Annotated in this window: 84 protein-coding genes, 2 tRNA genes and 1 pseudogene (2 of these 87 running past the window's edge); 49 read left to right on the top strand and 38 right to left on the bottom strand. The window is 70.5% G+C overall.

Annotated elements, in window-relative coordinates:
- From MDN94_RS02310 to MDN94_RS02255, 12 genes are all read right to left on the bottom strand, one after another.
- Positions 1 to 1449 carry the 5' portion of a PP2C family protein-serine/threonine phosphatase gene (locus MDN94_RS02310; protein ID WP_482724318.1) on the bottom strand. It extends 126 nt beyond the left edge of the window, so 1449 of the gene's 1575 nt are visible here — the first part of the coding sequence; the start codon lies at positions 1447 to 1449; the stop codon falls past the left edge of the window.
- A gap of 3 nt (positions 1450 to 1452) precedes the next feature.
- Positions 1453 to 4056 (bottom strand): serine/threonine-protein kinase, encoded by a 2604-nt coding sequence (locus MDN94_RS02305; protein ID WP_482724317.1) that lies wholly within the window; start codon positions 4054 to 4056, stop codon positions 1453 to 1455.
- Positions 4053 to 5396 (bottom strand): coiled-coil domain-containing protein, encoded by a 1344-nt coding sequence (locus tag MDN94_RS02300; protein ID WP_453461229.1) that lies wholly within the window; start codon positions 5394 to 5396, stop codon positions 4053 to 4055. Before MDN94_RS02300 ends, MDN94_RS02305 begins: the two co-directional genes overlap by 4 nt.
- Positions 5397 to 5484: 88 nt before the next feature.
- Positions 5485 to 6507 carry a glutamate ABC transporter substrate-binding protein gene (locus MDN94_RS02295; protein WP_482724316.1) on the bottom strand — a complete coding sequence of 341 codons (1023 nt, stop codon included), beginning with the start codon at positions 6505 to 6507 and terminating at the stop codon, positions 5485 to 5487.
- An 11-nt stretch (positions 6508 to 6518) separates the two neighbouring features.
- On the bottom strand, positions 6519 to 7919 hold the full coding sequence (locus MDN94_RS02290; RefSeq protein ID WP_482724315.1) for a hypothetical protein: 1401 nt from the start codon (positions 7917 to 7919) through the stop codon (positions 6519 to 6521).
- Between the two features lie 359 nt (positions 7920 to 8278).
- A complete protein-coding gene (locus MDN94_RS02285; RefSeq protein ID WP_482724314.1) occupies positions 8279 to 9286 on the bottom strand; it encodes an N-acetylglucosamine kinase in 1008 nt (335 codons plus the stop codon).
- Positions 9277 to 10542 (bottom strand): 6-phospho-beta-glucosidase, encoded by a 1266-nt coding sequence (locus tag MDN94_RS02280; RefSeq protein WP_482724313.1) that lies wholly within the window; start codon positions 10540 to 10542, stop codon positions 9277 to 9279. The genes MDN94_RS02285 and MDN94_RS02280 overlap by 10 nt, the downstream gene beginning before the upstream one ends.
- Before the next feature lie 29 nt (positions 10543 to 10571).
- Positions 10572 to 11477: a carbohydrate ABC transporter permease gene (locus tag MDN94_RS02275; RefSeq protein ID WP_482726977.1), complete on the bottom strand. Its 906-nt coding sequence runs from the start codon at positions 11475 to 11477 to the stop codon at positions 10572 to 10574.
- A 12-nt stretch (positions 11478 to 11489) separates the two neighbouring features.
- On the bottom strand, positions 11490 to 12455 hold the full coding sequence (locus MDN94_RS02270) for a carbohydrate ABC transporter permease (RefSeq protein WP_482724312.1): 966 nt from the start codon (positions 12453 to 12455) through the stop codon (positions 11490 to 11492).
- A complete protein-coding gene (locus tag MDN94_RS02265) occupies positions 12455 to 13792 on the bottom strand; it encodes an ABC transporter substrate-binding protein (RefSeq protein ID WP_482724311.1) in 1338 nt (445 codons plus the stop codon). The genes MDN94_RS02270 and MDN94_RS02265 overlap by 1 nt, the downstream gene beginning before the upstream one ends.
- A 104-nt stretch (positions 13793 to 13896) precedes the next feature.
- A complete protein-coding gene (locus MDN94_RS02260; RefSeq protein WP_482724310.1) occupies positions 13897 to 15099 on the bottom strand; it encodes an ROK family transcriptional regulator in 1203 nt (400 codons plus the stop codon).
- Between the two features lie 273 nt (positions 15100 to 15372).
- Positions 15373 to 16416: a mechanosensitive ion channel family protein gene (locus MDN94_RS02255; protein WP_482726976.1), complete on the bottom strand. Its 1044-nt coding sequence runs from the start codon at positions 16414 to 16416 to the stop codon at positions 15373 to 15375.
- A 310-nt stretch (positions 16417 to 16726) separates the two neighbouring features.
- Between MDN94_RS02255 and MDN94_RS02250 the strand changes: the two genes are divergently transcribed.
- The gene (locus MDN94_RS02250; protein ID WP_482724309.1) at positions 16727 to 17263 is read left to right on the top strand and encodes an HNH endonuclease; all 537 of its coding nucleotides are present in this window, start codon (positions 16727 to 16729) and stop codon (positions 17261 to 17263) included.
- Between the two features lie 75 nt (positions 17264 to 17338).
- Here the strand turns inward: MDN94_RS02250 and MDN94_RS02245 are convergent, their stop codons facing one another.
- Positions 17339 to 20293 carry a glycoside hydrolase family 84 protein gene (locus tag MDN94_RS02245; protein WP_482724308.1) on the bottom strand — a complete coding sequence of 985 codons (2955 nt, stop codon included), beginning with the start codon at positions 20291 to 20293 and terminating at the stop codon, positions 17339 to 17341.
- A 241-nt stretch (positions 20294 to 20534) separates the two neighbouring features.
- Between MDN94_RS02245 and MDN94_RS02240 the strand changes: the two genes are divergently transcribed.
- The 5 genes from MDN94_RS02240 (at position 20535) to MDN94_RS02220 (ending at position 25391) form a co-directional block, all read left to right on the top strand.
- Positions 20535 to 20816, top strand: coding sequence for a hypothetical protein (locus tag MDN94_RS02240; protein ID WP_482724307.1), 282 nt, complete (start codon positions 20535 to 20537; stop codon positions 20814 to 20816).
- Positions 20817 to 20826: 10 nt separating this feature from the next.
- On the top strand, positions 20827 to 23025 hold the full coding sequence (gene malQ / locus MDN94_RS02235; RefSeq protein ID WP_482724306.1) for a 4-alpha-glucanotransferase: 2199 nt from the start codon (positions 20827 to 20829) through the stop codon (positions 23023 to 23025).
- 21 nt (positions 23026 to 23046) lie between these two features.
- Entirely contained in the window at positions 23047 to 23277 is a 231-nt protein-coding gene (locus MDN94_RS02230; RefSeq protein WP_159691996.1) for a hypothetical protein, read from the top strand.
- Between the two features lie 193 nt (positions 23278 to 23470).
- Complete coding sequence (locus MDN94_RS02225) at positions 23471 to 24445, top strand: DMT family transporter (protein ID WP_482724305.1); 975 nt, start codon at positions 23471 to 23473, stop codon at positions 24443 to 24445.
- A 10-nt stretch (positions 24446 to 24455) separates the two neighbouring features.
- Entirely contained in the window at positions 24456 to 25391 is a 936-nt protein-coding gene (locus MDN94_RS02220) for a LysR family transcriptional regulator (protein ID WP_482724304.1), read from the top strand.
- Between the two features lie 33 nt (positions 25392 to 25424).
- Here MDN94_RS02220 and MDN94_RS02215 read toward each other — a convergent pair whose 3' ends face one another.
- The 9 genes from MDN94_RS02215 to MDN94_RS02175 form a co-directional block, all read right to left on the bottom strand.
- Positions 25425 to 26522, bottom strand: coding sequence for a selina-4(15),7(11)-diene synthase (locus MDN94_RS02215; RefSeq protein WP_482724303.1), 1098 nt, complete (start codon positions 26520 to 26522; stop codon positions 25425 to 25427).
- Positions 26523 to 26730: 208 nt separating this feature from the next.
- Complete coding sequence (locus tag MDN94_RS02210; protein WP_441263027.1) at positions 26731 to 27351, bottom strand: GTP-binding protein; 621 nt, start codon at positions 27349 to 27351, stop codon at positions 26731 to 26733.
- Positions 27332 to 27691 (bottom strand): DUF742 domain-containing protein, encoded by a 360-nt coding sequence (locus tag MDN94_RS02205; protein WP_307706443.1) that lies wholly within the window; start codon positions 27689 to 27691, stop codon positions 27332 to 27334. Before MDN94_RS02205 ends, MDN94_RS02210 begins: the two co-directional genes overlap by 20 nt.
- Positions 27688 to 28104 (bottom strand): roadblock/LC7 domain-containing protein, encoded by a 417-nt coding sequence (locus MDN94_RS02200; RefSeq protein ID WP_189467833.1) that lies wholly within the window; start codon positions 28102 to 28104, stop codon positions 27688 to 27690. The genes MDN94_RS02205 and MDN94_RS02200 overlap by 4 nt, the downstream gene beginning before the upstream one ends.
- Positions 28101 to 29591 carry a sensor histidine kinase gene (locus MDN94_RS02195; protein WP_482726975.1) on the bottom strand — a complete coding sequence of 497 codons (1491 nt, stop codon included), beginning with the start codon at positions 29589 to 29591 and terminating at the stop codon, positions 28101 to 28103. The genes MDN94_RS02200 and MDN94_RS02195 overlap by 4 nt, the downstream gene beginning before the upstream one ends.
- Before the next feature lie 373 nt (positions 29592 to 29964).
- The gene (gene pepN / locus MDN94_RS02190; RefSeq protein ID WP_482724302.1) at positions 29965 to 32556 is read right to left on the bottom strand and encodes an aminopeptidase N; all 2592 of its coding nucleotides are present in this window, start codon (positions 32554 to 32556) and stop codon (positions 29965 to 29967) included.
- A gap of 104 nt (positions 32557 to 32660) precedes the next feature.
- Complete coding sequence (locus MDN94_RS02185) at positions 32661 to 34673, bottom strand: TerD family protein (protein ID WP_482724301.1); 2013 nt, start codon at positions 34671 to 34673, stop codon at positions 32661 to 32663.
- A 77-nt stretch (positions 34674 to 34750) separates the two neighbouring features.
- Positions 34751 to 35779 carry an aspartate-semialdehyde dehydrogenase gene (locus MDN94_RS02180; RefSeq protein WP_482724300.1) on the bottom strand — a complete coding sequence of 343 codons (1029 nt, stop codon included), beginning with the start codon at positions 35777 to 35779 and terminating at the stop codon, positions 34751 to 34753.
- 168 nt (positions 35780 to 35947) lie between these two features.
- Entirely contained in the window at positions 35948 to 39277 is a 3330-nt protein-coding gene (locus MDN94_RS02175) for a S8 family serine peptidase (protein WP_482724299.1), read from the bottom strand.
- A 196-nt stretch (positions 39278 to 39473) separates the two neighbouring features.
- On the opposite strand from MDN94_RS02175, the gene MDN94_RS02170 reads away from it, so the two are divergent.
- Entirely contained in the window at positions 39474 to 39941 is a 468-nt protein-coding gene (locus tag MDN94_RS02170; protein ID WP_482724298.1) for an NUDIX hydrolase, read from the top strand.
- On the opposite strand, the gene MDN94_RS02165 is transcribed toward MDN94_RS02170, so the two are convergent.
- Positions 39917 to 40939 (bottom strand): hypothetical protein, encoded by a 1023-nt coding sequence (locus MDN94_RS02165; RefSeq protein WP_482724297.1) that lies wholly within the window; start codon positions 40937 to 40939, stop codon positions 39917 to 39919. The two genes, MDN94_RS02170 and MDN94_RS02165, sit on opposite strands and share 25 nt — an antisense overlap.
- A gap of 503 nt (positions 40940 to 41442) precedes the next feature.
- A complete protein-coding gene (gene pepN, locus MDN94_RS02160; RefSeq protein WP_482724296.1) occupies positions 41443 to 44004 on the bottom strand; it encodes an aminopeptidase N in 2562 nt (853 codons plus the stop codon).
- 116 nt (positions 44005 to 44120) lie between these two features.
- Between pepN (MDN94_RS02160) and MDN94_RS02155 the strand changes: the two genes are divergently transcribed.
- Positions 44121 to 44759 carry a mycothiol-dependent nitroreductase Rv2466c family protein gene (locus MDN94_RS02155; RefSeq protein WP_482724295.1) on the top strand — a complete coding sequence of 213 codons (639 nt, stop codon included), beginning with the start codon at positions 44121 to 44123 and terminating at the stop codon, positions 44757 to 44759.
- A 125-nt stretch (positions 44760 to 44884) separates the two neighbouring features.
- Here the strand turns inward: MDN94_RS02155 and MDN94_RS02150 are convergent, their stop codons facing one another.
- Both MDN94_RS02150 and MDN94_RS02145 read right to left on the bottom strand, forming a co-directional pair.
- Entirely contained in the window at positions 44885 to 46303 is a 1419-nt protein-coding gene (locus tag MDN94_RS02150) for an amino acid permease (protein WP_482724294.1), read from the bottom strand.
- Between the two features lie 97 nt (positions 46304 to 46400).
- Positions 46401 to 47825 carry an amino acid permease gene (locus MDN94_RS02145; protein ID WP_482724293.1) on the bottom strand — a complete coding sequence of 475 codons (1425 nt, stop codon included), beginning with the start codon at positions 47823 to 47825 and terminating at the stop codon, positions 46401 to 46403.
- 263 nt (positions 47826 to 48088) lie between these two features.
- Here MDN94_RS02145 and MDN94_RS02140 point away from each other — a divergent pair, with 263 nt between their 5' ends.
- Entirely contained in the window at positions 48089 to 48673 is a 585-nt protein-coding gene (locus tag MDN94_RS02140; protein WP_482724292.1) for a biotin transporter BioY, read from the top strand.
- Positions 48674 to 48856: 183 nt separating this feature from the next.
- On the opposite strand, the gene MDN94_RS02135 is transcribed toward MDN94_RS02140, so the two are convergent.
- Positions 48857 to 50338, bottom strand: a complete 1482-nt coding sequence (locus MDN94_RS02135; protein WP_482724291.1) for an amino acid permease — start codon at positions 50336 to 50338, stop codon at positions 48857 to 48859.
- A gap of 169 nt (positions 50339 to 50507) precedes the next feature.
- On the opposite strand from MDN94_RS02135, the gene MDN94_RS02130 reads away from it, so the two are divergent.
- Positions 50508 to 50996 carry a ribose-5-phosphate isomerase gene (locus MDN94_RS02130; RefSeq protein WP_482724290.1) on the top strand — a complete coding sequence of 163 codons (489 nt, stop codon included), beginning with the start codon at positions 50508 to 50510 and terminating at the stop codon, positions 50994 to 50996.
- 80 nt (positions 50997 to 51076) lie between these two features.
- Positions 51077 to 51892: an Fpg/Nei family DNA glycosylase gene (locus tag MDN94_RS02125; protein WP_482724289.1), complete on the top strand. Its 816-nt coding sequence runs from the start codon at positions 51077 to 51079 to the stop codon at positions 51890 to 51892.
- Between the two features lie 138 nt (positions 51893 to 52030).
- On the opposite strand, the gene MDN94_RS02120 is transcribed toward MDN94_RS02125, so the two are convergent.
- The gene (locus MDN94_RS02120; protein WP_482724288.1) at positions 52031 to 53260 is read right to left on the bottom strand and encodes a GNAT family N-acetyltransferase; all 1230 of its coding nucleotides are present in this window, start codon (positions 53258 to 53260) and stop codon (positions 52031 to 52033) included.
- 107 nt (positions 53261 to 53367) lie between these two features.
- Here MDN94_RS02120 and MDN94_RS02115 point away from each other — a divergent pair, with 107 nt between their 5' ends.
- A complete protein-coding gene (locus MDN94_RS02115; protein WP_482724287.1) occupies positions 53368 to 54513 on the top strand; it encodes a PP2C family protein-serine/threonine phosphatase in 1146 nt (381 codons plus the stop codon).
- On the opposite strand, the pseudogene MDN94_RS02110 reads toward MDN94_RS02115, so the two are convergent.
- Positions 54408 to 54737, bottom strand: a pseudogene (locus MDN94_RS02110) (hypothetical protein); the annotation flags it as partial. The gene MDN94_RS02115 and the pseudogene MDN94_RS02110 sit on opposite strands and share 106 nt — an antisense overlap.
- Before the next feature lie 274 nt (positions 54738 to 55011).
- On the opposite strand from MDN94_RS02110, the gene MDN94_RS02105 reads away from it, so the two are divergent.
- Positions 55012 to 55485 carry an HD domain-containing protein gene (locus MDN94_RS02105; protein WP_482724286.1) on the top strand — a complete coding sequence of 158 codons (474 nt, stop codon included), beginning with the start codon at positions 55012 to 55014 and terminating at the stop codon, positions 55483 to 55485.
- A gap of 35 nt (positions 55486 to 55520) precedes the next feature.
- Here MDN94_RS02105 and MDN94_RS02100 read toward each other — a convergent pair whose 3' ends face one another.
- Positions 55521 to 56687 carry an acyltransferase family protein gene (locus MDN94_RS02100; RefSeq protein ID WP_482724285.1) on the bottom strand — a complete coding sequence of 389 codons (1167 nt, stop codon included), beginning with the start codon at positions 56685 to 56687 and terminating at the stop codon, positions 55521 to 55523.
- Positions 56688 to 57075: 388 nt separating this feature from the next.
- Positions 57076 to 58215 (bottom strand): acyltransferase family protein, encoded by a 1140-nt coding sequence (locus MDN94_RS02095; RefSeq protein ID WP_482724284.1) that lies wholly within the window; start codon positions 58213 to 58215, stop codon positions 57076 to 57078.
- 449 nt (positions 58216 to 58664) lie between these two features.
- Between MDN94_RS02095 and MDN94_RS02090 the strand changes: the two genes are divergently transcribed.
- Entirely contained in the window at positions 58665 to 58859 is a 195-nt protein-coding gene (locus MDN94_RS02090) for a hypothetical protein (protein ID WP_005317603.1), read from the top strand.
- Between the two features lie 143 nt (positions 58860 to 59002).
- Here MDN94_RS02090 and MDN94_RS02085 read toward each other — a convergent pair.
- Positions 59003 to 59073: transfer RNA gene (locus MDN94_RS02085), tRNA-Gly, on the bottom strand.
- Positions 59074 to 59215: 142 nt separating this feature from the next.
- Here MDN94_RS02085 and MDN94_RS02080 point away from each other — a divergent pair.
- The 5 genes from MDN94_RS02080 to clpX all read left to right on the top strand — a co-directional run bounded on the left by MDN94_RS02080 (position 59216) and on the right by clpX (position 63964).
- Positions 59216 to 59292: transfer RNA gene (locus MDN94_RS02080), tRNA-Pro, on the top strand.
- Positions 59293 to 59442: 150 nt separating this feature from the next.
- The gene (gene tig / locus MDN94_RS02075; protein WP_482724283.1) at positions 59443 to 60840 is read left to right on the top strand and encodes a trigger factor; all 1398 of its coding nucleotides are present in this window, start codon (positions 59443 to 59445) and stop codon (positions 60838 to 60840) included.
- Between the two features lie 329 nt (positions 60841 to 61169).
- A complete protein-coding gene (locus MDN94_RS02070) occupies positions 61170 to 61775 on the top strand; it encodes an ATP-dependent Clp protease proteolytic subunit (RefSeq protein WP_441263171.1) in 606 nt (201 codons plus the stop codon).
- A gap of 42 nt (positions 61776 to 61817) precedes the next feature.
- Positions 61818 to 62528 (top strand): ATP-dependent Clp protease proteolytic subunit, encoded by a 711-nt coding sequence (locus MDN94_RS02065; protein ID WP_482724282.1) that lies wholly within the window; start codon positions 61818 to 61820, stop codon positions 62526 to 62528.
- Positions 62529 to 62674: 146 nt separating this feature from the next.
- Positions 62675 to 63964 (top strand): ATP-dependent Clp protease ATP-binding subunit ClpX, encoded by a 1290-nt coding sequence (gene clpX / locus MDN94_RS02060; protein ID WP_441263005.1) that lies wholly within the window; start codon positions 62675 to 62677, stop codon positions 63962 to 63964.
- A gap of 71 nt (positions 63965 to 64035) precedes the next feature.
- On the opposite strand, the gene MDN94_RS02055 is transcribed toward clpX, so the two are convergent.
- On the bottom strand, positions 64036 to 65007 hold the full coding sequence (locus MDN94_RS02055) for a hypothetical protein (RefSeq protein ID WP_482724281.1): 972 nt from the start codon (positions 65005 to 65007) through the stop codon (positions 64036 to 64038).
- Positions 65008 to 65144: 137 nt separating this feature from the next.
- On the opposite strand from MDN94_RS02055, the gene MDN94_RS02050 reads away from it, so the two are divergent.
- From MDN94_RS02050 to obgE, 17 genes are all read left to right on the top strand, one after another.
- Positions 65145 to 67766: a valine--tRNA ligase gene (locus MDN94_RS02050; protein WP_482724280.1), complete on the top strand. Its 2622-nt coding sequence runs from the start codon at positions 65145 to 65147 to the stop codon at positions 67764 to 67766.
- Positions 67767 to 67853: 87 nt separating this feature from the next.
- On the top strand, positions 67854 to 69362 hold the full coding sequence (gene folC, locus MDN94_RS02045; protein WP_482724279.1) for a bifunctional tetrahydrofolate synthase/dihydrofolate synthase: 1509 nt from the start codon (positions 67854 to 67856) through the stop codon (positions 69360 to 69362).
- A 4-nt stretch (positions 69363 to 69366) separates the two neighbouring features.
- Positions 69367 to 69717, top strand: a complete 351-nt coding sequence (locus MDN94_RS02040) for a DUF4233 domain-containing protein (protein WP_482724278.1) — start codon at positions 69367 to 69369, stop codon at positions 69715 to 69717.
- 110 nt (positions 69718 to 69827) lie between these two features.
- The gene (gene ndk / locus MDN94_RS02035; RefSeq protein WP_005317637.1) at positions 69828 to 70238 is read left to right on the top strand and encodes a nucleoside-diphosphate kinase; all 411 of its coding nucleotides are present in this window, start codon (positions 69828 to 69830) and stop codon (positions 70236 to 70238) included.
- A gap of 284 nt (positions 70239 to 70522) precedes the next feature.
- Positions 70523 to 71542: a rod shape-determining protein gene (locus tag MDN94_RS02030; protein ID WP_364588898.1), complete on the top strand. Its 1020-nt coding sequence runs from the start codon at positions 70523 to 70525 to the stop codon at positions 71540 to 71542.
- A 129-nt stretch (positions 71543 to 71671) separates the two neighbouring features.
- On the top strand, positions 71672 to 72691 hold the full coding sequence (mreC, locus tag MDN94_RS02025) for a rod shape-determining protein MreC (RefSeq protein WP_441262999.1): 1020 nt from the start codon (positions 71672 to 71674) through the stop codon (positions 72689 to 72691).
- Between the two features lie 13 nt (positions 72692 to 72704).
- Positions 72705 to 73376, top strand: a complete 672-nt coding sequence (gene mreD, locus MDN94_RS02020) for a rod shape-determining protein MreD (RefSeq protein ID WP_482724277.1) — start codon at positions 72705 to 72707, stop codon at positions 73374 to 73376.
- A 16-nt stretch (positions 73377 to 73392) separates the two neighbouring features.
- Positions 73393 to 75561 (top strand): penicillin-binding protein 2, encoded by a 2169-nt coding sequence (mrdA, locus tag MDN94_RS02015; RefSeq protein ID WP_482724276.1) that lies wholly within the window; start codon positions 73393 to 73395, stop codon positions 75559 to 75561.
- A 3-nt stretch (positions 75562 to 75564) separates the two neighbouring features.
- The gene (gene rodA, locus MDN94_RS02010) at positions 75565 to 76767 is read left to right on the top strand and encodes a rod shape-determining protein RodA (protein ID WP_482724275.1); all 1203 of its coding nucleotides are present in this window, start codon (positions 75565 to 75567) and stop codon (positions 76765 to 76767) included.
- 271 nt (positions 76768 to 77038) lie between these two features.
- Positions 77039 to 78556 (top strand): CYTH and CHAD domain-containing protein, encoded by a 1518-nt coding sequence (locus MDN94_RS02005; protein ID WP_482724274.1) that lies wholly within the window; start codon positions 77039 to 77041, stop codon positions 78554 to 78556.
- A 51-nt stretch (positions 78557 to 78607) separates the two neighbouring features.
- Entirely contained in the window at positions 78608 to 80533 is a 1926-nt protein-coding gene (locus MDN94_RS02000) for a TIGR03960 family B12-binding radical SAM protein (protein WP_482724273.1), read from the top strand.
- Positions 80534 to 80833: 300 nt separating this feature from the next.
- The gene (locus MDN94_RS01995; protein ID WP_482726974.1) at positions 80834 to 82006 is read left to right on the top strand and encodes a hypothetical protein; all 1173 of its coding nucleotides are present in this window, start codon (positions 80834 to 80836) and stop codon (positions 82004 to 82006) included.
- Positions 82007 to 82129: 123 nt separating this feature from the next.
- A complete protein-coding gene (locus MDN94_RS01990; RefSeq protein ID WP_482724272.1) occupies positions 82130 to 82897 on the top strand; it encodes a TIGR03936 family radical SAM-associated protein in 768 nt (255 codons plus the stop codon).
- A gap of 233 nt (positions 82898 to 83130) precedes the next feature.
- The gene (locus tag MDN94_RS01985; RefSeq protein WP_482724271.1) at positions 83131 to 87555 is read left to right on the top strand and encodes an Rne/Rng family ribonuclease; all 4425 of its coding nucleotides are present in this window, start codon (positions 83131 to 83133) and stop codon (positions 87553 to 87555) included.
- 437 nt (positions 87556 to 87992) lie between these two features.
- The gene (gene rplU, locus MDN94_RS01980) at positions 87993 to 88313 is read left to right on the top strand and encodes a 50S ribosomal protein L21 (protein WP_005317674.1); all 321 of its coding nucleotides are present in this window, start codon (positions 87993 to 87995) and stop codon (positions 88311 to 88313) included.
- A 14-nt stretch (positions 88314 to 88327) separates the two neighbouring features.
- Positions 88328 to 88582, top strand: coding sequence for a 50S ribosomal protein L27 (gene rpmA / locus MDN94_RS01975; RefSeq protein ID WP_005317677.1), 255 nt, complete (start codon positions 88328 to 88330; stop codon positions 88580 to 88582).
- Between the two features lie 119 nt (positions 88583 to 88701).
- On the top strand, positions 88702 to 90138 hold the full coding sequence (obgE, locus tag MDN94_RS01970) for a GTPase ObgE (protein ID WP_482724270.1): 1437 nt from the start codon (positions 88702 to 88704) through the stop codon (positions 90136 to 90138).
- Positions 90139 to 90325: 187 nt separating this feature from the next.
- Here the strand turns inward: obgE and MDN94_RS01965 are convergent, their stop codons facing one another.
- Positions 90326 to 90499 carry a hypothetical protein gene (locus MDN94_RS01965; protein WP_482724269.1) on the bottom strand — a complete coding sequence of 58 codons (174 nt, stop codon included), beginning with the start codon at positions 90497 to 90499 and terminating at the stop codon, positions 90326 to 90328.
- 238 nt (positions 90500 to 90737) lie between these two features.
- Between MDN94_RS01965 and MDN94_RS01960 the strand changes: the two genes are divergently transcribed.
- A complete protein-coding gene (locus tag MDN94_RS01960; protein WP_482724268.1) occupies positions 90738 to 92366 on the top strand; it encodes a glycosyltransferase in 1629 nt (542 codons plus the stop codon).
- A 70-nt stretch (positions 92367 to 92436) separates the two neighbouring features.
- On the opposite strand, the gene MDN94_RS01955 is transcribed toward MDN94_RS01960, so the two are convergent.
- Both MDN94_RS01955 and MDN94_RS01950 read right to left on the bottom strand, forming a co-directional pair.
- Positions 92437 to 93603 (bottom strand): glycosyltransferase, encoded by a 1167-nt coding sequence (locus tag MDN94_RS01955; RefSeq protein WP_482724267.1) that lies wholly within the window; start codon positions 93601 to 93603, stop codon positions 92437 to 92439.
- Positions 93603 to 96455 (bottom strand): bifunctional glycosyltransferase/CDP-glycerol:glycerophosphate glycerophosphotransferase, encoded by a 2853-nt coding sequence (locus tag MDN94_RS01950; RefSeq protein ID WP_482724266.1) that lies wholly within the window; start codon positions 96453 to 96455, stop codon positions 93603 to 93605. Before MDN94_RS01950 ends, MDN94_RS01955 begins: the two co-directional genes overlap by 1 nt.
- 410 nt (positions 96456 to 96865) lie before the next feature.
- On the opposite strand from MDN94_RS01950, the gene galE reads away from it, so the two are divergent.
- The 9 genes from galE (at position 96866) to MDN94_RS01905 (ending at position 109304) form a co-directional block, all read left to right on the top strand.
- Entirely contained in the window at positions 96866 to 97846 is a 981-nt protein-coding gene (gene galE / locus MDN94_RS01945) for a UDP-glucose 4-epimerase GalE (RefSeq protein ID WP_482724265.1), read from the top strand.
- Between the two features lie 227 nt (positions 97847 to 98073).
- Entirely contained in the window at positions 98074 to 100098 is a 2025-nt protein-coding gene (locus MDN94_RS01940) for a glycosyltransferase family 4 protein (protein ID WP_482724264.1), read from the top strand.
- Positions 100099 to 100325: 227 nt separating this feature from the next.
- Entirely contained in the window at positions 100326 to 101819 is a 1494-nt protein-coding gene (locus tag MDN94_RS01935; protein WP_482724263.1) for an SDR family NAD(P)-dependent oxidoreductase, read from the top strand.
- A 131-nt stretch (positions 101820 to 101950) separates the two neighbouring features.
- On the top strand, positions 101951 to 104020 hold the full coding sequence (locus MDN94_RS01930) for a hypothetical protein (protein ID WP_482724262.1): 2070 nt from the start codon (positions 101951 to 101953) through the stop codon (positions 104018 to 104020).
- A gap of 154 nt (positions 104021 to 104174) precedes the next feature.
- On the top strand, positions 104175 to 105428 hold the full coding sequence (locus MDN94_RS01925) for a glycosyltransferase family 2 protein (RefSeq protein ID WP_482724261.1): 1254 nt from the start codon (positions 104175 to 104177) through the stop codon (positions 105426 to 105428).
- A 60-nt stretch (positions 105429 to 105488) separates the two neighbouring features.
- Positions 105489 to 106556 carry a glucose-1-phosphate thymidylyltransferase gene (locus MDN94_RS01920; RefSeq protein WP_482724260.1) on the top strand — a complete coding sequence of 356 codons (1068 nt, stop codon included), beginning with the start codon at positions 105489 to 105491 and terminating at the stop codon, positions 106554 to 106556.
- Complete coding sequence (gene rfbB / locus MDN94_RS01915) at positions 106553 to 107539, top strand: dTDP-glucose 4,6-dehydratase (RefSeq protein ID WP_482724259.1); 987 nt, start codon at positions 106553 to 106555, stop codon at positions 107537 to 107539. Before MDN94_RS01920 ends, rfbB begins: the two co-directional genes overlap by 4 nt.
- A complete protein-coding gene (gene rfbD, locus MDN94_RS01910; RefSeq protein ID WP_482724258.1) occupies positions 107536 to 108432 on the top strand; it encodes a dTDP-4-dehydrorhamnose reductase in 897 nt (298 codons plus the stop codon). Before rfbB ends, rfbD begins: the two co-directional genes overlap by 4 nt.
- Before the next feature lie 77 nt (positions 108433 to 108509).
- Positions 108510 to 109304 carry an O-methyltransferase gene (locus tag MDN94_RS01905; RefSeq protein WP_482724257.1) on the top strand — a complete coding sequence of 265 codons (795 nt, stop codon included), beginning with the start codon at positions 108510 to 108512 and terminating at the stop codon, positions 109302 to 109304.
- Positions 109305 to 109370: 66 nt separating this feature from the next.
- Here MDN94_RS01905 and rfbC read toward each other — a convergent pair whose 3' ends face one another.
- Positions 109371 to 109970 (bottom strand): dTDP-4-dehydrorhamnose 3,5-epimerase, encoded by a 600-nt coding sequence (gene rfbC, locus MDN94_RS01900; protein WP_482724256.1) that lies wholly within the window; start codon positions 109968 to 109970, stop codon positions 109371 to 109373.
- A gap of 64 nt (positions 109971 to 110034) precedes the next feature.
- Complete coding sequence (locus MDN94_RS01895; RefSeq protein WP_482724255.1) at positions 110035 to 112203, bottom strand: glycosyltransferase family 2 protein; 2169 nt, start codon at positions 112201 to 112203, stop codon at positions 110035 to 110037.
- Positions 112204 to 112611: 408 nt separating this feature from the next.
- On the opposite strand from MDN94_RS01895, the gene proB reads away from it, so the two are divergent.
- The 3 genes from proB to MDN94_RS01880 all read left to right on the top strand — a co-directional run.
- On the top strand, positions 112612 to 113718 hold the full coding sequence (proB, locus tag MDN94_RS01890) for a glutamate 5-kinase (protein ID WP_482726973.1): 1107 nt from the start codon (positions 112612 to 112614) through the stop codon (positions 113716 to 113718).
- A 131-nt stretch (positions 113719 to 113849) separates the two neighbouring features.
- Positions 113850 to 114449, top strand: a complete 600-nt coding sequence (locus MDN94_RS01885) for a hypothetical protein (protein ID WP_482724254.1) — start codon at positions 113850 to 113852, stop codon at positions 114447 to 114449.
- 183 nt (positions 114450 to 114632) lie between these two features.
- Positions 114633 to 115343: the 5' portion of a glutamate-5-semialdehyde dehydrogenase gene (locus tag MDN94_RS01880; RefSeq protein WP_482724253.1), read on the top strand. The gene runs 582 nt beyond the window's last position; 711 of the gene's 1293 nt are visible here — the first part of the coding sequence; it begins with the start codon at positions 114633 to 114635; its stop codon lies beyond the right edge, outside the window.

The raw sequence follows: 115343 nt of genomic DNA, 5'->3' as shown, positions 1-115343 counted from the left end.
CGGACGTTCCGCCGCGTCCACGGGGACGGCTCGGGCCATGTCCTCCGCGCCCTCCGCGTAGTTCCACAGACCGTCGGTGCAGACCACGACCACGCCGGAACGATCCGGCTTGAACGCGGCGGTGTGCGGCTCGAGTTCGTAGGCGTCGGCGCCGAGCCAGCCCGTGATCGCGTGGGCGCGTTCGTCCGCGTAGGCCTCCGCCTCGTTCATCAGGCCGGCCGCCACCATCTGCGCCGCCCAGGAGTCGTCCTCGGTGAGCCGGGCAGGCGGCCCCGAACGGTCGTCGGGAACCCAGTAGGCACGGCTGTCACCGACCCAGCCGACGACCAGCAGGCCGCCGGCGGCCACGGCTCCGACGATCGTGCAGGCGGGCGCGTTCTGGTGGCGGTGCTCCTCACCCGGGGCATGTTCGGGCTGCCCGGCCAAGGAGTTGACCGCCTCGGAGGCCGCCACGATCGCCTCATGCATGGCCTGCTGCGGGTGCGTGCCCAGAGGCAGCGCGGCCAGCAGCCGCTCGTTGGCGGCGCTCGCGGCGGCGGCCGATGCCTCGTCGGGACGGGTCGCGGACGAGACACCGTCGCAGACGACGGCGACGACGGCCGGTGAACCGTCCGGCAGGGCGGTGGCGGAGACGGCGAACGAGTCCTCGTTGCGGTGGTGCCGCAGGCCCCGGTCGCTGACCGCGGCGACCGGACCGAGCTCCTGCTCCATGTGGTCGCGCTCGCGGGGCTGGGCGTGGCCGCAGTTCTCGCAGTAGCCGTCGGTGTCGACCCGGCCGGCCCGGCAGGCCACGCAGAGCTTGGCGCCGGACGGAGCGGCGGCTGCCGGCGGCGCGGCCGGTGCCCGGGGGTCGGGTGCGGCGAGCTCGAAGTCGCCGGACGGCGGGTCGTCGAACCGCACACCGGAGGCGGGCTGCCCCGCTCCGGCGGCCGGGTCCGCGGCGCCCGCGCCGGGCGCGGCGGAGCCGTGGCCGTGGGCGGTCCGGCCGGCGGTCCCGCTGCCGGGACGCTCATGGCCGTGGTCCCAGGTGCCCGCACCGGGTTCGGCGTGGGCGGGGGAGGGTGCGGGCGAGCCGGGGCCACCCGCGTCCCTGCCCTGCGCGGACTGCGACGGTACGGAGGTCCCTGGCACGCCGGTGCCTCGTGCGGATGCCGCTTCGGCGGCAGGGTCGCCTGGCGCGCCCTGCGGTGGCAGTTCGCCGCCGTCGGAGTCCGTGCCGGGTACGTCCGCGGCGCGCTGCGTCGGGGTCGGGGTGCCCATCGTGTCGGTGCCGGTGGCCGCCGGCCATTCGACGGGCGTGCCGATGGCCACGGTGGGGCGGTCCTGCGGCACGGCGGACACGGCCGACAGGTCGTAGCCGCACGCTCCGCAGAACCGGTCACCCGGCTCCAGAGGTTCGTCGCAGCCGGGGCAGGTCGATCCGGTAGCCGGCCGGTGCTTCTGCGCCATCAATCACACCCACGTCCGGGGGCGGTAGCGGTTCGCCCGCTCCACCAGCTCTATCCGCTCCTCGCCGCGCTGGGCGAGCCGGGCGAGCACCCGGTAGGAGCGTTCCAGCCCGAAGCGCAGACCGCGTTCGTCCAGCGTGCTGCCGAGCAGTGTGCTCGGTGCGTGCGGAACGGACGGCCCGCTTCCGGGACTTCCGGAGAGTACCCAGTCCAGCGCCGTGCCGAGTACCTCTGTGGACAACCGCTCGCGCCGTACGGCGTCCAGACCGAAGCCCGCGAGGGCGGCGACCTGCGAGGCAGCCGCCGACAGGTCGTCCAGCAGCGGTTCGTGCACGGCGCGCCGACGGAGTCTCGCCCGTACGGCGGCCACGCGTGCGGCCGTGTAGTGGATCGATGCCTCCGGCACCGACTCCAGCGTCCGTACGGCTCCGGCGCGGTCGCCCGCCGCGAGTTGGACCCTGGCCAGCCCGAACGCCGCGCTCACATGGCTCGGGTCGGTCGTCCACACGAGACGGTAGTACTCCGACGCGTTGTCCAGCTGGCCGAGCACCTCCGCGCACAGCCCGAGGGCCAGCTTGGGCGCCGGCTCGCCGGGGAACGCGTCGTAGACCGCGTCGAAGGACAAGGCGGCGGCCTGGTGGTCGCCGGTCACCAGGGAGGTGACACCCCGGTACCAGACCACCCGCCAGTCGTCGGGCTGCTGTTCCTCCATGGTGGCGAGCGCCGTCGTCGCGGCCGTCAGGTCGCCCATCTCGAGACGGGCCCGCAGTTCACGCAGCCGCGTCTCCGGCGAAGCGGCCGCCGCCGCGTGCAGTGCGGCGATCAGTTCGGTGGGAGCGGAGGCCATCAGCCCGGCCAGGAAACCTGCGTTCGGGTCGTTCGGGTCCACGCGGGGCACCGGGAGCGCCAGCGAGGCCGCCCTTGTGTCGAGCACGGCGAGCTGCGGGGCGAGGTCCGCGCCGGGCGGCGCCAGACCCGCGGGCGCCGCGCCCGGCAGCGGCCCGCCGGGCGCACGAGGTGCCGGAACCGCGGCGTACGGGGCGGGGGCATGCCCGGCGGGTCCGGCGGCGAAGGGCAGTTGCGCGGGCGTCCCGGCCGCCGCCGCTCTTCTGCCGCGCTTGGCGTCGCGTGCGCCCAGCCGGGACACGTCCTCGCTCTGCTCCGCGAACAACTGCGTGTCCGTCACGCGCAGTTCCGGGCCGAACAGCGTCGAAACGGCCGGGCGGGGGCGGCCCGTCTGCATCGCGACGACTTCCCTGAGCACCCCCGTCAGCTGCTCGGCCATCTCCTGCGCCGAGGCGAACCGCCGCCCCGGGTCCGGGTCCGTGGCCCGCACCAGCAGGCGGTAGAAGGACTCGTACGTCCGGAAGACCTCGATGTTGTCCGGGTCGGGCAGGCAGTCCACGAACACGTTCGTGTAGCCCTGGAAGTCGAAGGTCAGCACGGCCAGCGTCCGCGCGACCGTGTACAGGTCGGAGGCCACCGAAGGGCCGACCTCCGCGACCTCCGGCGCCTGGTAGCCGACGGTGCCGTAGATGGCGGACTCGTCGTCATCCATCCGGCGGACCGCGCCCATGTCGATCAGCTTGAGCTGGTCCTGCTGCTGGATCGCGTTGTCGACCTTGAAGTCGCAGTACAGGAGGTTTCTGCTGTGCAGGTGCCCGAGTGCCTCCAGCGCCTCGATGCCGTAGGCGCACGCCTGCTCCACCGGCAGCGGGTCGCGCCGGCCATCAGGGCCGCGTCGCTCGTTGGCGATCTCCTTGAGGGACTTGCCGCCCACGTACTCCATGACGATGTAGCCGTCGAGGGAGCCGGTGCGCTGGTCGAGGTGCTCGACGAAGTTGTAGATCCGGACGATGTTGGAGTGCTCGATCTCGGCAAGGAAGCGCCGCTCCGAGATCGCGGCCGCCATGGCGTCCTGGTCGCCGGTGTCGAGCAGGCCCTTGAGCACCACCCACCGGTCCGACACGGCCCGGTCCACGGCCAGGTACACCCAGCCGAGGCCGCCGTGCGCGAGGCAGCCGACGACCTCGTACTGGCCGTGCACGATGTCGCCGCCGGTCAGCTTCGGCACGAACGAGTACGGGTGGCCGCACTTGGTGCAGAAGCCCTCGGTACGTCCCGGCCGGTCGCCACGGGCTCGTCCGACGGGTGCTCCGCAGTCGGAGCGCGAGCAGAACCGCTTGCGCTCCGGCACCTCCGGGTTCGCCATGACAGCGCCGCTCGGGTCGGCCCGCGGGACGTCCGGCACGGACACCAGCCCCGCCCCCAGCCGGTTTCGCGCGGACGAGGCCGCCGACGCTCCGGAGCTGCGCACGGAGACCGACCGGGCCGAGGACTGCTCGCTCAGGGAGAGCGACAGCCGTCCCGAGACCGACCGGCGCGACGACGACGAGCGCGAGGACGCACGGGAGGAACGGGAACTGCTGCGCGCCGAAGAGGAGTCCCGGCCGCCGCCGGCGGCGATTCCGGTGGCCGGCGAGGACACCATGCCGGTGGGCGACACGACCGGGGCCAGCCCGCAGGTGTCGCAGTACAGCTCGCCGCCGCCCATGTCCTCGTACGAGCCCGCGCAACCGGGGCGCTGGCAGTTGTCGTTCCCGCTCATGAATCCCCCCTGCGGTCGGTGGGCCCCGACTCCGGTCCGTCCTGTCGCTGCGCCAGGGCCTCCGCCGCCGCGTGCTGATAACGCAGAACCGCCTGCTCCGCGGCGCGCAGATCGCACGGCGCGCTCCACAGCATGCGGCGCGCCGCGTCGTACCGCTCGATGAGCATCGGGTCCTCGGCCGAGCCCTGCCGTGCGACCTTCGCCTTGTACGCGTCGAGGCGGCCGCGCAGCTCGGCCCGCACCGCGAGCGGCGCCGTGACGGCGGTCAACGACTCGCGGGCACGCATCAGTTCCTCCTCGGCCTCGCGCTCCAGCGACTCGAGCAGCGGCGAGAGACGGTGCCAGCGCGCGTGCCTGCGGTGCTCTGCGGCCGTGGCCAGGCGCTCCTGGAGCGCGGTGGGCGGGCCGCTGACCGCGGGCACCTCGGACGCGGCGATCTTCGCCAGCACCTCGCCGCGCGCCGCCCGTGCCTCGGTCAGCGTCCGGTCGGCGCGGGAGAGCACGTCGCGCAGCCGCATCAGCCGCTCCTCCGAGTCCTGCCGGACCTGGAGCACCGCCTCGATCTCCCGGCGCACGTCCTCGAGGGCGCGGGCCGCCCGGTCGTAGCGGTCGGTGTCGGGCCTGCCGCCACCGGGTGCCGCGCTGCCCGGCCCGGGCCGCCAGAAGGCGAGCGGGTCGGACACCACCTGGGCGCGCAGTATGGACAGCTCCTCGGTGATGGCCTCCAGTTCGTCGCCGGAGGGGTGCTCCCCGGGACGCACGCCGACGGAGTGAGCGAGCGAACGGGTGCGCCGCAGCTCCGCGGAGAGCAGGTCGATACGGGCGGGCAGCGCCGACCAGACCGCGTCGGCGGTCACCACCACGTCCAGCGACGCCGCGTAGAGGTCGTTCATCCTGGCCACGAGCTCCTCGAGGGTGAACTCCTCGGACAGCCTGGCCGGTCCGGTGATCCCGGGGGCCGTGTGGGCGGCCTGGCTCGCCACGGTGACGCTGCGGCCGCGCAGCCGCTCGGTCAGTTCCGCGAGGTCCTCGCGACTGGACCAGCGCCTGCGGGCACGGAGTTCACGGATGCCGTTCAACGCGGCGGTGTAGGCGTCGAAGTAGCCCCAGAGCAAGGTGATCTGCTGCTCGGCGGTCGCCCAGCGGTCCTTGGTCACACCCGTCAGCTCCGCGCCTTCGAGCAGCCTGCGGCCCGCGTGGTCCTGCAACGCCAGCAGCGAGGTCTCCACCGCCTCGTGCTCGGCGCCGAGCCGTGCCAGAGCACGGTCCACCTCGTCCCGGTCCATCACCGGCCCGTGCGGTCGCCCCGCAGGGCCGGGGAAGGGTTCCGCGACGCCCATCGATCACCTCTCCGTTCTTTCCCGCTGATGTGGTGCGTTCGTTCCTGCAGTGCTGTCGCGCCGGCCGCGCCCGCGCCCTCCAGTGGGCCTACCCGGCCCGGTACTTGGGCTGCGGCGGCCCTGCGATGCCCGGCAGGTCGGCCGCCAGCCACTTGTCGTACGCCTTCTTCCAGGCGCCCTTGCGGTACTCGACCAGGACCTTGTTCACCCGGCGCACCAAGTCGTCGTTGCCGAGCTTGGTGGCCACTCCGTAGTACTCGGTGGTGAACGGGGCGTCGCCCTTGAGCTCGACGGCCGGGTCCTGGGCCGCCTGGCCGGCCGCCAGGGCGTTGTCCGTGACGATCGCGTCGACCAGGCCCTGCTGGAGCCTGACCAGGCAGTCCAGCTGGTTGGGCACCGTGTAGAGGTCCTCGTCCTCGGGCTGCCCGTCGTGCTTGTCCTTGAACGTCGCGCCGAAGCTGTTGCGCTCCATCGCCTCGTACGCGGTCGAGCCCTCCGCGGAGCAGACCCGCTTGCCCGTCAGCGACTTGTCGTAGCCGGTGATCGACGAGCCCTTGGACGCCAGCACCTGCTGGCCGGCCTGGAAGTAGGCGGTGGAGAACGCGACCTGCTTGATACGGCTGCAACTGATGGTCATCGTGCGCACCACGATGTCCACGGTGCCGTTCTCCAGGGCCGCGATGCGCTGGTTGGTGGGTATGGCGCGGAAGATGACGGCGTCCGGGCTGCCGACGATGTCGTCGGCGATGGCACGGGCGAGATCGATGTCGAAGCCTGCGAGTCCGCCGCCGACCGGGTTGCGGTAGCCCCAGCGGTAGCTGTTCTGGTCGACGCCGACGATCAGCTTGCCCCGCTCCTTGATCGCGTCGATCGTGGGGCCGCCGGCACCCGACGGGGTGAGCGAGGCCTCGGGGTCCTCACAGGTGTCGTCCTTCACGGGCAGGGTGGACGCCACGCCCTGTCCCGTGCCGGGCGTCAGGGCCTCACCGCCGTGGGACAGCGGCAGCAGGGTGACGGCGGCGGTCAGCGCGCAGGCGGCCGCCATCCCCGCGACGCCGCCCCAGCCGCGCAGAGTGCGCCGGCGTCCCGGGCGTGCTTCCGAGTCCGTCATCGCTCCCCCTCTCACCGGTACTCCGAAAGCCTGCGGTTGATGCCGAGCACGGCGCCGGCCGCGCCGAGGACACCGAGCACGGCCGCCCCGAGGGGCAGGCCCGACAGCGCGCCGCGTGCGTCCTTCGCCGCTGCGGTGAACTCGCGCTGCTCGTGCGCCAGCGCCTTCTCCAGCGCCGCGTCCACCTTGTCGAAGGACTCGCCGGTGGAGCCCTTGGCGCCGATGACCTTGCGGACCACGCCGTCGTAGTCGCCGGCCCGGTCGGTTCTGGTGACGTCCTTGTGGCGCTCCTGCCACTCGGACACGGCCGTGACCGCGGCGTCGACCGGGCCGCGGCCCTCGCTGTCGTCGGCCAGCCGCTGGGCCAGGTGGAGCTGTTCGCCGAGCCGGTTCATGCCGGCGGTGTAGTCCGTCTCGTACTTGTCGCTCTTGCCGTCGTCGGTGAGCACGGCGCCCCGTGCCACCACTGTCAGGTTCTCGTTGGCGCGGGCCATCAGGGAGTTGATCCGCGCGTCGCCCAGCACCTTGAGGGACTGCTGGCCGTGCCGGTCGGCGTCGGCCAGCTGGGTGCGCGTCACGGTGTGCCCCACCGCGAGCCACAGCAGCAGCACCGTGGACGCCGCCGTGGCGACGAGCAGGCCGTGGTTGAACACGCGGTTGGTACGGCGGTAGTTGCGCCGCTGCGCCCACAGCAGGGTTCCGATCGCCACCACACCGGCCGCCGTGGACAGCACGGGCCAGAACCGGGCGTCGCCGTCGTCCTGCTGGAGCCGCGCCGTCTCCGCGTCGTACAGCTTCTGGGCGGCGGGCAGCAGGTCCCGCGACATCTGCTCGTTGGCGAAGCGGAGGTACGCGCCGCCCAGCGGCCGGCCGAGCCGGTTGTTGGCCCGGGCGGTCTCTATCAGGGCCGTGTAGCGCGGCAGCCCTTCGTTCAGCTCGGCTATCTGCTGCCCGGACTCGCTGGAACTGCCGGCGTTCGTCGCGGCCTTGACGAGCAGGCGGGAGGCGAGCGCGATGTCCTTGTCGTACCGCTCGGCGACCTCAGGCGGCTCCTCGGCGCCGGCCAGGAAGCCGCTGGAGGCCGCCGTGTCCGCGTCGGCGAGCGAGCGGTAGATCGAGGCGGCGTCGGCGGTGAGCGGCTGACTGCGGGACACCACGTCGTCCGCGGCGGTGGCGCGCGAGGAGATCTCGAACACCGTCACCGCGCCGAACGCCACGACCAGCGCTGCCAGTGCGGCTCCGATGATCTGAAGCCGCCCCGGCTCCGTCGTCGCCGCGGCGCGCAGCCGCCGGCGGCCCTCCGCCCAGGCACTGCGTCCCGCCGGCCCGGCGGGCGCGTGCGCGGGCGGGAGTACGGGTGCATGGGCCGGAGCCGACTGAGGCGCTGTGCGCACATTCGGCGAGTGTGTCACGTGACCTCCCCCTTGGTCGCTGACGTCGGCCCGCTCCCCGGCGGGTCCCTGGGACTACTCCCGGCCAGCAGTATGGCCGCAGGGGACCGCCTCACACCACAATTGACCCGATCTTGATACCGGCGTGGACGCCGGACCCCCCGTCAGCGTGACCTCCCCGATGAAGTCCCCACCATGAATACGCTCCCCGGCCTTGATCGGTTCCCTCCCGCCGTCGACAGAAGGGCACATGAGGCACCGCCCTCGCGCCCCGGCCCACGATTCACCGCCCGCGCCAGCGCCCGCGCCCGCGCCCGCGCCCCGAGCGCCGCCCGCACCCGCGAGGGTGTGAGCGGCGTCGTCGTGTGCCGGGCGACGCGCTACGCGTAGTGCGCGCGCAGCGCCGCCCGCGCACCGGAGGAGGCCCCGATGTGGTCCAGCCCCAGCAGCGCCGCCCCCAGTACCGGCGCTGCCGTCACCACCTCGACGGCGGCCTTCGGCGCCCTTGCCGCAAGCAGTTCGCGGATGCGCCCGTCGAGTTCGGGGTGGCGGGCGGCGAGCACACTGCCGCCGAGGAGCACCGGAACCTCCTCGTCGAGCAGCCCGAGGCGGTCCAGTGCCACCGCCGCCATCGCCACCACCTCCTCCGCCTGCCGGTGCACCAGCGACCTGGCCACCGGGTCACCGGCGGCGCTCGTCGCGAAGAGCACCGGCGCCAGTTCGTGCTTGCGCACGGCGGCGACCTCGCCCAGATGCAGCGCCTCGATCAGGGCGTACACCGAGTCCAGTCCGAAGTGCGCCGGCAGGGTCGCGGCGAGCGCCGTGGGCTCACCGCGGCCGTCCTCCGCGCGTGCGGCGTACCACAGCGCCTCCTCCGCGAGACCCGCGCCGCCGCCCCAGTCGCCGGAGATCTTCCCGAGCGCGGGGAAGCGAGCGGTGCTGCCGTCGGGCAGCATGCCCACGCAGTTGATGCCCGCCCCGCACACGACGGCCACACCCCGCGGCTCGTCCACCCCCGCCCGCAGGATCGCGAAGGTGTCGTTGCGGACCCGGGTACTGCGCCCCCAGCCGCGCCCGTCCAGTGCCGCGGTCAACTCCCTTTCCTCGACGGGGAGGTCGGCATTGGCCAGGCAGGCCGACACATGCTCGACCTCTCCGGCGACGCCGCCCGTGGCCCTGGCCTCCTCGACCGTGGCGGCGAGGGCGTCGATCGCGGCCCTGACGCCGACCTTGGGCGGCTGGAAGCCGGGACCGCGGCCGGAGGCGAGCACCGTGCCGTCGGCGCCGACGAAGGCCACGTCGGTCTTGCTGTTCCCGGCGTCGATGGCGAGCACGGTCCCGGCGGGTCCGGCATCGGGTCTCCGCCCGGAGAGATCTCTCACGCCCACGCGAGGTGCTCCCGGTTGTGCGCGATCAGCCGCTCGGTGAGCTGCTGCGCGTACTCGTACTGGCCGACCAGCGGGTGCGACAGCAGCGCCTTGAAGACCCGGTCGCGCCCGCCGCGCAGCGCGGCCTCCAGCGCCAGGTCCTCGTATGCCGTCACGCCGGCGGTCAGCCCCGCGTACAGCGGGTCGAGTTCCGCGACCGCCAGCGGTGTCGCCCCCTGGGTGCCGACCGCCGCCTGCACCTCGATCACGGCGTCGTCCGGCAGGAAGGGGAGCGTGCCGTTGTTGTACGTGTTCACCACCTGGTAGGGGGAGCCGGCGCCGCTGAGCAGCGAGGCGGCGAGGTCGACGGCAGCCTCCGAGTAGAAGGCGCCGCCGCGCTTGGCGAGCATCTCCGGCTTCTCGTCGAGCTGCGGGTCGCCGTACATCTCGAGGAGCCGCTTCTCCATCTGCGCGACCTCCGCGGCCCGCGACGGCTTCGTCCGCAGCTCCCGCACGACCTCGTCGTGGCCGTAGTAGTAGCGCAGGTAGTACGAGGGCACGACGCCGAGGCGGTCGATCAGTTCGCGCGGCATGCGCAGATCGGCCGCCACCGCGTCACCGTGTTCGGCGAGCAGCCGCGGCAGCACGTTCTCGCCCGCAGGGCCGCCGAGCCGGACGGCGGTCTCCCAGGTGAGGTGGTTGAGCCCGACGTGGTCCAGGTGGACGTCGGCGGGCGCGACGCCCAGCAGCCCGGCGAACTTCCGCTGGAAGCCGATGGCCACGTTGCACAGCCCGACGGCCTTGTGTCCGGCCTGCAGCAGCGCCCTGGTGACGATGCCGACCGGGTTGGTGAAGTCGATGATCCACGCGCCGGGGTTCGTGCGGCGCACCCGCTCGGCGATGTCGAGGACGACGGGGACGGTCCGGAGCGCCTTGGCGAGGCCGCCCGCGCCGGTGGTCTCCTGGCCCACGCAGCCGCATTCCAGCGGCCAGGTCTCGTCCTGCTCGCGGGCGGCCTGCCCCCCCACCCGAAGCTGGAGCAGCACGGCGTCGGCGCCGTCGACGCCCGCATCGAGGTCGGAGGTGGTGACGATCTTTCCGGGGTGGTCCTGCCTGGCGAAGATCCGCCGCGCGAGACCGCCGACCAGTTCGAGGCGGTCGGCGGCGGGGTCGATCAGTACGAGTTCCTCGATCGGCAGGGTGTCGCGCATCCGCGCGAAACCGTCGATGAGTTCGGGGGTGTAGGTGGAACCGCCCCCCACTACAGCGAGCTTCATGAACGGGCCCTTCTCGGTCCGGACAGGGCCTAGCCCTTCACTCCGGTCAGTGTGACGCCTTCGATGAAGGCCTTTTGTGCGAAGAAGAAGACGACGATCACCGGCGCCATGATCATGACCGTGGCGGCCATGGTGAGGTTCCAGTCGGTCTGGTGGGCGCCCTTGAAGGACTCAAGGCCGTAGCTCAGGGTCCAGGCGGCCGGGTTCTCCGACGCGTAGATCTGCGGTCCGAAGTAGTCGTTCCAGCAGTAGAAGAAGTGGAAGAGGGCCACCGCCGCGATGGCCGGCTTCGCCATCGGCAGCACGATCCGCACCATCGTGCGGAACTCGCCGCAGCCGTCGATCCTGGCGGCCTCCGTGTACTCCTTCGGGATGGTCAGCAGGAACTGCCGCAGCAGGAAGATGGTGAACGCGTTGCCGAAGGCGAACGGGATGATCAGCGGCCACAGGGTGCCCGCGAGGTCCAGCTGTTTCGCCCAGAAGAGGTACATCGGTACGACGACGACCTGAGGCGGCAGCATCATCATCGCGATCACCAGCATCATCGCCACATTGCGGCCGCGGAAGCGGAACTTGGCGAGCGCGTAGGCCACCGGGATGCTCGACGCGACGGCGAGCACCGTGCCGATGCCCGCGTACAGCAGGGTGTTGCGCCACCAGGTCAGAAATCCGGGGGTGTTCCAGACGGTGACGAAGTTGCCCCACTCCCAGGTCTGCGGCCAAAGGTCGCGGGTGAGCGCCTGGTCGTCGCTCATCACGGCGGTCAGGAACACGAACACGAACGGGAGCAGGAAGAACAACGCGGCGGCGATCGCCAGCGAGTGGACGGCGATCCATTCCAGCGTCGCGCGACGCCGTGCGGACCGCCGGGCGGCGGTGCCTCCGCGGCCGGGGGCGACCGGCTCGTACACGGTCCGGGCAGGGGTCGGGGTCATGGTGCTCATCGTTCAGTCCTCCGCCGACATGAAGCCGGAGCGCCGCCGCATCAGGATCGCCGTGAAGGCCATGGCCAGGGCGAACAGCACCAGGGCGACCACGCAGGCCGCACCGGTGTCGAAGCGCTGGAAGCCGAGGTTGTAGATCGTCTGCGGCACGGTCAGCGTGGTCCGGTCCGGATAGCCGGGCTCGAACTGCTGCCCGGAGCCGCCGATCACCCCGCTCGCCACCTTCGCCGCCACCAGCGGCTCGGTGTAGTACTGCATGGTCGCGATCACTCCGGTGACCACGGCGAACAGCACGATGGGCGAGATGTTGGGGAAGGTGACGTAGCGGAACCGCTGCCAGGCTCGGGCGCCGTCCAGCTCCGCCGCCTCGTACTGCTCCTTGGGGACGTCGAGCAGCGCCGCCATGAAGATCACCATCAGATCGCCGATGCCCCACAGGGCCAGGACCGTCAGCGAGGGCTTCGACCAGGCGGGGTCGGTGAACCAGCCGGGCGCCGGCAGCCCCACGGATTCGAGGATGGTGTTGACGGGCCCCGTACCGGGGTTGAGCAGGAAGACGAACGACATGGTCGCGGCGACCGGCGGAGCCAGGTACGGCAGGTAGAAGAGCGTCCTGAAGACCCCCGCACCCGTTTTGATCTTCGTGATCAGCAGCCCGATGCCGATCCCGAACAGCACCCGCAGCGACACCATCACGGCGACCAGCCACAGGGTGTTGCGCAGTGCCGGCCAGAAGAAGGCGTAGTCGTTGAAGACGTACGCCCAGTTCTTGAGGCCCACCCACACCGGCGGGGCGAACCCGTCGTACTCCATGAAGGAGAAGTAGACGGTCGAGACCAGCGGGTAGGCGAAGAAGACCGCGAACCCGATCAGCCAGGGGGACAGGAAGCCCAGCGTGCGCAGCGCCGACCGGCGGTGCTTGGCCCGCAGAGCGCGGCTCGCCGGCGGACGGAGGAGGGTGGCTGCCATCAGCGCGCCTGCTCGTTGTCCTTGTCGATCTGGGCGTCGGTCTTCTTCAGGCCGGCGTCGAGATCCTTCTCCCGGCCGGCCTCGTAACGCACGCCGAGGTCCTGGGCGGTCAGCAGGAACGCGCCGCCGTTGACGGACGACGGGGCGTGGGAGCTCTTCGGGTGCTGCGCGATGTCGACGAACGTGCGGTACAGCGGGTCGTTGTTCAGTTTCGGGGACTTCAGCGCCGCGACGGTGGAGGGCACGTTGTGGATGGCGTTGGCGAAGGAGACGACCGCGTCGGTGTCGGTGGAGAGGTACTTCACCAGCTCCCAGGCCGCGTTCTGCTTCTTGCTCACACTCGCGATGCCGAGGATCGTGCCGGACAGGTAGCCCTTGCCGTAGTCGGCGACCTGGTCGTCCGGGACGGGGAAGGGAGCCGCGCCGATCTCGAAGTCCAGCTCGGCGTCCTGGGCCATCTTGCCGCGCCACTCGCCGTCGAGCTGCATGGCGACCTGCCCTGTGTGGAAGGGGTGCTTGGGTCCCCACTCGTCGCCGAGGCCGGTGCGGAACTTCTCCAGCTTCTGGTAGCCGCCGAGCTTGTCGGCCAGGTTCTTCTGCCAGGTGAACAGCGCCTTGGCGGCCGGGTCGTCGGCCAGGTCGGACCTGCCTTCCGCGTCGAAGTACCGGACGCCGAACTGCGAGGCGTAGTGCTCGAACGTCGTCTCGTAGCCCTGGAAGTTCGGCATGAAGCCGAGCTGCTCGTATCCGGCGCCCTTGCTCTTGGTGAGCTTCCTTGCGACCTTGTCGAACTCGGAGAGCGTCTTGGGCGGCGCGGTGATCCCGGCCTCCGCGAAGGCCTTCTTGTTGTAGTAGAGGCCGTACGCGTCACCCAGCAGCGGCACGGCGCACCGATTGCCCTCGTGCTGGGTGTACTTGGCCATCTGGGGCAGGAAGGTCCGCGCCGGGTCGATCTTCGACTTCTCGAGGAACGGCTTCAGGTCGGCGAGCGCGTCGGTGGAGCAGAACCGGCCGACGTTGTCGGTGGTGAACGAGGAGACCACGTCGGGCGCGTTCGAACCGCCCGCCCGCAGGGCCTGGTTGAGCTTGTCGTCCGTGATGCCCTTGACGACCTTGACCTTGATGTTGGGGTGCTTCTTCTCGAACGAGTCGATGTTGGCCTCGATCGCCGCGACCTCGCCGGGCGCGGACCAGCCGTGCCAGAAGGTGAGGGTCGTCTTCGCGTCCGGGTCGTCCGTGGCGCCGCTCCCGGCGGATCCCGTACAGGCCGTGGCGAGAAGCGATATCGCGGCGGTCGCGGCGAGCGCGGCGCCCGTGGTCCGGCGGTTCTTGGGCATGACGGTGCCTCCCTGTGACAAGGACGGGGGAAGGAAAGGGCAGAGCGAACGGTGGGAGGGCCGGGCCCCGCGACGGCAAGAGGGCGCGGGGCCCGGGACAGGGATCAGCGCGAGGTGTCGAAAACCTCGTCGCGGGTGGTGGCCAGCGCGCTCTCCAGCGCACCTCGCAGCACCGGATGCCGGCGTACGGCCCCGAGCACGAGACGGGGACGGGACGCGGCCAGCTCGGTCAGTTCCGCCTGCACCCGCCTCCGCAGCGGCTCGCCGCCGGCGGCGATGACCTCGCCGGAGAGGACGACCAGCTCCGGGTCGAGCACGGCCACCATGGAGGCCAGACCGGTGGCCAGACCGGTCGCGAACGCGTCGAGCAGCTCCCCGTACGGTCCGCTGTCGTTCTCCGCGGCCCTCGCCACGAGCGCGGTCGCGACCTCTGCGTGCGGGCCGCTGCCGATGTTGTCCAGGCCGAGCTCCCTGGCCAGTCGGGGCAGCGCCTGTGCACCGGCGAGTTCCTGGAAGCCGCCGCTGTTCGCCTTGGTCACCTGGCGTACCAGCGGCGTGCCGGGCACGGGCAGGAAGCCGACCTCGCCGGCGCCGCCGGTGAAGCCGCGGTGCAGCCGACCGCCGATGACGACGGCCGCGCCGAGTCCTTCCTCGTTCCACAGCAGGACGAAGTTGTCGTGGCCGTGGGCGGCGCCGAGGCGCTGCTCGGCCACGGCGGCGAGGTTGACGTCGTTCTCGTACTCGACGGGCATCGGCAACGCGGCCGCGAGCTCGTCCAGCAGGGTGGGGGAGTGCCAGCCGGGCAGGTGGGACGCATACCGCAGCCGGCCGGTGGACGGGTCGAAGGCGCCCGGGGTGCCGATGACGAGACGGTGGACGTCCGTGCGGGTCAGCCCGGCCGCCTTGACGGCCCCTTCGAGCGCGTCGGTCACCTGCCGTACGACCCTGTCGGCGCGCCGTCCCGGGCTGGGGAGCTCGAACTCGCCGACTGTCGCGCCGGTGAGGTCGGCGACGGCGGCGCGGATCCTCTCGGGGGTGACGTCGAGTCCGGCGGCGTGGGCCACGCCGCCGTTGATCGCGTACAGCTGGGCGCTCGGGCCCGGCCGTCCCTCGGTGGTGCCGGTGACGACGACGAGCCCCGCGGCCTCCAGCCTGGCGAGCAGCTGGGAGGCGGTGGGCTTGGACAGCCCGGTGAGCTTGCCGATCCGGGTGCGGGAGAGTGGGCCGTGCTCGAGCAGCAGATCGAGCGCGGCCCGGTCGTTCATGGCGCGCAGGACGCGCGGGGTACCGGGCGTGGTTCCGGCCACGACGCTTGCACCTACCTCTCGGCCCGGCCTTTCGACCTGGACTGTTAGGAAAGTTTCCTATTCCTTGGGACGAAAGTAGGCCGCCCGTCGGGCGGCGTCAATGGCAAACGCCCCCTGGGCAACCAAAGCGTTACCGACGGGGGCGTCGTGCGGGGGCTTCTTGCCCGAGTGATGGCCGGGCCGATCGACCCGGAATCACCCGGGGCTGCCCAGGATCACCCGCGGTTCGTGCCGAGCGGGCCGCCGTGATCCGACAGCCCTCGGACGCGGCTCCTACTTCGAGAGGTTCGCCGACGGCGGTATCGGCGACGCCGCCATCGACTGGGGCGAGACCGAGGAGGAGAACGCCGACGGGGCCGCCATGCCCGCCGTCGGGTCCGGCGCGGCGTCCTCCGCCTGCTGCGGCAGACCACCGACGATGCGGATGCCCGCCTCGTCGAACGCGCGCTTGATCCGCCAGCGCACCTCGCGCTCGACGCCCAGCGCCTTGCCCGGCATCGTCTTGGCCGAGACCCGGAACGTCATCGAGTCGAGCAGCACCTCGGTGAGACCGAGCGTCTCGAGCGGGCCCCACAGCTGCTCGTTCCACGGCTCGGCCTTCGCCAGATCGTCCGCGACCTCGGCGATGACGGACTTGACGTGGTCCAGGTCCTCGGTGGAGCGGACCGTGACGTCGACGGCCGCCGTCGCCCAGCCCTGGCTCAGGTTGCCGATCCGCTTGATCTCGCCGTTGCGCACGTACCAGATCTCGCCGTTGTCGCCGCGCAGCTTGGTGACCCGCAGCCCCACCTCGATCACCTCGCCCGACGCGACGCCCGCGTCGATCGAGTCCCCGACCCCGTACTGGTCCTCCATGATCATGAAGACGCCCGAGAGGAAGTCCGTGACGAGATTGCGCGCGCCGAAACCGATCGCGACACCGGCCACACCCGCGGAGGCGAGCAGCGGAGCAAGATCGATCTGGAACGCGCCGAGGATCATCAGACCGGCGGTGCCGAGGATCAAGAACGACGCGATCGAACGCAGGACCGAACCTATGGCCTCGGAGCGCTGCCTGCGCCGCTCCGCGTTCACCAGGAGCCCGCCCAGCGCCGTACCCTCCACGGCCTGCGCCGAGCGGTTCATCCGCGCGATCAGCTTCGTCAGCGCCCGGCGCACCAGCATCCGCAGCACCAGAGCGACGATGAGGATCAGCGTGATGCGCAATCCGGTGTTCAGCCAGGTGGACCAGTTCTCCTCGACCCAGCCGGCAGCGCTCTCGGCGCGCCTGGTGGCCTCGTCGATCGTGACAGGACCGGGGGAGGGATCAGCGTCCATCAGTGCGGACGACCAGAAGGCGGTCACAGGAGGAACCTCCAGCTTGCGGTGGGAGCCCAATAACCCTAACGGGGCATCCGGCATGATCCGGCTCCTTTCAGGGCCAAGAGACGAGGCTCACCGGAGCGCCGGAACGGGGTCCGCACGGGGCTCCCGGGCGGCGCCGGGGAGCCGGTGTCGCCCTTGTGGCAGAAAACACCTCGAGCCCGTTACGCATACGTGGTGGCGCAGGAAGCGGCCATGAGGACAAACTGATGGCAGATCGTCCCGGCGCGAGCCACGCGCCGCCGGCGTACAAGGAGGCATCCACGTGCCGCACGTCCTGGTCCTCAACGCGTCGTACGAGCCCCTCGGCGTCGTACCGCTCCGCCGCGCGCTCGTCCTCGTCCTGGAGAACAAGGCTCTCTGCCTCGAGGAGTCCGGCGCCTTCATGCATAGTGAGAGCCGCGTCGTCGCCGCGCCCAGCGTCGTGCGTCTCAAACGGTTCGTGCGGGTCCCCTATCGGGGGCCCGTTCCTCTTACCCGCAAAGCCCTCTTCGCCCGCGACGGCGGGCGCTGTATGTACTGCGGTGGCGTCGCAACCAGCGTCGACCACGTCGTTCCGCGCAGTCGCGGGGGGCAGCACGCCTGGGACAACGTGGTCGCCGCCTGCCGACGCTGCAACCACGTCAAGGCCGACCGCCATCTGCGGGAACTGGGCTGGCGCCTGCACCACCAGCCCGCGCCGCCGAGCGGCCTCGCCTGGCGCATCATCGGAACCGGCCACCGCGATCCGCGCTGGCTGCCCTACCTCCAGCCGTACGGCGCCGACGACGCGATCACCCGCATCGACGGCATCTCGGCGTAACGCGTTTCCTCCCACCGGGCTGCCGTCCGGTGGGCACCCGCCGGGCGGGCCGGCTCCGTCGGCCCCGCCGGCGTCCTAGCGCGCGCCCTCCGCCACCGCGTACACCTCGACCGAGAACAGCGAGTAGCCGAACTCCGTCGCCCGCTCGTCGCCCTGAACGCGCACGAACCGCGTCCCCTGCGCGTCCATCCGGACCGACTCCCGGCCGCCCCTGCCGTCCGTGACCGTCGCCGCGGTGCGCCAGACCCTGCCGTCCGCGGAGACCTGTAGGCGGTACCTGGTCGCATACGCCTCCTGCCAGTGCAGCGTCACCTGGCCCACCCGGGCCGGTCGGGCCAGCTCCACCTGCCACCACGCACTGGGTCCGACCGGGGACGACCAGCGGGTTGCCGCGTCCGAGTCGAGCGCGGCGGCGGCCGGGAAGTCGGCGGTCTCCTCGCCGGACGCGGACGCCTTCGCGCCCGCCTCGCGCGCCAGGTCGCCGCCGCCGGTGGGTGGGAAGGCACGCACGGTGAGCGTGCGCTCCTGTCCTGCGAAGGACAGCGGCACCCGGTACTCGCCGGCGGGGGTGTCGTCGGGGACGGTCACCTCGACCGGCACCGTCGTACGCACGCCGCGCGGCACGGTGGTCTGCTTCGGAACGGTCACCTTGATGCCCGCCGGCGCCTTCGCGGTGAGGGTGCCGCGGACCTCGCCAGGGCGCTGCGCGGTCAGCCGGACGTCCGCGCGCTGCGGCCTGCCGCCGATCTCGGCGCTGGTCGTCTCGCGTACGAGATCGAGGCCCGCCGCCGGTTCGTCCGCGAACCAGGGCACCAGGGAGCGTACGGCCGGGCTGTCGCCGCCGCCGGTCGTGACGCGCACGGCGTCCACCCGCAGCCCTGCCGTGTCGGCCTGGGTCCAGCCGCCCGCGGACAGCGGGCCCAGCTGACGCCAGCCCTCACCCGGGACGTGCACCTCGAGCCGGCCGGCGGACTCGCCCGAGCGCGGTGAGCCGCTCGAGGGCGCCGTCATCGCGGTCACGGCCATGAGGGGCCGGGGCCTTGCCAGCCGCACGACGTCCTGCCCCGGCCGGCCGGCCGCTGCCTGGTCGGCGCCGGTCCAGGCCCGTGACTCCTTCACGGCCCGGTCCAGGAAGGGTGTGAGGACACCCTTGCCGACCGTGGCCCGGCTCGCGGCCACGTCCGTGCGCAGCGGCTCGAGGGCCAGCGAGGCGCGCCATGCCGCCGCGCCGTCGCCGCGGCCCTGCGCCTGGAGCATGTCGACCGCCAGTTCGCCGGCCTTCCCGTACCGGGCCAACTGGTCGAGCCAGGGGCCGACCTCGGCCACGAGCCGGCCGTCGGCGGTGCCCGCGAGGTGTTCCGGCGCCCGGCGCATCACGGTGAAGGCCGCGCGCAGGTCAGCAGCGGCACGGTCCCTGGCCCGCGTGTCCGCCGTGGTGCGGGAACGCCAGAACCCGTCGAGCAGTGGCCGCAGGTAGGCCGACTCGTCGTCGGGATCCAGGATCGAGGACGCGTCGTTCCCCGCAAGGGCGCGCAGCGCCTCACGTGCACCGGTGTCGCCGCCGGCCAGGTCGTCGAGCGCGGCCTGCCAGGACTGCTCGGGCCGGTAACCCTTCGGGTTCCAGGCGTAGTCGGCGGCGGTGAACAGCGGGACGCGGGAGGCGGTGGCCTGTTCCATCGCGTTGGCGAGCAGCGCGGCGGACCCGGTGGCCACGGCCGGCTCACGGCCGGTGTAGGGGCCGAGGAACAGCCGGTCCTGCGCGTAGTCGTTGACCGGGTAGTTGTCCATGGTGACCAGGGGGTGGCCGAAGGCGTCCCGGGCGCCCGCCAGTTCGCGGCCGGTGATGGTGCGCGGCACCACGCCGACCCCGGTCCACGCCACCCGGACCGTGCCGTCCAACTGCTCCGCGAGCGCCCGCCGGTAGTCGGTCGTGCCCTCCTGGTAGAACTCGGTCGGCATCACGGACAGCTCCGCCCCCGGGTGACGCTCCGTCAGGTGGCGTGCCACCTCGCCCGCGACGAGGGCGTGCGCCTCCGCCGCGGCGCCGGGCCCGGAACCGAAGGTCTCCGCGTCCTTGGAGCAGTGCCACTCGCTGTAGCTGACGTCCTGGAACTGCAGTTGGAACGCCCGGAACCCCAGCGCCCACATCGCGTCGACCTTGCGGGTCAGGGCCTTCACGTCGGCCGGGTCGGCCAGGCACATCGACTGGGCGGGCGCGACGGCCCAGGCCAGGGTGACGTGGTTGCGCCGTGCCCGCTCCGCCAGTTCGCGCAGCTCCGCACGCTGGGCGGCCGGATACGGGTCGCGCCAGCGGGTCTGCCGGAAGGGGTCGTCGCCGGGGGCGTAGAGATAGCGGTTCTGCTTGGTGCGCCCCATGAAGTCGAGCTGCGCCAAGCGCTGCCCACGGTCCCAGGGGCGTCCGTAGAAGCCTTCCGTCGTGCCGCGTACGGCGGTTCCCGGCCAGTCGCGTACGACGACTCCGGCGACCGTTCCCGCCCTGACCAGTTGGCGCAGGGTCTGCACGCCGTGGAAGAGGCCGTCCTCGCCGACGCCGTCGAGGGCGACCGTGTCGCGGTCCGCGACGCGGCCCACGGCGAGCCGGTAGCCGCCCGAGGGCAGATCGGTACGCTCCGGCGCGCGCAGGGCACGCAGCGCCGACACGGCGTCGCCGCCCCCGAGGCGGATCACGGGCCCACGGCCGGGCAGCCCCTTGTGCAGGGTGCGTACACCGGAATCGCGGAGCAACTCCTCGAGGAGCTCGACCGCGTACGGGTCGGCCGACGGGTCCGCGACGACGGTCACCTCGTCGCCCAGGCGTACGGGCTCTCCCCGGGTGCGCAGGGACTGGGGCCGCGGCCACACGGACGGGGTCCCGGCGGTGTCCTTGGGGTCCTGCGCGGTGCCGGCGGGGGAGCCGGGCTCCCGCGGCTGCGCGGTCGTGCCGTGCGCGGTTCCCGCACCGCCGAGCAGGCCACCGATGACGGCGACCGCGACGGCTACCGCGGTACGTCTCCTGGCCCCGAGCCGCACGGCTGTCTCCCCTCGTCCGACCCCTGCCCTTCCGGTCGGTTTCGAGCCCACCACCACCACCGTCGGAGTGTCAATGTGCGTGGCCGTTGTGCGCCTTTTGCCTGGCGTGGTGAATGATCGGGGCAAGTGACAACGGGGAACCGAATGTGACACGGAACACGTTGACGGGACGGACACGTCTGCCGTTCCGCGCGCTGGGTAGGGCTGCTGTGACCCCTCACGTCCCATTGGAGTGATTACCGTGGCCGCATCTGCACACCTGCTGCTCTCCGCCTTGTCCAAACAGGTCCCGGGCCGGGTTCCGGGACCGTCCAAACCGGCCCCGACCGCGTGCCCCCTCGCCCACGAGGCGCAGCTGACCGGCGAGCCGCCGCTCGCCTACGAAATCCCCCTGACGAGCGAGCCGCCGCTCGCTCACGCCGCCCCGCTCACCAGCGAGCCACCGCTCGCCGACATCGCGCCCCTGACGAGCGAGCCGACCGCCCACGGCACGGCGGGCGGTACGGAGTCGCCGGGGGTCTGAAGGAGTCCGCATGGGCCTTGCCCGGCTTGCCGAGCTGCACGGAGTCGCCACCACCTTCTCGCCCGCCAAGGGCGTCACCGTCGCAGTCCCGGACGCCACCGTCGTGGCCGTTCTCGCCGCGCTGGACATCGACGCCTCCACGCCGGAGGCGGTACGCGCCGCGCTGGACCGCGCCGAGCGGGCCGCGGCGACCCGGCTGCTGCCCCGCACGGTGGTCGTATGGCAAGGCCCCGGCGGCGAGAGGGCGGGCGTCCCGCCGGCCCTGACCGCCCTCCCCGCCGGCACCACCCTCCGCGTGACCACGGAGGAGGGCCGCGAGTTCAGCTGGACCACCCCGCGACGCACGGACGCGGGGAACGCGGACGCCCGGACCACGGGCGGCACTCAGCCGGCCGGCGGCCCTGCCCCCGCGCGCGGCGCCGGAGGCCCGGACAGCGCCCGGGTCTGGCAGCAACTGCCGCCCGGTGTGCACCGGCTGCACGCCGTCGCGCCGGACGGCCGCGGCACCGACGCCGGCCTGGTAGTCGCTCCCGCACGGGTGCCCGGCCCGGAAGGACGCTCCCACGGCTTCCTCGTCCAGCTCTACTCCCTGCTCTCGGCGCGTTCCTGGGGCATGGGCGACCTCGGAGACCTCGCCGAGCTGGCCACGTGGTCAGGACGGTCGCTCGGCGCGTCCTTCGTCCAGGTGAATCCGTTGCACGCCGCCGTACCGGGTGCCCCCACCGACCCCTCCCCGTACCGCCCTTCCTCCCGCCGCTTCCCCGACCCCGTCCACCTGCGCGTCGAGGACGTGCCCGAGTACGCGTACGCGGACGCCGCGGACCGGCAGCGGCTGGAGGAGCTGCGCCACCGGGCGGCGGAGCTGCGCGAATCGGTGCTCGACAAAGGCGCGTTGATCGACCGGGACGCCGTCTGGGAGCTCAAGGCCCGGGCGCTGGAGATCATCCACCGCATTCCCCTCGGCCCCGGACGCCGCGCCGCCTACCGCGACTTCGTCGCCGACCAGGGTCAGGCGCTGGAGGACCACGCCACCTGGTGCGCGCTCGCCGAGGTGTACGGCTCCGAGTGGCACGACTGGCCCGCCGGCCTGCGCGACCCCCGCTCGCCGCAGACGTCCGAGGCCAGGGCCCGGCTGGCCGACCGGGTCGACTTCCACAGCCGGCTGGTCTGGCTGACCGACGAGCAGCTCGCCGCCGCAGGACGCGCTGCACGCGAGGCGGGCATGGGGATGGGGATCGTCCACGACCTCGCGGTCGGCGTGCATCCGGGCGGCGCCGACGCCTGGGCGCAGCAGACCTCCTTCGCCGCCGGGATGTCGGTCGGCGCTCCGCCGGACGCGTTCAACGCGCACGGCCAGGACTGGGGGCTGCCGCCGTGGCGGCCGGACGCCCTGGCCGCGTCCGGCTACGCGCCGTACCGCGGGCTGCTGCGCGGGCTCCTGCGCAACGCGGGCGCGCTCCGCATCGACCATGTGATGGGCCTGTTCCGGCTCTGGTGGGTGCCTGCCGGCAGCCCTCCCACCGAAGGCGCCTACGTCCGCTACGACGCGGAGGCCATGCTCGCCGTCCTCGTCCTCGAGGCGCACCGCGCGGGCGCCGTGGTCATAGGAGAAGACCTCGGGACGGTCGAGCCCGGAGTGCGCGAGGCCCTCTCCCGCCGCGGCGTGCTCGGCACCTCCGTGCTCTGGTTCGAAAGGGACTGGACCGGCGACGGACGGCCGCTGGCCCCCGCGAAGTGGCGCGAGGGCTGCGTCGCCACTGCCACCACCCATGACCTGCCGTCCACGGCGGCCCGGCTCACCGGCGGCCATGTGGAGCTGCGCCACCGACTCGGTCTGCTGGCCCGCCCCCTGGAGGAGGAGCGCAGCCAGGACACGGCCGATGTCACCGAGTGGCTCGGCGTCCTCGGCGACCTCGGCCTGCTGCCGGAGGGCCCCGGCGACGAGGAGGGTGCGATCCGGGCCGTCTACCGCTATCTGCTGCGCACCCCTGCGCGGATGGTGGGGATCTGGCTCCCGGACACGGTGGGCGACCGGCGCCCGCAGAACCTGCCGGGCACCTGGGACCAGTACCCGAACTGGCGGCTGCCCGTCTCGGACGCGGAGGGGCGCCCGATGAGCCTGGAGGAGCTGGCCTGCTCACCCAGGCTGCACCGTCTGCTGGAGGTCTTCGCTGCCCGTACGGCACCCCCGGACGCGCGGCCGTCATAGCCGTTCGCTACGTTGGGCTCCGTGGACAAGAAGAACGCCTTGCGCGCCGGCGCCGTAGCGGCCGGTACGACGCTGATGATGCTGCTCATGTCGTCCCCCGCGCTTGCGCTCACCCCGGACGACGGCGACGACCCGGGTCCGGGCCTGAGCGTGGCCGAGACCCTCGGCCTGTACGTGGCGGCGCCGCTCGTCCTTTTCGCGGTGATCGCCGGTCTGGTGATGGTGCTCGACAAGTCCAAGAAGCAGAGCTGACCCAGGACTGATCCGGTCCGAAGGCGCCCGGTGTGCGACGCACCCGGGCGCCTTCGCCGTGTCCGGACACCCGCCTATCGTTCAGATCTGCTTCAAAGAACCGTCGAAAACTTTCGATGGACCTGATGTTTCCTTGCGTGTGACCGTTGGCCCACGTGCCGGCGAGGCCCCTTGAGGGTGGAGGAGACACAGGATGACCGTGACGCCAGAGGTTCGGACGGGAGCGGACACACACGACCGGAAGAGGTTGTCGGTCGGCGTCCGTCGCGTGAGGGCGGCCCGGTGGGGGCGCGGTGCCACGGGGCCCGGCCTGCTGCTCGCCGCGCTCGCGACCGTCCTCTGGTCGGGGAGTTTCGTCACGTCCCGCGCTCTGCACGACTCCGTGCCTCCGGTCCAGGCGGCGTTCTGGCGGTGGGTCGTCGCGATCGCCGCCGTCGCACCGTTCGCCCTGCGGCAGACCTGGCGGCAGCGGGCACTCGTCCGCCGTCACCTCGGATTCCTGACCGCCGCGGCGCTCCTCGGCGTCACCGTCTACAACACCCTCGTCAACCAGGCCGGGCTCACCACCTCCGCGGCCAACATGGGCATGATCATGGCCGCGTCGCCCGTGTTGATGACGCTGTACGAGCGGCTGTCGGGCACCCGGCTCGGAGCCCGCCGCGTGGCCGGGACGGCCGTTGCCTGCTGGGGTGTCCTGTTGCTCGTCGGCGACGGCTCGCTGTCGTTCCGGTTCGCCCCGGGGGACCTGTGGATGTTCGCCGCGGCGCTCAGCTTCGCCTCGTACAGCGCCCTGCTGCGCCGCCGCCCGGACGGCCTCGGGGGACCGGTGCTGCTGTTCACCACGTTCGTGCTCGGTGCCGTGATGCTGCTGCCGGCGCATCTGGTCAGCCTCGCCGTGCAGGGCGGCTTCGAGCCGGCGGTCGGCACCGTCGGTCCCCTCGTCCACGTCGGCGTCTTCTCCTCGGCCGTCGCCTTCTTCGCATGGAACAGGGCGATCGCCCTCATCGGGGCGGCCAGGGCCGGAGTCGTCTACTACCTGCAACCGGTGTGTGTGGCGCTGCTCTCCTACGCGCTGCTGGGCGAGACGATGGGGAGCGCGCAGGTCGTGTGCATGGCGCTGATCCTCGGCGGGGTGGCCCTCGCCGCCTCCGGAAGGCACGCCCGATAGCGTGCGGCGCATGATCGAGTGGGACGTCAAGAAGCTCCGGATCCTGCGTGCCCTCGGCGAGCACGGGACCGTGACGGCCACCGCGGAGGCGTTGTCGATGACCCCGTCGGCCGTGTCGCAGCAGCTGTCGAACCTGGCCAGGCAACTCGGCGTGCCGCTGCTGGAGGCGCAGGGGCGGCGGGTGCGGCTCACCGACGCGGCGCATCTGGTGCTGCGCCACGCGGAGGCGGTGTTCGCACAGTTGGAGGGGGCGGAGGCGGAGCTGGCCGACTACCTGCGGGGCGAGGTCGGGATGGTGCGGGTCGGGGCCTTCTCGACGGCCGTGCCGGCTCTGGTGGTCCCGGCGGTGCGGCGGCTGCGGACCGGCCATCCCGCCCTCGACGTCCGGATCAGGGAGGCCGAGGCGTCCGAGGCGTACGAACTCCTCTCCTCGGGCCGGGTCGACCTGGCCCTGTCCCTCGCGGCGCACGCGCCCACGGCCCGCGACCCGCGGTTCGCCCTGGTGCCGCTGCTCGCCGACCCGTTGGACGTGGCACTGCCGGCCGGTCATCCGCTGGCCCGGTCCGAGGATCTGCGGCTGGCGGACCTGTCCGGCGAGCCGTGGATCTTCGGCGGCAGCGGCCCGTGGTCCGAGATCACGCTCGCGGCGTGCGAGGCGGCGGGCTTCGTGCCGGAGCAGGCGCACTCCGCGGCCGGCTGGCGGGCGATCCTGGCGATGGTCGAGGCGGGGATGGGCGTGGCACTGGTGCCCCGGATGGCGGCCGAGCGGCCCGGCGGCGTGCTGATGCGCCCCCTCGGGACGGACCGGCCCCGCCGCCATGTGCTGGCGGCGGTCCGGCGCGGCTCCGAATCGGCACCGGGAGTGGCCCGGGTTCTGGACGCCCTGCGGGAGGTGGCGTCACAGCGGACGGCGGTGACGCCGGACCCGCTCCCTGATCGGGCCTGATCCGAAGAGCCGGCCCGACGCGAAGGAAACGGCCTAGGCGAAACGATGGGCCGCCACCTGCCTGCGGACGGACCGTTTCTCCTCGGCGAGAAGCCCCCACCACCAGGAGACCGCGGGGATGTCCAGCGGCTCGGTACTGTCGTCGGTCGGGACGTCGGTGAACACCGACGGCATGCTCGCCGGGTCGTCCGGCGTCGTGTAGCGGACCGAGCTGATGCCCCAGTCCTGGGCGCCGCGTATGAAGCAGCGCAGGCTGTGGAGGTACTGCCGCAGCTGAGGGCTGCCCTGCTCGGCCAGCTGGTCGCTCACGGTCGTGAACAGGCACATCACCCGGTCCCGCTGCGAGATCGCCACGTCAAGCGCCTGGGCGGGGGTCAGGCCGCGTTCCTGCTCGAGCACGCGCAGGGCGTTGAGGTAGTACCCGGAACCCCTGCGCTCCTTGTGGTACGAGAAGATGTCGTTGTCCCAGGTGATGATGAACGACGCCATCTCGGCCACGGCCCGTACCGCGGTCCGGTCCCGTTCGTGCGGCTGGAGTTCGTAGCCGTGGCCCATCTCCAGCATCGGGAGCACCACGGACGTCGCGCCGTCGTAGAGGCGCATCAGGGTGTAGTCGTTGAGGTCCGGGACCGTGCCCGCGCGCCGGTGGGCGGCCTCCCACACGACGGAGAAGAAGTACTCACGCAGTGCGTCGACCCACCGGGCCGTCTGGCCGGCCGTGCCGAAGCGGTCCACGCGCATCCGCAGGTCGCGCAGGCCGGCCGCCAGCGGATCGTCCTGCATCATCGGGGCCTCGGGGTTCTGCGCCACGCGGATCAGGCGATGCAGGAGCCCGGCCAGGTCGCCCGGCCGGTGGCCGAGTTCCCCCTCCTCGCAGTGGCCGTCGTCGACGCCGAAGAGCCAGAGGATGAAGTCCGCGAGCAGCGACACGACCTCTTCGCGGCCTTCGGGGAGGATGCGTGCGGAGAACGTACCGATGTCCTGGGTGACGAGTTTGCCGCGCAGTTCCTCGGATCCGATGCGGAAGGTTTCCGCCCACGCCGCTGTCTGAACATCGATGTCGGCGTGCTTCGGATGGATCGCTTGTCGGATCGGAGAGAAGAGCGGCGGAACGGTCAGCTCGGGCTCCACTGCGGCCTGCCTCTCGATGCGGGGGCGCAGTGCGTCAACTTCGATGAAAAACGCGCAACTTGCACCCCTCGATGATCAACTAAGACGCATCGTACTCAGCCAGAGTGGCCGATCCAACAGGACGATGTCCATACAAACCGGCCACTCGAGCACTTTTGCTGGCCGGAACGGAACAGTTACTTCCGCGGTGCAGCCCGCGCGGACGCCGTCAGGACGCCTCCTGCGACATGGCAAGGGTCTGGAGATAGCGCATCAGCGTCATCAGGACGTCCCGGCTGGAGCTGCGCATGCGCGCGTCGCAGAGGACGATCGGCACGGCGTCCGGCAGGTCCAGCGCGGCGCGCAGCTCGTCGACCGAGTGATCGGGCGCGTCCGGGAAGGAATTGACGGCGACCACGAACGGCACGCCGCGTTCCTCGAGGCGCCCGATGACGTCGAAACTGACCTCGAGCCGTCGGGTGTCGACGAGCACGACGGCGCCGAGCGCGCCCTCGAACAGGCCGCGCCACAGGAACCAGAAGCGCTCCTGGCCCGGCGTGCCGAACAGGTAAAGCACCAGCTCCTCGTTGATGCTGATCCGGCCGAAGTCCATCGCGACGGTCGTGGAGGTCTTGCGCTCCACTCCCTGGGTGTCGTCGACGCCGACCCCGGCCTGCGTCATCGTCTCCTCGGTCGTCAGCGGCCGGATCTCGCTCACAGAGCCGACCAGCGTCGTCTTGCCGACGCCGAAACCACCGACGATGACCACCTTGACGGCGGCCGTGGCCGTCTCCGGCAGCACGTCCTCGCTCCGCGGCCCGATGGCCTGCTCAGAGCTTTTGAAGTCCATCGATCACTGCCTCAATCAAAGCGCGGTCGGGGAGACGGGCGGCCCGGACGGGTGCGCGTGCCAGCACCTTGTCCTCGGCCAGAAGATCGCTGAGCAGCACGGTCACGACGCTCACCGGGAGGCTCAGATAGGCGGAGATCTCGGCCACCGAGAGCGGTGCGTGACAGAGCCGGATGATCGCTGCGTGCTCCGGCTGCATGCCGGGTTTGGGACCCGACCTGGCCACGATCAGGGTGACCAGGTCGAGCGCGGTGGGCGCGGACGAGCCGCTGCGGCCGCCCGTGATGACGTAGAGCCGCTCGGGACTGGCCTCTTCCCAGTCCCCGCCCGCGTCGCTCACGCGGTCTGTCCTTCATGCCGCGGCGGCGTGCTCAGGTGCTCTCCGATCCGCAGCACGAGGTCCCGCATCCGCTGGCCCATCAGCCCGGCGTCGACGCCTTCGTCGGCCAGTACCGCGAGATACGCGCCTGCGCCGGCCGCCATCAGATAGAAGAAACCGCCGTCCATCTCGATGACGACCAGGCGCATCTGGCCGTCACCGTGCGGTAGTTCGGACGCGACGGCGGCCGCCAGACTCTGCAGTCCCGCGCAGGCGGCCGCCAGGCGGTCGGCGGTGTCGGTGTCCGCGCCGTACTGGGCCATGCGCAGACCGTCGGCGGACAGGACGACGACGTTGCGCGTCTGCGGGACGCCCTCCGCCAGGTCCTTGAGCATCCAGTCCATGTTGGTCTGGTTGGACTGCCGCTGAATCATGGCTGCTTGTTCCCCTTGCTTGGCTGGGTGGTGTCACCGGACAGGCCGCTCTGGAACGCGGCCAGCCACATGCCGGGCTGCACCGCCGGTGCGGACTCCGTCTCCGAGGCGGCCGAGGGCGCACCGCCGTCGGCCGCCGTCGGGTCGGCGGACTCGCGGGGCGCGGCCGGTGCGGGCACGGTCGCGCGTGCCTTGCGGCGGCGCTGGGGCAGACCGGTGGGGGTCCGCTCTGTCACCACCGGCAGGTCGTCCGCGGGCGGGGCGGCCGACAGCGCGGCCGTCGGCCCGCCGGCCGGCCTGGGAAGCCGTTCGTGGGTCTCCGAGCCGGCCGGGCGCGGGCCGGAGGAGGCGCCGATACCGTGCGCGAGGCCGGTCGCGGACGAGGCGGTGGTGATGAGGTCCTGCGGTACGACGAGGACGGCGCGTACCCCGCCGTACGCGGATGAGCGCAGCGAGACCTGGAAGCCGTACGCCTGGGAGAGGCGCCCCACGACCGCAAGGCCGAGGCGGGGCGTCTCACCGAGGTCGTTGACGTCGATCCCCTGCTGGGCCTGGCGGAGCATGCGCTCGGCCCGCAGCCGGGCCTCCTCGCTCATGCTGACGCCGCCGTCCTCGATCTCGACGGCGATGCCCGACTGCACGTCCACCGCGGTCAGGTGGACCTTGGTGTGCGGCGGCGAGTAGCGGGTGGCGTTGTCGAGGAGCTCGGACAGCGCGTGGATCAGCGGCTCGACGGCGGTGCCGACGACGGCGACCTCGGAGACCGAGTGCAGCTCGACCCGCTGGTAGTCGATGATCCGCGACATCGCGCCACGCATGACGCTGTACAGCGGTACGGCCCTGCTCCACTGGCGGCCCGGGCGGGCGCCGCCGAGCACGGCGATGGAGTCGGCGAGGCGGCCGATCAGGGCCGTGCCGTGGTCGATGCGCAGGAGGTCGCCGAAGACGCTTGGGGTCTGACCGTGCCGGTCCTCCATCTCCCGCAGTTCCTGCGCCTGCTGGTGGACGATCGCCTGCACGCGGCGGGCGATGTTCACGAAGGCGCGCTGGGCGGACTCGCGCAGGTCCTCCTCGGCGCTGACCGCGCCGACGACCGAGCGGAGCACGGCCTGGTGCTCGGCCGACGCGTCGAGCGAGGCCAGCACGTCCTCGGGGAACTCGCCCTTGCGGAGCCGTTCCACCACCTCGGGCAGCAGCTCGCCGGCGAGCCGGGTGGTCTCGGCGGCCTGTCGCGCGAGGGCGGCGTCCTGCGCCGCGACCGTGTGCCGCAGCTGGGCCACGAGTCTGCCGCGCCGCATCACCTCCGCGCAGGCGATGGCGACCGCGACGACCGCGACGACGCAGATCACGACCACGGGGGTGCGGGCCGAAGCGGAGACCAGGGACACGGCCGCGATCGCGGCCGCAACGGTCGCGGCTACGGGCAGCTGCCAGACAAGGCTGGCCGGGGGCCGCGGACTTCCGGTCGACGTTCCCTGTCGAACCATCAGCATCCTCAGAATCGAACGTGGAAGATCATATGACGACGGGCGGGAGCATATCCCGCCTGCACTAGATCGTTTGACGGTGGGTCATTCCACTGTCGTGATGTATACGGCCGAAATGGCAAACGGGCGCGCCGAGTTCACTCGAAAATGATTGAACGGTGTGTCTTCGCTTCGATGTTGGTATGGCGGTGTCGCCCGGCCGGGTTGTGCGGCGAGCTGCGCGCGCCGCGCTTGTGCTTCGAGCTCCGGCGTGGGGCCGGGTGCGCGCGCATAGGAAGCCCGTGCCGCCCCGCCGACGGACCGGACCCCGCGCCGGATACGAAAAGGGCGCCCAGGGGCGACCGTGAGTGGTCCCTGGGCGCCCTGTGGCGGGTCAGTCGGTGGCAGACGCCGCGTCCGCCGCCTGGGCCTTCAGCGCGCGCTCGACGCCCGCGCGCGACTCGGAGACCAGCCGGCGCAGTGCCGCGTTCGGCTCGGCGGAGGAGAGCCACTCGTCCGTCGCGTCCAGCGTCTCCTGGGAGACGAGCAGCGACGGGTAGAGACCGATCGCGACCTGCTGCGCCATCTCGTGGCTGCGCGACTCCCACACGTCCTTGACCGCCGTGAAGTACCTCTCCGCATACGGAGCGAGCAGCTCACGCTGGTCGGTCTGGACGAAGCCGGAGATCACCGCCTCTTGGACTGCGTTGGGCAGCTTGTCGGACTCGACGACCGAGGCCCAGGCCTCCGCCTTCGCCTCCGGGGTCGGCCGCGCCGACCGCGCGGTCGCCGCGTGGCGCTCGCCGGCCGCGGTCTTGTCCCGCTCGTACTCGCCGGCGATGTCGTCCTCGTCGAAGACGCCGGTCGCGGCGAGCCGCTCCACGAAGGCCCAGCGCAGCTCGGTGTCGACGGCCAGGCCCTCGATCGTCTCCGTGCCGTCGAGAAGCGCCTGGAGCAGGTCGAGCTGCTGCGGGGTGCGCGCGGTCGCGGCGAACGCCCGCGCCCACGCCAGCTGGTGGTCGCTGCCCGGCTCCGCCGCCCGCAGGTGCGCGAGCGTGGCGTCCGTCCACCGGGTCAGGCCGGTCTCACGCCAGGCCGGCGCCGCGTACAGGTCGACGGCGAGCTTGACCTGGCGGTGCAGGGACTGGACCACGCCGATGTCGGACTCCTTGCCGATCCCGGAGAGCACCAGCGACAGGTAGTCGCGGGCGGCCAGTTCGCCGTCGCGGGTCATGTCCCAGGCGGAGGCCCAGCACAGCGCGCGTGGCAGGGACTCGGTGAAGTCGCCCAGGTGCTCAGTGACGTTCCGCAGGGACTCCTCGTCGAGGCGGACCTTCGCGTACGAAAGGTCGTCGTCGTTGAGCAGGACGACGGCCGGGCGCGCCTTCCCCACCAGCGCCGGGACCTCGGTCAGCCCGCCGTCGACGTCGAGCTCGACCCGCTCGCGGCGCACCAGCTTGCCCGCGTCGTCCAGGTCGTACAGGCCGATCGCGATGCGGTGCGGGCGCAGCGTCGGCTCGCCCTTCGCGCCTGCCGGCAGCGCCGGTGCCTCCTGCCGCACGGCGAACGAGGTGATGACACCCGACTCGTCCGTGTCGATCTCCGGGCGCAGGACGTTGATGCCGGCCGTCTCCAGCCACGCCTTCGACCAGGTCTTCAGGTCGCGTCCGCTGGTCTCCTCCAGCGCGCCGAGCAGGTCGGACAGACGGGTGTTGCCGAACGCATGCGTCTTGAAGTACGCCTGCACGCCGCGGAAGAACTCGTCCATGCCGACATATGCGACCAACTGCTTGAGAACCGACGCGCCCTTGGCGTACGTGATGCCGTCGAAGTTTACGAGAACGTCATCGAGGTCGCGGATCTCGGCCATGATCGGGTGGGTCGACGGCAGCTGGTCCTGCCGGTAGGCCCACGTCTTCATGGAGTTCGCGAACGTGGTCCACGAGTGCGGCCACCTCGAACCCGGCGCGGAGGCCTGGCAGGCGATCGACGTATAGGTGGCGAACGACTCGTTCAGCCACAGGTCGTTCCACCACTCCATGGTGACGAGGTCGCCGAACCACATATGGGCGAGCTCGTGCAGGATCGTCTCCGCCCGCACCTCGTACGCCGCGTCCGTCACCTTCGAACGGAAGACGTACTGGTCGCGGATGGTGACGGCGCCCGCGTTCTCCATCGCGCCCGCGTTGAACTCCGGCACGAACAGCTGGTCGTACTTGGCGAACGGGTAGGCGTAGTCGAACTTCTCCTGGAACCAGTCGAAGCCCTGACGCGTGACCTCGAAGATCGCGTCCGCGTCCAGGTACTCGGCCAGCGACGGCCGGCAGTAGATGCCGAGCGGCACCGACTGCCCGTCCTTCTCGTACGAGCTGTGCACACTGTGGTACGGGCCGGCGATCAGCGCCGTGATGTACGTGGAGATGCGCGGCGTCGGCTCGAAGCGCCACACGGTGTCCTCGTGCGCGGCCCCCTCCGCCTGCTGCCGCGGTGAGTTCGAGATCACCGTCCAGCCCTCGGGCGCCTTCACGGTGAACCGGAACGTCGCCTTGAGGTCCGGCTGCTCGAAGCTCGCGAAGACGCGCCGCGCGTCCGGCACCTCGAACTGCGTGTAGAGGTATGCCTGCTCGTCCACCGGGTCGACGAACCGGTGGAGGCCCTCGCCGGTGTTTGTGTACGAGCAGTCGGCGACGACCCTCAGCTCGTTGTCGCCCTCACGCAGATGCTTCAGCGTGATCCGCGCGTCGCGGAAGACCGCGGCCACGTCGAGCGACTTGCCGTTCAGCACCACGTCGTGCACGGCGGGTGCGACCAGGTCGATGAACGTCTGCGCGTTCGCCTCGGCGGACGCGAAACGCACGGTGGTCTCGGACCGGTAGGTCCCGCCCTCCTGCGCCCCGGAGAGATCGAGGTCGATCTCGTACGAGTCAACGGTGAGCAGACGCGCACGCTGCTGCGCCTCTTCACGGGTCAGGTTTGTGCCAGGCACCCGGTCATCTCCTCGGTATGCGATGTTTGCGCTCATCCTTCCACGCGACGGTCGCGCTTCGCCCAGGAGAACCGGCCCGGTGAGGGGCGGTGCCGCGCGTGGTGTCAGCCGCCGGCGGTGATCCGCCAGCGGCCGCCGCCACGCACCTGGATCGGGCCCGGCTGGATCTCATGCCGGCCGGGGCCGGCGGCGATCCTTTGGTCCGGCGCGAAGTGCTTGTCCAGCAGCCACAGTTCGACCGGGTGGTCCTCACCGCACTCGACACGGACGTCGCCGGGGCGGCCCGTGTAGCGGACGATGTCGTACCCGTGGCCCTCGATCGACTCGGCGAACGGCCGTGGCCCGTCCGCCCCAGTCAGACCCAGCTTCCAGCCCATGCCGTCGCAGCGGACGGTGACGTACGCGGGCACGCCCGGCTCGCCGGGGACCGGGCCGCGCGCGGGACGGCTGCTGGACGCCTCCAGCACCGGTGCGGGAGCTATGGCGTCGGCGGCCCCCGCCTCGACCCGGTAGTACGGGGCGCGCCCCCCGCTGCCCGTCAGGGAGACGACGGACGCGCCGCCCCGGTGCACCAGCACGTCCGTGCCCTTGCCGCGTACGCCTTCCGCCAGTGGCCGGGCCGACTCCAGCGGCAGCAGCCTCAGGACCCATCGAGCCACGGACCGGATACGTACCCGGGTGGTGGCCCGGCCGTCGGTGAACAGCAGCACCCGTCCGCGCATGCCCTCCCGGCGCGGGAACAGCAGCGCGCGCTCCTCCCCGTACTCGTCGGTCTCTGTCGCCTCGTAGAAGCGTGATGCCGGTCCCGCGACCAAGTGGTACTCGAGGATCACCGGCGAGCCCGGAAGCGGGTTGACGATCTCGACCGGTGTGCCGGCGCGCCGGCCGCTGCCGTACTCGGCGAGCACGGGCGCACCGGACGCGGCGTTCAGCGACCAGAAGGCGCGGCCGCGGACCTGCAGCAGCGCGGGGCCGGGCAGGCGCACGACCCCCGCCGCAGTGCCGCCGGCGGCCTCGGGGGCGGGCGCGGGTCGGGGCGTCATCGGGTTCTCGCCGGGGAAGACGGCACCGAGCGAGAACGCGGCGTCGGCTCCGTCGGTGGCGTCGACGCGGTAGTGCAGGTCGTCGGCGGGGCCGTCGTAGCTCAGGACGTCGAGGTCGTGGCCGTGGGCGTGGCCCGTGAACGGCTCGGCGTGCGAGAGGGGCATCAGCTTCACCGCCCACCGGCGGCTCGCCCGTATGCCGAGGCGCAGCGGCCGGCCCTCCGGCACGTCTACGACGAACCGTGCCCTGCTCCGGCTCCGGTCACCGCGCCACAGCTCCTCGCCCCGGTCGCCGGTCTCCCCGAGCAGCTTGACCTGCACCCGCCCGTTGTCGTCCTCGAGCTCCACCTGCAACAGCGCGGGCCCCGCCGGCACCGTCCGGGGCACGGCGAAGGTCTTGTGCGCATGGCCTTTGAGGACGAAGGGAACGAAGTCGTGACCGAAGCCGATGCCGGCCCCGCCGTCCGGCGGCGCCGTCTGCGCCGGCCCGGGCTGTGGTGAGCGCAGGGCGGGGCCGCGGGCGCCGTTCGGGGGCGGCCCCGTGTCCGCGACCTCGACGCCGAAGGCCGTCGCGAGGCCGTGCAGGCCCGTCGTCCAGCCCTGGCCCACCGCCCGGAACTTCCACCCGCCCCGGTGCCGGTAGAACTCGCCCAGCACGAAAGCCGTCTCCGTCGTCGCGTCGTCGACACCGAAGTACGCGACCGGCGCGCCCGTCATCGTCGTCACCCGGATGTCCAGACCCGGCACCCGGCCGAAGGGGCCGCCGTTCGCCGATGCCGCGACGACCACGCGATCGATCCCCGGCTCGACTCCGGCGAGGTCCAGCCACAGCCGGTCCGCCAAGAGCGGTCCGCCGTCGTCCGGGGCCGTGCCCAGATGGCGTACCGCGCCGCTCGGGTGGTGCGGCCGGCCGGCGAGGACGAGGTCGGCGTCACCCCGCACCCTGCCGTCCGCGGCGGCGAGCAGCGCCGAGACTTCCACGATTGGAGCGCCGGGGGTCTTGCCCCGGCACACGGCGATCTGAAGCGGCTCGACCGGCGCGGGCACGTTGGCGCCCTTGACCATGCGTGTCATGCCCGGCAGCCTGCCATGTCACGCACAAGGGGGCGATCACCTTCCGGTGATCGCCCCCGAGGCACTGATCGGGTGGGTCAGCCGCGCAGCTCGTCCGCGACCAGCTCCGCGATCTGCACCGCGTTCAGCGCGGCGCCCTTGCGCAGGTTGTCGTTGGAGACGAACAGCGACAGGCCGTTGTCGACGGTCTCGTCCACGCGGATACGGCCCACGTACGAGGCGTCCTTGCCCGCCGCCTGGAGCGGCGTGGGGATCTCGGAGAGCTCGACGCCCGGGGCGTCCTTCAGCAGCTCGTAGGCACGCTCGACACCGAGCTTGCCGGCGAACCGGGCGTTGACCTGGAGCGAGTGGCCGGAGAAGACCGGGACGCGCACGCAGGTGCCGGAGACCTTGAGCTCGGGGATCTCGAGGATCTTGCGGGACTCGTTGCGAAGCTTCTGCTCCTCGTCGGTCTCGTGGGAGCCGTCGTCGACGAGGTTGCCCGCCAGCGGGATGACGTTGAAGGCGATGGTGCGCTTGTACACGCCGGACTCGGGGAAGGCGACCGCCTCACCGTCGTGGGTGAGCTCCTTGGCACGGTCCGCGGCCGCTCTGACCTGGTCGTCCAGCTCGGCGACGCCCGCGAGGCCGGAGCCGGACACCGCCTGGTAGGTGGTGGCGACCAGCGAGATCAGCCCCGCCTCCTGGTGCAGCGGCTTGAGGACCGGCATGGCGGCCATCGTGGTGCAGTTCGGGTTGGCGATGATCCCCTTGGGGCGGTCCTTGACCGCGTGCGGGTTGACCTCGGAGACCACGAGCGGCACCTCGGGGTCACGGCGCCAGGCGGAGGAGTTGTCGATGACGACGACGCCCTGCCCGGCCACCTTCTCGGCGAGCGCCCTCGAGGTCGCGCCGCCGGCCGAGAACAGGGCGATGTCGAGGCCCGTGAAGTCGGCGGTGGAGGCATCCTCGACCGTGATCTCCCGGCCTTCCCATTCGATCGTGGAGCCCGCGGACCGGGCCGAGGCGAAGAGCCGCAGCTCGTCGACCGGGAACTTCCGCTCGGCGAGGATCTTGCGCATGACCGTGCCGACCTGCCCGGTGGCTCCGACGATTCCGACCTTCACGGGGACTCCTCCGTACGTACTTGCGGCCCTGGTGCCGTTCCATGATGCGTATGTCCGGGTCCGCCTTGTCCAATCGATTGTCCGAGTGGCGGGACGTGTGACAAGGAACATGCAGGCGGGGCGGGCGCCCGAAGAGCGCCCGCCCCGCCGTCGTCCTGTCTTCTGCGACTACTCGGTGACCTTGCCGATCACCACGCTGCCGGCGCCCGCGACCGTGCCGCGGTTGTTCAGCAGCTGCACCTCACCGAAGAACTGACGTCCCTCCGGAGCCGCTCCACCGACCACGACCTCGGCGCTGACCTGCGCCGACGCGCCGTTGGCGAGCTGGACCGAGGATCCGGCGTCGATCTTCACGGAGCCGAGCGACGGGGAGAAGAACACATCGCGGTAGTCGTACTCGGTGGTCCCGGCGGGGACCGAGTAACCGTCGACCACGATCGTGTAGGTGCCGGCGGCCGGCTTCAGCAGGCTCACGGCCTCCTCGGAATCGCCGTCCGCGGCCTGGCCGACCACGGCGCCGTCCTTGAGGACCAGCAGGTCCAGGTCCGCGCCGTTGTCGGCGGGCGAGCCGATCGCCACGTCGAGGCGCTCCACGCCCTCGCCGATGGTGACCGTGGACTCCTGGGACTCACCGTGCGCGATGGACGGACGGGCGACCTTCGCCGAGCCCAGGGAGCCGCCGGCCAGCTTGCCGTCGAGAGAGGCGAAGCGGTTGGTGACGTTCCACTCGACGGGGGCCGGCGTGCCGACCTTCGCCTCGGGGAGCGTCTTGACGGCCGGGTCGAAGTCGGCACCCAGCACCGTCACGTCCAGCTCGAACGGGTTGTCCAGCAGCGGGGACGTGCGCCGCGACTCGACCTCGATCTCCCAGACGCCCGGCATCGGCTCCGGGTAGGAGCGCACGTCGGGACGGCAGGTGTTGGCCGGGTTCGCGTAGTTCGGGTAGCAGTTGACCGTCGAGGTCGGGTCGACCGGCAGCCCGTACGGGTGGAGGCCGATGAACCGGGTCTGGCTGCCCTCGGCGAGCCCGCCGATGGCGACCTCGAGGTTCTTGGCGCCCTCGGGGACGGTGATGAAGTACGACTTGTGGCTGTTGCGCTGCACCGTGTCCGCCTTGGAGACGGTGTACTCGGGCTTCGCGAGGTCGTCGGAGGCGACCACGGTGGCCAGGATCTGCTTGTCCACGCCCACGGTAGAGCGGTCGTCGGCCTCGAGGACGGCGCTGTGCACGCCGGCCGTCTTCGGCCGGGCCTGGACGGTGACGGTGACCGGCTGGTTCAGCGGGAGCCTGACCTCGGACCCGCTCAGCAGACGGAAGGTGCCGTCGTTGTTCTTCCAGCGCAGGGTGTGCGCGACGGCCTTCTTCGGGCCGGTCGTGCGGGTGACGGTGATGTCGTAGGTGCGGCTCTTGCCGGCCTTCAGGCCGCCCTCACGGTCGTAGAGACCGGTGCCGAAGCCCGGGGTCTTCAGCGCGAAGTCGATCGCGGTGTCGACCGGGGCCTTGACCGAGTACTCGTGGGCGCCCACGCCGTCCTTGATCTGCTCCCAGGCGTCCACGACGTTGATCAGGCCCGCGCCCTGCTCATGCGCCTGCGCACCGCTGATGCGGTGGGCGGTGCTGGTGAGGGCGGTGCGCAGCTTCGCCGGGGTCAGCTCGATGCCGCGCTGCTTGGCCGCGGAGAGCAGCAGAGCCGCCGCGCCCGCCGCCTGCGGAGAGGACATCGAGGTGCCCTGCATCATCGAGTAGCCGGGCGGCAGCTGGTAGCCGGCCTCGGCGACCGGGCCGCCGGGCGACCAGGTCTGGGTGGTGTTGACCGCCGCGCCGGGCGCGGTCAGCGTCGGCGTGAAGCCGCCGTCCTCACGCGGACCGCGCGAGGAGAAGGGCAGCATCGCGTACTTCTTCTCGACGCCGGAGCCGTAGTTGGACGCCCAGGTCTCCTTGGAGATGGACGCGCCGACGGAGATCACCTTGTCGGCGACGGCGGGGTCGCCGAGCGTGTTGGTGCCCGGGCCCGAGTTGCCGGCTGAGATCACCAGCTGGACGCCGTAGGTGTCTATGAGCCGGTTGTAGAGCTCGGCGCGCGCGTTGTTGCCGTCGTTCAGCGGGGGCAGACCGCCGATGGACATGTTGACGATGTCCACGCCGCGGTTGATGACCAGGTCGGCCATGCCCTCGGTGAGCGCGATGTTGGTGCAGCCGCCGCTCCAGGTGCAGGCGCGCGAGGAGACGATCTTCGCGCCGGGCGCGGCGCCGTTCATCCTGCCGCCGAAGAGGCTGTTGGCGGCGGTGATTCCGGCGACGTGCGTGCCGTGCGACCCCTCGATGACACCGATGTTGACGTAGTCGGCCTTCGCGCCGGCGTCGTTGTAGACGACATCGGTGCGGACCTCGATGACGAACGGGATGCGCTCGGCGATCGCGGTCTTCGGGTCGTCCTTGCCGAAGTAGCCGACCTGGAAGCCGTTCTTGTACGGCTTCATCAGGGTGTCGTTGGTGAAGTCGGCGTCGTTGTTCAGGTCGACGCGCGCGGTGCGGGTGCCCTCGTCGTAGAGGACCGCCCAGACGTCGGTGGTGTCGCCGTCCCGGTTGAGGTCGCCGGCCATGTCGCCGCCCTTGGTGGCGGCCTCCGCGAAGAGGTTGAAGCGGTACGCGCCGGCCGGGGCGGAGTAGGTGCGTCCGCCCGCGGTGAAGGTCGGGCCGTTGACGGCCGTGTTCATCCGCAGCCAGGTGCGGTCGCCGTCGGCCACCGGGTCCGTCGCCGTGACCCAGTCGACGATCTTGCGCTCGCCGGTGGTGGTCTTCTGGAGCGCCGGGTGGCCGAGGTCGACGCCGGAGTCGAGGACTCCGATGGTCACGCCGCGGCCGTCGGCCTTGGGGTGCGCCTTGACGAAGTCGACCGCACCGGTCTCGAAGGACGGGTTGTACGGGTTCTTCGCCGGGGTCGACGCGTCGGGCGCCGGGTACTGCTGGACCTGCGCGTCGGCGGTGCCCGCGGCCTTCACGGTGTCCGCCGCCGGCGTCGGGTCGTCCAGCTCGATCTCGTGCTTGAGGTCGATGCCGTGCACGCTGGACAGCTTGGCCGCCGACTTCAGGGCGGCCTCGGCCTTGCCCGTGGGCAGCGTGGCACTTACGTAGCCGAGCTCGTCGAAGGTCCTGCCGACGGTGGCGCCCTTGACGGCGTCCAGCTGGCCGGCGACCTGCTCGGTCGCGCCGGGGGCGGTGGCCACCATGACGGTGACGGTCTTCTCGCCCTTGGCCTCGGCCTCCGCGAGCAGCTCGGCGTCGGCCGAGCCGATCTTGTCGGAGGACGACTTGGCGGCTTTGACCGCGTTGGCGCCGGCCGGGTCGTCGGCGGGCGCTGTGGCGACGGCCGGAGCGACGCCGGCGGCGACGAGCGCGGCCACCATCGAGGCGGCGGCCGCGACGCGAACCACGCGTCTGTGACCTGGCGTCGAGCGTCCCGTTGTGGAGCTCTCGGGTTCGGGGGTCATCAGCATCCCTGTTTGTGAAAGGAAGGGTCCGGAATACGGTGCCGGATGACCGCTCAGCCTTGCGTAAATGACAGGGGTTTGTGGAGAGTTGATCGAGACGGGATGTGTCATGGCGGAAACCCGCCACCGCGGATCGTGCGCCATCGAGGACGAACAGGCGCTTATCCACCTCGATGAGCTGACGCGCCGGTAATCTCACCGAATGAACAAGGAGTTGAGGGTCGCGTCGTACGCCGTCTGCATACGGGACGGACAGATCCTGCTGGCCCGCTGGGTCGCGCGCGACGGCGCGAAGAAGTGGACGCTGCCGGGCGGCGGCATGGACCACGGTGAGGACCCCCTCGACACCGTCGTCCGCGAGGTCGAGGAAGAGACCGGCTACATCGCCGAGATGACCGCGCTGCTCGGCCTCGACTCGGTACGCCGGCGCTACCCGCGCAAGCTGGGCGCCTTCGCGGACTTCCAGGGCCTGCGGATCGTGTACGAGGGCCGGATCACCGGCGGCGAGCTGCGCAACGAGACCGGCGGATCCACGGACCTCGCCGCCTGGCACCCGCTGGAGGCGGTGCCGGCGCTCCACCGCGTCGAACTCGTCGACGTGGGCCTGGAGCTGTGGCACTCCAGGCCGGTTCTCGGCAGGGTCGCTCAGCGGGGCAGCACCACCACATAGGCGGCGGGCTCCCGGTCCGCGGCGGCCATCAGCGCGGTGCGCACCACGGTCGCCTGCTGCTCGGGCGACTCACGGAGCCTGCCCGGGGTCAGGTGCACGACGGTGATGCCCAGCCGCTCCAGATGCTCCCGCTTGCGCGCGTACCGGGACCACTGGCCGTCCTCGTCCTGGCGGGGCGCGCGCGTGTCCAGCTCCACGGCCACGGCCTGTTCCGGCCAGTACGCGTCGACCTGACCGAGACGAGGGCCGCCGGGGAGACGGAGGTCCACGTTCCACAGAGGGTCGGGCAGACCGCCGTCGCGGACGAGCCCGTACAGCCTGCCCTCCGCCACTGCACGGCCCTCCGCGAGGAGTTCGTCCACGGCGCTGACGACGTGCGGGTGGTCGAGCAGCCGCGCGTCGTCGAACTCCCGCACCAGCGCGGCGGGCTCGCAGTGCCCGCCCCGCACGGCCTCCGTCAGCAGCCGGCCCAGCAGTCCCGCGTCGTCGAGCTGCGCCACCGCGTCGGCGAGGGCGCGGGACGCGGGGGCCACGGGCACGCCGCCGACCTCCTTGGCCCGGGGCATCGAATGCCCCCGCACCAGCCGGGCGAACCCAATCGACCGCAGCCGCCGCGTCCGGGGCACGAGCACGTCGATCGACTCGATCGAGGTCAGCGGTGGAGCCGCGGCGAATCCGTGCAGCGCGAGCGCGGCGAGCCCGGTGGCCATCGCTTCGCCGTACGGCGCCGAGTCGTGCCGCTGGCACGGCAGCACCGGCCGGCCGGCGTACAGCAGCGCGGCATGCAGTCGCTCCTCGCCGGTGGCCGGTCCGGGATGCAGCAGGTACACCCCCGGCAGCAGCAACTGCCAGTCCCCGCCGGGCCGGCACTTCTCGGCGACCCGCGAGGGCGTGTAGCCGTGCGTACGCAACTGCGCCCCGGACACGACCCGCCGGCGCACGTCGCCGTCGGGCCGGCTGAGGGGGAGGGGAGAGAGGGGAGCGTTGGACTGGTTCATGCCGATGGGATGCCCGCGCCGCCGGACCGGGCTAACCGCTGTTACAAGCTCGTCGACAATTCAGGACAACCGCACACTAAAGTACGCACGTTCGAGTGCCGATGTGGGGCCGGTGTCGTGCCCTGCCCCGGCCGCTGTTGCCGGTGTGCGACTCGGCCACGTACGGGGCCCCGCCTGTGCCGGGCCCGGCCCGCCGGGTGCCGCGTGCCGGGCGCGGCCCGTAACCGGTACGGCCTTCGGCAGTGTCCTCAAGCTCCCCTGCTGCCTGGCAGCCGTGGCCGTGCCGGGCGGGCCCTGTCCCGCTCCGCGCGCTCGGCCTTGCCCGCGCGGCCGAGGCCCCGGCAGGGGGCAGGTCCAGCCCCGTATCGGCGATCGAGGCGCGGGGTCCGGGGGCAGCGCCTCCGGAACACCGTGCGGAGCGCGGGCAGGTCCGGGGCCCGCCCCGGTTTCGGTAAGGGGCTGGGTGGGGCGGGGCCCGCCGGGGGCGGACCTCGCCCCGACCGTCACGCCCCGTCGCGCTCCTGCGCCCGCAACGCCCTCGCCAGATCGTCGCGGGACTCCGCTACCAGCCGCCGCAGCGCCGGCGCCGCCGACTCGTGCGCGGCCAGCCACTCGTCCGTCGCGTCGAGCGTGGCCCGGGAGTCCTGGAGGGACGGGTACAGGCCCCGCACCACGTCCATCCCGATCTGGATCGACCGCTCGGACCACACCCGCTCGATCGCCTCGAAGTACTTCTCGGTGTACGGGGCGGTCAGTTCACGCTGCGACGGCTGGACGAAGCCCGAGATCGTCGCCTCGACGAGCGCGTTGGACAGCTTGTCCGACTCCACCACCGTCGCCCACGCCTGGTCCTTGACCGCGGCCGAAGGCCGCGACGCCAGGCAGCGCACCTCGTGCCGCTTGCCGGAGGCCGTGTCGTCGCGCGCCAGTTCCGCCGCGATCGCCGACTCGTCGGCGACCCCGTGCGCGGCCAGCGGTTCCAGGAACGACCAGCGCAGTTCCTGGTCGACGTCCAGGCCGTCGATCTTCTCGGTGCCCGCCAGCAGCCCGGAGAGCAGCCGGAAGTCCGATTCGTCCGTCGCCACCGAGGCGAAGAAGCGGGCCCACGTCAGCTGATGCTGGCTGCCCGGCTCCGCGCGCCGCAGTTCGTCCAGCGCGCCGGACGCGAGCAGCCGGCCGCTCTCCTCGCGCCACTGCGGGGCCACATAGTGCACGAGGGCCGACCGTGTCCACGCGTGGAGCATCTGCAGCACACCGATGTCGGACTCGCTCCCGGCGAACTTCAGCACGAGTTCCACGAAGTCACGCGCCGGCATGAGCGCGTCCCGCGTCAGGTTCCACAGCGCGGACCAGCACAGCGCCCGTGCCAGCGGGTCGGTGATGTCGCCGAGATGCGCCCGCAGCGTCGCCAGCGAGTCCTCGTCGAAGCGGACCTTGCAGTAGGTCAGGTCCTCGTCGTTGACCAGGACGAGTCCGGGCCGCTCCTCGCCGGCGAGTTCGGGCACGACCGTGCGCGCGCCGGTGACGTCCACCCCGGCCTGCGCGTACCGCACGAGCTCCGCGTTCTCGATCCGGTAGAGGCCGACGGCCACCCGGTGCGGCCGGAGCGTGTCACCGTCCTGGGAGATCGCCAGCTCGGCGATGCGCCCCTCCGCGTCGTACGCCACCTCGGGCGTCAGCGCGTTCACGCCGGAGGTCTCGAGCCAGGACCGGGACCAGTCCTTCATGTCACGCCCGGACGTCTCCTCCAGCACGGACAGCAGGTCTCCGAGCCGGGTGTTGCCGTACGCGTGGCGCTTGAAGTAGCGCCGGGCGCCCTCCATGAACGCGTCCCGGCCCACGTACGCGACGAGCTGCTTGAGCACGGCCGCGCCCTTGGCGTACGTGATGCCGTCGAAGTTGAGCTTGGCGTCCTCGAGGTCGCGGATGTCGGCCGTCACCGGGTGCGTCGACGGCAGCTGGTCGGCGCGGTACGCCCAGGCCTTGCGGTTGTTGGCGAAGGTGACCCATCCGTTGGTGAAGCGCGTCGCCTCGACCATCGAGAAGGAGCCCATGAAGTCCGCGAAGGACTCCTTGAGCCACAGGTCGTCCCACCACTGCATGGTGACGAGGTCGCCGAACCACATGTGCGCCATCTCGTGCAGGATGACGTTGGCCCGGCGCTCGTACGACGCCTGTGTCACCTTGCCGCGGAAGACGAACTCCTCGCGGAACGTCACGCAGCCGGGGTTCTCCATGGCGCCGATGTTGTACTCGGGCACGAACGCCTGGTCGTACTTCCCGAAGGGGTACGGGTAGTCGAAGTGCTCGTGGAAGAAGTCGAGGCCCTGCTTGGTGACGAGGAAGATGTCGTCCGCGTCGAAGTGCTTGGCGAGCCCCTTGCGGCACATCGCACCCAGCGGGATCCGCAGGACCGTGCCGTCGGCCAGTTCACGCTCGTACAGGTCGGTCTCGTAGTGGTACGGCCCGGCGACGACCGCCGTGATGTACGTCGAGATCGGTGCCGTCTCGGCGAACCGCCAGGTCCCGTCCTCGGCGCGGGCGCCCTCGCGGTTGCTCCACACCGTCCAGCCCTCGGGGGCGGTCACCTCGAACCGGAACGGCGCCTTGAGGTCGGGCTGTTCGAAGTCGGCGAAGACCCGGCGCGCGTCGGCCGGCTCGTACTGGGTGTAGAGGTAGACCTCGCCGTCCTCGGGATCGACGAAGCGGTGCAGTCCCTCACCGGTGCGGCTGTAGGCGCACCGGGCGTCGACGACGAGCACGTTCTCCGCCGCCAGGTCGTCCAGCGCGATCCGGGAACCGTCGAAGACGGTCGCGGGGTCCAGCTCACGTCCGTTGAGGGTGACCGCCGTCACGGACGGGGCGAGCAGGTCGACGAAGGTCGAAGCACCCGGCTCGTTCACCCGGAACCGGATCGTGGTCACCGACCGGAAGGTGCGCGGCCCTGAGGCGTCCTCGGGCTCCCCGACCGCGGACCGCACGTCGAGGGCCACCTCGTACCCGTCGACGGACACCAGTCCGGCCCGGGAGCGGGCCTCGTCGCGGGACAGATTCTCACCGGGCACAAGCACTCCTTCGTGTCTCGTTCGAACACGAGCGATCCTCCCACGGGAATCGGCGGAGCCATCGGCGGCGTTGCCCGGGCAGGCGCGCAGGGCGCCGATCCCTTCCAAGGAGTGATATGTCGCACAACGGCAAGACGCCCGTGGACTTCTGGTTCGACCCGCTGTGCCCCTGGGCCTGGATGACCTCCCGCTGGATGCTCGAGGTGGAGAAGGTCCGTGACGTAGAGGTGCGCTGGCATGTGATGAGCCTCGCCGTACTCAACGAGGACAAGCTCGACGAGCTTCCCGAGGAGTACCGGGACATGCTGGAGAACAAGGCCTGGGGCCCGGTGCGCGTCGTCATCGCGGCCCAGCAGGAGCACGGCGACGAGGTGGTCGGCAAGCTCTACACCGCGCTCGGCACCCGCTTCCACAACGAGGGCATGGGCCCCGTCCGGGAGGCCGTCGTCGCGGCGCTGAGGGACGTCGGTCTGCCGACGTCCCTCGCCGACTTCGCCGACAAGGGCACGTACGACGCCCAGCTGCGCGCCTCCCACAAGGAGGGCATAGAGAAGGTCGGCCAGGAAGTCGGCACGCCGGTCATCGCGGTGCCTGGTTCCGACGGCGAGCAGATCGCCTTCTTCGGTCCGGTCGTCACCCCCGCCCCCAAGGGCGAGGAGGCGGCCCGGCTCTGGGACGGGACGCTCATGGTCGCGTCGATCCCGGGCTTCTACGAGATCAAGCGCACGCGGACCCAGGGCCCCGTCTTCGACTGACCCGCCCACCGGACGGCAGCGCCCGCGTTCCGGCGGCAGCCGCAGCCCGGACGGCGCAGTGCCCCCGCGAGTACATGACTCGCGGGGGCACTGCGCCGTCCGGGCCGTTCCGTGCGCTGCCGCGCTCAGTCCCTCGCGCCGGCCCCGGTGGCGGACCGGGACTCACGCGTCTTCTGCAGCACGAATCCGACGACGGCGAGGACCAGCGTCAGGACACCGGTGCCGAGCAGCTGCATCCGGGTCTCCTCCTCGCGCAGCATCAGCCCGAAGACGGTCGTCATGCCGGCCAGGGCGAGCAGCGTGAGGCCGGGGAACAGCCACATCTTCACGACCAGCTTCTCGGGGTTCTCCCGCTCGGTGCGGCGGCGGAGCACCAACTGCGAGACGGCGATGAAGAACCAGACGACCAGGATGATCGCGCCGATCGTGTTGAGCAGCCACATGAAGATGTCGTCCGGCCGCCAGTACGACAGCAGCACGCACAGGAAGCCGAAGACGGAGGAGACGAGCACGGCGGTCCGCGGCACGCCGCCGGAGATCCGGCCCAGCGCCGTCGGTCCCTGACGGCGGGCGACCAGCGAGCACGCCATCCGGGAGGCGCCGTAGATGTTGGCGTTCATCGCGGAGAGCAGGGCGATCAGCACGACCACGTTCATGATCTGGCCCGCGCCGTCGATCCCCAGGTGGTCCAGGGTCGCGACGTACGGCCCCTTCTCGGCGACCGCCTTGTCGTGCCACGGCACGAGCGTGACGATGACCGCCATCGAGCCGATGTAGAAGACGGCGATACGCCACATCGCGGTGCGAACGGCCTTGGCGACGCCCTGCACCGGGTGCTCGGACTCGGCGGCGGCGATGGTGACCGTCTCCAGGCCTCCGTAGGCGAAGACGGAGGCGAGGAGGCCGACGATCAGGCCCTCGCTGCCGTTCGGCATGAAGCCGCCGTCACCGGTGAGGTTGGCGGTGCCCGGGGCCTCGCTTCCCGGAAGGACGCCGGCGATCGCGAGGACGCCGATGCCCAGGAAGAGCACGATCGCGCCGACCTTCAGTGCGGCGAACCAGAACTCGAACTCGCCGAAGTTCTTCACCGCCGCCAGGTTCGTACCGCAGAACACCAGCATGAACAGCGCCACCCAGGCCCACTCGGGAGTCCCGGGGAACCACCCCGTCATGATGCCCGCGGCGCCGATGGCCTCCAGGCCGACGGCCACGCACAGCAGGAACCAGAACGCCCAGCCGGCGGTGAAGCCTGCCCACGGCCCGATGGCCCGCTCCGCGTGCACGGAGAAGGAGCCGGAGGCGGGGTTGGCCGCCGACATCTCGCCCAGCATCCGCATCACCAGCATGACCAGCAGTCCGGAGAGGGCGTACGCGACGACGATCGACGGTCCGGCCGCGGCGATGCCGGCGCCCGATCCCACGAAGAGCCCGGCACCGATGACACCGCCGAGGGCGATCATCGACAGGTGGCGTTGTTTGAGGCCGTGCGTGAGCGTGGCGTCGGCCGGCTGGTCGACGGGCGCGGGCGCGGTGGTCCGAGACATGGGCGTGCCCTGTTCATGAGCTGAGACGGGGGAGCGGCCCAGTGTGGGCATGATCGCCGCTCACAGGGAACCGATGTCCGCTATACGGTCACGATCTTCACGGAACGTCAACATCCGCACACGGGAGCCCCGCAATGCGGCGGCGTCGTTCGCGTAGCTCGCGGACGGCGGAAACCAGCAGTACACCGGCGGTCGCGCCGCTCGACCACAACACCTGAGGCCGGGCCGCGTCATCGGTGAGCATCAGCCCCAGTACCGCCGCCATCGCGGCGAGCACGACCCAGGTGAGCCACGGAAAGCCCCACATGCGCAGCGTCAACTTCTCCGGCGCCTCGCGCTCGAGGCGCCGGCGCAGCCGCAGCTGCGACACCGCGATCAGCGCCCAGACGAACAGCAGTACCGCGCCGACCGAGTTGAGCATGTAGAGGAAGACCGAATCCGGCCACTTCAGATTGAGCAGCACGGACACGAAGCCGAACGCGACGGAGGCGAGCACCGCCTTGCGCGGCACGCCGCCCATGCTCAGCTTCAACAGCCCCTTCGGCGCCTCGCCACGCTCAGCGAGCGAGAACACCATCCGGGAGGCGCCGTACAGGTTGGCGTTGAGAGCGGACAACAGCGCCACGAAGACGACGATCTCCATGATCCTTCCGGCGCTCGGCACCCCGATCGAGTCGAGTACGGAGACATAGGGGCTGAGGCCCGCCTTCTGCGCCGTCCAGGGCATGACGGTCACGATGACGGCCATCGAGCCCACATAGAAGAAGAGGATGCGGACCACCGCGCTGCGCACGGCGCGGCCCACCGCGCGGGCCGGGTCCGAGGTCTCCGCGGCCGCGATGGTGACGACTTCGAGGCCGCCGAAGGCGAAGACGACGACGAGCACGCCGGAAATCACGCCGGACCAGCCGCCCGGCAGGAAGCCGCCCTCGCCCGTGAGCCGGGTGAGGCCGACCGGGTCGGTGTCCGGCAGCAGCCCGAAGATCGCCAGAGTGCCGAGTGCCAGGAAGAGCACGATCGCGCCGACCTTGAGTGCGGCGAACCAGAACTCGAACTCGCCGAAGTTCTTCACCGCGGTCAGGTTGGCGGCGGTGAAGACCACCATGAACACCAGCACCCAGCCCCATTGGGGGACGGCAGGTGCCCAGCCGTGGGCGATCGCCGCGGCGGCCGTCGCCTCCGCTGCGAGCACCACCACCAGCAGGAACCAGTACAGCCAGCCGACGCTGAACCCGGCCCACCGCCCGAGCGCGCGTTCCGCGTGCACGGAGAACGAACCGGAAGCGGGCATCGCGGAGGACATCTCACCCAGCATGCGCATCACCAGCATCGCGAGGGCGCCCGCGATCAGGTAGGAGAGCACGATGCCGGGGCCGGCCAGCGCGATGCCTGCGCCCGATCCCACGAAGAGTCCTGCGCCGATCACCCCGCCGAGGCCGAGCATCGTCAGATGGCGCTGCTTGAGCCCGTGGCTGAGGGGTTCGGCCTCTGCGGCCAGGGACGTGGGCGGCGCGTCGTGCATGTGCTGGAGAACTTTCGCATCACTCGGTAGGAGTTATGGGGTCTCTACAGTCTTCCCGAGTTGGCACCTCCTGTGCAAAACGGACGCCTACGCCTTCGACCTCAGTGATGAGCATCACGTCATCGCCGACATGATCGATGTTCTTTGTGCGAACCCCACCAAGCCGTCAACCGCCGCTTTGTGGGCGGCTGCTGGTGATCGAGCGATTCTCCGTGGGCTACGGTCACCCTGTCCCGAACTGCCCTCACCCTCGCGGAGTCCCGATGAGCACTGCTGCCGCCCCCGTCCGATCGGGGCTCGTCCTCGCCGACCTGCTGCCCGCCTCCCGCGTCCGGGACATCACCCTCGTCGTCGGCGGCGCCGCGCTCACCGGCATCGCGGCGCAGATCGCCGTCCCGGTCCCCGGCTCCCCGGTCCCCGTGTCCGGCCAGACCTTCGCGGCCCTCCTCGTGGGCACAGCACTGGGCGCGCGCCGCGGCTTCCTCTCCCTCGCCCTGTACACGGTGGCCGGCATGGCGGGCATGCCGTGGTTCGCGCAGGCGACGTCCGGCTATGCGATGCCGTCCTTCGGCTACATCCTCGGCATGCTGCTCGCCGCGACCGTCGTCGGCCACTTGGCCCGGCGCGGCGCCGACCGTTCCGTGCTGCGCATGGCGGGCACGATGGCGGCCGGCTCGGCGATCATCTACGCGGTGGGCGTCCCCTACCTGGCGCTGGCCACCGGCATGTCCCTCGGTGATGCGGTCGCGGCCGGCCTGGTGCCGTTCCTGATCGGCGACGCGCTGAAGGCGGCCCTGGCTATGGGCGCGCTGCCGACCGCCTGGAAGCTCATCGGCCGCCGCGGCTGACGTACACGGCCCCTGGCCGCAGAAGAGGCCCGCCCCGATTCTCAGCATCCTGAGACCGGCGGGCCTCTTGCGTTTCCCGGTTCGCACCAGGGACGGGAAAAAGAAGGGAGGCTCCGTCCGTCCCTTGCAGGACGGACGGGAGCCTCCCTTCTGACGCCACTCGACCTGAGGCGTCGGGTTCTCTCAGGCTCCGGCGACCGGCTCCACCTCTTCGTCACGGGCGGCCGTGACGGGTGCGGCGGCGGGCCGCGGGGAGAACTTCTCGCGGGTCAGGGCGATCGCGACCACCACCGCGGCGACGGCGATCGAAAGCAGCGCGACCTGCCGGTTGGCCTCGTCGACGACCATGTAGACGAGCACGAAGGTGATCATCGCGGCGGTCGCCCAGGTGAGGTACGGGAAGAGCCACATCTTCACCGTCAGCTTCTCCGGCGCCTCGCGCAGCAGGATGCCCCGCATCCGCAGCTGGGTGAAGCAGATCACCAGCCAGACGAACAGGGCGACCGCGCCGGACGAGTTGAGCAGGAAGAGGAAGACCGTGTCCTTGTAGGCGTAGTTGAAGTACACGGCGGCGAAGCCGAAGACCACAGAGGCAAGGATGGCCGCCGTCGGCACGCCCTTGGCGTTGACCTTGGCGAACGACTTGGGCGCGTCACCGCGCTCACCGAGCGAGAAGGCCATGCGCGAGGCGGTGTAGAGGCCCGAGTTGAGGCAGGAGAGGACCGCCGTCAGGATGATCACGTTCATGATCTGACCGGCGTTCGCGATGCCGATCGAGTCCAGGGCGGCGACGTACGACCCCTTCTCCTCGATGGACTTGTCGTTCCACGGGAGCAGCGTCAGCACGACGAAGATCGAGCCGAGGTAGAAGAAACCGACACGCCAGATCACCGAATTGGTGGCCTTGGTGACCGCCCGGCGCGGGTTCTCCGACTCGCCGGCCGCCAGGGTGACGATCTCGCTGCCCATGAAGGAGAAGACGACCAGCAGCACACCGGCGAGGATCGCGCCGGCGCCGTTCGGCATGAATCCGCCCGCGTCGGTCAGGTGGGCGAGGCCCGCCCCGGGATTGTCGGAGCCCGGCAGCACACCGAAGACGGCCAGCAGACCGATGATGACGAAGGCGCCGATGGCGACGACCTTGATGCCGGCGAACCAGAACTCGAACTCGCCGTACGAGGAGACGGAGACCAGGTTGGTGGCCGTCAGTACGACCATGACGATCAGCGCCCAGCCCCACTGCGGGACGGCCGGCATCCAGCCCTCCAGGATCTCGGCGCCGGCCGTGGCCTCCACGGCCAGCACGACGACCCAGAAGAACCAGTAGAGCCAGCCGATGGAGAAGCCCGCCCAGCGCCCGAGCGCGCGGTCGGCGTAGGCGGAGAAGGAGCCGGAGTTCGGGCTCGCGGCGGCCATCTCGCCCAGCATCCGCATCACGAAGACGACCAGCATGCCCACGAGCGCGTACGACAGCAGGATCGCCGGGCCGGCCGCGGCTATGCCGGAGCTGGATCCGACGAACAGGCCGGCGCCGATCACACCGCCGATGGCGATCATGGAAAGGTGGCGGTTCTTGAGACCGGCCTTGAGACCTTCGGGGGAAGGCGACTGTCCCGGGGTGCCGGGCGTGTCGCCTTCCTTTGTGAGGGTCGACTGCGTCGTCATGGACGAATCCTTATGTCTTGGTGCCGCTCGGGTTACGAACTTGGGAATTACAACCCAGTACGCGCCAGTACGGAAGCGTCGAATCCGTTTCGTTGCGCTCGTCACTCCGGCGCGCCCCGAGCCCGGCCCCGCGCCGGACTGCGCCTGCCCCGCATGCCACACTCGAACCATGCGCGTGTACCTCGGCTCGGACCATGCCGGCTTCGAACTCAAGAACCACCTCGTCGAGTGGCTCAAGGCCCATGGCCACGAGCCTGTGGACTGCGGTCCCCACATCTACGACGCCCAGGACGACTACCCGCCGTTCTGCCTGCGTGCCGCGGAGCGGACGGTCGCGGACGAGGGCAGCCTCGGCATCGTGATCGGCGGCTCGGGCAACGGCGAGCAGATCGCCGCCAACAAGGTCAAGGGCGTGCGTGCCGCGCTCGCCTGGAGCGAGCAGACCGCCGCGCTCGGCCGTGAGCACAACAACGCCAACGTCGTGGCCATCGGCGGGCGGATGCACACCCTCGAGGAGTCGACGAAGTTCGTCGAGATCTTCCTCGGCACTCCGTACTCGGGTGAGGAACGCCACACCCGCCGAATCGAGATGCTCTCCGCGTACGAGACCACCGGCGAGCTCCCCCCGATCCCGGCCCACCACCCGCAGCAGGGCTGAGCCCCGCGCCCGTATCCGCTTCCATGTGCCGCCGGGTCCGTCCCGGCGGCACGGTCATGCCGCCCAGGAGGACCGACCCCATGCCCGAGGGGCACACGATCCATCGCCTCGCGGAGGACTACCTCCACCGCTTCGCGGGGTGGAACGTCCGGGTCAGCAGCCCCCAGGGCAAGTTCTCCGACAGCGCCGCGCTCCTCGACGGCCGCGTGCTCGACGGCGCAGACGCGCACGGCAAGCACCTGTTCCTCGGCTTCGAGGACATCGGCTGGGTCCACATCCACCTCGGCCTGTTCGGCAAGCTCGGCTTCGGCACGGCACCCGCGCCGCCGCCCACCGACACGGTCCGCCTGCGCGTCCTGAACGAGGACCACTACGCCGACCTGCGCGGCCCGACCACCTGCGCGCTGATCACCGCACCCGAGAAGCGGGCGATACACGAACGGCTCGGGCCCGACCCGCTCAGGCCGTCCGACGACCCGGACCGGGCATGGGCGCGGATCTCCCGCTCCCGCACGACGATCGCCGCGCTGCTGATGGACCAGAAGATCATCGCCGGCGTCGGAAACGTCTACCGCGCGGAGGTCCTCTTCCGCCACGGCATCGACCCCTACCGGGCCGGCAAGGACCTCACGCGCCGCCAGTGGGACGCGATCTGGGAGGACCTGACAGCGCTGATGCGCGAGGGCGTCCGCAACAACCGCATCGACACGGTCCGCCCGGTACACACTCCGGAGGCGATGGGCCGGGCACCGCGTGTGGACGACCACGGCGGCGAGGTCTACGTGTACCGCCGGGCCAACATGCCGTGCCATGTCTGTACCACGCACATCCGCACTGCACCACTGTCGGCCCGCAACCTCTTCTGGTGCCCGACCTGCCAGCCACCCACGGCCTGAACCGCCCCGTCCCTAGCGAAACCGGGCTCCCGGGCCTGCCCCGCCACGCGGCGGAGCCGCACATCGGTACAGCTGGAAGGGGCATGTGAGTGAACGAGCCCGCCCCAGGCCCCCACGCCCCCGCGGCGCTCTCCCCCGCTAGAACCCGTGCGGCAACCACGGCGCGACGTCGGAGCCGAACCCCACCGACGCCTCAGCCAGGGCCCCTTCCCGCAATTCCCGCACCCGCCCCGCCCCCGCCAGAGTCGACAGCGACACGCCGCCCAGATACGCCGCCCCCAACTCCCTTACGGACAGCGACAGATCCGCCTCGTCCCGGGTCCGCTCGCACGACGCGCCCTTCGCGTCGCCCGTCAGCCGCCAACGGCCGGTGTTCCAGGGGCAAAAGGCGTCCTCGACGTCGAACACCACGTCGACCGGCGCCGTGTAGCGCCGGGCCTCCAGCGCGGCCCCCACGTCGACCAGCCGGACATGCAACGAGTCCCGTACCCGCACGCCGCAGCGGCGGATGTCCGTGACCAGCTGGAGCAGCGGGTCGTCCACGGGACGGTTGCGGGACCGTACGGTCGTCGTCAGGTCGATGCCGCACAGGAAACGCCACAGCGCCGCGTACGCCACCGGGTCCAGCGCGTCGATGTGCCGTACCGAGATGGAGCCCTCGGGGCCGGCAGCCGACCAACTCGGCTTGTTGTGGAAGCGGGCGTACCCCACGACCTGACCGTCCCGTTCCGCGAGCACGCACTGCATGGCGGACCCACCCTCCCGCTCGCTCGGCGGGTCCAGCAGCGGCAGCCGCTCCCAGCCGGGCCGGCGGGCGAGCATCCCGGGCCGTGTGCCGATCGTGCGCAGGTACACCTCCTCGCACGCCTGGGCGCCCTCTGCGATCGGCACGAAGCGGATCCGAACGTCGTCGGCACCGGCTGGCGCGGTGATCCGCGTCCGCGACGAGTCGATCTCGACGGAAATCTGGTGGGTGGCGACTCCGTAGCCGAACCGGCCGTAGATCTCCGGCTCGGAGGCCGTGAGCACCGCGAGCGGTTCGCCCCAGGAGCGGACGTCGTCGAGTTGGCGCCGCATCATCGAGGTGAGGATCCCGCGCCGCCGGTGGGTCGCCGCCACGCTGACCATGGTCACGCCGGCCGCGGGCACGAACCGGCCGCCCGGCGCGGAGACGGAGAAGGTGAACGCCCCCGCGGTGCCGACGCAGTCGTCGCCGTCCCAAACGCCGATGGAGCGTTCCGTCTCCGTCAGGTCGGCCCAGAGTTCGCGCTCCGGCCGGGTCTCGGGGACGCCGCCGAAGGCGAGCTCCAGACTCCGGTACCACCGGTCCCACTCGGACTGTCGCAGCACCCGCAGATCTGTCGTCATATGCCATCCCTACCAGTCGTTCACGACCCGTCGCGACCCGATTTCGAACGCAATGTCGTGGGGGTACCCCTGCACGCCGGGGCGGCGGGTGGATAAGGTCCACGGCAATGGCCCGCGGCTCTGCAGCAGACTCGTCCACGGCCCGGTTGCGGAAAGCGGTGCACCGGGCACGCATCGCGCTGCGCAAGTCCGGGGTCGACTACTTCCGAGGCGACGGCTCCGACCGGCTGGCCCTGGCCGGACTGCTGCTGACGATCCCCGCGATCACGTGGGGCACGATCGCCGCGCCCGTGTGGTGTTCACCGGTGGCGCTGGTCCTGCCGATCGTGGCGGGCGGCCTGCTGTTGCGGCCGGCGAGTCTGCTCGCCCTCTACGCGGCCGCGGCCGCGGCCCTCATCGTGGAGTCCATAGCGCTCGGTCCGTACACGGACGGCCCGGCGAGAGTCACCCCCGGCACGGTCCTGGTCGTCGCGGCGTGCGGCATGTTCGGCCTGCTGATCGCCCAGTTCAGGGCCAGGGTCGGCGTGCCGTGGCGGCGCGGCGGCACCATGCTCTTCGACCTGCGCGAACGCATCCGGGTGCAGAGCGCCCTGCCGCGGCTGCCGAAGGGCTGGCACCAGGAGATGGCGCTGCGCCCGGCCGGCGGCCAGTCGTTCTCCGGCGACTTCGTGGTCGCCGCCCGCACCAACGGCGGCCGCACCCTGGAGGTCGTTCTCACGGACGTGTCCGGCAAGGGGATGGACGCGGGGTCACGGGCGCTGCTGCTGTCCGGTGCGTTCGGCGGACTGCTCGGCTCGCTGCCGCCCCACGGCTTCCTTCCCGCGGCCAACGGCTATCTGCTGCGGCAGGACTGGGACGAGGGCTTCGCCACGTCCATCCACCTCGTGCTCGATCTCGACTCAGGCGACTACGAGTTGCTGTCCGCGGGACATCTGCCCGCACTCCAGCTCCACGCGGGCAGCGGCCGCTGGGAGGAGATGGCAGCAGAGGGCCCGCTCCTCGGTGTGTACGACGCGGCCCAGTTCGACCCGGTCAAGGGCTCTTTGCGCCCCGGCGACGTGCTGATGCTGTTCACCGACGGTCTCGTGGAGGCGTCGGGCCGGGACATCAGCGAGGGCATCGACCGGCTGACCGGCGAGGCGGACCGCTATGTGGCCGCCGGCTTCGAGGGTGCCGCCTGGCACCTGATCGAGGCCGTCGCCAAGGACGTCAACGACGACCGGGCGCTGCTGCTGCTGTGCCGCCAGGCGTGAGGGTGACCGGCCCGCCCGTTCCCCCTTCCCAGGCCCCCGCCGAGACCCGGCAGGATCCTGGCCAGCCGGTGCGACCGTCCCACCGCGAGCGGCGCGAGGACCGCGAGGATCAGGGGCGTACCCGGCGATGAAGGGCGAGAGCCGGTCGTCCAGCGCGGTGCCCGCCGCCATCGTCGCGAGGATCAGGGCGAACTCCCCCGGGCGAGCAGGGTGGTGGAGACGTTGACGGCCTGAAGGGCGACAGGATGGGCCGGAGCGCTGCCAGGCAGACGGCCAGGAAGATGTCGTCGACGACGATGATCCGCGCCACCCGTGGCTATGACCGTGTCTGTGGCCGATGGGCCCAGTCCCTTCCGGTCGCGCAGCACGACGGTCTCCGGGACGCCGCGTTGCGTCAAGAGATGGTCAAGGAAGCGTCAGCAATTAGTTTACCAAACGATTACTTGGTGATCCCGGGGAGCGCTTCGGGTGCCTGCCGCCGCGGCGTAGAGTCGTGCCATGTCCGAGCAGATGCTGACCCTGGCCGAGGTCGAGGCCATCGCCCGCGAGGCCCACGCCGCCCAGCGGGACAAGGCGGGCCGGCCCTACGTGAACCACATCGCGGCCGTCGCCGAAGGAGTACGTGCTCGGGGCGGGAGCGAGGAGCAGATCGCCGCGGGCTGGCTCCATGACGCGGTCGAGGACGACGCGTTGAGCCGCGAATGGCTGGAACGGGCCGCGCTGCCGCAGTCCGTCAAGGAGATGGTCCTCGCGCTGACCAAGGGCGAGGGCGAGGACCTGGAGACGTACACCCGGCGCATCCTGAACACTCCCGGCGCGCTGCTGGTCAAGCAGGCCGACCTGGCCGACAACGCCGACCCCGCGCGCCTGGCCCTGCTCGACGAGGCGACGCGGAACAGGCTGACGGAGAAGTACGCCAGGACCCGTGAACTGCTCGGCCTGGCAGCCGAAAAGGGGCCGTCGGCCGGCTGAGAGTCGGCCGCCGGCCCCGGCGGGTCGTGGCGGCGTTACCGGCGCGGTCCCGCCTCGGTGGCCTCCTGGCGGAACGCCCACGTCATCTCCGGCTCCGTGACGCACTTCAGCGCCCGGCGAACCGGCGGCGAGCACAGCACGGTCACCATGCCCGTCGCGCAGATCGTCACCACTACCAGGCCGACCGGGCTGCCGAGCCACTTCACGCTCTCGAACAGCCCCCAGTAGTCACCGGCCTTGACGACGAAACCGTGCAACAGGTACCCGCTGATCGTCCCTGCGCCCAGCACCGTGAACCAGGCCCGGCGGCCGGGCACCAGCGCGAGGAACGCGGCGCTCAGCAGCACCGCGCATCCGAAGAACGCGATGATCACCACGAGCCCCGACCACCACGGCCAGCCCAGGTCCTGCACGCTGCTGGAGCGGTAGAACCAGCCGAGGTTCATCCGGGGCGCGACCCAGTACGCGAAGACGAGTGTCGCGGCGAAGAACGGAACGGCCGGCAGACGCACCTCCCGCCGGCGCAACATCTGGAAGTGCTCCGGCTTCAGGCACAGGCCCAGTACGAAGAACGGGAGGAACTGGAGCACACGCGCGAGGTTGAGGTCCGCCCCGATGTCCGGGGTGAGAGTGGCCAACGTGCCGATGGCCAGCGCGATCGGCAGCGGCCACCGCACGATCCGCCACAGCGGCGTGGTGAGCCGCCAGATGAACAGCGCGGCCAGGAACCACGTCAGGTAGTACGGGTCGAGCAGGCTGATCGGATGGGACGGATCGTCGTTCCCGTACCGGGCGAAGAGGGAGTAGGCCACCTCGAAGACGACGTACGGCAGCGCGATGCCGGTGACCAGTCGTCTGAGCTGATGCGGCTTGCCCTGGTAGCTCCGGGAGAAGTAGCCGGAGACGATGATGAAGGCCGGCATGTGGAAGGTGTAGATCACCATGTACAGGGCACGCGCTGCCCTGCTGCCCTCCATCACCGGTTCCCAGGCGTGGGCCACGGCCACGAGCACGATGGCCAGATACTTCGCGTTGTCGAAGTAGGCCTCCCGTCCAGTGGACTTGGGGGCCGTCCGCGGAGCGGACTTCAGGCCGCTCGTGGCAGGGGCGAGAGCGGTCGCCGCCCGGCTCGTCGGGGTGGTCTCGGGCTCCTTGACCTCGGGTGCCGGAGCCCTCTCGTATCCATGCGCAGCGTGGAACATTCAAGGCACCCTAGCCGCGCCTATTCGATTTCGTAAAACACGCCGGGCATCTGCCCTATTCGAATCTGACACGGCCGCCAACAGGCCCGTATGCCCTGGTTAATCCCCCTTAAATGGGGCAAACCGTCCAGGTTCCACGATGGAGTGAATTACCTCACGGGGCATCTTCGAATTTCTGGTGACCGAAGTGTGGGGAGAGTGAAACGATCACGTTGAATTCCCTCCCGCATTTCACCCGGCCGGCCGCCCGGCCGGGGCGCGTTGCCAGGGCCGGAGAAGCACCCGGTCCCCGCCGGGCGCAGGGACGAGGACGTGAGCGTGCGCCGGTTCCCGCGGAACCGGCGGGGGCGGAGATCTGACCGGCGGGCGGCGGGTGATGCCCGCCTGCTCAACCGCGGGGCTTGGGCTCCGTCGCATCCCGGCGGAAGGCCCACTTCATCTCGGGCTCCGTCACGGCCTTCATCACTCGGCGCACGGGTGGCGTGCACAGGAGCGTCATGACCGCGAGCATGGCCAGGGTCACGGCGATCCTCCCGGGCGGAGTGGTCAGCCACGGGTGGTGCTCGAAGACTCCCGCATAACCGGCTCCGCGGATCAGGAAGCCGTGCAGCACATAGCCGCAGATGGTCCCCGCGCCCAGCACCGTGAACCAATGCCGTCGGCCGGGTACCAGGGCGAGGAACGCCGCCGTCAGCACCAGTGCGCAGCAGAACAGCACACTCGCCCGGATCAGCCCCGGCCACCACAGCAGCCCGAGCTCCTGAACGCTCCTGGACCGGTAGAACCAGTTCATGGGAATGCTGGGGGTCACCCAGTAGGTGAAGGGGATCGTGCCGGCGAACACGAGCACGGCGAGTGCTCTCGGTCCGCGCCGCCGCAGGAGCCGGAAGTGCTCGGGTGTCATGCACAGGCCCAGTACGAAGAAAGGAAGGAACTGCAGTACCCGCGTGAGTTCGAGGGCAGGGCCGATGCCCGGCGTGAGCGTCGCGAGCGCGGCGATGCCCAGCGACACCGCCAGCGGCCACCGCACGACCCGCCACAGCGGAGTCGTCAGCCGCCATATGAACAGCGCGAGCAGGAACCACATCAGGTAGAAGGGCTGGAGAAGGCTTATGGGCTTCTCCGGGTAGTCGGTCCCGTACCTCGCGAAGACCGTGTACGCCACCTCGAAGACGACGTAGGGCAGCGCCACTCCGGTGAGGAGCCGTCGCAGCTGATCGGGGCGTCCGGTGTAACTGCGGGACAGATAGCCGGAGATCAGGATGAACACCGGCATGTGGAAGGTGTACAGGAACATGTAGAGGCCCCGGGTGGCCCGGCTGTCCTCGATCACGGTGGGCCAGACATGACCCAGGGCCACCAACAGGATGGCCAGGTACTTCGCGTTGTCGAAGTACGGGTCTCGACGGGTGGACCTGGCGGCGGGCTGCGTGGGGGGATTCAGGCCAGTGGTCGTGGGGACCGAAGTGGTGCCGGCCTGTCTCGTGGTGAGTGACCCTGTCTCCTCGGCCTCGGGGAGAGGGGTCATTACGTATCCATGCGCAGCAAAGGGCATTCGAGGACCATAGCCCGCCCTTTCGTTGGTGGGAAAAGGTTGCGCATTCGAGAGTAACGATTCTGTATAGCAGGCAAGTTGTGCGGGTATGCCCCTGCGTGAAACAGGACCTACTGGGGCGATCTGATCCCCCTCTCTGAAGCCTTCTCGCCACCCGAGGTCTCCCGATCTCCTTTTGTGACCAAGATGTGGGGACTATGAAACGATCCCTCTGATTTTCCTTCGGCATTTCACTGCGTACGAAAGAGGGCGGCGGCCGCGCGCCGCGGGAGCCCGTACCGAGGTGGCGTGATCTTCTCCACGACGATTCGTCACCGCGCAGCAGGGGCAGGTGGGTTGGTGGCACGATGGTGCAGACGGGAGAGTGCCGGCCGCGCGCTCCCGGGCCGGCAAGGCGGGACCGACCGAGGGTGTGATCAGTTGTGGCCATTTCACTGTCAGTGGTGCTTCTGTTGGCGATCGTCCTCGTGGTGCTGATCCGCGGCGGCTCCATCAAGGCCGGGCCCGCGATCGTGGCGGTCCTCTTCGGCTTCTTCCTTGCCTCGACGGGCATGGCGCCGTCGATCAACAGATTCATGAACTCGATAGCCGAGACGATCAACCAGATCAGTTTCTGAGACCACCGCCGGGCGCTCCCGCGATCAGCTCTGCCGGATCTCTTCGGGGATCACCTTCCGGGAGGCCGCGCCGCTCTCCTCGCGGAACGACCTCGGGCCCGGCCCGGTGAATGATCACCGGGCCGGGCCCGAGTCGTGCACAGAGCGGGCGACGGGAATCGAACCCGCGTAGCTAGTTTGGAAGACTAGGGCTCTACCATTGAGCTACGCCCGCAAGCTCGCACCGCAGGTCACGAGGGCCGCGGCACGAGAAGCATCGTAGCGGGTCCGGGGCCCTCGCCGCACACCCCGTTCCTGTGCCCGCGTAAAGGTGGCGGTCCACGCCGCCGGGGCATGTACCCTACGGTTCGCACCGACGGGGTGTGGCGCAGCTTGGTAGCGCGTCCGCTTTGGGAGCGGAAGGTCGTCGGTTCGAATCCGGCCACCCCGACCACCAGCAAGATCGCGTTGTGAGGCGCCTCCCGCTTGCCGTTACTATGCAGGCTGTGTGCCCGTGTGTCTGATGTGCCGGGCCCCATCCGCTGAATCGCCGAATCCGGCGCCAGCAGTACCCCAAGATGTCAGCCACCAAGGAGACCGAACCGTGAAGAGCGCCGTGGAGACCCTGAACCCGACCCGGGTTCGGCTCACTGTCGAGGTGCCCTTCGAGGAGCTCAAGGACAGCCTCGACGCGGCGTACAAGAAGATCAACCAGCAGGTCACGGTCAAGGGCTTCCGCAAGGGCAAGATCCCGGCCCGAGTGATCGACCAGCGGTTCGGCCGTGGTGCGGTGCTGGAGGAGGCTGTCAACGACGCCCTTCCCAAGCTCTACACCGAGGCGGTCAACGAGGCCGAGCTGAACCCGCTCGGTCAGCCCGAGGTGGACATCACGGAGCTGAAGGACGGCGAGACGCTGGCCTTCACCGCCGAGGTCGACATCCGCCCCGAGATCCAGATCCCGGACTACTCCGGCATCGAGGTCACGGTCGACGCCGTCGAGGTCACCGACGAGGACGTCGAGAAGTCCGTGGAGCAGCTCCGTGAGCGCTTCGCCTCCACGAACCCGGTCGAGCGCGCCGCCGCCGAGGGCGACGTCGTCACGATCGACCTCGAGGCCAAGGTCGACGGCGAGGTCCTGCCCGACGGTGTCGCCGAGGGTGTCTCCTACACCATCGGTTCCGGCGAGCTCCTCGACGGCATCGACGAGGCCGTCACCGGCCTGGAGGCCGGCGGCGAGGCCACCTTCACCTCGCAGCTGAAGGGCGGCTCCGCCGAGGGCAAGGACGCGGAGGTCACCGTCAAGGTCACCGCCGTCGCCGCCCGTGAGCTCCCCGAGCTCGACGACGACTTCGCTCAGATGGCGAGCGAGTTCGACACCCTCGAGGAGCTGAAGGCCGACAGCCGCAAGCGCCTCGAGAACATGAAGCAGTACGACCAGGCCACCCAGGCCCAGGAGCGCGTCCTCGACGAGCTGCTGAAGCTGGCGGAGGTCCCGATCCCCGAGAAGCTCCTCGAGGACGAGGTCAAGACCCGCAAGCACAACCTTGAGCACCACCAGCTCGGCCAGATGGGCCTCGACCTCGCCAAGTACCTGGAGATCCAGGGCAAGACCGAGGAAGAGTTCGACGCCGAGACCAAGGAGCAGGCGGTCAAGGGCATCAAGACCCAGTTCATCCTGGACGAGCTCGTCAACAAGGAGAAGCTGAACGTCAACCAGGAGGAGCTCACCGAGCACCTCATGCGGCGTGCGCAGTCCTCCGGCATGAGCCCCGACCAGTTCGCCCAGGCCGTCGTAGAGGGCGGCCAGGTGCCGATGCTCGTCGGCGAGGTCGCCCGCGGCAAGGCGCTGGCCGTGGTCGTCGAGGCCGCCAAGGTCGTCGACACCAACGGCGAGGTCGTCGACCTCGAGGACGAAGAGGACGAGGCCGAGGTGACCGAGGCCGCCGCCGAGACGGTCGAGGACGCCGTCGAGGGCGAGACCGGCGAGAAGAACGAGGCCTGAGCCTCGCGCTGACGCTGCATACGGGCTCCGGACGCGACCACGCGCCCGGAGCCCGTATGCGTACCACCGGCCTTCCACAGGTCCGTACACGGCCTTTCCCGGCCCGTTCGCGGTCTTCCGTCAGGGCCCGTTGAGGGCCTTCGCGCGTGCCCCGCGAGGAGTGTCGACCTTGCGCTCCGAGCGAACAGTTCGGGAAGCGGGATGGCTCTGTCCGACCTGCGCGTTAGGGTCCATGAATACGAGGGCAGGGGAGTCCCCGCCCCCGGTTACGAAGACGCTGAGACGGTCGAAGCCGTCAGAGACGAGCAGGTGGACACGTGACGAATCTGATGCCTTATGCCGCCGGCGAGCCCTCCATCGGTGGTGGCCTCGGCGACCAGGTCTACAGCCGGCTGCTCGGCGAGCGGATCATCTTCCTCGGCCAGCAGGTCGACGACGACATCGCCAACAAGATCACCGCACAGATGCTGCTCCTTGCCGCCGATCCGGACAAGGACATCTACCTCTACATCAACAGCCCCGGCGGTTCGGTGACGGCCGGCATGGCGGTCTACGACACCATGCAGTACATCCCGAACGACGTGGTGACGATCGGCATGGGCATGGCCGCGTCCATGGGCCAGTTCCTGCTCACCGGCGGAGCCGCCGGCAAGCGGTTCGCGCTGCCCAACACCGACATCCTCATGCACCAGGGTTCTGCCGGCCTCGGCGGCACCGCCTCGGACATCAAGATCCAGGCCGAGTACCTGCTCCGTACGAAGAAGCGGATGGCGGAGATCACCGCCCAGCACTCCGGTCAGACCGTCGAGACGATCATCCGCGACGGTGACCGCGACCGCTGGTTCACCGCCGACGAGGCCAAGGACTACGGCCTCATCGACGAGATCATCTCCGCCGCCTCGGGCGTCCCGGGCGGCGGCGGCACCGGCGCCTGAGCGTCTGCCGCACCGAGCCCCCGCCCGCCGAACGCCACCAGGATGGTGAACACCCACATGAGCAACTTCCCCGGCATCCCCGGTCTGTCCGGAAACTCCGGCACCTCCGCGAGCGGCCTCTACACGGGCCCCGCGGTGGACAACCGCTATGTCGTTCCGCGCTTCGTCGAGCGCACCTCGCAGGGCGTGCGCGAGTACGACCCGTACGCGAAGCTCTTCGAGGAGCGCGTGATCTTCCTCGGCGTGCAGATCGACGACGCGTCCGCCAACGACGTGATGGCGCAGCTGCTGTGCCTGGAGTCGATGGACCCCGACCGTGACATCTCGATCTACATCAACAGCCCCGGTGGGTCCTTCACCGCGCTGACCGCGATCTACGACACGATGCAGTTCGTGAAGCCGGACATCCAGACGGTGTGCATGGGCCAGGCGGCGTCCGCCGCGGCCGTGCTGCTCGCCGCCGGTACGCCCGGCAAGCGGATGGCCCTGCCGCACGCCCGTGTGCTGATCCACCAGCCGTCCTCGCAGACCGGCCGCGAGCAGCTCTCCGACCTGGAGATCGCGGCCAACGAGATCCTTCGTATGCGTGAGCAGCTGGAGGAGATGCTGGCCAAGCACTCCACCACGCCGATCGAGAAGATCCGCGACGACATCGAGCGCGACAAGATCCTCACGGCCGACGGCGCCCTCGCCTACGGCCTGGTGGACCAGATCGTCTCGACCCGTAAGAGCACGGCCGCAGCGGCCGCCTGACCGATCGGCGCCCTTGGCGCGGTACACGACAATGTGTGAACCGCGCCAAGGGGGGCCCGTACGGGGGGCTCGGCAAGGTACCGTCGAATATGAGGCACCAGGAGCCGGCTGAACCAAGCCGCTCCCAGGCGAAGGGGAAGCACCTCGTGGCACGCATCGGTGATGGCGGCGACCTGCTCAAGTGCTCGTTCTGCGGAAAGAGCCAGAAGCAGGTGAAGAAGCTCATCGCAGGCCCCGGTGTGTACATCTGCGACGAGTGCATCGACCTCTGCAACGAGATCATCGAGGAGGAGCTCGCAGAGACCTCCGAGGTGCGGTGGGAGGAACTTCCCAAGCCGCGCGAGATCTATGAGTTCCTCGAGGGATACGTCGTCGGGCAGGAGCCCGCGAAGAAGGCCCTCTCGGTCGCGGTGTACAACCACTACAAGCGCGTCCAGGCCGGCGAGAACGGCGGCGCGCAGGGCCGGGACGACGCGATCGAGCTCGCCAAGTCCAACATCCTGCTGCTGGGCCCCACGGGCTCCGGCAAGACGCTGCTCGCCCAGACGCTCGCCCGCATGCTCAACGTCCCGTTCGCCATTGCCGACGCGACCGCGCTGACGGAGGCGGGCTACGTCGGCGAGGACGTGGAGAACATCCTGCTCAAGCTGATCCAGGCGGCCGACTACGACGTCAAGAAGGCCGAGACCGGGATCATCTACATCGACGAGATCGACAAGGTCGCCCGTAAGAGCGAAAACCCGTCGATCACGCGTGACGTCTCCGGCGAGGGCGTCCAGCAGGCCCTGCTCAAGATCCTGGAAGGCACCACGGCCTCCGTGCCCCCGCAGGGCGGCCGCAAGCACCCGCACCAGGAGTTCATCCAGATCGACACGACGAACGTGCTCTTCATCGTGGGCGGCGCGTTCGCCGGCCTCGAGAAGATCATCGAGTCGCGCGCGGGAGCGAAGGGCATCGGCTTCGGCGCGACGATCCGCTCCAAGCGCGAGATCGAGGCGAGCGATCAGTTCCAGGAGGTCATGCCCGAGGACCTGGTCAAGTTCGGCATGATCCCCGAGTTCATCGGCCGTCTGCCCGTCATCACCTCGGTCCACAACCTGGACCGCGAGGCGCTGCTGAAGATCCTCGTCGAGCCGCGCAACGCACTGGTCAAGCAGTACCAACGCCTCTTCGAACTCGACGGCGTCGAGCTGGACTTCGACCTTCCCGCCCTCGAGGCCATCGCCGACCAGGCGATCCTCCGCGGCACCGGCGCGCGCGGCCTGCGCGCCATCATGGAGGAGGTCCTCCAGTCGGTGATGTACGAGGTCCCGTCCCGCAAGGACGTGGCCCGCGTCGTCATCACGCGCGACGTCGTCCGCAACAACGTCAACCCGACGCTGGTCCCGCGCATCGTCAAGGACGAGGGCAACGGCCGTCACGAGAAGAGCGCGTAGCGCCTTCGTTCCTGAACGCCGAAGGGGCGCCCGGTCGTTGACGGGGCGCCCCTTTCGCGTACGCGGTGCCGCTACTTGGCGACACGCACCTCGTTGCGCACGTCGGAAGCGAGCTTCGCCGCCTCGTCGAGCGTGGTGCCCTTCGCGCCCTGGACCGGCTCGACGATGCCGAGGGTGCTGTAGTCGGACCACAGGCACATGTAGGTCTTCTGGGTCATGCCCGTCTTCTGGTTCTTGCTCTCGGCCTCCTGGCACTTCATCAAAGCGCCGTCCAGGCCGTCGGGGTTCACCTCCTGCGGGTCCCCGATCATCTTGGTCTCCGTGTCCTTCGTGTTCTTGCTGAACTCGGCGAAGGCCGCGTCGAGGACCTTCGCCGGGTCCTCGATCTTGCCGTAGAAGCCGATGAAGACCAGGTTCTGCGCCTTGGAGACCTTCTCGAGCGCCGTGGGGTCGCTCGGGTCGAGCTTCGTCAGATCGATCGTCGAGTAGGTCGAACCGATGGACATGGCATCGGTCACCCCGCTGGCGGCGAGCATCTTCGAGGAGTCCTTGTCGGCCGGCTTCGGCTCCGGATCCTTCTTGTCGGCGCGCATGTACTTGCCGCCGAGGATGGTCTTCGGCGCGGTCAGCTTGTGCGGGCCGTCGTCCTCGAGGCCGCCACCGCCGCCGCCGAAGACGAAGTACCCGCCCACGCCCAGCGCGGCCACCAGCACCGCGGCGCCGATGATGAGACCGGTCTTCTTGCCGCCACCGCCCTGGGCCGGCGGCGGAGGCGGATAGCCGCCCGGCTGCTGCGCGCCGTACTGGGGCTGCTGCCCGTAGGGGCCGGGCTGTCCGGGCTGCTGCGGATATCCGTAAGGCTGCTGCTGCGGCACACCCTGCGGGGCCTGCTGCGGGTACCCGTAACCGGGCTGCGGGGCCTGCGGCTGCTGGCCGTAAGGGCCGGGCTGGCCCTGCGGCTGGCCGTAAGGCCCCGGCTGGCCGTACGGTCCGGGCTGCTGCGGCTGCTGCCCGCCGTACGGGCCCGGCTGGTTGTAGCTCATTACGGGTTTTCCCCTCGTGATGTCTGTGTGTCTCGAACATCCTGGCCCAAGCCCCGGCCCGATGGGGCTCCGGGGGGCACACCGTTACCGAAGAATCGAGTTTCGGAACGGCTCCATGACACCTCTAAACTGGCCCCGTGACCGAGAAGACTCAGCAGCAGACAGCGCCCACTCCCGAACTGCCGACCCAGTACGCGCCGGCCGAGGTCGAGGGGGCGTTGTACGAGCGCTGGGTAGAACGCGGGTACTTCGAGGCGGACGCGCAGAGCGACAAGCCGCCGTTCACGGTCGTCATCCCGCCGCCCAACGTCACCGGAAGCCTCCACCTGGGCCACGCCTTCGAGCACACGCTGATCGACGCGCTCACCCGCCGCAAGCGGATGCAGGGTTACGAGACGCTGTGGCAGCCCGGCATGGACCACGCCGGCATCGCCACGCAGAACGTCGTCGAGCGTGAGCTCGCCAAGGAGGGCAAGTCCCGCCACGACCTCGGCCGTGAGGCGTTCATCGAGCGGGTCTGGCAGTGGAAGGGCGAGTCCGGCGGGCAGATCTCCGGCCAGATGCGCCGCCTCGGCGACGGTGTCGCCTGGTCCCGCGAGCGGTTCACGATGGACGAGGGCCTGTCCCAGGCCGTCCAGACCATCTTCAAGAGGCTCTACGACGACGAACTGATCTACCGCGCCGAGCGCATCATCAACTGGTGCCCGCGCTGTCTGACCGCCATCTCCGACATCGAGGTCGAGTACCAGGACGACGACGGCGAGCTCGTCTCCATGAAGTACGGCGACGGCGACGACACCATCGTCGTCGCGACGACGCGCGCGGAGACGATGCTGGGTGACACGGCCGTCGCCGTCCACCCCGACGACGAGCGCTACAAGCACCTGATCGGCAAGCAGATCAAGTTGCCGCTGACGGACCGTTCGATCCCGGTCGTCGCGGACACGCACGTCGACCCCGAGTTCGGCACCGGCGCCGTCAAGGTGACGCCCGCCCATGACCCGAACGACTTCGAGATCGGGCAGCGGCACAACCTGCCCTCCCTCGCGGTCATGGACGAGCGCGCCGTCATCACCGCTCACGGCCCCTTCGAGGGTCTCGACCGCCTCGAGGCACGGTCGGCGATCGTCGGCGCCCTGCGCGCGGAGGGCCGGATCGTTGCCGAGAAGCGTCCGTACGTCCACTCCGTCGGCCACTGCTCGCGCTGCAAGACGACCATCGAGCCGCGGCTGTCCATGCAGTGGTGGGTCAAGGTCGGCCCGCTGGCCAAGGCGGCCGGTGACGCCGTCCGCGACGGCCGGGTCAAGATCCACCCGCAGGAGATGGAGAAGCGCTACTTCGACTGGGTCGACAACCTGCACGACTGGTGCATTTCGCGCCAGTTGTGGTGGGGCCACCGCATCCCCGTCTGGTACGGCCCGAACGGCGAGATCGTCTGCGTCGGCCCCGACGAGGAACCGCCGAGCGGCGACGGCTGGACCCAGGAGACCGACGTCCTCGACACCTGGTTCTCTTCGGGTCTGTGGCCCTTCTCCACCCTGGGGTGGCCGGAGCGGACCGAGAGCCTCGCGAAGTTCTATCCGAACTCCGTCCTGGTCACGGGCTACGACATCCTCTTCTTCTGGGTCGCCCGGATGATGATGTTCGGTCTCTACGCGATGGACGGCACACCGCCGTTCCACACCATCGCCCTGCACGGCATGGTCCGGGACCAGTTCGGCAAGAAGATGTCGAAGTCCTTCGGCAACGCGGTCAACCCGCTGGACTGGATGGACAAGTACGGCTCCGACGCGCTGCGCTTCACGCTCGCCCGCGGCGCCAACCCGGGTGTCGACGTCCCGATCGGCGAGGACTGGGTCCAGGGCTCCCGGAACTTCGCCAACAAGATCTGGAACGCCACCCGCTTCGCGCTGATGAACGGCGCCACCGTCGAGGGCCCGCTGCCGACGCCCGAGGAGATGTCCTCCACGGACCGGTGGATCCTGTCGCGGCTGAACACGACCGTCGCAGAGGTGGACGCGTACTACGAGGACTACCAGTTCGCGAAGCTGTCGGAGACCCTCTTCCACTTCGCCTGGGACGAGGTCTTCGACTGGTACGTCGAGCTGTCCAAGACGACGTTCTTCGCGGGCGGCGAGCCGGCCAAGGTCTCGGCCCGGGTCCTGGGCGAGGTCCTCGACGTCATGCTGCGGTTGCTCCACCCGGTGGTCCCGTTCGTCACGGAGACGCTGTGGACCGCGCTGACCGGCAAGGAGTCGCTCGTCATCGCCGACTGGCCGGCCGACAGCGCCTTCCGCGACGAGGCCGCCGAGCGGGAGATCGAGCTCGTCCAGCGGGTCGTCACCGAGGTCCGCCGGTTCCGCAGCGACCAGGGTCTGCAGCCCGGTCAGAAGGTCCCCGCCAGGCTCACCCTCGACGGCACGGCGCTCGCCCCGCACGAGGCCGCGATCCGGCAGCTGCTGCGCCTCCAGCCGGAGGGCGAGGGCTTCCATGCCACCGCGTCGCTGCCCGTCGCCGGTGCCACCGTCGCGCTCGACCTGTCGGGCACGATCGACGTCGAGGCGGAGCGCAAGCGGCTGACGAAGGACCTGGGCGCGGCGGAGAAGGAGGTGGCCCAGGCGACCGCCAAGCTCGGCAACGAGGCGTTCCTCGCCAAGGCACCGGACAACGTGGTCGACAAGATCCGCACCCGGCTCGCCAAGGCCGAGGAGGACATCGCGCGGATCAACACCCAGCTCGACAACCTGCCGGCGAGCTGAGCCGCAAGAACGCGATACGGCCGAGGCCCCGGGGACGCCCCCGGGGCCTCGGCCGTATCCGTCGGCGCCCCTCCGTAGACTGGACCCGTGAGTGAGCAGCCCGACGCCTTCGACGAGTCCGACGCCTTCGACGAGATCGTCGACGCAGAGACCGACCGCGACCCCGACCTGGCGGTGATCGAGGCCGGCAGCCGTACCCTGCGCGCGCAGGCCGGATCGCCGCAGGCCGACCAGGTGCCTTCCCGCCCCGCGGATCCGGAGGTGGACAGGGCGCTGCGCGAGGTCGAGGCGGATCTCGCCACGCGCTGGGGCGAGACGAAACTGGAGCCCTCCGTCGCCCGTATCGAGGCGCTGATGGACGTGCTGGGCGAGCCGCAGCGGGCCTATCCGTCCGTCCACATCACGGGGACGAACGGCAAGACGTCCACGGCCCGGATGATCGAGGCCCTGTTCTCCGCCTTCGACCTGCGCACCGGCCGCTACACCTCGCCGCACGTGCAGTCGATCACCGAGCGGATCAGCCTGGACGGCGCTCCCATCGACGCCGAGCGCTTCATCGAGACGTACAACGACATCAAGCCCTACGTCGAGATGGTCGACGCGCGCCAGGAGTACCGGCTGTCGTTCTTCGAGGTGCTCACGGGCATGGCGTACGCGGCCTTCGCCGACGCCCCCGTGGACGTGGCCGTCGTCGAGGTCGGCATGGGCGGCAGCTGGGACGCGACCAACGTGATCGATGGCTCGGTCGCCGTCGTCACCCCCATCGACCTGGACCACACCGACCGGCTCGGCACCACTCCCGCCGAGATCGCCGCGGAGAAGGCCGGGATCATCAAGCAGGGCGCGACCGTCATCCTGGCGCAGCAACCGGTGGACGCCGCCCAGGTGATGCTGAAGCGGGCCGTCGAGGCGGACGCGACCGTCGCACGCGAGGGCATGGAGTTCGGCGTCGTCTCGCGCGAGGTCGCGGTCGGCGGGCAGCTGCTGACCCTGCGCGGCCTGGGTGGCGAGTACGAGCAGGTCTTCCTCCCGCTCTACGGCGCGCACCAGGCGCACAACGCGGCGGTGGCGCTCGCGGCGGTCGAGGCGTTCTTCGGCGTCGGCGCGGGTGACACGCGCACGCTGGACGCCGACACGATCCGCAGGGCGTTCGCCACCGTGGCCTCGCCCGGCCGGCTGGAGGTCGTGCGCCGCAGCCCGACCGTCGTGCTGGACGCCGCGCACAACCCGGCGGGCGCGCGGGCGGCGGCGGCCGCCGTCACCGAGTCGTTCGGCTTCTCCCGGCTGATCGGTGTGGTGGGCGCGAGCGACGACAAGGACGTCAGGGGCTTCCTGGAGGCCTTCGAGCCGATCTTCCACGAGATCGTCGTGACGCAGAACTCCAGCCACCGTGCGATGAACGCGGACGCGCTGGCCGCCGTCGCCGTGGAGGTCTTCGGTGACGAGCGGGTGGTCGTGGAGCCGCGGCTCGACGACGCGCTGGAGGCGGCGATCACGCTCGCCGAGGAGGAGTCGGAGTTCGCAGGCGCCGGTGTGCTGGTGACCGGTTCCGTGATCACGGTCGGCGAGGCCCGGCTGTTGCTGGGGAGGGGCTGACACCGTGCGTACGCTTTGTGCGTCGACCCTGATCGGTGAGTTCTTCGTGATCGGCTTCGCCGGTCTCGTGGCCATGAAGTCGGACGACGTCTCGATGGCGGCGGTCTGGACGGTCTGCGGCGTAGCGATGCTGCTGTCGCTGCTGCTGTGCGGCATGATCACCCGCCCCGGCGGGACCCAGCTCGGCTGGGTGCTGCAGATCGCGCTGATCGCCAGTGGTTTCGTCGTTCCCGCGATGTTCTTCCTCGGAGTCCTCTTCGGCGGCCTGTGGTGGGCCTCCATCCACTACGGCCGCAAGATCGACGAGGCGAAGGCACGGTGGGCCGCGCAGTCGGCGGAGGCTGACGCCGGGTAGCCGGCCGAGGCCCTTGGCGCCGTGGATACGGGGCGGGTGCCGCCCCCGGCGTCACACCCGGTAATCTCGGCCCGACCGCACACATCCAGGCCTGCAAGGAGCCGCACACCATGACTCAGCGCACCCTCGTCCTTCTCAAGCCGGACGCCGTCCGTCGCGGACTCGTGGGCGAGGTCATCGGCCGCATCGAACGCAAGGCCGACTGGAAGATCACCGCGCTGGAGCTGCGCACGCTCGACCGGGCCACCCTGGAGCAGCACTACGCCGAGCACGTCGGCAGGCCCTTCTACGAGCCGCTGGTGGAGTTCATGCTGTCCGGCCCGGTGGTTGTCATGGCCGTCGAGGGTGAGCGCGTGATCGACGGCGTACGCCAACTGGCGGGTCCGACCGACCCGATCGCGGCCGCTCCTGGGTCCATTCGGGGTGACTTCGGCACGATCGTCCGGGAGAATCTGATCCACGCCTCGGACTCCGAGGAGTCCGCCGTCCGGGAACTGAAGCTGTTCTTCCAGGAAGGCTGAGGCCTGCCCCTTTCCAGGCCTTTTCTGACAGCACGTCAGCCATACAGCGCTGTTGTCCTGGGGCGACCGATGGAATTTCGGTCGCCCTTCGGCATACGCAAGGGTATTGCGGGAACGCATCGCTCCGACGCATCGTCACCATAAACAAGAGGTGGACCACCGCGCGGTGTCCGTGCAGGCGGCACTACGATGTAAGCCTCCACGCCACAGCACCCACCTCGCCATCCTGAAAAGCCATCAATGCTCGATTTGGGAAGGCCAGACGCATCCTCATGGGGAACAACATGTCGTTCATCGGCCGTGACATGGCTGTCGACCTCGGGACCGCCAACACGCTGGTGTACGTCAGAGGCCGGGGGATCGTTCTCAACGAGCCGTCCGTCGTCGCCATCAACACCAACACGGGCGGCATTCTCGCGGTCGGCGCCGAGGCGAAGAAGATGATCGGCCGGACGCCGGGCAACATTGTTGCCGTCCGGCCACTGAAGGACGGCGTCATCGCCGACTTCGAGATCACCGAGCGGATGCTCCGCTACTTCATCCTCAAGATCCACAAGCGCCGTTATCTCGCCCGGCCCCGCGTCGTCGTCTGTGTGCCTTCCGGTATCACGGGTGTCGAGCGCCGCGCGGTCATCGAGGCGTCGACCCAGGCGGGCGCCCGACAGGTGCACATCATCGAGGAGCCCATGGCCGCGGCCATCGGCTCCGGCCTCCCGGTCCATGAGGCCACCGGCAACATGGTGGTCGACATCGGTGGTGGCACCACAGAGGTCGCCGTGATCTCGCTGGGAGGAATCGTCACGGCACAGTCCATCCGGGTGGCCGGCGACGAACTCGACAACGCGATCATCCAGCACATCAAGAAGGAGTACTCCCTCCTCCTCGGTGAGCGGACCGCGGAGAACATCAAGATCACCATCGGCTCCGCGTACGAGATGGAGACGGAGGAGCACACCGAGATCCGCGGCCGCGACCTGGTCTCCGGACTGCCCAAGACCGTCGTCATCTCCGCCGCCGAGGTCCGCAAGGCCATCGAGGAACCGGTCAACGCGATCGTCGACGCCGTGAAGACCACCCTCGACAAGTGCCCGCCCGAGCTCTCCGGCGACGTCATGGACCGCGGCATCGTCCTCACCGGCGGCGGCGCCCTCCTGCGCGGCCTCGACGAGCGGCTCCGCCGGGAGACGGGTATGCCGATCCACATCGCGGAGAACCCCCTGGACTCGGTGGCGCTCGGATCCGGCAAGTGCGTCGAGGAGTTCGAGGCGCTCCAGCAGGTGCTGGACGCCCAGCCGCGTCGTTAGACAGTCGGACAATACGCCGCACGGGGGCTGTGAGGCCCCCACATGGGGTCCTCCCCGCCCCCGACACCGGGGAAGGATCGTTGCTCCACCGACACGACCATTCCTACGAGGAAGGCACGGCCGCCGCACGTGAGGGACACAAAGGAGAGCCGGCTGCTCCTGGCATTGCTGATCGCCATCGCGTTCGCTCTGATCACGGTGGACATCCGCGGCGGTGAGGAGTCACCGGTCGACGGTGCACGGCAGGCCGCGGCGTCGGTCTTCGGGCCCGTGGAGAACGGCGTCGCGGCCGCCGTCGACCCCATCGGCAACGCGATCGGAGCGGTCCGGGAGTCCGGTGACCGCCACGACCGCATCAGGCAGCTCCAGTTGGAGAACGCCGAGCTGAAGCAGCGGCTCGGCAGCGACGAGCGCAACAACAGCCGGCTCCGCCAGCTCGACGGGATGATCCGAACGGCTGCGGCCGGCCAGTACGGCATCAAGGGCGCCGAGGTCATCGCCATAGGAGCGGCCCAGGGCTTCTCCTGGACGGTGACCATCGACATCGGCTCCGAGGACGGCATCACGCGCGACATGACCGTCATCAACAGCGAGGGACTCGTCGGCCGGGTCACGACCGTCGGCCCGCGCACCTCGACCGTGCTGCTCGCCAGCGACCCGGACTTCACCGTCGGCACCCGGATGGAGAAGACCGACGAGCTCGGCTTCGCCACCGGGCAGGGCGACCGGCCGCTGCTGGTCCAGCTCCTCAACGGCAAGTCCAAGGTGAAGAAGGGCGACCGGCTGGTCACCTTCGGCTCCCAGGGCAGCAAGCCGTTCGTGCCCGGCGTGCCGGTCGGCGAGATCATCCGGGTGGACCCCGCCCGGGGCGACCTCACCCGCAACGTCTACGTACGCCCCTACGTCGGCTTCAGCAGGCTCGACATCGTCGGCGTCGTGGTCCAGGCGCCGCGGACCGATCCCCGCGACACCGTGCTGCCCCCGAAGCCCGCCGGCCCCAGGCCGACGCCGACCGTCACGGTCACCGTCACTCCCGGCGCGACCCCGCCGGAGGGCGAGGCGCCGGTCCAGGACGACGGCCAGGTGCAGGGCGACGGGCCCGACCCCGGCGCCTCCGGTGACGCCACAGGCCAGAACGACGACCAGTAGGAGCTGATCCGTCATGCGTGTCAACCGGATGCTGCTCTCCACGACGCTGGTCGTGGTCGCCCTCGTCATCCAGGTCTCCGTCCTCGCGCGGCTCCAGCTGCCCGGCGCGGTGCCCGACCTCGTACTGCTCGTCGTCCTCGGACTCGCCATGGTCTACGGCCACATGGCCGGGGCGTTCATCGGCTTCGGCGCCGGCCTGCTCGCGGACCTCGCCCCGCCCGCCGACCACGCGGCCGGCCGCTACGCGCTCGTCCTCTGCGTCATCGGCTACCTCGCCGGTCTGGTCCGCCCGGAGAACGGCAAACCACTGCGGTCGGCCAGCGGGCCGATGGCTGTCGTCGTCGCGGCGGCGATCGGTTCGACGCTGTTGTACGCCCTCGTCGGCGCCCTCGTCGGCGACACCGCCGCCCGCCATGTCGGCCTGGGCAGCCTGCTGTTCACAGCCGCGGTGTACGACCTGCTCCTCGCGCCGTTCACCGTGCCGCTGATCATGTGGCTCGCCAGACGCAGCGAGAACGACCCGCTCGCCGAGAGCCAGAGCGCCGGCGGCGCCGACGTGGCCGCGGGCTGGCTCGCCTCCGGCACCGGACTGCGCATCGGCGACCAGCGCGGCGGACTGCGGCTCAAGGCGGCGAAGAGTCGGGCCGCACGGGCCGGACGCATCAAGGGAGTCAAGCGACTGTGATCGAGGGGGCAGCAGCGTGAGCAACATTCCGGAGACCGGCCGGACCCCCCGGGTCCAGATCCGTCTCGTCATCATCCAGGTCCTCGTCTTCTCCCTTCTCCTCACCCTCGGCGGCCGGCTCTGGTACCTCCAGATCCGCAACGGCGACGAATACGCCGACGAGGCCAGCGGCAACCACGTCCAGCGGGTCGTCACACCCGCCGTACGCGGCTCGATCCTCGACGCCCGTGGTGTACCGCTCGCCGACAACGAGACCCGGCTCGTGGTCTCCGCGTCCCGCACCGATCTGCTGAAGATGAAGGACGACGGCGAGGCCGTCCTCACCCGGCTCGCCGGCGTCCTCGGTATGAAGCCGAAGGAGGTCATGGACAAGGTCCGCCTCTGCGACTCCAAGACACCGCAGCCCTGCTGGAACGGCTCCCCGTACCAGCCGATCCCGGTCACCGACGAAGCCACGACGCAGCAGGCGCTGCAGATCCGCGAACGCTCCGAGGACTTCCCCGGCATCACCGCCGAACCCACCGCCGTACGCCGTTACACGGCCCCCGCCAAGGCCCGGACCGCGCAGGTGCTCGGCTATCTGTCGCCCGTCACCGACGAGGAGATCCAGAAGGCCAAGGACAGCGACTCGCCCTACCTGCGCTCCGACCAGGTCGGCCGCTCCGGCCTCGAGCGCACCTACGACAAGGAACTGCGCGGCAAGGCCGGCGTCACGTCGTACGAGGTCGACAAGCTCGGCCGGGTCATGGGCGAGGCCGAGGCGGACCCGGGCGTGCCCGGCTCCCACCTCGTCACCAGCATCGACGCCCGCGTCCAGGCCGTCGCCGAATACGAACTCCACCAGGCGATGAAGACCGTCCGGGGAGAGACCGACAAGATCACCGGTCGCCCGTACGAGGCCGACGCGGGCGCCGTCGTGGTCATGGAGGCCAAGACCGGCCGGGTCGTCGCCATGGCCTCCCAGCCCGACTATGACCCCAACGCCTGGGTCGGCGGCATCTCCGCCAAGGACTACGCCAAGCTCACCGGCAAGGACTCCAACTACCCGCTGCTCAACCGGGCCACCCAGGGCCAGGCACCCGCCGGCTCCGTCTTCAAGGTGGTCTCGGCGAGCGCGGCCGTGCGGGGTGGCCACCCCTTCGACGACCTCTACAACTGCAGCAGCAGCTACAGCATGGGCAACCGCAGCTTCGCCAACTTCGAGTCCCAGGGGCACGGGCCCATCACCCTCGGCGACGCTCTGAAGTACTCCTGCAACACCGTCTTCTACCGTCTCGGCCATGATGAGTGGAAGCGCGACGGCGGCCTCAAGCCCAAGAAGAACGCCAACGACTGGTTCTACCGGACCGCCCATGACTTCGGATTCGGGTCCGAGACCGGCATCGACCTCCCGAACGAGGTCAAGGGCCGCATCCCCGACCGCCACTGGAAGCAGGCCTTCTGGGAGGCCAACAAGGACTCCTGGTGCAAGCAGGGCAAGAAGGGCGGCTCCTACGTCGAGCAGATCGCCTATGAGAGCTGCCTCGAAGGCAACCAGCTGAAGGCCTTCGACAGCATCAACTTCGCCATCGGCCAGGGCGACGTACTCATCACCCCCGTCCAGTTGGCCACCGCCTACGCCGCCATCAGCAACGGTGGCACCCTCTACAACCCCACCGTGGGCAAGGCCGTCGTCAGCCCCGACGGCAAGAAGATCGAAGAGATCAAGCCCAAGTCCCACGGCAAGCTGCCGGTGAACGCCGAAACCATCAAGGACCTCGACAAGGGCCTGCGCTCCGTCATCGAGCCCGGCGGCACCGCCGCCTGGCGGTTCGGCGGCTGGCCCCAGGACAAGATCCCGATGAGGGCCAAGACCGGCACCGCGCAGGTCTACGGCAAGCAGACCACCTCGTGGTTCGCCACCTACACCGACGACTACACGATCGTCATGACGATCTCCCAGGGTGGTACGGGCTCCGGCGCTTCCGGTCCCGCCGTGCGCAACATCTACGACGCGATGTACGGCCTGGACAAGGAAGGCAACCAGGACCTCAAGCGGGCCCTGCTGCCCAAGCCGCAGCAGACCCTGCCCAAGATCTCCCCGGACGGCTCGATCGACGCCCCCGAGGTCAAGCCCTACGTTCCTCCGAAGCCGCAGGACGCCCAACCAGTGCTCGCGGGAACACCCGCATCGCGGAGGGACTGAGACATGACAGGCGCAGGCGGCTTCTCCGTCCCGGGATACGGCCCGGAGCGCGGCGGGGTCTGGACCAGGCTCACCGCCCGTGACTCCGTGGTGCGCAGGCTCGACTGGCCGATGCTGCTCTCCGCGATCACGCTCTCGCTGGTCGGCGCGCTCCTCGTGTGGTCCGCCACGCGCGGGCGCACCGAACTCAACCAGGGCGACCCGTACTACTTCCTCGTCCGGCACCTGCTCAACACGGGCATCGGCTTCGTGCTGATGGTCGGCACCATCTGGCTCGGCCACCGCACCCTGCGCGGTGCCGTCCCGTTCCTCTACGGGCTCTCCGTCGTGCTCGTGCTGCTCGTCCTCACCCCACTGGGCGCCACCATCAACGGCGCGCACGCCTGGATCCAGCTCGGCGGCGGCTTCTCCCTCCAGCCCTCCGAGTTCGTGAAGATCACGATCATCCTCGGGATGGCGATGATGCTCGCGGCCCGCGTCGACGCCGGGGACCAGGTGCACCCCGACCACCGCACCGTCGCCAAGTCGCTCGGACTCGCCGTCCTGCCGATGATCATCGTCATGCTGATGCCCGACCTCGGCTCGGTCATGGTCATGGTCGTCATCGTCCTCGGCGTGCTGCTCGCCTCAGGCGCGTCCAACCGCTGGGTCCTCGGCCTGATGGGTGCCGGAGCGGCAGGCGCGATCGCCGTCGCGGCGCTCGGACTGCTCGACGAATACCAGATCAACCGCTTCGCCGCCTTCGCCAACCCCGAACTCGACCCGGCCGGCGTCGGCTATAACACCAACCAGGCGCGCATCGCGATCGGATCCGGCGGGCTGTACGGCGAAGGGCTCTTCAACGGCCACCAGACCAGCGGCCAGTTCGTGCCCGAACAGCAGACCGACTTCATCTTCACCGTCGCCGGCGAGGAACTCGGCTTCCTCGGCGCCGGACTGATCCTCGTGCTGCTCGGCATCGTGCTGTGGCGGGCCTGCCGGATCGCCCGCGAGACGACCGAGCTCTACGGGACGATCGTGGCCGCCGGGATAATCGCCTGGTTCGCCTTCCAGTCCTTCGAGAACATCGGCATGGCGATGGGCATCATGCCGGTCGCCGGCCTGCCGCTGCCGTTCGTGTCGTACGGAGGCACGTCGATGTTCGCCGTGTGGATCGCGATCGGGCTGCTGCAGTCGATCAGGGTGCAACGGCCCATGAGCGCGTAGCCCTTAGCGGGCGGCACACAGGGACCCGGGGGCGCCGCGCCCCCGGGTCCCTGTGTGCCGCCCGGGGCCGGTCGGCCCGGCCCCGTGTGCGCGGCGCTCTCGAGTGCGTCCCGTCTCAGGGGCGTGGCGCCCCTGGCGGGGCAGGGGCGCCGTTCGGGAAGGGGCTGGCGTCGGCCCGAGACCGCGGCAGGAGGTCCGGGCTCGGTGCGCCCGGTCGCGGAAAGTCGCGTGGGCCTGCATGATCGGCGGTCGCGCGGCTAGATTCGATGGTATGGCGGACACCAAGCGCGAGATCGAGCGGAAGTACGAAGCCACCCCCGACACCCCGTTGCCCGACCTGACCGAAGTGGACGGTGTGGCCGGCGTCGTGGGGAAGGGCGCGGCCGAGCTGGATGCCGTCTACTACGACACCGCCGATCTGAGGCTGGCAGCCTCGTCCGTCACCCTGCGGCGCAGAACCGGAGGCGCCGACGCGGGGTGGCATCTCAAGCTGCCCGTGGCGCCCGGAGTGCGGGACGAGATCACCGCGCCCCTTTCCGACGGGGTGCCCGACGAGCTGGCCGGACTCGTGCGGGCGTACGCGCGGGGCCGGGAGCTCGTCCCCGTGGTGCGGCTGCTGTCCTCGCGGGACGTACAGCACCTCGTGGACGCCGACGGCGCCCTCCTGGCGGAGCTCAGCCGGGACGCCGTCGTCGCGGAGCGGCTCCACGGCGGTGAGGGCACGGCTCAGTGGGACGAGATCGAGGTGGAGCTCGCCGACGGCAAAGAACCCGCGTTCCTGGACGCCGTGGACAAGAAACTCAAGAAGGCCGGCGTCCGTAAGGCCGTCGCGCCGTCCAAGCTGGCCAGGGCGCTGACCGAGACCGGGGCGGGTCCGGCAGAGCGTCAGGGGCGGGGGAAGGCACGGACGGCGGGCGATCACGTTCTCGCCTATCTGGAGAAGGAGGTCGCCTCGGTCGTCGCCCACGACCCCGGGGTGCGCCGCGACCTGCCGGACGCCGTGCATCAGATGCGGGTCGCCACCCGGCGGCTGCGCAGTGCCCTGCGGAGCTACCGGAAGGTCGTCGACCGCGATGTCACGGGGCCCATGATCGACGAGCTCAAGTGGCTCGCCGGGGAGCTGGGCGTCGCCCGTGACCAGGAGGTGCTCGCGGAGCGGCTGGCAGAGCGGGTCGACGACGTGCCCGTGACGCTGCTCCTCGGCCCGGTGGAGGCACGGCTGGCCGCGTGGGCCGTGGCCGGCGCCGCCGACGCGCGGAAGACGGTGACCGCCGCGCTCGACAGCGACCGCTATCTCGCCCTGCTCGACGCGCTGGACGCGCTGTGCGCCCGTCCGCCGCTGCTGAAGGCGGCCGCGGGAGCGCCGAAGGACGTACTCGCCAAGGCCGTACTGAAGGAGTACGACCGGCTGGCCGCCCGTATGGACAGGGCCCTGTCGCTGCCGGAGGGGGAGGAGCGGGACCACGCCATGCACGACGCCCGCAAGGCGGCCAAACGCGCGCGGTACGCGGCGGAGGTCGCGAGGCCCGCGCTCGGGAAGGCCGCGAAACGGTTCGGGAAGCGCATGAAGGCTGTGCAGACCGTGCTCGGCGACCACCAGGACAGCGTCGTCGCGCGGGAGGCGCTGCGCGAGCTCGCGGTCCGGGCGCACGCGGCAGGGGAGACCGCCTTCGTCTGGGGACTGCTGTACGGCCGGGAGGAGTCCCGTGCCGAGGCGCGGGAGGCCGAGCTGCCCGGGGTGTGGGTGGAGGCGTCGGCCCCCCGGATCCGGGCGGCGCTCGGCCGCTGAGCGTGCGGGTACGCTTGAGAGTCGCCCCCTTGCCAGCCCACGAAGGTTTCCATGTCTGCCGAGTCGGTCTTCCCACAGCTCGAAGCGCTGCTCCCGCATGTGCAGAAGCCCATCCAGTACGTCGGCGGTGAGCTGAACTCCACCGTCAAGCCCTGGGAGTCCTGCGACGTCCGCTGGGCGCTCATGTACCCGGACGCCTACGAGGTCGGTCTGCCCAACCAGGGCGTCATGATCCTCTACGAGGTGCTGAACGAGCGCGAGGGCGTGTTGGCCGAGCGCACGTACAGCGTCTGGCCGGACCTCGAGGAGCTGATGCGTGAGCACAAGGTCCCGCAGTTCACCGTGGACAGCCACCGGCCCGTCGGCGCGTTCGACGTCTTCGGGCTGAGCTTCTCCACCGAGCTCGGTTACACCAACATGCTCACGGCCCTGGACCTCGCGGGCATCCCGCTGGAGTCAAAGGACCGCACGGTGGACCACCCGATCGTGCTGGCCGGCGGGCACGCGGCGTTCAACCCCGAGCCGATCGCCGACTTCATCGACTGCGCGGTCATCGGCGACGGCGAGCAAGCCGTGCTCGACATGACGGAGATCATCCGCGCCTGGAAGGCCGAGGGCCGCCCGGGCGGGCGCGAGGAGGTCCTGTTCCGTCTCGCGAAGACCGGCAACGTGTACGTGCCGCGCTTCTACGACGTCGAGTACCTGCCCGACGGCCGCATCGGCCGCGTGGTCCCCAACAGGTCGGGCGTGCCGTGGCGGGTGTCCAAGCACACCGTCATGGACCTCGACGAGTGGCCCTACCCGAAGCAGCCGCTGGTCCCGCTCGCCGAGACCGTCCACGAGCGGATGTCCGTCGAGATCTTCCGCGGCTGCACCCGCGGCTGCCGCTTCTGCCAGGCCGGCATGATCACGCGCCCCGTGCGGGAGCGAAGCATCACCGGCATCGGCGACATGGTCGAGAAGGGTCTCAAGGCGACCGGCTTCGAAGAGGTCGGCCTGCTGTCGCTGTCCTCCGCGGACCACAGCGAGATCGGCGACATCGCCAAGGGCCTCGCGGACCGGTACGAAGAGGACAAGATCGGCCTCTCGCTGCCGTCGACCCGCGTCGACGCGTTCAACGTCGACCTCGCCAACGAGCTGACCAGGAACGGCCGCAGGTCCGGTCTGACCTTCGCCCCCGAGGGCGGTTCCGAGCGCATGCGCAAGGTCATCAACAAGATGGTCTCGGAGGAGGACCTGATCCGTACGGTCTCCACCGCGTACGGCAACGGCTGGCGTCAGGTGAAGCTGTACTTCATGTGCGGTCTGCCGACGGAGACCGACGAGGACGTGCTCCAGATCGGTGACATGGCGGTCAAGGTCATCGCCGAGGGCCGCAAGGTCTCCGGGCAGAACGACATCCGCTGCACGGTGTCCATCGGCGGATTCGTGCCCAAGCCGCACACGCCGTTCCAGTGGGCGCCGCAGCTGAGCGCGGAGGAGACCGACGCGCGTCTGGAGAAGCTTCGCGACAAGATCCGCGGCGACAAGAAGTACGGCCGCTCGATCGGCTTCCGTTACCACGACGGCAAGCCCGGCATCGTCGAGGGCCTGCTGTCGCGCGGTGACCGCCGTGTCGGCGCGGTCATCCGCGCCGTGTACGAGGACGGCGGCCGCTTCGACGGCTGGCGCGAGCACTTCTCGTACGACCGCTGGATGGCGTGCGCCGAGAAGACGCTGCCCGACTTCGGTGTCGACGTCGACTGGTACACCACCCGTGAGCGCACCTACGAGGAGGTCCTGCCCTGGGACCACCTCGACTCCGGTCTCGACAAGGACTGGCTCTGGGAGGACTGGCAGGACGCCCTCGACGAGACCGAGGTGGAGGACTGCCGCTGGACGCCGTGCTTCGACTGCGGCGTGTGCCCGCAGATGGACACGCACATCCAGATCGGTCCGACGGGCAAGAAGCTGCTCCCGCTGACCGTCGTCAAGTAACACGGCTCGGGGGACGGCCCGGCCGCGGGGAAACCCGTGGCCGGGCCTTCTTCCTTTCGCGACAGTGGGGCGGTGCCACGGCTCATCGCCCCGCACGTCACGCCACCGCGATGCCGGGCGGGTCCATGGCCCCGGCACGGCGGCTCATACTCGATTCCGTGCTGCTCACCTGCGAACACGACAACGTCGGTTTCGCGCAAGGCCATCGAGGCGAACGGCGGCCTGTTCGAGGACCGGCGGGGGGAAAAGCGCAGGTACTGGATCCGAACGGGCCCATGATGCGTCATCTCTGACATGGACTTGGAAAAGCCGCCGCACACCGCCGCGCCGCCGCGCCACGGCGCCCACCAGGCGCCGAAGGACTACGAGCCGGGCGACGGCTGCCTCGCCCAGGTCGTGCGGATCCCGGTGCGTGTCGTCGTGGTGCTCGTCGTCGTCCCGGTGCGCATGGTGTGGGACGTCCTCGTCCTCTGCGGCCGGGCCGTCGAGCGGGTGCTGCTGAAGCCGCTCGGGCGGGCGCTGACCTGGATCTTCGAGAAGGTGCTCACCCCCGTGGCGCGCGCCGTGGGGTGGGTGGCCACCGTCATCCTCAAGGCGTTGTTCTACTGGCCGTGGGTGGCGCTGTGGCGGTACGTGGTCGTGCCGGTGGTGACGTACGGGCTGGTGGTGCCCGTGGTGTGGGTGTACCGGCAGCTGCTGACCCCGCTCGGCCACGGCATCGCCTGGCTCGTGGAGCACCTGCTCCTCGCCCCGGCGCGGTGGATGAACCGCACGCTTCTCACCCCGCTCGGGCACGGGATCGCTGCCGTGCTGACCTTGCTCGGCAAGGCGTTGTTCTACTGGCCGTGGGTGGCGCTGTGGCGGTACGTGGTCGTGCCGGTGGTGACGTACGGGCTGGTGGTGCCCGTGGTGTGGGTGTACCGGCAGCTCCTGACCCCGCTCGGCCACGCCATCGCCCGGCTCCTGCGCGCCCTCGGCTTGGGCTTGGCATGGCTGGTGCGGACGCTGCTCGTCGTCCCCGTCGTGTGGCTGTACCGGTACGTCCTCGCCCCTGTGGGCCGTGAGATCGCGGCGGCGGTCGCCGTGGGCTGGCGGATCGCCGGCTACGTCTCGCGTGCGGTCGGCCGCGCACTGAAGTGGCTCGCGTGGAACCTCGTCGGCCGCCCCGCGAGCTGGTTCTACCGCGGCGTGTGCACGCCCGTCGGGCACTTCGTGCGCGACGCCGTGTGGCGCCCGGCCGCCAAGGCCGCCGTGCAGGCGGGCCGCGCGACCAGGGCGGCGCTGGCGTCGGCGCGAGAAACCGTACGTCAGGCACGGCGCGACGCCTGGCGTGCGCTGATCGGCACGCCCCGCGAGCCGCGGCCCGTGGTGGGTACGGCGGGTCAGGCGCGTAACCTGGGTGGCAGACAACAAACACAGACCGTTCCCGGCGTGGCGGCCGAACCCGAGATCTCCCTGCACAAGCAGGGGTGAACCGGTCGGCCCCCGGGGAGCACCCCGCACCTTGAGGGCGGCGCGCCACCCGCGCCCGCTCCACACCGAGGAGAAGAACCACTGGGCAAGCGACAGCCCGAAGGCCCGCCGCCCGCACCTGCGGTGCAGCGCATCCGACTGCGCTACACCAAGCGCGGCCGCCTCCGGTTCACCAGCCACCGTGACTTCCAGCGTGCGTTCGAGCGGGCACTGCGGCGCGCCGAGGTGCCCATGGCGTACTCGGCCGGCTTCACCCCGCACCCGAAGGTGTCGTACGCCAATGCCGCACCCACCGGCACGGGCAGCGAGGCCGAGTTCCTGGAGATCGCCCTCACCGACCACCGCGACCCGGAAAAGCTTCGCGAGTTGCTGGACGAGTCGCTGCCGGACGGGCTGGACATCATCGACGCCGTCGAGGCCCGTACCTCGGGCCTCGCGGACCGGCTCACCGCCTCCGTGTGGGAGCTGCGCCTGGACGGAGTCGAGCCCCGGGACGCGGAAAGTGCCGTGGCCGCCTTCCTCGCCGCAGAGACCGTCGAGGTCCGGCGGAAGACGAAGAGCGGCATGCGCACCTTCGACGCCCGAGGCGCAGTCGCGGCACTCGAGGCGTCCGATAGGACCGGGGACACGCCCTGTGCGATACTGCGCCTGGTTGTTCGGCACGTGACACCTGCCGTGCGACCCGACGACGTCCTGTCCGGTCTCCGAGCTGTGGCCGACCTGGCGCCGCCGGTCCCCGCAGCGGTGACCAGGCTGGCGCAGGGGCTCTTCGACGAGGAGTCCGGCACGGTGACCGACCCGCTCGCGCCCGACCGCGAGGCAGCTCCGGCCGCTCCACCCACGGCCGCCGGGACCGCCTCTGCGACGGCGCCGGAAGGTCCCGCCGCGTAAGGACGGTCGTCGTAGCGCGGCTCTTGCACTCGGGAGCCACCTGGGTCGGGCCGCGTGCTGACACACAAGACTTTCGCCAGGCCGTACGTACATCGCGTACGGAACCGGCGAGCCAGACATCAGCTCCCGTGCGGCGCCCGCGCCCCGGACGGCGGCACCGCGCACATCACGCGGGCCGCGGCCGGACCGGATACAGGCGCGGCGCCCGGGAGCGTGACGGGAGAACCGCCCGCATGCTCGAGTCGAACGAAACCGGCACCGCCGGAAACAACGAGAACGAAGACAACAACAGCCCCAGCGACACGCTGCCGCCGCGCCGCAGGCGCCGCGCCGCGTCGCGGCCCGCGGGAGCCCCGAAGACGGGGGAGTCCGCCGCCGCGCAGGCGCAGGCCGCCGAGGCGGTCGTTCCTGCAGTGGCCGCAGTGGGCGCCGTGGTGGAGGCATCCGGTGACGCTCGCGAAGAGACGCCCGCCGACGCCGGTGCCGCGGAGGCCGCACAGGTCGCCAAGGCCGTGACCGACGAACCGCGGGCGCGCCGCCGTGCCACCCGCAAGGCGACGGCCCCGGCCGGTCCGCCGCAGACCGCGGAGCCCGTCAAGGCCGATGCCGCCGCCGGTGGCGAGGCCGAGGAAGCCGCGCCGCGCACCCGCCGCCGTGCCACCCGTAAGGCCACCGCGCCCGCCGGCGCCCCGCAGACCGCAGAGGTCACCGAGCCGGAGACGGCCGTCGCCGGCGGGTCCGCCGAGGACGCCGCCGCCACGCGGCCCGCGCGCCGCCGTGCCACGCGTAAGGCGACCGCACCCGCGGGCTCGCCGCAGGCGGTCGGGGCCGTGGAGTCCGAGGTCACCGTGGAAGCCGCGGAGCCGGTCGCCGAAGAGGCCCCCGCGCCGCGCCGCACCCGCCGCCGCGCCTCCGCTCCGGCCGGTGCGCCGGCCGCCGTCGAAGCGGCGCCGACCGCCGAGGCCGGCAGCGCCGCGCAGGCGGCTCCGGCGGAGGTGGCCGAGCAGGCCGCGCAGGAGACCACGGAGCCCGCGCCGCGAGCACGCCGCCGTGCCACCCGTAAGGCCACCGCGCCCGCCGGCGCCCCACAGTCCGCCGAGCCGCTGACCGTCGAGACCGCGCAGCCGGAGCCCGTCGCAGAGGAGGCGCCGGCCGCCGAGGCGGAGTCCGTCGCTCCCCGGCGTACCCGCCGCCGTGCCTCCGCGCCCGCCGGCGCGCCGAAGGCCGTCGAGGCGCCGGCCGAGTCCGCCGTCCCGGTCACCGAGGCCGACGAGGAGGAGACCACCGTGGCCGAGGAGCAGGAGGCCGCGGCGGTCGAGGCCGCCGAGGAAGCACCCGCCCCCCGGCGTACCCGCCGCCGCGCGTCCGCGCCCGCCGGAGCGCCGAGGACCGGGACCGTGCAAGAGGGCGAGCCGGCCGAGGAAGAGGCGGCCGCGCCGCGCGGCCGTCGCCGTGCCACCCGTAAGGCGACCGCCCCCGCGGGCGCACCGCAGGCCGCCGGCGAGGAGATCACCGAGGCCGGCGAGAGCTTGCCCGAGAGCGCCGTCTCCCAGATCACCGCCGGTGAGGCGGAGGTCGCCGCAGCCGAGAAGGCCGCCACCCGTGGCCGCTCGCGCCGTCGCGCGGTGTCGCCGCAGTTCACCTCGCAGCCTGCCGCCACGGCGGAGCAGGCCGCCGAGGAAGAGCCCGCCCGGGGTCGCCGTGCCCAGCGACCGGCCGTACCGACCTTCCGGGCCCCGGTCTTCACCGAGCCGATGTTCCAGACCCCGGAGACCGCCGCGGCCGCGGCCGCCGCCGCGGCGACCGGCCCCGAGCCGGAAGAGGAAGAGGAGACCGCGGTGACGCCCGCGGCGGAGACGGCGGCAGCCGAGCCGGCCGGCCGCCGCCGTCGCCGCCGTCGTGGGGAGCCCGCGGAGCCCGTGGAGGCGCCCGTCGCCGAGCCCGTCGTCGCCGAGCCCGTCGTCGCCGAGGCCGTATCGGCCGAGGACGAGGCGGAGCCCGAGGAGGCGGAAGCGGCCGAGGCCGAGGAGCAGGACGAGTACGAGGACCGCCCGTCGCGCCGCCGCCGTCGTGGTGGCCGCCGCCGTCGCCGTGGCGAGGCCCCCGATGCGGACGAGTCCGCGGAGGAGCGGGCCGAGGACGCGGACGCCGAGGCGGAGGAAGCGCAGGAAGAGGGCGAAGAGGAGGACGAGACCGAGACGGAGACTCCTTCCGCCGCCGGCACGAGCAGCAGTCGTCGTCGCCGCCGTCGTCGCCGTCGCAGCGGTGACGGTGCCGCGGAGGCCGAAGCGGTCACCGACGACCCGGAGCGCACGGTCGTCAAGGTCCGCGAGCCCCGCAAGAAGGAGGAGCCGAGCGACGAGGTCCAGTCCATCAAGGGCTCGACGCGTCTCGAGGCCAAGAAGCAGCGCCGCCGTGAGGGCCGTGAGCAGGGCCGCCGCCGGGTGCCGATCATCACCGAGGCGGAGTTCCTGGCCCGCCGCGAGGCCGTCGAGCGTGTGATGGTCGTCCGCCAGAGCGGCGAGCGCACCCAGATCGGCGTCCTCGAGGACAACGTGCTCGTCGAGCACTACGTCAACAAGGAGCAGGCCACCAGCTACGTCGGCAACGTCTACCTGGGCAAGGTCCAGAACGTCCTGCCGTCCATGGAGGCCGCCTTCGTCGACATCGGCAAGGGCCGCAACGCGGTGCTGTACGCCGGCGAGGTGAACTTCGAGTCCCTCGGCATGTCGGGCGGCCCCCGCCGTATCGAAGCCGCCCTCAAGTCCGGCCAGTCGGTCCTGGTCCAGGTGACCAAGGACCCGATCGGCCACAAGGGCGCCCGGCTCACCAGCCAGGTGTCCCTGCCTGGCCGTTACCTGGTCTACGTGCCCGAGGGCTCGATGACCGGCATCAGCCGCAAGCTGCCCGACACCGAGCGCGCGCGTCTGAAGACGATCCTCAAGAAGATCGTCCCCGAGGACGCGGGCGTGATCGTGCGCACCGCCGCCGAGGGCGCCAGCGAGGACGAGCTGCGCCGTGACGTCGAGCGTCTCCAGGCGCAGTGGGAGGACATCCAGAAGAAGGCGAAGAGCGGCAACGCGCCGACGCTGCTCTACGGCGAGCCGGACATGACCGTCCGGGTCGTCCGCGACATCTTCAACGAGGACTTCTCCAAGGTCGTCGTCAGCGGCGACGAGGCATGGGACACCATCCACGGCTACGTCTCGCACGTGGCGCCCGACCTGGTCGACCGGCTGCAGCGCTGGACCAGCGAGACCGACGTCTTCGCCGTCCACCGGATCGACGAGCAGCTCATGAAGGCACTGGACCGCAAGGTCTGGCTGCCGAGCGGCGGCTCGCTGGTGATCGACAAGACCGAGGCCATGATCGTGGTCGACGTCAACACCGGGAAGTTCACCGGGCAGGGCGGCAACCTCGAGGAGACCGTCACCAGGAACAACCTGGAGGCGGCCGAGGAGATCGTGCGCCAGCTGCGCCTGCGCGACCTGGGCGGCATCGTCGTCGTCGACTTCATCGACATGGTGCTCGAGTCCAACCGCGACCTGGTCATGCGGCGGCTCCTGGAGTGCCTGGGCCGTGACAGGACCAAGCACCAGGTGGCCGAGGTGACGTCGCTGGGCCTGGTCCAGATGACGCGTAAGCGGGTCGGCCAGGGCCTGCTGGAGTCGTTCTCCGAGACCTGTGTCCACTGCAACGGCCGCGGCGTGATCGTGCACATGGAGCAGCCGACGTCCGTGGGCGGCGGCGGTGGCGGAAAGCGCTCGAAGAAGCGCGGCCGTGGTGCCGGTCAGGAGATCGAGGGCCGTCCGGAAGCGGTCGAGACCGAGGCCGAGCTCGAGACGGAGGCGGAGGTCGCCGCCGAGACCGCGGCACCCGTGGCGCTCGCGGAGCCCGAGTTCGTACCGGACGAGGAGCTGTACAGCAGCGCGGCGGAGGCAGAAGCGGCGGCGACGCGCGGCCGTGGCCGTCGTCGTGCGACCCGCAAGGTGTCGGCCCCGGCCGGCGCACCGAGGGCGGCTGAGCCTGTGGCGGAGCCCGTTTCCGAGCCGGAGGCCCCGGCGGCGGAGCCCGCCGCCGCGGAGCCCGCGCCGGTCGTGGCGCCGGTGGTAGAGGCGGCCCCCGCGGGCCGTACCCGGCGCCGTGCCACGCGGAAGGCGTCCGCTCCGGCGGGCCCGCCCGTGACGTCGGAGCCGACCGTGGTGGAGACGACCGTTCCGGTCGCGCCTGCCCCGGCCGAGCCGGAGGCGGTCCAGGCCGCTCCCGCCCCGGTCGTGGAGGAGGCGCCGTCCGCGGCTCCGCCGCGTGCCCGCCGCCGGGTGACCCGCAAGGTCACGGCTCCCGCCGGTTCGCCGTCGGGCGCCGAGGAGGCCGCGGTCGTCGTGGTCGCCGCGGAGCCCAAGGCAGCCGAGCCGGAGGCGGTGGCCGAGCCCGAGCCGGCTCAGCCGGACGAGGCCGGAGCCGAGGCGCCGGCGGCCAAGAAGGCGGCCCGCAAGACCGCCAAGAAGGCCACGGCGAAGAAGGCGGCGGCCAAGAAGACCACCACCGCCAAGAAGACGGCTGCGAAGAAGACGACGGCGAAGAAGGCCTCCAAGAAGACCGTCGCCGCCGAGCAGACGCCGGCTCCTGGCGTCTCGTCGGACACGACGGAGGCGTAGCCGGGTCACGGCACCCGCGGTAACGGCGGTGGGCCCCTCTCCCGCGCGGAGGGGGGCCCACCGCCGTCCGTGCGGCGTACGGACGCGACGTACCGCGCAGGGGCCGGGAAACGCCCCGCGGCACGCGGCACGGCCCAGCCGGTGCGTCGTTCGCACGGGTTGCGCGCGCCACGCCGGACGACGGGGCCGCATGGACCGCGGTACCCGGGCGGGTAGCGGCCGGTGGGCCTGGAAGTCGGAGGCGCGGGGCCGGTTTGACCCTCCGAGCGGCGGCCCGTAACCTTGACCCTCGGCGTGTTTCCTTACACGTCCACTCCTGAGCACCTCCCTCCCGGCCCGCCGGGAGAGGCCGCTCGTCCATTCCGGACCGTCATGGGCCCCAGGCCCGTGCGAGCGGCTGGCATCAGGAGTTTCGTTCGAGCGAGAGAGAGATCCGCGTGTACGCCATCGTGCGCAGCGGTGGTCGCCAGCACAAGGTTGCTGTCGGCGACATCGTTGAGGTTGACAAGATTTCCACTGCCAATGTTGGCGACACGGTCGAGCTCTCGACCCTGCTCGTTGTCGACGGCGACGCCGTGACCAGCGACCCGTGGGTGCTGGCCGGTATCAAGGTCACGGCCGAGGTCGTGGACCACCACAAGGGCGCGAAGATCGACATCCTTCGCTACAAGAACAAGACCGGCTACCGCCGCCGCCAGGGTCACCGTCAGCAGTACACGGCGATCAAGGTCACCGGCATCCCCACGGCTGCGAAGTAAGGGACTGAGGAGAGATGGCACACAAGAAGGGCGCATCGTCCACCCGGAACGGTCGCGACTCCAATGCCCAGCGGCTCGGCGTGAAGCGCTTCGGCGGTCAGGTCGTGCTCGCCGGTGAGATCCTGGTCCGCCAGCGCGGCACCCACTTCCACCCCGGCGCCGGCGTCGGCCGCGGCGGCGACGACACGCTGTTCGCGCTGCAGCCGGGCGCGGTGGAGTTCGGTACCCACCGTGGCCGCAAGGTCGTGAACATCGTTCCGGTCGCCTGACCGGAATCCTTCGCGAGGGGCGGACCTCACTTCCCGTACGGGAAGCGGGTCCGCCTTTCGTGTGTTGAGAGACAGACATTTACGTACGTACGTCACACGTCATTACTGGAGGCACATCCATGACCACCTTCGTGGACCGCGTCGAGCTGCACGTCGCCGCGGGTAACGGAGGCCACGGCTGCGCCTCCGTACACCGGGAGAAGTTCAAGCCCCTCGGCGGACCGGACGGCGGCAACGGCGGCCGTGGCGGGGACGTGATCCTGGTCGTCGACCAGTCCGTCACCACGCTGCTCGACTACCACCACAGCCCGCACCGCAAGGCCACCAACGGCAAGCCCGGTGAGGGCGGCAACCGCTCCGGCAAGGACGGCCAGGACCTGGTCCTGCCGGTCCCGGACGGCACCGTCGTCCTCGACAAGGAAGGCAATGTCCTCGCCGACCTGGTGGGCCAGGGCACGACCTTCGTGGCCGCCGAGGGCGGCCGGGGCGGCCTCGGCAACGCTGCTCTCGCGTCCGCGCGCCGCAAGGCGCCCGGCTTCGCGCTGCTGGGTGTGCCCGGTCGGACCGGGGACATCGTCCTGGAGCTCAAGACGGTCGCCGACGTCGCGCTCGTGGGATACCCGAGCGCCGGAAAGTCGTCGCTGATCTCCGTGCTCAGCGCCGCCAAGCCGAAGATCGCGGACTACCCCTTCACCACCCTCGTGCCGAACCTGGGCGTCGTGACCGCGGGTTCGACCGTGTACACCGTCGCGGACGTCCCCGGACTGATCCCCGGCGCCAGCCAGGGCCGTGGCCTGGGCCTGGAGTTCCTGCGCCACGTCGAGCGCTGCTCGGTGCTCGTGCACGTCCTGGACACGGCGACGCTGGAGTCCGACCGTGACCCGGTCTCCGACCTCGACGTCATCGAGGAGGAGCTGCGGCAGTACGGCGGCCTCGACGACCGGCCGCGGATCGTCGTCCTCAACAAGGTCGACATCCCGGACGGCCAGGACCTCGCCGACATGATCCGCCCCGACCTCGAGGGGCGCGGCTACCGCGTGTTCGAGGTGTCGGCGGTGGCGCACAAGGGCCTCAAGGAGCTGTCCTTCGCGCTGGCCGAGATCATCGCGGAGGCGCGGGCCGCCAGGCCCGTGGAGGAGGCGACCCGGATCGTGATCCGCCCGAAGGCGGTCGACGACGCGGGCTTCACCGTCCGGCAGGAGGAGGACGGTCTCTTCCGGGTCCGCGGCGAGAAGCCGGAACGCTGGGTGCGCCAGACCGACTTCAACAACGACGAGGCCGTCGGCTACCTGGCCGACCGCCTCAACCGCCTCGGTGTCGAGGACCAGTTGATGAAGGCGGGTGCCCGCGCCGGTGACGGCGTGGCCATCGGGCCCGAGGACAACGCGGTCGTCTTCGACTGGGAGCCGACGATGATGGCGGGCGCGGAGATGCTCGGCCGTCGCGGCGAGGACCACCGCCTCGAGGCGCCCCGTCCGGCCGCGCAGCGGCGGCGGGACCGCGAGGCCGAGCGGGACGAGGCGCAGAAGGAGTTCGAGGGCTTCGACCCCTTCTAGGACGTGCCCTGCGTGTCGCCCTGACCGGCGACCAGCTTGCGGCCGGGCCGTGGGCCGAGCAACTTCGGAGTGGTCACGCACGAGTGACCACGCACGATCCGGGCGAGTTGACGGTACGGCTCTGGTTCCCGGTAGCCGGCGGGAACCAGAGCCGGAGCTCGCCGGAAGCGGCCGCACGCGGTGGCGTTCACCGGCGCCTGACGAGCGTGACCAGGCCCGCGGTGAGAGCGAGCGCCGTGGCGGCTGCGACTCCGAGGAGCACGAGGCGGCCCGTGTCCTGCTGATACCACTCGGCTACGAGCACCTTGCCGTCGGAGCCGATGACCTCCAGCCGGACCGGCCGCGAGTTGTTCTCGGGCAACCTCTTTGCCGGGTGCGGTTGCTGAAGGTGGGACGTGCGGGAACGCCCGACGGTTGTACCTATGGGCCAGCACATCCCTCCGGTGCTTCGACGCGGCGGCGCCGCGTCCCCGTGCGGCGAATTCCAGGGGCGGGGGCTTCGCAGGATCCGGGTGATGGCCGGCAGATTGTCCGGAAGCCGTTGCCACACAGGTGTCCGGGCGGTAAAGGGCCTCGGTCCGTTCCCGTAAAATCGTCGCGTGACCACTGGACACGGCGATCCCGACCGCATTGATCCCCCCTCCGCCGCGGAGGGGGTCTGTGTTGTGGTCATCGCGTACAACGACGCGGACCTTGTCGGCGAGGCGATCGGCTCGGCGCTCGGTCAGGGCCCCGAGGTCAGCGAAGTCATCGCCGTCAATGACAGATCCGACGACGAGACCGCCCACGTGCTCGATGAACTCGCCCGTCGGCACCCGCGGTTGCGCGTGATCCACCGCACGGAGAACAGCGGCGGATGCGGCACCCCTCGCAACGACGGCCTGGCCGCCGCCACTGCCCCGTACGTGATGTTCCTGGACAGCGACGACGTATTGCCCGAGGGAGCTGTCGGTGCGCTGCTGGCGGCTGCCGGACGTCACCAGGCGCCGGTCGCGGTCGGCAACTGTGTCAGGCGTGAGCTGCCCCTGGGGCTGGACGTGACCTGGCAGCCGGGGCTGTACGAGGAGGCCGGTCCGGTCGAGTCCCCGGAGGACCGCCCGGAACTGCTCCACGACACCCTGTGCGTCAACAAGCTGTACTCCCGCGCCTTCCTCCAGGAGCACGGGATCCGCTTTCCTGACGGCCGCTTCGTCTACGAGGACTTCGTCTTCACCGCGCGTGTGATGGCCGCCAGGCCCCGAATCGCCGTGATATCCGACACGGTCTACGTCTGGCACGTACGCCGCAACGCCGCCCAGGTGTCGATTTCCCTCGACCGCGACGCGGTGAGCAACTGGCAGGCGCGGATCGAGGCCCACCGCACGGCCGTGGAGACGTTCCGCAAGGCCGATGCCAAGTCCCTCGCGGCCGCCTGCCGGGTGAAGTTCCTCGACTACGACCTGCGGATGTACGTACGGGAGCTGCGCCGCCGGGGCAACGAGTACCGCACCGCCTGGTGGGAAGCCACCCGCGAGTATCTGGCCGGTTTCGACGCAGGCGAGATCGCCGCCGCGCAGGCTCCGGCGCGCTGGATCGCCCGCGTGGTCCAGGCTGCCGAAGCCCCGCGTGACGTGGAGCGACTCGGACAGCTGGCCAGTGACCCGGCCCGCCTGCTGCCCCCCTACGCCGTGGCCGGTGGCGTGCCGGTGTGGGCGGAGGACCTGCCGTCGGCCGAGCTGGACGGCGTGGCGACGCTGCCTGTGGCCGAGCTGCCGGTCCTGGCGGAGGCCCGCATGGCGCGCCGTTCGACCCGCGATCTGTTGATCACGGTGCACGACATGTACGGGCGACTGGGTGCCGCCCGGCCGCACTCCGCCGAGATCGAGTTCTTCCTCCGAGGCGCCGAGCAGCCCGCGCTCACCCGCGACGCCGAGCTGCGTGAGGAGGACGGGGCCTGGTCGGTCCGCGCCGTCATAGGTCCCGATTCCCTGTCGCGCTCGGTCCGCCGGCAGGGCAGGAGAGGAATACAGAGCTGGGACATCCGGCTCCGGGTGCACTTCGCCGACGGTTCATCCCTGGTGACCTCGCTGAGGACGCTCGACCGTATGCAGCGCAGGGTGGTGCCCAGTATTCGGCACGGCGTTCTGCTCCTGCAGTCGCATGCCAATGCGAGCGGATCGCTCGCCTTCCGGATGGCGCTGGGCATGCACGGTGCCCTGGTGGTCGCCCGGGCAAGGTCGCGGGGTTAGACCCTGCTGACGAACGAGGAGGGGCCACCGGCCGTGCCGGTGGCCCCTCCCACGTCTCTGCTGCCGACCCCTACCGCTGAAGGAGGGCGAAGAGGTCTTCCCAGCGGCTCACGATCTCGGTGGTGGAGTAGCGCTGGATCTCCCGCCTGGCGCGCTCACCCATCCGGTCGCGCAGTTCCTTGTCGGTGATCAGCATGTCGAGCCTGCGGGCGAACTCGGCGGTGTTGCCGGGGGGCGCGAGGAAACCGTCCTCTCCGTCCGAGATGATCTCTCGCACGCCCGGCGCGACATCGAAGGCCACACACGGCACGGCCGTTGCCATGGCCTCCATGAGCGCGAGAGGGAAGCCCTCGCCGCGGGAGGACAGTGCGAACAGGGAGCTCTCCCGCAGGGCGCCGGGAACGTCGCTGGTGCGCCCCATCCACTCGACGGAGGTACTCAGCCCCAGCTGCGCGCTCTGCTTCTTCAGCGCTGCCTCTTCCTCGCCGGAACCGTAGATCCGCAGAGTCCAGTCCGGATGCAGCGGCGCGACCTCTGCCCAGGCGTCGAGCAGCAGGTCGACGCCCTTCTCCTCGTGCAGACGGCCGATGCTGACCACGGTCTTCGCACTGCGGTCCGAAGGGGCCTCGGGGAAGAAGGGCAGCGGATTGGGCATGGATCCGACGTTGTCGAACTGCTGGCGGATCCATAGATCGGCATCCTCACGGGTGAGCGTGAGCATCCGGTCGACGTCCTTGTACAGCCGCTTGACGCGCTGGAACCGGGACGACCTGCGGCACGTCTCGTACGACTCGTGGCTCATGCCGATCACGGTCAGACCGGCGGTGTCGGCGAGAGCGACCCACTCCATGGCCCAGACCTGCGTGACGATGACGACGGCTCCGGGCCGGGCGGCCCGGAACATCGACGTGAGCTTGGCCGCCTGGGTGCGCATAGCCGAGTCGCGCAGGTGGCGGCGTCGGCGCTCGACGAGATTCAGCCTGCCCTTGAGGCCGCGCACGGACCTGACCGTGGGCGGGTGCTCGTCGTACAGCGTCGTCGTGAGGTAAGGCAGGTCCGACCCCAGATCGGCCCGGCGACCCTCGGGCGCGGGGGTCACGCCGACGACATGCACGCTGTGGCCGCGCTCGCTGAAGAGACGGGCGATCTGGTGGGACCAGCTGGTGATGCCGCCCAGTTCGTCGACGCTGTTCGACACCAGGAAGATGTCACGCGGTTCCGTGGTGTGGTTGGTCATCAACGGCTCCAGTCGGCGAAGAACTGATCGACGATGCTCTGCGCGGCAGTACCCAGGTCGTACTCACCGAACTCCGCGACGAACCGGCGGCGAGCTTCGGCGTACTTGGGCGTCTGCTCGTCCAAGGAGCGGACGGCGTCGTGGAACTCCTCCTCGGTACGGAAGACGGGGCCCGGCGCGTGTTCGAGCAGGTCGAAGTAAGTACCTCGTCCCTCGTGCACGTAGGCGTCGTAGTCGTACGTGAAGAAGAGCATCGGCCGGTCGAGCACCGCGTAGTCGAACATCACAGAGGAGTAGTCCGTGACCAGCGCGTCGGCGAGCTCCATCAGCGGAGTCACGTCGTGGTGGGCGGACACGTCGATGACCTTGCCGCGCACCGTGGGCGGCAGCACCACATGGTTGAGGTAGTGCGCGCGCACAAGCAGTACGTAGCGGTCGCCGAACTCCTCCGCGAAACGGTCCACGTCGAACGGCAGCTCGAAACGGCTGTGCCGACCACGGCCCGTCGTGCGGAAAGTGGGCGCGTACAGCAGGACGGTCTTGTCGGCGGCAATCCCCAGCTGCTCCGCCAGCGGGCCACGCGAGCGGCTGCCGGCCGCGGCCTCGGCGTCGCGTGCCCGCACGAGGACGTCGTTACGGGGATATCCGACCCGCAGCAGCGTCTTCTCCTGAAGCCGGAACGCCTTGGCCAGAGTGCGGACGTCGTGCTCCGACCGCACAAGGAAGTGGTCGAAACGGTTGAGCGTCTGCTGCTGGGCCTCCTGCTCCCGACGCGGCAGCGCCTTCTGCGCGGGCTGGTCGAAGCCCATCTTCTTCAGCGCGGAGCCGTGCCAGGTCTGGATGTACGTCGTCTCGGGCCGCTTGGCGAGCTTGAGCGGGTAGCTCTGGTTGTCCACCCAGAACTCCGCCCGCGCCAGGGCCTTGAGGTAGGGCAGCGACCAGCGCCGCACCAGGGTGGCGTCCTTGGGGAAGTCCTTCGGGCTGCCGGAGTAGGACCAGATCGCCTCGAAGTCCAGTCCTTGCCGCACCATCTCCTCGTAGATGGCGCGCGGGCTGTCGCTGTACTGCTTGCCCAGGTGGCTCTCGAAGACGACGGTGCGCTTCTTGACCGGCAGGCGGCTGTACACCTCGTGGTAGATCCGCAGCTTGTTCTGGTCGGACGTGAGGTCCTTGTGCAGCTGCTTCGCCTTGCGGTAGCCGGCCTTCGCCAGCTTGCCCGGTTTGCCCCGCACGCCGCGGCGGATCAGTTCCTCGATCCGCTCGCTGTCGTGCCGCTCGGAGACGAGCCGGAACGCCAGGTGCCCCTTCGCCGTCGCGTGCGCCTCGATGTGGTCGGCGACCAGTCGGGTCAGGCGGGGACGGACCGGCAGTTGGCCACCGGTCAGGTCGGTGTCCCCGACGGTGAGCCGGGTGGTCGTGCGGGCCCCGTCCACGTTCAGGATCAGCCGCACGTCCCAAACCGTGTCGATGATGCCGAGCGGCCTGAGCCGGGAGCTGATGTCGGCCTCCGCCTCCCAGCCGATCGTCTCGCCCTCGTGGCGCACCGCCCGTACGGGGAAGGAGAACGACTTCAGGCTGCGGCGCCTGGCCCTGAACTCCAGCTCGCCCTTGAGCGCAGCGTCAGGCCCGATCATTCCCAGCGGATTGGTGATCCGGCCCGCCATGTTGACCGTGCCGTCGGCCTCGGAGAAGGCGGTGAGGATGTTGCGGAGGTAGAGCTGGCTGATCGACTTCTGGTGGTAGCCCAGATCCGTGACGTCCAGCACGCTGCGGGAGAACTCGTCGTCGAGGTGCTCGGCACACCAGTAGATGCGGCCGTCCAACTCCTTGAGCGGCGAGGAGACCTTGTCACGGTGGATCAGGGTGTCGACCGCCGGCAGCAGGTTCTGCCAGTCGTCCTGCTGCAGCAGGTGAGCGCATATCGCCTGGATCGGCAGGACCTTCCCGTAGGCCTCGTGGTTGAGGCTTGCGAGGTACTCCCGTGAGAGCTCGGCGAACTCCGCCCGGTACGACTCGTTGCGGAAGGGCAGATCGCGCAGGTGCAGCACGAGGTCGTGCTTCAGGAACTTGACGTCCTTGGCGAGCTTGATCTCGTCCAGCCCGTGCTGCTCCAGCAGCGCGTCGATGCGCCGGTGGACCTCCAGCCGGTGGGAGTAATTGGTCATCTCGTGGCGGCGGTTGGTCACGGACTTGACCGCGGCCTGCTCGTGGACGTGCCAGAAATAGACCTGGTTGGGGATCAGGGTGATGCGCTTCGCGGCGAGGTAGGCCTCCGCGATGAACATCAGGTCCTCGTAGAACATCCCCTTGGGGAAGCGGAGCTCGTTGTCGATGAGGAAGTCGCGGCGGTAGCACTTGTTCGTGGAAAGGGTGTCCCAGACGAACAGGTCCGGCAGCTCGGTGACCGAATTCAGCGTGCGGGTGGTCGAGTAGAGCCAGGCGTACCAGGCGTCGCGCTTCTTGTTGCGGCTGTCCTTGTGGAGACGCACGCAGAGCCCGGAGACCATGTCGGCCTGCGTCTCGTCGGCGGCCGAGACCATGTTGCGGCAGGCGTTGACCTCGAGGACGTCGTCACTGTCGAGGAACATGACGTAACGGCCACGGGCATGCCCGATACCGACATTGCGGGGTTCGCCGCCCGCGCCGCTGTTCTCGGGCAGCTGGTACGCCCGGATCCTGTCGGGGTGGGCGGCCGCCAGCTCTTGTGCGACCTCGAAGGTGCGGTCACTGCTGAAATCGTCGACGATCACGACTTCGACGCTCTGCAGGGTCTGGTCCAACACCGACCGAACGGCCGTCGGGAGACGCTCAGCGTCGTTGTAGGCGATGACGACCACGGAGACGTCAGGCACTGGCACCTCGATCCACTTGTCTTCCTTTAGGCACACCAAAGCTACCTCGTGTTCATTGCCGGTCCTGCCGTGGACCCCGGGGCCGCAGTGCTCGTCGTTCCCCGATCGTTACGCGTGGGCCGGGCACGTGAGGACTGCCCGGAGGCGCCGGTGGCGATCGCCATGACACGTGACCGGCTGGGCAAAACAACACATTGTGTCAGAGTTTTCACCGTCCGCCCGTCCGGGTTCAACCGGAACGTGGCGTGATCTGAGGCATAGCCGCCGGGCGGGCGGCGAGCCGCTTGCGAGAAAGAGGACCGGTCGACCAGGCGAAATCGCGGTGAAGGAGTCGTCATCCGGGAGGTCGGCGCCGGCGGTGCCCCCCCTGGCCTGCGGAGGCAGCTCGTGCCGTCTCCTAGACTGGCTGGATGACGTGGATGATCACAGGCGGTGCCGGCTACATCGGTTCTCACGTGGTGAAGGCCCTCACCGAGAGCGGGGAGCGTGTGGTCGTCCTCGACGACCTCAGCACGGGTGACCCGGCGAGGCTTCCGGCCGGTGTGCCGCTGGAGCGCGGTTCCGTACTGGACCGGCAGCTGGTCGACCGTCTCCTGGGGGAGCACGCGGTCGAGGGAATCGTCCACGTGGCGGCGAAGAAGCAGGTCGGGGAATCCGTCGAGCGTCCGCTCTTCTATTACCGCGAGAACGTCACGGGGCTCCAGACCCTGCTGGAGGCCGCCGCGGACGCGGGCGTCCGCCGCTTCCTCTTCTCCTCTTCCGCCGCCGTCTACGGGATGCCCGACGTCGACCTGGTGACGGAGCAGACGGAATGCGCTCCGATGAGTCCCTACGGTGAGACCAAGCTCGCCGGCGAGTGGCTGGTGCGCGGGGCGGGCCGGGCGCACGGCATGGCCACCGCCTCGCTCCGCTACTTCAACGTGGCCGGTGCCGCTTCCCCCGAGCTCGGTGACCCCGGGATCTCCAACCTCGTGCCCATGGTCTTCGAGCGACTGGACCAGGGCCGGTCGCCGCTGATCTTCGGGAACGACTACCCGACCCCGGACGGCACCTGCGTACGCGACTACATCCACGTCGAGGACATCGCCTCCGCGCATGTGGCCGCCGCACGCCGGCTGGTCGAGGACCCCTCCGCCGAACTGGTGCTGAACATCGGACGGGGCGAGGGCGTGTCCGTCGCCGACATGGTGGACCTCATCCGCGAGGTCAGCGGCCGCACGGACGCGGAGGCCGAGATCGCGGCCCGTCGTCCCGGAGACCCGGCCAGGGTGGTGGCCTCCGCCGAACTCATCCGCAAGGAGCTGGGCTGGAGCGCCCGGTACGACGTCCGGAAGATGGTCGAGTCGGCGTGGCAGGGCTGGCGTCTGCGGCACCCCGGCCAGGAGCACTGAGTCCCGGGGGACCTCACGCGTCCCGCCGAGACCTCTCGGGCCCGGGCCGACGGCCGCCTCGCGCGGCCGTCGGTCCGGGCCTCTTGCGTTCCGCGGACCGGCTGCCTGCTCGCCCGTCACCGCCCATGAGGTGACGGGTCGTCACCCGAGTGGGGGCAATTGTGGCTCGACGCCGCCATCCGGACATACCGTGGGCCGTCTCGGAGCGGGACCTGAACGGAGCGACGGTGAAGATCTCCTTCCTCATCCACACCATCTACGGCATCGGCGGGACCATCCGTACGACGCTGAACCTGGCCGAGGAGTTGGCCGGCCGGCACGAGGTCGAGATCGTTTCCGTGTTCCGGCACCGTGACCCGCCGGCGTTCCCGATCGACCCCCGGATCACCGTCGTTCCCATGGTCGACATCCGGCCGGCGAATCCCTTCAACGACCGGCGGGACCCGCTGTTCGCCGAGCCGTCCCGTGCCTTCCCTCGTTCCGAGGCCCGGTACAAGGAGTACAACCGGCTCATCGACGACCGGGTCCAGGCCCACTACGCCGCCTCCGACGCGGACGTCGTCATCGGCACCCGCCCCGGGCTGGTGGCCTATGTCGCCCAGTTCGCGCCCGCCTCCGCGGTCCGTATCGGCCAGGAGCACATGACGCACAATCACCACAAGGCCGCGCTCCGCGAGGAGATGTACGAGCATCTCGACGCGATCGACGCCTTCGTGACCGTCTCCGAGGGAGACGCTAAGGCGTGGCGCGACAAGATGCCGCTGCGCAGCACCCGGGTGCTGTCCATCCCGAACAGCGTTCCCGAGCCCTCCGTCCGCCCCTCCGACGGCACGGGCCGGACGGTCGTGGCGGCCGGCCGGCTGGGGGCGGAGAAGCAGTTCGACGTACTGATCGACGCGTTCGCCCAGGTCGCCGCCGTACGGCCCGGCTGGACACTGCGCATCTACGGGTCCGGCGACCAGCGGGACGCGCTCCTGGCGAGGATCCACAAGCTCGGCCTCTACAACGAGGTCCATCTGATGGGCCCCTGCTCGCCGATCGAGTCGGAGTGGGTCAAGGGGGCCGTCGCCGCTTCCGCGTCCCGGCACGAGTCGTTCGGCATGACCCTGGTGGAGGCGATGCGCTGCGGTGTGCCGGTGGTGAGCGCCGACTGTGACTACGGTCCGCGCGAGATCATCGAGGACGGTGTCGACGGGCTGCTCGTCCCGGTCGGCGACGCCGGTGCCATGGCCCGGGCGCTGCTGCGGCTCGTCGACGACGAGGATCTGCGCCGCGGCATGGCCGCCGCCGCGGTGCGCAATGCGCGCCGCTTCGACCCCGGGGCGGTCGCCGAGCGGTACGAGACCCTGTTCGAGGAGCTCGCCGCCGAGGTGGCGCAGCGCGCCCGTGTCCCCGCCACCGCGCCGCTCGCCGACTGCACCGTCGCCCCGGACGGTTCGCTTCAGGTGCGTCCGGTGGCGCCCCTGCCGGTGGGCGGCGACAGCGGCGCCCGGCTGGTGTGCGTGCGTACAGGGTCGCGTGCCCAGGTGCGGACCTTCGACCTGGACGAGGAGGGGTCGGTGACGGTCCCGGCCGACGAGGTCTTCCCGGAGGGGGTGTGGGACGTCTTCCTCGAGCCGGCGGCCGGCCCGGGGCAGCGGCTGGCGGCCCGCGTCGTCGACCAGCGCGGCGCCCTCAACGCGGCCGAGCGCGTGACGCCCGGCGACGGGGTGCGTCATCTCCTTCCGTATGCGGACACGGCCAAGGGCGGCGTACTCGCGCTGAGGGCCTGGCACCGGCCGGTCCACGCAGAGGCGGGGGACGTCCGTATCGACGGTGCCCGGGTGACCATCGAGGGCAGCATGCTCGGCACCGCCGCTGTCTCCCGTGCGCCCGTGCTCGTACTGCGCCGCCGGGGAGGAGGGGCGGAAGAGATCCATTTCCGCGGCAAAAAGGTCGGCAAGGACGGATTTCGGTTCCGTTTTTCCTCATCCGTACCGGCTGCCTCACAGGTCACCGGAAATGATGTGTGGGACTTTTTCATTCGCTGTGACCCGGCTGTGAATCCGGTCAGGATCGGCAGGCTGCTCGATGATCTGGTGATGAAGCAGCGGGTTTTCGTATACCCGGACACGGTGTTGGGGAAGCGCAGGCAGACGGGCCTGCCGCGGGCGGTGGCACGACGTGTGCTGGGACGGCAACGAAAGAAGATCCGCGTGCACGTCTATTACACGCTGTCGAACGACCTTGCGCTCAATGTGGCGGATATGTAAGTCCCGCTTCTCCCGCTCTGTGATACTTCACTCCATCCGAACGTGTGGCGTCAGTCACCTGGTCGGGAGGCACCGTTCGGTGTCGCATGCCCGCAACGCCAAGGTGAACAGCAGGTTTATTCGAATGTGTGCAAGGTGTCAGCCGTCTTGCGGGACGGTGAGTACGAATGTCAGCATCGGCCTTGTCCCCCGCCCCCGCAAGATTGGTCCCCTTGTCCGTGCACCACATGGCCAGATCCCGAACCACAGCTGTCCTGCTCGCCGGGGGTACCGGTCAGCGGGTGGGGCTCGCGATTCCCAAGCAGCTGGTGAAGATCGCGGGTAAGGCGGTCATAGAACACACGCTGGCGATTTTCGAACAGGCCGACTCCGTCGATGACGTCGTCGTGATGATGGCGCCCGGTTATGTCGCGGAAGTGGAGAAGATCGTCGCGAAGGCAGGGCTGACCAAGGTCACCAAGGTCCTCGAGGGCGGCGCGACCCGCAGCGAGACCACCGAGCGTGCCATCGCCGCCCTCGGCGAGGACCTCGCGGAGGGCGAGGACCTCAACGTCCTCTTCCACGACGCGGTCCGCCCGCTGCTCTCCGAGCGGGTCATCAAGGACTGTGTCGACGCGCTGGACCGCTACCAGGCCGTCGACGTGGCGATCCCCTCCGCGGACACGATCATCGTGACCCGGACGCACGGCGAGGACGGCGAGTTCATCACCGACGTCCCGGACCGCTCCCGGCTGCGCCGCGGGCAGACCCCGCAGGCGTTCAAACTGTCGACGATCCGCAAGGCGTACGAGATCGCGGCCGGTGACCCCAACTTCCAGGCGACGGACGACTGCACGGTCGTGCTGAGATATCTGCCGGACGTGCCCATCTACGTCGTCGCGGGCGACGAGTACAACATGAAGGTCACTCAGCCGGTCGACGTGTTCATCGCGGACAAGCTCTTCCAGCTCGCCTCCACCGCCCTCCCCGCTCCCGCCGACGAACGGGCCTACCGCGAGCAGCTCACCGGCAGGACGGTCGTCGTCTTCGGCGGCTCGTACGGCATCGGCGCCGACATCGCCTCGCTCGCCGAGTCCTACGGCGCCAAGGTGTACGCGCTGGGCCGCTCCACCACCGGCACGCACGTCGAGAACCCCGAACACGTCGACGACGCCCTCTCCAAGGCGTACGCCGAGAGCGGCCGCGTCGACTACGTGATCAACACCGCGGGCGTGCTGCGCATCGGCAAGCTGGCGGAGACGGACAACGCGGCCATCCAGGAAGCGCTGAACGTGAACTACCTGGCGCCGGTCCACATCGCCCGCGCCTCGCACAAATATCTCGCGGAGACGCGGGGCCAGTTGCTGCTCTACACCTCCAGCAGCTACACCCGCGGCCGTGCCGAGTACAGCCTGTACTCGTCCACCAAGGCCGCCATGGTGAACCTCACCCAGGCCCTGTCGGACGAGTGGGCCGGCGACGGTATCCGGGTGAACTGCGTGAACCCCGAGCGCACCGCGACCCCGATGCGCACCAAGGCGTTCGGCGTCGAGCCTGCCGGTTCGCTGCTGTCGTCGGAGGCCGTCGCCCGTACCTCGCTCGACGTGCTGCTGTCCGAGATGACCGGACACGTCATCGACGTGCGCCAGCAGGACCCGACCCGTGGCGCCTCCGAGGCGACCGGGTTCGAGCAGGCCCTGGCGTCCGTCCTGGACCGCCATGAGGACGAGGAACACAGCTGATTGCTCATGCGCCGGGGCCTCTGCGGTCGCCGCAGGGGCCCTAGTCTGTTGAGCGGGGCTCATCGTCCTTCGCAGAAGACCGTCGGCACCACCTTGGAGCAGGTTTTTCCGTGATTACCAAAGCCATTCGCATGGCACGCGTGGGCAGCGGATCGGAGCTGGCAGCCGCGCTCCTGCTGATGCTGGGATTCCCCTGCGTCATGCTCGCGGCGATAATCCCCAGCATCTGGTTCTTCGCAGCGGCCGTCGCCGTGACGTACGTGGCGGACCAGTTCCTGCACCAGCGGTCGAGCTATCTGATCAACCGGCTCGCCAAGGTCCGGGCCGGTCTGTCGATCCGGTTCCTGGTGCGCCAACTGCTCCTCGTGCTGCTGCTGGCCCGGATGGGGTTCGCGGAGCAGCCCGTCTTCTACGTGACGGTCGCCTGCCTTCTCGGTTTCTACGGTCTCCAGGCGCCGCACGGCGCGATGGTCACGCTGATCCGGCTGCGCCGCAAACTGCCCGTGGTCACGCGCAACGTCGATCTCAGCCGGGTGCGCATCCCCGACGCGCCGCCGCGCCCGCTGCTGGACCGCTCGGCGGAGAAGATGCTGCACCTCGACATCTTCTCGTTCATCGGTGTGCTGCTCGCCGTCGCGACCGACCGCACCGTCTTCGCGTACGCCGGACTCGGGCTCACGCTCCTGCTCGCGGTCGTGTACCTGGCGCTGCTCGTCCCGCACCTGCGGCCGGGCCGCCTCGTGGCGCCGCCGGACAAGGTACTGGCCGGCGTGGACGCCTGGCTGCGCGACTACAAGCCGACGGTGATGCTCTATTTCTCCGGCTCCAGGGAGTCGGCGTACCAGGTCAACATGTGGCTCGACACGATGGCCAAGATCGACGGCCGGCCCCTGATCGTCCTGCGTGAGCGCAACATCGTGCCGCAGCTCGGGGCCACGTCCGTCCCGGTGATCTGCGTGCCCGGCGGGGTGCACCTGATGAACCTCGACCTGTCGACGGTCCGCGTCGCGCTGTACGCCGCCAACGTCGGCAAGAACATCCACATGCTGCGCGTCCCGACCATGAAGCACGTCTTCATCGGCCACGGCGACAGCGACAAGCTCGCCAGCGTCAACCCGTACAGCAAGGTCTACGACGAGGTGTGGACCGCCGGCCGGGCCGGCCGCGACCGGTACGCCCTCGCCGACGTCGGTGTTCGGAGCGAGGACATCGTCGAGGTGGGCCGCCCCCAGCTCGCCCCCATCCGGGCATGGACGGGCGGACCTCAGAAGCCGATCCCGACGGTTCTGTACGCCCCCACCTGGGAAGGCTGGGACGACAACCCCGGCAACACCTCCCTGTTGCTGGCCGGAGAGAACATCGTGGAGCGGCTGCTGAACGCGGAGCAGCCGATCCGGCTCATCTACAAGCCGCATCCGTTCACCGGCACCCGCAGCGCGGCGGCCAAGGCCGTCGACGCGCGGATCAGGGCGCTGGTCGAGGCCGCGGCCGCAGCCCGGGCGATCGACCCGCGGTGGACGACGGAGGCGGCGGCGGACGCCGAGGACCAGGCCGCCGCGCGCGTCGAGCTTGAACGCATCGAAGCACGTCTCGCGGAACTGTCGGGCGTCTCCAAGGCCGGCGGGGACGAGGCGGAGGAGGCTCGCGACTCGGTGGCCGACCCGGCGCGCGAGGCGGAGATCATGAAGCTCAAGGACGAGTGGAACGCCGCGTACTGGCGGTCCTTCGGCTGGTGGGAGCACCGCGTCATCGCCGGTCCCGAGCCGCGCCTGTACGACTGCTTCAACGAGTCGGACTGCATGGTCTCCGACATTTCCAGCGTGGTCTCCGACTACATCGCGAGCGGCAAGCCGTACGCGGTCACCGACTCGGCGGGCCTGGGAGAGGCGGAGTTCCGGCGGCAGAACACCGCGGTGCGCGCGGCTGTGATCCTCTCCAACAGCGCCACGGAGCTCGACGAGCTGCTCGCGGCCGTCGCCGACGCTGCGGCGGACACCCGTGCCGAGGCCCGGCGGGAGCTCAAGGAGTATCTGCTCGGCCCCGACGAGCCGACGTCGCTCCAGCAGTTCGACGCGGCGGTGCAGGCACTGGCCGCCAAGGCGGAGGCACGTAATCTGGCGCTGCAACAGCGCCTGGCGGGACCCGAGCAGGCGCCGGGGCTCGACGACTCGCCCGTGGGCGACACGGCCGTGGGCGGCTGACGCGACGATCCGCACCGGCCCGGTGGCGTCCTCGAGGGATGCCGCCGGGCCGCTGTCGTTCCCATGGCCGGTGAGTGCACAGGGCGCGATATGCACATTTGACCGGAGGGTCGTTCACCGCAACCTTTGCCCGGTTCGGGTTGTCTGTATGTCCATGAATGACAGTCTCGTGCCCGACGTCACGGTTGTCGTCGGAGCCTATGAAGCCATGCCGTACCTGATCCGCTGTCTGGAGTCGGTGGAGTCGCAGACCATGGGCGCCGACCGCATCGAGATCGTCGCGGTCGACGACGGTTCGACGGACGGCACGGGCGAGTACCTGGAGGAGTTCGCCGCTCGCAGCAAGGTGCGCACCACGCTGGTCCGGCAGGCCAACTCCGGCGGGCCGAGCGGCCCGCGCAACGTCGGTCTCTCCCTGGCGCAGGGCCGCTATGTCTTCTTCCTCGACGCCGACGACTTCCTCGGCGACGAGGCGCTGGAGCGGATGGTCGCCATGGCGGACCGTGCCGGGACGGACGTGGTGCTCGGCAGGATGGCCGGCCGGGGCCGCGGCGTTCCCGGCTCGATGTTCCACGAGACCGTCGAACGCGCCGATGTGTACTCGTCACGCATCATCTACGCGCTCAGCGCGCAGAAGCTGTTCCGGCGGGAGATGCTGTGCCGCCTCGGTCTCACGTTCGACGAGAGTCTTCCGACGGGTGAGGACTCGCTGTTCACCATGGAGGCGTATCTCGCCGGCAACGGCGTCTCCGTGGTGGCCGACTACGACTGCTACTACCTGGTCGGCCGCGAGGACGGCAAACACGCCACCCGGCGCGGGACCTACGGCGACCGCTTCGAGGCGCTGACCGGTCTGACCCGGGTGATCGCCCGCCTGGAGCCGCCGGGGCCGCGCCGCGATGTGCTGATGGTCAGGCCGTTCACCGTGGGGCTGCTCCAGCAGTTCGGTCCCGGTTTCCTGCGGCAGCCGGAGTCCGAGCAGCGCGACAAGCTGCGGCTGGCGGCTGCCATGACCGGGTACTGGAACGAAGGTGTCGCGAGCCGCGTGAGGGTGGGGGAGCGGCTGGTGCTGGAGTGTGTCGCGAGGAGTCGGCTCGACCTGCTGAAGGACATGGTGGAGTTCACCGCCTCCAAGTCGGTGCCCGAGGTGGTCCGTGAGCCCCGTACGCGACGCCGGGCCCGCGTGTATCTCGCCCATCCGCACTTCCGGGACCCCGCGGCGGGCCTGCCCGACCGGCTGTACGCCGTCACCGTCCCCGACTGGGCCGGCAGCTGCCGGGTCCTGCCGCCGGAGGCGCAGGCCCTCACCGTCCGGCGGGTGGTGCGCGGGGTGCGCAGACGGGTACGGCGGCTCGTCCGCACCGCCCGGAATCGGAACACAGGGTCTGTGCAGGGGAACCGTGGGTAAAGTCGAAAGAGCTGAGCGGTATCCGCTCGGGGAACATCACTCGACTCGAGGACATGAATCGTGAAGGCACTCGTTCTCTCCGGAGGGGCGGGCACCCGCCTGCGTCCCATCACGCACACCTCGGCCAAACAGCTGGTTCCCGTCGCGAACAAACCGGTTCTCTTCTACGGCCTCGAGGCGATCGCGGAAGCGGGGATCACCGAAGTGGGTGTGATCGTCGGCGACACCGCCGACGAGATCAGGGAAGCCGTCGGGGACGGGTCCCGATTCGGTGTGAAAATCACATACATTCCGCAGGAGAAGCCGCTCGGCCTGGCGCACGCCGTCGCCATTTCGCGGGATTACCTCGGCGAGGACGACTTCGTGATGTACCTCGGTGACAACTTCATCGTCGGCGGCATCTCCGGCCTCGTCGACGAATTCCGTACGGAACGCCCGGACGCGCAGATCCTGCTCACCAAGGTGCCCGACCCGACGTCCTTCGGTGTCGCCGAACTCGACGCGGACGGCCGGGTCGTGGGCCTGGAGGAGAAGCCGAAGGAGCCCAAGAGCGACCTCGCCCTCGTCGGCGTCTACCTCTTCACCCCCGCCGTGCACGAGGCCGTGCGGTCCATCGAGCCTTCCTGGCGAGGCGAGTTGGAGATCACCCACGCCATCCAGTGGCTCATCGACCAGCGCCGCGACGTGCGCTCGACGACCATCGCCGGCTACTGGAAGGACACCGGCAACGTCACCGACATGCTCGAGGTCAACCGCTCCGTGCTGGAGACGGTGGAGCCGAGCAACGACGGTGAGGTCGACCCGAGCAGCGAGATCATCGGCCGGGTCCGGATCGAGAAGGGGGCACGGATCAGCAACAGCCGCATCGTGGGCCCCGCGATCATCGGTGGTGACACGGTGATCAGCGACTCGTACGTCGGCCCCTTCACCTCGGTCTCGGAAGGATGCCGGATCCAGGACAGCGAGATCGAGTACTCCATCGTCCTGCGCGGCGCCTCCATCACCGGTGTGCGGCGTGTGGAGGCCTCGCTGATCGGCCGGGACGTCGAGGTCACGCCTTCTCCCCGTAACCCGTCCTCCCACCGACTCGTGCTCGGCGACCACAGCAAGGTACAGATCTCCTCATGACAACGAAGATCCTGGTGACCGGTGGCGCCGGTTTCATCGGTTCCCACTACGTCCGCACACTGCTCGGCCCCGGCGGTCCGGGCGACGTGGCGGTCACCGTGCTCGACAAGCTCACCTACGCGGGCAACCCGGCCAACCTCGACGAGGTCCGCGGCCACCCCTTCTTCGCCTTCGTGCAGGGCGACATCTGCGACGCCGAACTCGTCGGCAAACTCATGGCGGAGCACGACCAGGTGGTCCACTTCGCCGCCGAGTCGCACGTGGACCGCTCCATCGACGGCGGTGCGGAGTTCGTGCGTACCAACGTGCTCGGTACCCACACGCTGGTCGACGCCGCCCACCGGGCCGGTGTCGAGCGGTTCGTCCACATCTCCACGGACGAGGTCTACGGTTCGATCGACGAGGGCTCCTGGCCGGAGACGCACCCGCTCGAGCCCAACTCGCCGTACTCGTCGGCCAAGGCGTCCAGCGACCTGATCGCCCTGTCGTACCACCGCACCCACGGTCTGGACGTCCGGGTGACCCGCTGCTCCAACAACTACGGGCATCACCACTTCCCCGAGAAGGTCATCCCGCTGTTCATCACCAACCTGCTGGACGGCGGGAAGGTCCCGCTCTACGGCGACGGCGGCAACGTCCGGGACTGGCTGCACATCGACGACCACGTCCAGGGCATCGAACTCGTCCGTACCAAGGGGCGCTCCGGCGAGGTCTACAACATCGGGGGCGGCACCGAACTGTCCAACAAGGAGCTCACCGGCCTGCTGCTGGAGGCATGCGGCGCCGACTGGGACACCAGCGTCGAGTACGTCACCGACCGCAAGGGCCACGACCGCCGCTACTCGGTCGACTGCACCAAGATCCGCGCGGAACTCGGCTACGAGCCGCGCAAGGACTTCGCCACCGGGCTCGCGGAGACCGTCCAGTGGTACCGCGACAACCGCGCCTGGTGGGAGCCCCTGAAGGAGCGTGCGGCGCTGTGAGCTGGCTGGTCACCGGCGCCGGCGGCATGCTCGGCCGGGACGTCGTCGCCCGGCTGGCCGCGGAGGGAGTCCCCGCCGCCGCCGTCACGCGCGCGGACCTGGACATCACCGACCCCGACGCCGTGCGCTCCTGCCTGGCGGCCCACCGCCCCACCGTCGTGGTGAACTGCGCCGCGTGGACGGACGTCGACGGCGCGGAGGAGCGGGAGGCCGCCGCCTTGGCCGTCAACGGCGCCGGCGCGAGGAACGTGGCGGAGGCCTGCAAGGAGAGCGGCGCCGTCCTGCTGCACATCTCCACCGACTACGTCTTTGCGGGTGACGCCACCGAGCCCTACGCCGAGGGAGCCCCCACCGCGCCGCGCAGCGCCTACGGGCGCACCAAGCTGGTGGGGGAGCGTGCGGTGCTCGAGCTGCTGCCGGAGACCGGTCATGTGGTCCGTACGGCCTGGCTCTACGGCGCGGGCGGCCCCAACTTCGTCCGCACCATGATCCGGCTGGAGGCGACCAGGGACACCCTCGACGTCGTCGACGACCAGCGCGGCCAGCCCACGTGGAGCGCCGACCTCGCCGGTCTGCTCGTGAGGCTGGGGCAGGCGGCGGTGGCGGGGACCGTCCCCGCGGGCGTCCACCACGGCACCAGCCGGGGCGAGACCACCTGGTACGGCTTCACCAGGGAGATCTTCCGGCTGCTGGGCGCGGACCCCACCCGGGTACGGCCGACGGACAGCGCCGCCTTCGCGCGTCCGGCGCCCCGTCCCTCGTACAGCGTCCTCGGGCACGAAGGCTGGCGGGGAACCGGCATCGAACCTGTTCGCGACTGGCGCGAGGCGCTCGCAGAAGCGTTCCCCGCACTGGTGGAAGAAGAGCGCGGAACGGGTGCTACTGGCCGGTAGACATTTACGTCCGGGCCGCGTACACGCTAACTTCGCTGGGAATCAATCAATTTGATTCCCAGCGAAGGGTTCGATCGGTGGATCGCCACGGTTTTCTGCGCCAACTGCACCGCACGTACAAACCCCGCAACTATCTCGAAATCGGGGTCAACGACGGACGTAGTCTGGCACTCTCCCGGGTTCCTTCCGTCGCCATCGACCCCGCGTTCCGAGTCGTGACGAGCATCAGTTGCGATGTCCACCTCGTCAGGGCCACCAGTGACGACTTCTTCGCGCGCAAGGACCCGTTGGTGCATCTGCGCAACGGCCGCAATCCCTTCCGGGCCCTGGCCCGCAAGGACCCGCTGAATGTGTTCGGCGGAGAGCCGAAGCTCGAGCTTTCCTTCATCGACGGAATGCACCTCTTCGAGTACGCGCTCCGCGACTTCATGAACGTCGAGCGGCATTCACGCTGGTCCAGCGTGATCGTGCTCGACGACATGCTCCCGAGGAACGTCGACGAGGCCGCGCGCGACCGGCACACCAAGTTCTGGGCCGGCGACGTCTACAAGGTCGCCCAGGTCCTGCGGAAGTACCGCCCCGACCTGGTTGTCGTCGAGGTCGACACCGCGCCCACCGGAGTCGTGGCGATCTTCGGGGCCGACCCGGAGAGCACTGTCCTCAAGAACGCGTACGACAAGATCATCGAAGAGTACGTCGTGCCCGACCCGCAGGACGTCCCCGAAGAGATCCTCGTCCGCAAGAACGCCGTCCAGCCGGAGGCGCTGCTCGGCGCCGACTTCTGGCCCGCCCTGATCAAGGCACGCACGCTGCGGCGGCCGCGCTCGGCCTTCGCGCCGGTGCGCAGGAGCATCGAGAGGCTCACGGGCTGAGCTCCGTTCCCCCTCACGCCCCGGGTCCGGCGGACCCGGGGCGTTCGCCTGCGCCCCCTGGGCGGCTCAGCCGCGGGCGGCCAGCTCGTCGTAGTAGGCGCGGCACTCCTCGTACCGTGGCAGCAGGCCCTGGCGCTCCGACTCGGCCAGCGACGGTGCCGCGGCGTCCTTGTCGGAGAGCACCGGGGTGATGTCCCGCGGCCACTCGATGCCCAGACCGGGGTCGAGGGGGTCGATGCCGTGCTCACGTTCGGGTGCGTAGCCCTCGGAGCAGAGGTAGACGACCGTGGCGTCGTCCGTCAGGGCCATGAACGCGTGCCCCAGGCCCTCCGAAAGGTAGACGCTGCGGTGGTCGACGTCGTCGAGACGGACCGCCTCCCACTGCCCGAACGTCGGTGAGCCGACCCGGATGTCGACCACGACGTCCACGACGGCGCCCCGCACGCACTTGACGTACTTCGCCTGGCTCGGTGGAACGTCGGCGAAGTGGACGCCGCGGAGCGTGCCGCGGCTGGAGACCGAGCAGTTGGCCTGGGCGAGCCGCAGACCGTGGCCGGCGGCTTTCGTGAAGTCGCCTTCCTTGAACCACTCGTGGAAGCTCCCGCGGCTGTCCGGGAAGATCTTCGGCTCGAGCACCCAGGCGCCGGTGATGGAGAGCTGCCGCATGTGATCCTGTCCTCGTTCCGGTGTTGTGGTCAGGTGGCCGATGGCGGGCCCGCGGGTCGGCCGGTCATCCCAGCAGCCGGGCCGCGATCCTGCGCACCTTCTTGCGCCCGGTGGACGGCAGCCGTCGGACGACGGGGCCGGCCACGGTGCGTACCGCCTCGCGCAGCGCCGCCCGGCGGCGCTGCGCCGTCAGCTTCCGCAGCAGGGCGGGGTCCGGTGCGGGGAGGCTGCCGTCCAGCCGGAGACGGCCGGCGGCATCGACGTCCACCGTACACAGCGCCAGCGCACGGCCCTTCTCACCGTCGAGCCGCACCCCGAGCTGCCAGGTGCCCTCCGGCGCCCCCTCGACCCGGCGGGGCACCGGCAGATGGGCGCGACCGTGCACCGGGCGAAGTGTGGACGGGAACGCGTGGACGACCGCGGCGTCCGGTGCCTCAGAGGTCTCCGGCTCCTCCGTTCCCGTCTCCGCCGCCTCGGCGGTGGCAGGCGCGGGCGTGGCCGGCGGCTTGCTCAGCACCAGCTGCACCGCCGAGTGAGCGGTCGAGGCCGTCGTGACCAGGTCGAGCCGCAGCTGCGGCGAACGCCCCGGCATGCAGAGCACGGGGCGGCCCTCCAGATAGGGGACCAGCTTCTTGCCGCGACGAGAGACATCGAGGGTGAGGTTGCCGTGCGGGTTGGTGAAGTACGGGATCACGGGGCGGGCGGGCGAGGACAGCAGTGCCGGGACGCACTGCTCGTCGACATGCTCGGCACGCTCGGCGCCCAGCCGCGTCTTGCGCACGAGACCGAGGCCGCGCACGCTCACCCAGGCGTCCCAGAAGCCCCGGGGCAGGTTGCCCCGGCCCTTGCGGTTGCCCTGGGGCGCCAGCACGCCGGTGCCCCGGAGCACGACCTCGCAGGTCCGGCCCGCTCCGTCCGGCCCGTCGCCGGGCTCCGTGGTCTCGCCGTCCTCGCCGTCCTCGTCGTCGATCATCTCGACGCGGGTCTCCAGCGTGGTCGGGCACAGCCACTCCACGGCCTTCTCGCGGTCACGCAGCGACAGCTCGGCCTGGAAGCCGGCGAGATCGTCGGTGATGTCGAGGAGCGCGCCCTCGGGGAGGAACCCGGAGGTGATGTCGGGGTGCACGTAGAGCCGCTCGTCACGGCTCAGAAGCTTCAGCGGCAGACGCTGCTCGCCGTGGACCAGCCGTCCGGCCATGGTCACGGTGATCCGGCCGTCGGTCTCCCACCGCACGTTCTCCAGCCGGGCGGAGCCCTTGACGGACGCACCGAGCCGGGCGAGCCGCACCAGCCCCTCCGTGTTGTTCTCCCGCAGCAAGGTGGAGCGCATCCGCAGCATCGGACCGAGGCCGTCGTGCACGGAGTCGTCCATGTACTCCAGTGCGAGCGGCCGTACCGCGTCGACCATCTCGCGCAAGTAGTCCTCGTCGTACTTGAGCACCGCCGGCTCGCTGAGGCGGCCCAGCATCTCCACCCGGTAGAAGCGGCGCAGCACCCGGTCCCGCAGCGGACCCGGTTCGGTGTTGGCGACGACGACGTCGAGGACCTCTCGGAGGTTGCCGTAGTAGCCCTCGGGGACGAGCTTCGCCGACCCGGCGTTCTTGCCGTCGTCCCGCTTCGAGTAGTGGTAGCAGGTGTACGTGCCGAGGATCGAGACGACCTTGGCGGGGAAGTACGCCCGCATCATGTACAGCTGATCCTCCAGGCGGCGCTTGCCCTCGGGGTAGGCGATGCCGTGCTCGCGCAGGAACGCGGTGCGGAACATCTTGTGCGGGGTGAGGCTGTCGAACAGCGGCGCGTCGCGCAGCGTGCACTTCTCGCGGTTCGTACGGAAGACGCCGTGCGGCACGCCGCGGAAGTTGCTGGCCACCTTGCCGATGACGATGTCGGAGCCGTTCCTGTGCCCCATGTCGTAGAGGCGGCGCAGCGCGTCCGTGCCCAGGTGGTCGTCCTGGTCGAGGAACTGGACGTACTCACCGCGCGCTTCGGCGACCCCGACGTTCCTCGGCTTGCCCGGCCAGCCGGAATTCGGGATGTGGATCACCCGGAAGTGGGGATGCTCGGCCGCCAGCTTGTCCAGCCGCTCCGGCGTGTCGTCGGTGGAGCCGTCATCGACGAAAAGGACCTCGAACTCCTCGGCCGACAGGGTCTGGCGGACCAGGGAATCGATGCACGGGTCGATGTACTTCCCCGGGTTGTACACCGGGATGACGACACTCACTTTGACCGACACAGCTGCGCCCCGTCTGTTGTGGGAACCGGAGTCGAAGGTGGCGGGCCGGAGACAGGCATGCGCCGGAACGGCGCGGGCCACCGCCCACCGGCCACCCTAGCGGTTGGCCGGATCGAACAACCATCGCCGCGGTCAACTCGCTCCGCCCGCCGGGCCGCTGCGGCGTGGCAGCGCGCGACGCGGATGAAGGGAACAGGTGCCCGCCCGCCGGACGCTGCTGTCCAGCGAGCGGAATGCCCGCGCACCCGACAGGGGCGCTGGCATAGATTCGGCCTTGTGACAGAGGCGAGGCACGGCGTGAGCGGACAGAGCCCGGAACAGCAGACGGCAGGGCATGCGGCAGGGGCCCCGGCGGGGCAGCCACCGGCGTTTGCCGCACCGGCGGACGCGGGCCTGGCCAGGACGCAGGTGACCGCCGCCCGCCGGATCGTCGTCAAGGTCGGCTCCTCCTCCCTCACCACCGCCGCCGGCGGGCTCGACGCGGACCGGGTGGACGCACTGGTGGACGTGCTCGCCAAGGTCCGCAGCGGCGGCGAGAAGGAGATAGTGCTCGTCTCCTCCGGCGCCATCGCCGCGGGCCTCGCGCCGCTCGGGCTCACCCGCCGGCCCAAGGACCTGGCCCGTCAGCAGGCCGCCGCGAGCGTCGGCCAGGGCCTGCTCGTCGCCCGCTACACCGCGTCCTTCGCCCGCTACGGCGTCCGCGTCGGCCAGGTGCTCCTGACCAGCGACGACACCAGCCGCCGCGCCCACTACCGCAACGCCTACCGGACCCTGGACCAGCTCCTCGCCATGGGCGCGGTCCCGGTCGTCAACGAGAACGACACCGTCGCAACCGACGAGATCCGCTTCGGCGACAACGACCGGCTCGCCGCGCTCGTCGCCCACCTCGTACGGGCGGACCTGCTGGTCCTGCTCTCCGACGTCGACGGCCTGTACGACGGGGACCCGGCCCGGCCCGACACCAGCCGCATCGAGGAGGTGCACGGTCCCGAAGACATCGCCCATGTGCAGATCGGCAGCGCGGGCAAGGCGGGCGTCGGCACCGGCGGCATGGTCACCAAGGTCGAGGCGGCCCGGATCGCGGCGGCCGCCGGCGTGCCGGTGGTCCTCACCTCCTCGAGCCGCGCCGCCGACGCACTCGCCGGCCGTGACACCGGGACGTACTTCCACGCCACCGGACGCCGCTCCGCCGACCGGCTGCTGTGGCTGGCGCACGCCTCCACGCCGCAGGGCTCCCTCACCCTCGACGACGGTGCCGTACGGGCCGTCGTCGACAACAGGAAGTCACTGCTGCCCGCAGGGATCGCCGCCGTGGACGGCGAGTTCAGCGCCGGGGACCCGGTGGAGCTGCGCGACGCCGCCGGCCGGCCGGTCGCACGGGGCCTGGTCAACTTCGACGCCAAGGAGATCCCCCGGATGGCCGGGCGCTCCACCAGGGAACTGGGGAAGGAGCTCGGTCCGGAGTACGAGCGGGAAGTCGTACACAGGGACGATCTGGTCGTCCTTCAGACGTGAAAAGGCGGAAAGTCCCGCCCTCTGGCAGAGACCTTTACCAAAACCGCCCCACGCCCCGCCGTGGGCTGGTCAACTTTGTTGCGGAGGGACGCGGAGTTCGGCACGACGACGCAGCAACAGGGAGGCCGCCGGTGAGACGAGCGCGCCCAGGGGATGCGCCCCGAGGGAACGGGAAGCTGCCGGGCGTCCGCCGGTCGGTGGGCGAGGAGCGGGCGCTGACCAGCGTCGGAGCGGGCGCAGACTTCGGCGACGGGCACGGTGACGCGCGCGGCGAAGTGCGGACCGACCCAGACGCCCGCAGGGACCGGACGAAGATCCAGGACCAGGGGACCGGAACCGGCACCGTGGAGGTGGGAACACGGCCGGGTGCCGCCGACGACGAGCGTGTGCTGTCCCGCCTGTGGCACATCACGCTCAGCGTCTCCGGCCGGGAGGCCCCGCTCAAGGAGGTCCGCCGCGGCCTCGAACAGCTGGCCCACGACCACCCCTTCCTGCTCACCAGCCGGTACGCCAACGACCACGCGGAGATCCGCTACTGGGAGGAGGCGCGCGACCTGCACGACGCGGCCGCGGTCGCCCTGCGGCTGTGGGGCGAGCACCGTTCCACGGCCAACCTGCCGCCGTGGGAGATCGTCGGCCTCGAGGTCATCGACCGGCAGACCTATCACCAGCGCGTCGCGGAGGGCTGTGGTCCGCCGCCGGCCGCGCGGGTGGGCGTGCATCCCTTCTGAGGGTGCCGGGCGCGTGCGGTGGGAGTTCGTCCCTCCGTGGGGCGGAGGGGGCGTGCGGGTGGAGCGCGTCCCTCCTCGGGGAGGGCGGCGCGAGAGGCGGCCGAGGCACGCGGCGCGAGGCGGTCCGTCTCGGACTGCGGGATACGGGAGGGCCGCCCACGGGCGGCGCATTACGCTTCCTGTATGACGTCGCTCTCTTCGGTTTCGCCCTACGACAACATGTCCCCGGTCGCCCAGGTGGCCTACCGGGCCCGCGCAGCGGCCGCCGACCTCGCACCCCTGCCGCGATCGGCCAAGGACGACGCGCTGCTGGCGATGGCCGACGCCCTGGAGGTCCGTACGAGCGAGATCGTCGAGGCCAACGCCGAGGACGTCGCCCGCGCCCGTGAGGCGGGGACCAGCGAGACGGTCATCGACCGGCTCACGCTCACTCCCGAGCGTGTCCGTGCCATCGCCGCCGACGTGCGTGATGTGGCCGCCCTTCCCGACCCCGTCGGCGAGGTGGTGCGCGGCTCGACCCTGCCCAACGGCATCGACCTGCGCCAGGTGCGGGTGCCGCTCGGTGTCGTCGGCATCATCTACGAGGCCCGGCCGAACGTCACCGTGGACGCCGCCGCGCTGTGCCTGAAGTCGGGCAACGCGGTGCTGCTGCGCGGCTCGTCCTCCGCGTACTCCTCCAACACCGCCCTGGTGCGGGTGCTGCGGGACGCGGTCGGCGGTTCCGGTCTGCCGGCCGACGCCGTACAGCTCGTGCCCGGCGAGAGCCGGGACTCCGTACGCGAACTGATGCGGGCACGCGGCATGGTCGACGTGCTGATCCCCCGGGGCGGCGCCTCGCTGATCCGCACGGTCGTCGAAGAGTCCATCGTCCCCGTCATCGAGACGGGCACCGGA

Source organism: Streptomyces sp. WAC00040, assembly GCF_056835925.1.
This window is presented reverse-complemented; position numbering and strand designations above follow the sequence as displayed.

Coding starts and splice junctions, on each gene's coding strand:
- MDN94_RS02305 (WP_482724317.1), bottom strand. CDS start 4,056: ATGAGCGGGAACGACAACTGCCAGCGCCCCGGTTGCGCGGGCTCGTAC.
- MDN94_RS02300 (WP_453461229.1), bottom strand. CDS start 5,396: ATGGGCGTCGCGGAACCCTTCCCCGGCCCTGCGGGGCGACCGCACGGG.
- MDN94_RS02295 (WP_482724316.1), bottom strand. CDS start 6,507: ATGACGGACTCGGAAGCACGCCCGGGACGCCGGCGCACTCTGCGCGGC.
- MDN94_RS02280 (WP_482724313.1), bottom strand. CDS start 10,542: ATGAAGCTCGCTGTAGTGGGGGGCGGTTCCACCTACACCCCCGAACTC.
- MDN94_RS02275 (WP_482726977.1), bottom strand. CDS start 11,477: ATGACCCCGACCCCTGCCCGGACCGTGTACGAGCCGGTCGCCCCCGGC.
- MDN94_RS02270 (WP_482724312.1), bottom strand. CDS start 12,455: ATGGCAGCCACCCTCCTCCGTCCGCCGGCGAGCCGCGCTCTGCGGGCC.
- MDN94_RS02265 (WP_482724311.1), bottom strand. CDS start 13,792: ATGCCCAAGAACCGCCGGACCACGGGCGCCGCGCTCGCCGCGACCGCC.
- MDN94_RS02255 (WP_482726976.1), bottom strand. CDS start 16,416: ATGGACGCTGATCCCTCCCCCGGTCCTGTCACGATCGACGAGGCCACC.
- malQ (WP_482724306.1), top strand. CDS start 20,827: ATGGGCCTTGCCCGGCTTGCCGAGCTGCACGGAGTCGCCACCACCTTC.
- MDN94_RS02225 (WP_482724305.1), top strand. CDS start 23,471: ATGACCGTGACGCCAGAGGTTCGGACGGGAGCGGACACACACGACCGG.
- MDN94_RS02220 (WP_482724304.1), top strand. CDS start 24,456: ATGATCGAGTGGGACGTCAAGAAGCTCCGGATCCTGCGTGCCCTCGGC.
- MDN94_RS02210 (WP_441263027.1), bottom strand. CDS start 27,351: ATGGACTTCAAAAGCTCTGAGCAGGCCATCGGGCCGCGGAGCGAGGAC.
- MDN94_RS02200 (WP_189467833.1), bottom strand. CDS start 28,104: ATGATTCAGCGGCAGTCCAACCAGACCAACATGGACTGGATGCTCAAG.
- MDN94_RS02195 (WP_482726975.1), bottom strand. CDS start 29,591: ATGGTTCGACAGGGAACGTCGACCGGAAGTCCGCGGCCCCCGGCCAGC.
- MDN94_RS02185 (WP_482724301.1), bottom strand. CDS start 34,673: ATGACACGCATGGTCAAGGGCGCCAACGTGCCCGCGCCGGTCGAGCCG.
- MDN94_RS02175 (WP_482724299.1), bottom strand. CDS start 39,277: ATGCTGATGACCCCCGAACCCGAGAGCTCCACAACGGGACGCTCGACG.
- MDN94_RS02170 (WP_482724298.1), top strand. CDS start 39,474: ATGAACAAGGAGTTGAGGGTCGCGTCGTACGCCGTCTGCATACGGGAC.
- MDN94_RS02165 (WP_482724297.1), bottom strand. CDS start 40,939: ATGAACCAGTCCAACGCTCCCCTCTCTCCCCTCCCCCTCAGCCGGCCC.
- MDN94_RS02155 (WP_482724295.1), top strand. CDS start 44,121: ATGTCGCACAACGGCAAGACGCCCGTGGACTTCTGGTTCGACCCGCTG.
- MDN94_RS02150 (WP_482724294.1), bottom strand. CDS start 46,303: ATGTCTCGGACCACCGCGCCCGCGCCCGTCGACCAGCCGGCCGACGCC.
- MDN94_RS02145 (WP_482724293.1), bottom strand. CDS start 47,825: ATGCACGACGCGCCGCCCACGTCCCTGGCCGCAGAGGCCGAACCCCTC.
- MDN94_RS02140 (WP_482724292.1), top strand. CDS start 48,089: ATGAGCACTGCTGCCGCCCCCGTCCGATCGGGGCTCGTCCTCGCCGAC.
- MDN94_RS02135 (WP_482724291.1), bottom strand. CDS start 50,338: ATGACGACGCAGTCGACCCTCACAAAGGAAGGCGACACGCCCGGCACC.
- MDN94_RS02130 (WP_482724290.1), top strand. CDS start 50,508: ATGCGCGTGTACCTCGGCTCGGACCATGCCGGCTTCGAACTCAAGAAC.
- MDN94_RS02125 (WP_482724289.1), top strand. CDS start 51,077: ATGCCCGAGGGGCACACGATCCATCGCCTCGCGGAGGACTACCTCCAC.
- MDN94_RS02120 (WP_482724288.1), bottom strand. CDS start 53,260: ATGACGACAGATCTGCGGGTGCTGCGACAGTCCGAGTGGGACCGGTGG.
- MDN94_RS02115 (WP_482724287.1), top strand. CDS start 53,368: ATGGCCCGCGGCTCTGCAGCAGACTCGTCCACGGCCCGGTTGCGGAAA.
- MDN94_RS02105 (WP_482724286.1), top strand. CDS start 55,012: ATGTCCGAGCAGATGCTGACCCTGGCCGAGGTCGAGGCCATCGCCCGC.
- MDN94_RS02100 (WP_482724285.1), bottom strand. CDS start 56,687: ATGTTCCACGCTGCGCATGGATACGAGAGGGCTCCGGCACCCGAGGTC.
- MDN94_RS02095 (WP_482724284.1), bottom strand. CDS start 58,215: ATGACCCCTCTCCCCGAGGCCGAGGAGACAGGGTCACTCACCACGAGA.
- MDN94_RS02070 (WP_441263171.1), top strand. CDS start 61,170: ATGCCTTATGCCGCCGGCGAGCCCTCCATCGGTGGTGGCCTCGGCGAC.
- MDN94_RS02065 (WP_482724282.1), top strand. CDS start 61,818: ATGGTGAACACCCACATGAGCAACTTCCCCGGCATCCCCGGTCTGTCC.
- MDN94_RS02055 (WP_482724281.1), bottom strand. CDS start 65,007: ATGAGCTACAACCAGCCGGGCCCGTACGGCGGGCAGCAGCCGCAGCAG.
- ndk (WP_005317637.1), top strand. CDS start 69,828: ATGACTCAGCGCACCCTCGTCCTTCTCAAGCCGGACGCCGTCCGTCGC.
- MDN94_RS02030 (WP_364588898.1), top strand. CDS start 70,523: ATGTCGTTCATCGGCCGTGACATGGCTGTCGACCTCGGGACCGCCAAC.
- mreD (WP_482724277.1), top strand. CDS start 72,705: ATGCGTGTCAACCGGATGCTGCTCTCCACGACGCTGGTCGTGGTCGCC.
- rodA (WP_482724275.1), top strand. CDS start 75,565: ATGACAGGCGCAGGCGGCTTCTCCGTCCCGGGATACGGCCCGGAGCGC.
- MDN94_RS02005 (WP_482724274.1), top strand. CDS start 77,039: ATGGCGGACACCAAGCGCGAGATCGAGCGGAAGTACGAAGCCACCCCC.
- MDN94_RS02000 (WP_482724273.1), top strand. CDS start 78,608: ATGTCTGCCGAGTCGGTCTTCCCACAGCTCGAAGCGCTGCTCCCGCAT.
- MDN94_RS01985 (WP_482724271.1), top strand. CDS start 83,131: ATGCTCGAGTCGAACGAAACCGGCACCGCCGGAAACAACGAGAACGAA.
- rpmA (WP_005317677.1), top strand. CDS start 88,328: ATGGCACACAAGAAGGGCGCATCGTCCACCCGGAACGGTCGCGACTCC.
- obgE (WP_482724270.1), top strand. CDS start 88,702: ATGACCACCTTCGTGGACCGCGTCGAGCTGCACGTCGCCGCGGGTAAC.
- MDN94_RS01955 (WP_482724267.1), bottom strand. CDS start 93,603: ATGACCAACCACACCACGGAACCGCGTGACATCTTCCTGGTGTCGAAC.
- galE (WP_482724265.1), top strand. CDS start 96,866: ATGACGTGGATGATCACAGGCGGTGCCGGCTACATCGGTTCTCACGTG.
- MDN94_RS01935 (WP_482724263.1), top strand. CDS start 100,326: ATGGCCAGATCCCGAACCACAGCTGTCCTGCTCGCCGGGGGTACCGGT.
- MDN94_RS01930 (WP_482724262.1), top strand. CDS start 101,951: ATGGCACGCGTGGGCAGCGGATCGGAGCTGGCAGCCGCGCTCCTGCTG.
- MDN94_RS01925 (WP_482724261.1), top strand. CDS start 104,175: ATGAATGACAGTCTCGTGCCCGACGTCACGGTTGTCGTCGGAGCCTAT.
- rfbB (WP_482724259.1), top strand. CDS start 106,553: ATGACAACGAAGATCCTGGTGACCGGTGGCGCCGGTTTCATCGGTTCC.
- rfbC (WP_482724256.1), bottom strand. CDS start 109,970: ATGCGGCAGCTCTCCATCACCGGCGCCTGGGTGCTCGAGCCGAAGATC.